General features: G+C 42.3%; 105 protein-coding genes and 1 tRNA gene (1 of these 106 running past the window's edge). 66 read left to right on the forward strand and 40 right to left on the reverse strand.

Annotated elements, in window-relative coordinates; genetic code table 11:
* The first annotated feature begins 520 nt into the window (after positions 1-520).
* Positions 521-1,366, forward strand: coding sequence for a formylglycine-generating enzyme family protein (locus tag AC59IL_RS08775; protein ID WP_496551737.1), 846 nt, complete (start codon positions 521-523; stop codon positions 1,364-1,366).
* Between the two features lie 218 nt (positions 1,367-1,584).
* On the opposite strand, the gene AC59IL_RS08780 is transcribed toward AC59IL_RS08775, so the two are convergent.
* Positions 1,585-2,373 carry a DUF3050 domain-containing protein gene (locus AC59IL_RS08780; RefSeq protein ID WP_496551738.1) on the reverse strand — a complete coding sequence of 263 codons (789 nt, stop codon included), beginning with the start codon at positions 2,371-2,373 and terminating at the stop codon, positions 1,585-1,587.
* Between the two features lie 88 nt (positions 2,374-2,461).
* A complete protein-coding gene (locus AC59IL_RS08785) occupies positions 2,462-3,328 on the reverse strand; it encodes an ester cyclase (RefSeq protein ID WP_496551739.1) in 867 nt (288 codons plus the stop codon).
* A gap of 142 nt (positions 3,329-3,470) precedes the next feature.
* On the opposite strand from AC59IL_RS08785, the gene AC59IL_RS08790 reads away from it, so the two are divergent.
* The gene (locus AC59IL_RS08790; protein ID WP_496552501.1) at positions 3,471-3,908 is read left to right on the forward strand and encodes a TlpA family protein disulfide reductase; all 438 of its coding nucleotides are present in this window, start codon (positions 3,471-3,473) and stop codon (positions 3,906-3,908) included.
* Positions 3,909-4,050: 142 nt separating this feature from the next.
* Here AC59IL_RS08790 and AC59IL_RS08795 read toward each other — a convergent pair whose 3' ends face one another.
* The 4 genes from AC59IL_RS08795 to AC59IL_RS08810 form a co-directional block, all read right to left on the reverse strand.
* Entirely contained in the window at positions 4,051-4,392 is a 342-nt protein-coding gene (locus AC59IL_RS08795; RefSeq protein WP_496551740.1) for a hypothetical protein, read from the reverse strand.
* Positions 4,389-5,312 carry a hypothetical protein gene (locus tag AC59IL_RS08800; protein ID WP_496551741.1) on the reverse strand — a complete coding sequence of 308 codons (924 nt, stop codon included), beginning with the start codon at positions 5,310-5,312 and terminating at the stop codon, positions 4,389-4,391. The genes AC59IL_RS08795 and AC59IL_RS08800 overlap by 4 nt, the downstream gene beginning before the upstream one ends.
* A 144-nt stretch (positions 5,313-5,456) precedes the next feature.
* Positions 5,457-5,750: an NIPSNAP family protein gene (locus AC59IL_RS08805; protein WP_496551742.1), complete on the reverse strand. Its 294-nt coding sequence runs from the start codon at positions 5,748-5,750 to the stop codon at positions 5,457-5,459.
* A 289-nt stretch (positions 5,751-6,039) separates the two neighbouring features.
* Entirely contained in the window at positions 6,040-8,475 is a 2,436-nt protein-coding gene (locus tag AC59IL_RS08810; protein WP_496551743.1) for a BamA/TamA family outer membrane protein, read from the reverse strand.
* 385 nt (positions 8,476-8,860) lie between these two features.
* Here AC59IL_RS08810 and AC59IL_RS08815 point away from each other — a divergent pair, with 385 nt between their 5' ends.
* Both AC59IL_RS08815 and AC59IL_RS08820 read left to right on the forward strand, forming a co-directional pair.
* The gene (locus AC59IL_RS08815) at positions 8,861-10,564 is read left to right on the forward strand and encodes a S41 family peptidase (protein ID WP_496551744.1); all 1,704 of its coding nucleotides are present in this window, start codon (positions 8,861-8,863) and stop codon (positions 10,562-10,564) included.
* A 42-nt stretch (positions 10,565-10,606) separates the two neighbouring features.
* Positions 10,607-11,422 carry a DUF6597 domain-containing transcriptional factor gene (locus AC59IL_RS08820; protein WP_496551745.1) on the forward strand — a complete coding sequence of 272 codons (816 nt, stop codon included), beginning with the start codon at positions 10,607-10,609 and terminating at the stop codon, positions 11,420-11,422.
* Between the two features lie 65 nt (positions 11,423-11,487).
* Here AC59IL_RS08820 and AC59IL_RS08825 read toward each other — a convergent pair whose 3' ends face one another.
* Complete coding sequence (locus AC59IL_RS08825; RefSeq protein WP_496551746.1) at positions 11,488-11,871, reverse strand: YybH family protein; 384 nt, start codon at positions 11,869-11,871, stop codon at positions 11,488-11,490.
* A gap of 345 nt (positions 11,872-12,216) precedes the next feature.
* On the opposite strand from AC59IL_RS08825, the gene AC59IL_RS08830 reads away from it, so the two are divergent.
* On the forward strand, positions 12,217-12,891 hold the full coding sequence (locus tag AC59IL_RS08830) for a TIGR02117 family protein (protein WP_496551747.1): 675 nt from the start codon (positions 12,217-12,219) through the stop codon (positions 12,889-12,891).
* A 335-nt stretch (positions 12,892-13,226) separates the two neighbouring features.
* Complete coding sequence (locus AC59IL_RS08835) at positions 13,227-13,367, forward strand: hypothetical protein (protein WP_496551748.1); 141 nt, start codon at positions 13,227-13,229, stop codon at positions 13,365-13,367.
* A 93-nt stretch (positions 13,368-13,460) separates the two neighbouring features.
* Here the strand turns inward: AC59IL_RS08835 and AC59IL_RS08840 are convergent, their stop codons facing one another.
* Together AC59IL_RS08840 and AC59IL_RS08845 are read right to left on the reverse strand one after the other, a co-directional pair.
* Positions 13,461-13,961 (reverse strand): CAP domain-containing protein, encoded by a 501-nt coding sequence (locus AC59IL_RS08840; protein ID WP_496551749.1) that lies wholly within the window; start codon positions 13,959-13,961, stop codon positions 13,461-13,463.
* 79 nt (positions 13,962-14,040) lie between these two features.
* Positions 14,041-14,502, reverse strand: coding sequence for an Lrp/AsnC family transcriptional regulator (locus AC59IL_RS08845; protein WP_496551750.1), 462 nt, complete (start codon positions 14,500-14,502; stop codon positions 14,041-14,043).
* 151 nt (positions 14,503-14,653) lie between these two features.
* On the opposite strand from AC59IL_RS08845, the gene AC59IL_RS08850 reads away from it, so the two are divergent.
* Positions 14,654-15,871 (forward strand): aminotransferase class V-fold PLP-dependent enzyme, encoded by a 1,218-nt coding sequence (locus AC59IL_RS08850; RefSeq protein WP_496551751.1) that lies wholly within the window; start codon positions 14,654-14,656, stop codon positions 15,869-15,871.
* A gap of 30 nt (positions 15,872-15,901) precedes the next feature.
* On the opposite strand, the gene AC59IL_RS08855 is transcribed toward AC59IL_RS08850, so the two are convergent.
* The 4 genes from AC59IL_RS08855 to AC59IL_RS08870 form a co-directional block, all read right to left on the reverse strand.
* Positions 15,902-16,243: a hypothetical protein gene (locus AC59IL_RS08855; RefSeq protein WP_496551752.1), complete on the reverse strand. Its 342-nt coding sequence runs from the start codon at positions 16,241-16,243 to the stop codon at positions 15,902-15,904.
* A 287-nt stretch (positions 16,244-16,530) separates the two neighbouring features.
* Positions 16,531-17,283, reverse strand: a complete 753-nt coding sequence (locus tag AC59IL_RS08860; protein WP_496551753.1) for a hypothetical protein — start codon at positions 17,281-17,283, stop codon at positions 16,531-16,533.
* 416 nt (positions 17,284-17,699) lie between these two features.
* Complete coding sequence (locus AC59IL_RS08865) at positions 17,700-19,112, reverse strand: hypothetical protein (RefSeq protein ID WP_496551754.1); 1,413 nt, start codon at positions 19,110-19,112, stop codon at positions 17,700-17,702.
* Positions 19,113-19,337: 225 nt separating this feature from the next.
* Positions 19,338-20,711, reverse strand: coding sequence for a UDP-N-acetylmuramate--L-alanine ligase (locus AC59IL_RS08870; protein WP_496551755.1), 1,374 nt, complete (start codon positions 20,709-20,711; stop codon positions 19,338-19,340).
* Positions 20,712-20,973: 262 nt separating this feature from the next.
* Between AC59IL_RS08870 and AC59IL_RS08875 the strand changes: the two genes are divergently transcribed.
* Positions 20,974-23,691, forward strand: a complete 2,718-nt coding sequence (locus tag AC59IL_RS08875; RefSeq protein ID WP_496551756.1) for a family 78 glycoside hydrolase catalytic domain — start codon at positions 20,974-20,976, stop codon at positions 23,689-23,691.
* Between the two features lie 154 nt (positions 23,692-23,845).
* On the opposite strand, the gene AC59IL_RS08880 is transcribed toward AC59IL_RS08875, so the two are convergent.
* The 6 genes from AC59IL_RS08880 to AC59IL_RS08905 form a co-directional block, all read right to left on the reverse strand.
* A complete protein-coding gene (locus tag AC59IL_RS08880) occupies positions 23,846-24,640 on the reverse strand; it encodes a nuclear transport factor 2 family protein (protein ID WP_496551757.1) in 795 nt (264 codons plus the stop codon).
* 166 nt (positions 24,641-24,806) lie between these two features.
* Complete coding sequence (locus AC59IL_RS08885; RefSeq protein WP_496551758.1) at positions 24,807-26,423, reverse strand: serine hydrolase; 1,617 nt, start codon at positions 26,421-26,423, stop codon at positions 24,807-24,809.
* Between the two features lie 486 nt (positions 26,424-26,909).
* Positions 26,910-28,244 (reverse strand): M56 family metallopeptidase, encoded by a 1,335-nt coding sequence (locus AC59IL_RS08890; RefSeq protein ID WP_496551759.1) that lies wholly within the window; start codon positions 28,242-28,244, stop codon positions 26,910-26,912.
* Positions 28,237-28,605, reverse strand: a complete 369-nt coding sequence (locus tag AC59IL_RS08895) for a BlaI/MecI/CopY family transcriptional regulator (RefSeq protein WP_496551760.1) — start codon at positions 28,603-28,605, stop codon at positions 28,237-28,239. The genes AC59IL_RS08890 and AC59IL_RS08895 overlap by 8 nt, the downstream gene beginning before the upstream one ends.
* A 208-nt stretch (positions 28,606-28,813) precedes the next feature.
* Positions 28,814-29,290 carry an LEA/WHy family protein gene (locus tag AC59IL_RS08900; protein WP_496551761.1) on the reverse strand — a complete coding sequence of 159 codons (477 nt, stop codon included), beginning with the start codon at positions 29,288-29,290 and terminating at the stop codon, positions 28,814-28,816.
* Positions 29,291-29,563: 273 nt separating this feature from the next.
* Complete coding sequence (locus AC59IL_RS08905) at positions 29,564-30,787, reverse strand: DUF6600 domain-containing protein (protein WP_496551762.1); 1,224 nt, start codon at positions 30,785-30,787, stop codon at positions 29,564-29,566.
* Between the two features lie 268 nt (positions 30,788-31,055).
* Here AC59IL_RS08905 and AC59IL_RS08910 point away from each other — a divergent pair, with 268 nt between their 5' ends.
* The 4 genes from AC59IL_RS08910 (at position 31,056) to AC59IL_RS08925 (ending at position 35,066) form a co-directional block, all read left to right on the forward strand.
* A complete protein-coding gene (locus AC59IL_RS08910; RefSeq protein WP_496551763.1) occupies positions 31,056-31,925 on the forward strand; it encodes an OmpA/MotB family protein in 870 nt (289 codons plus the stop codon).
* A gap of 268 nt (positions 31,926-32,193) precedes the next feature.
* On the forward strand, positions 32,194-33,360 hold the full coding sequence (locus AC59IL_RS08915) for an MFS transporter (protein ID WP_496551764.1): 1,167 nt from the start codon (positions 32,194-32,196) through the stop codon (positions 33,358-33,360).
* 65 nt (positions 33,361-33,425) lie between these two features.
* On the forward strand, positions 33,426-33,995 hold the full coding sequence (locus AC59IL_RS08920; protein WP_496551765.1) for a Crp/Fnr family transcriptional regulator: 570 nt from the start codon (positions 33,426-33,428) through the stop codon (positions 33,993-33,995).
* A 483-nt stretch (positions 33,996-34,478) separates the two neighbouring features.
* Positions 34,479-35,066 carry a hypothetical protein gene (locus tag AC59IL_RS08925; RefSeq protein WP_496551766.1) on the forward strand — a complete coding sequence of 196 codons (588 nt, stop codon included), beginning with the start codon at positions 34,479-34,481 and terminating at the stop codon, positions 35,064-35,066.
* Positions 35,067-35,125: 59 nt separating this feature from the next.
* Here AC59IL_RS08925 and AC59IL_RS08930 read toward each other — a convergent pair.
* A tRNA-Arg gene (locus tag AC59IL_RS08930) sits at positions 35,126-35,200 on the reverse strand.
* 317 nt (positions 35,201-35,517) lie between these two features.
* On the opposite strand from AC59IL_RS08930, the gene AC59IL_RS08935 reads away from it, so the two are divergent.
* From AC59IL_RS08935 to AC59IL_RS08945, 3 genes are all read left to right on the forward strand, one after another.
* Positions 35,518-36,015: a DinB family protein gene (locus tag AC59IL_RS08935; protein WP_496551767.1), complete on the forward strand. Its 498-nt coding sequence runs from the start codon at positions 35,518-35,520 to the stop codon at positions 36,013-36,015.
* 169 nt (positions 36,016-36,184) lie between these two features.
* Positions 36,185-36,640: a VOC family protein gene (locus tag AC59IL_RS08940; RefSeq protein WP_496551768.1), complete on the forward strand. Its 456-nt coding sequence runs from the start codon at positions 36,185-36,187 to the stop codon at positions 36,638-36,640.
* A gap of 1,155 nt (positions 36,641-37,795) precedes the next feature.
* Positions 37,796-38,446: a tetratricopeptide repeat protein gene (locus AC59IL_RS08945; protein ID WP_496551769.1), complete on the forward strand. Its 651-nt coding sequence runs from the start codon at positions 37,796-37,798 to the stop codon at positions 38,444-38,446.
* A gap of 107 nt (positions 38,447-38,553) precedes the next feature.
* Here the strand turns inward: AC59IL_RS08945 and AC59IL_RS08950 are convergent, their stop codons facing one another.
* Both AC59IL_RS08950 and AC59IL_RS08955 read right to left on the reverse strand, forming a co-directional pair.
* Positions 38,554-40,959: an ATP-binding protein gene (locus AC59IL_RS08950; RefSeq protein WP_496551770.1), complete on the reverse strand. Its 2,406-nt coding sequence runs from the start codon at positions 40,957-40,959 to the stop codon at positions 38,554-38,556.
* A gap of 26 nt (positions 40,960-40,985) precedes the next feature.
* On the reverse strand, positions 40,986-42,347 hold the full coding sequence (locus AC59IL_RS08955) for a sigma-54-dependent transcriptional regulator (protein ID WP_496551771.1): 1,362 nt from the start codon (positions 42,345-42,347) through the stop codon (positions 40,986-40,988).
* A gap of 457 nt (positions 42,348-42,804) precedes the next feature.
* Between AC59IL_RS08955 and AC59IL_RS08960 the strand changes: the two genes are divergently transcribed.
* Together AC59IL_RS08960 and AC59IL_RS08965 are read left to right on the forward strand one after the other, a co-directional pair.
* Positions 42,805-46,041 (forward strand): ATP-dependent helicase, encoded by a 3,237-nt coding sequence (locus tag AC59IL_RS08960; protein WP_496551772.1) that lies wholly within the window; start codon positions 42,805-42,807, stop codon positions 46,039-46,041.
* 230 nt (positions 46,042-46,271) lie between these two features.
* Positions 46,272-47,726, forward strand: a complete 1,455-nt coding sequence (locus AC59IL_RS08965) for an Ig-like domain-containing domain (protein WP_496551773.1) — start codon at positions 46,272-46,274, stop codon at positions 47,724-47,726.
* A gap of 131 nt (positions 47,727-47,857) precedes the next feature.
* Here AC59IL_RS08965 and AC59IL_RS08970 read toward each other — a convergent pair whose 3' ends face one another.
* Complete coding sequence (locus tag AC59IL_RS08970; RefSeq protein ID WP_496551774.1) at positions 47,858-49,108, reverse strand: hypothetical protein; 1,251 nt, start codon at positions 49,106-49,108, stop codon at positions 47,858-47,860.
* 213 nt (positions 49,109-49,321) lie between these two features.
* Between AC59IL_RS08970 and recR the strand changes: the two genes are divergently transcribed.
* The 4 genes from recR (at position 49,322) to AC59IL_RS08990 (ending at position 55,125) form a co-directional block, all read left to right on the forward strand.
* On the forward strand, positions 49,322-49,939 hold the full coding sequence (gene recR, locus AC59IL_RS08975) for a recombination mediator RecR (protein WP_496551775.1): 618 nt from the start codon (positions 49,322-49,324) through the stop codon (positions 49,937-49,939).
* A 376-nt stretch (positions 49,940-50,315) separates the two neighbouring features.
* On the forward strand, positions 50,316-51,338 hold the full coding sequence (locus AC59IL_RS08980; RefSeq protein WP_496551776.1) for a homocysteine S-methyltransferase family protein: 1,023 nt from the start codon (positions 50,316-50,318) through the stop codon (positions 51,336-51,338).
* 117 nt (positions 51,339-51,455) lie between these two features.
* Positions 51,456-54,206, forward strand: coding sequence for a methionine synthase (metH, locus tag AC59IL_RS08985; protein ID WP_496551777.1), 2,751 nt, complete (start codon positions 51,456-51,458; stop codon positions 54,204-54,206).
* Between the two features lie 94 nt (positions 54,207-54,300).
* Entirely contained in the window at positions 54,301-55,125 is an 825-nt protein-coding gene (locus AC59IL_RS08990) for a hypothetical protein (RefSeq protein WP_496551778.1), read from the forward strand.
* Between the two features lie 134 nt (positions 55,126-55,259).
* On the opposite strand, the gene AC59IL_RS08995 is transcribed toward AC59IL_RS08990, so the two are convergent.
* Complete coding sequence (locus AC59IL_RS08995) at positions 55,260-56,009, reverse strand: LOG family protein (protein ID WP_496551779.1); 750 nt, start codon at positions 56,007-56,009, stop codon at positions 55,260-55,262.
* Between the two features lie 38 nt (positions 56,010-56,047).
* Here AC59IL_RS08995 and AC59IL_RS09000 point away from each other — a divergent pair, with 38 nt between their 5' ends.
* The 4 genes from AC59IL_RS09000 to AC59IL_RS09015 all read left to right on the forward strand — a co-directional run bounded on the left by AC59IL_RS09000 (position 56,048) and on the right by AC59IL_RS09015 (position 57,921).
* On the forward strand, positions 56,048-56,812 hold the full coding sequence (locus AC59IL_RS09000; RefSeq protein WP_496551780.1) for an exodeoxyribonuclease III: 765 nt from the start codon (positions 56,048-56,050) through the stop codon (positions 56,810-56,812).
* A gap of 20 nt (positions 56,813-56,832) precedes the next feature.
* Positions 56,833-57,138, forward strand: coding sequence for a DUF4286 family protein (locus AC59IL_RS09005; protein ID WP_496551781.1), 306 nt, complete (start codon positions 56,833-56,835; stop codon positions 57,136-57,138).
* Between the two features lie 272 nt (positions 57,139-57,410).
* Positions 57,411-57,710: an HU family DNA-binding protein gene (locus AC59IL_RS09010; RefSeq protein WP_496552502.1), complete on the forward strand. Its 300-nt coding sequence runs from the start codon at positions 57,411-57,413 to the stop codon at positions 57,708-57,710.
* Positions 57,711-57,810: 100 nt separating this feature from the next.
* The gene (locus AC59IL_RS09015; protein WP_496551782.1) at positions 57,811-57,921 is read left to right on the forward strand and encodes a 30S ribosomal protein THX; all 111 of its coding nucleotides are present in this window, start codon (positions 57,811-57,813) and stop codon (positions 57,919-57,921) included.
* A 90-nt stretch (positions 57,922-58,011) separates the two neighbouring features.
* Here AC59IL_RS09015 and pdxH read toward each other — a convergent pair whose 3' ends face one another.
* Positions 58,012-58,656, reverse strand: coding sequence for a pyridoxamine 5'-phosphate oxidase (gene pdxH / locus AC59IL_RS09020; RefSeq protein ID WP_496551783.1), 645 nt, complete (start codon positions 58,654-58,656; stop codon positions 58,012-58,014).
* A 125-nt stretch (positions 58,657-58,781) separates the two neighbouring features.
* Here pdxH and AC59IL_RS09025 point away from each other — a divergent pair, with 125 nt between their 5' ends.
* The gene (locus AC59IL_RS09025) at positions 58,782-59,849 is read left to right on the forward strand and encodes an RsiV family protein (protein WP_496551784.1); all 1,068 of its coding nucleotides are present in this window, start codon (positions 58,782-58,784) and stop codon (positions 59,847-59,849) included.
* An 87-nt stretch (positions 59,850-59,936) separates the two neighbouring features.
* Here AC59IL_RS09025 and AC59IL_RS09030 read toward each other — a convergent pair whose 3' ends face one another.
* The 6 genes from AC59IL_RS09030 to rplM form a co-directional block, all read right to left on the reverse strand.
* A complete protein-coding gene (locus AC59IL_RS09030; protein WP_496551785.1) occupies positions 59,937-60,992 on the reverse strand; it encodes a hypothetical protein in 1,056 nt (351 codons plus the stop codon).
* 193 nt (positions 60,993-61,185) lie between these two features.
* Entirely contained in the window at positions 61,186-61,899 is a 714-nt protein-coding gene (gene pyrH, locus AC59IL_RS09035) for a UMP kinase (protein ID WP_496551786.1), read from the reverse strand.
* 335 nt (positions 61,900-62,234) lie between these two features.
* Positions 62,235-63,074 (reverse strand): translation elongation factor Ts, encoded by an 840-nt coding sequence (gene tsf / locus AC59IL_RS09040; protein WP_496551787.1) that lies wholly within the window; start codon positions 63,072-63,074, stop codon positions 62,235-62,237.
* Positions 63,075-63,390: 316 nt separating this feature from the next.
* Positions 63,391-64,338: a 30S ribosomal protein S2 gene (rpsB, locus tag AC59IL_RS09045; RefSeq protein ID WP_496551788.1), complete on the reverse strand. Its 948-nt coding sequence runs from the start codon at positions 64,336-64,338 to the stop codon at positions 63,391-63,393.
* A gap of 105 nt (positions 64,339-64,443) precedes the next feature.
* The gene (rpsI, locus tag AC59IL_RS09050; protein WP_496551789.1) at positions 64,444-64,833 is read right to left on the reverse strand and encodes a 30S ribosomal protein S9; all 390 of its coding nucleotides are present in this window, start codon (positions 64,831-64,833) and stop codon (positions 64,444-64,446) included.
* Between the two features lie 14 nt (positions 64,834-64,847).
* Positions 64,848-65,291 (reverse strand): 50S ribosomal protein L13, encoded by a 444-nt coding sequence (gene rplM / locus AC59IL_RS09055; RefSeq protein WP_496551790.1) that lies wholly within the window; start codon positions 65,289-65,291, stop codon positions 64,848-64,850.
* A 542-nt stretch (positions 65,292-65,833) separates the two neighbouring features.
* On the opposite strand from rplM, the gene AC59IL_RS09060 reads away from it, so the two are divergent.
* From AC59IL_RS09060 to AC59IL_RS09075, 4 genes are all read left to right on the forward strand, one after another.
* Entirely contained in the window at positions 65,834-66,049 is a 216-nt protein-coding gene (locus AC59IL_RS09060; RefSeq protein ID WP_496551791.1) for a helix-turn-helix domain-containing protein, read from the forward strand.
* Between the two features lie 5 nt (positions 66,050-66,054).
* Positions 66,055-66,510, forward strand: coding sequence for a helix-turn-helix domain-containing protein (locus AC59IL_RS09065; RefSeq protein WP_496551792.1), 456 nt, complete (start codon positions 66,055-66,057; stop codon positions 66,508-66,510).
* Between the two features lie 164 nt (positions 66,511-66,674).
* Entirely contained in the window at positions 66,675-67,019 is a 345-nt protein-coding gene (locus tag AC59IL_RS09070) for a nuclear transport factor 2 family protein (protein ID WP_496551793.1), read from the forward strand.
* 55 nt (positions 67,020-67,074) lie between these two features.
* Positions 67,075-67,677 (forward strand): HD domain-containing protein, encoded by a 603-nt coding sequence (locus AC59IL_RS09075; RefSeq protein WP_496551794.1) that lies wholly within the window; start codon positions 67,075-67,077, stop codon positions 67,675-67,677.
* 68 nt (positions 67,678-67,745) lie between these two features.
* Here AC59IL_RS09075 and AC59IL_RS09080 read toward each other — a convergent pair whose 3' ends face one another.
* Positions 67,746-71,093, reverse strand: coding sequence for a VCBS repeat-containing protein (locus AC59IL_RS09080; RefSeq protein WP_496551795.1), 3,348 nt, complete (start codon positions 71,091-71,093; stop codon positions 67,746-67,748).
* Between the two features lie 111 nt (positions 71,094-71,204).
* On the opposite strand from AC59IL_RS09080, the gene AC59IL_RS09085 reads away from it, so the two are divergent.
* Positions 71,205-72,131, forward strand: a complete 927-nt coding sequence (locus AC59IL_RS09085; protein WP_496551796.1) for a GyrI-like domain-containing protein — start codon at positions 71,205-71,207, stop codon at positions 72,129-72,131.
* Positions 72,132-72,208: 77 nt separating this feature from the next.
* Here AC59IL_RS09085 and AC59IL_RS09090 read toward each other — a convergent pair whose 3' ends face one another.
* The 5 genes from AC59IL_RS09090 to AC59IL_RS09110 all read right to left on the reverse strand — a co-directional run bounded on the left by AC59IL_RS09090 (position 72,209) and on the right by AC59IL_RS09110 (position 84,970).
* Positions 72,209-75,592: a VCBS repeat-containing protein gene (locus tag AC59IL_RS09090; protein ID WP_496551797.1), complete on the reverse strand. Its 3,384-nt coding sequence runs from the start codon at positions 75,590-75,592 to the stop codon at positions 72,209-72,211.
* 19 nt (positions 75,593-75,611) lie between these two features.
* Positions 75,612-78,959 (reverse strand): VCBS repeat-containing protein, encoded by a 3,348-nt coding sequence (locus AC59IL_RS09095; protein WP_496551798.1) that lies wholly within the window; start codon positions 78,957-78,959, stop codon positions 75,612-75,614.
* Positions 78,960-79,033: 74 nt separating this feature from the next.
* Positions 79,034-80,635, reverse strand: a complete 1,602-nt coding sequence (locus AC59IL_RS09100) for a RagB/SusD family nutrient uptake outer membrane protein (RefSeq protein WP_496551799.1) — start codon at positions 80,633-80,635, stop codon at positions 79,034-79,036.
* 21 nt (positions 80,636-80,656) lie between these two features.
* Positions 80,657-83,644 carry a SusC/RagA family TonB-linked outer membrane protein gene (locus AC59IL_RS09105; RefSeq protein WP_496551800.1) on the reverse strand — a complete coding sequence of 996 codons (2,988 nt, stop codon included), beginning with the start codon at positions 83,642-83,644 and terminating at the stop codon, positions 80,657-80,659.
* A 603-nt stretch (positions 83,645-84,247) separates the two neighbouring features.
* A complete protein-coding gene (locus AC59IL_RS09110; RefSeq protein WP_496551801.1) occupies positions 84,248-84,970 on the reverse strand; it encodes an NUDIX hydrolase in 723 nt (240 codons plus the stop codon).
* 528 nt (positions 84,971-85,498) lie between these two features.
* Between AC59IL_RS09110 and ligA the strand changes: the two genes are divergently transcribed.
* The 3 genes from ligA to AC59IL_RS09125 all read left to right on the forward strand — a co-directional run bounded on the left by ligA (position 85,499) and on the right by AC59IL_RS09125 (position 89,227).
* On the forward strand, positions 85,499-87,598 hold the full coding sequence (gene ligA / locus AC59IL_RS09115) for an NAD-dependent DNA ligase LigA (RefSeq protein WP_496551802.1): 2,100 nt from the start codon (positions 85,499-85,501) through the stop codon (positions 87,596-87,598).
* Positions 87,599-87,666: 68 nt separating this feature from the next.
* Entirely contained in the window at positions 87,667-88,230 is a 564-nt protein-coding gene (locus AC59IL_RS09120; RefSeq protein ID WP_496551803.1) for an NUMOD4 domain-containing protein, read from the forward strand.
* Positions 88,231-88,552: 322 nt separating this feature from the next.
* Positions 88,553-89,227 (forward strand): DUF2461 domain-containing protein, encoded by a 675-nt coding sequence (locus tag AC59IL_RS09125; protein WP_496551804.1) that lies wholly within the window; start codon positions 88,553-88,555, stop codon positions 89,225-89,227.
* 70 nt (positions 89,228-89,297) lie between these two features.
* Here AC59IL_RS09125 and AC59IL_RS09130 read toward each other — a convergent pair whose 3' ends face one another.
* Complete coding sequence (locus tag AC59IL_RS09130) at positions 89,298-90,305, reverse strand: aspartate-semialdehyde dehydrogenase (protein WP_496551805.1); 1,008 nt, start codon at positions 90,303-90,305, stop codon at positions 89,298-89,300.
* 412 nt (positions 90,306-90,717) lie between these two features.
* Here AC59IL_RS09130 and AC59IL_RS09135 point away from each other — a divergent pair, with 412 nt between their 5' ends.
* Both AC59IL_RS09135 and AC59IL_RS09140 read left to right on the forward strand, forming a co-directional pair.
* Positions 90,718-91,095, forward strand: coding sequence for a hypothetical protein (locus AC59IL_RS09135; protein WP_496551806.1), 378 nt, complete (start codon positions 90,718-90,720; stop codon positions 91,093-91,095).
* Between the two features lie 39 nt (positions 91,096-91,134).
* Positions 91,135-92,865, forward strand: a complete 1,731-nt coding sequence (locus AC59IL_RS09140) for a lamin tail domain-containing protein (protein ID WP_496551807.1) — start codon at positions 91,135-91,137, stop codon at positions 92,863-92,865.
* Between the two features lie 151 nt (positions 92,866-93,016).
* Here the strand turns inward: AC59IL_RS09140 and AC59IL_RS09145 are convergent, their stop codons facing one another.
* Entirely contained in the window at positions 93,017-93,925 is a 909-nt protein-coding gene (locus AC59IL_RS09145) for an XRE family transcriptional regulator (RefSeq protein WP_496551808.1), read from the reverse strand.
* A gap of 97 nt (positions 93,926-94,022) precedes the next feature.
* On the opposite strand from AC59IL_RS09145, the gene AC59IL_RS09150 reads away from it, so the two are divergent.
* The 7 genes from AC59IL_RS09150 to AC59IL_RS09180 all read left to right on the forward strand — a co-directional run bounded on the left by AC59IL_RS09150 (position 94,023) and on the right by AC59IL_RS09180 (position 100,023).
* Positions 94,023-94,280, forward strand: a complete 258-nt coding sequence (locus AC59IL_RS09150) for a hypothetical protein (protein ID WP_496551809.1) — start codon at positions 94,023-94,025, stop codon at positions 94,278-94,280.
* Between the two features lie 73 nt (positions 94,281-94,353).
* A complete protein-coding gene (locus AC59IL_RS09155; RefSeq protein ID WP_496551810.1) occupies positions 94,354-96,408 on the forward strand; it encodes a hypothetical protein in 2,055 nt (684 codons plus the stop codon).
* A gap of 38 nt (positions 96,409-96,446) precedes the next feature.
* The gene (locus AC59IL_RS09160; RefSeq protein ID WP_496551811.1) at positions 96,447-97,298 is read left to right on the forward strand and encodes an AAA family ATPase; all 852 of its coding nucleotides are present in this window, start codon (positions 96,447-96,449) and stop codon (positions 97,296-97,298) included.
* 45 nt (positions 97,299-97,343) lie between these two features.
* Positions 97,344-97,787 carry a hypothetical protein gene (locus tag AC59IL_RS09165; protein ID WP_496551812.1) on the forward strand — a complete coding sequence of 148 codons (444 nt, stop codon included), beginning with the start codon at positions 97,344-97,346 and terminating at the stop codon, positions 97,785-97,787.
* A 25-nt stretch (positions 97,788-97,812) separates the two neighbouring features.
* Positions 97,813-98,331 carry a host-nuclease inhibitor Gam family protein gene (locus AC59IL_RS09170; RefSeq protein WP_496551813.1) on the forward strand — a complete coding sequence of 173 codons (519 nt, stop codon included), beginning with the start codon at positions 97,813-97,815 and terminating at the stop codon, positions 98,329-98,331.
* A 517-nt stretch (positions 98,332-98,848) separates the two neighbouring features.
* The gene (locus AC59IL_RS09175) at positions 98,849-99,568 is read left to right on the forward strand and encodes a hypothetical protein (RefSeq protein ID WP_496551814.1); all 720 of its coding nucleotides are present in this window, start codon (positions 98,849-98,851) and stop codon (positions 99,566-99,568) included.
* Positions 99,569-99,687: 119 nt separating this feature from the next.
* Positions 99,688-100,023: a hypothetical protein gene (locus AC59IL_RS09180; protein ID WP_496551815.1), complete on the forward strand. Its 336-nt coding sequence runs from the start codon at positions 99,688-99,690 to the stop codon at positions 100,021-100,023.
* Between the two features lies 1 nt (position 100,024).
* Here the strand turns inward: AC59IL_RS09180 and AC59IL_RS09185 are convergent, their stop codons facing one another.
* Positions 100,025-100,537: a hypothetical protein gene (locus tag AC59IL_RS09185; protein WP_496551816.1), complete on the reverse strand. Its 513-nt coding sequence runs from the start codon at positions 100,535-100,537 to the stop codon at positions 100,025-100,027.
* 298 nt (positions 100,538-100,835) lie between these two features.
* Here AC59IL_RS09185 and AC59IL_RS09190 point away from each other — a divergent pair, with 298 nt between their 5' ends.
* The 23 genes from AC59IL_RS09190 to AC59IL_RS09300 form a co-directional block, all read left to right on the forward strand.
* Positions 100,836-101,141, forward strand: a complete 306-nt coding sequence (locus AC59IL_RS09190) for a hypothetical protein (protein WP_496551817.1) — start codon at positions 100,836-100,838, stop codon at positions 101,139-101,141.
* Positions 101,128-101,640, forward strand: a complete 513-nt coding sequence (locus tag AC59IL_RS09195) for a hypothetical protein (RefSeq protein WP_496551818.1) — start codon at positions 101,128-101,130, stop codon at positions 101,638-101,640. The genes AC59IL_RS09190 and AC59IL_RS09195 overlap by 14 nt, the downstream gene beginning before the upstream one ends.
* The gene (locus AC59IL_RS09200; protein ID WP_496551819.1) at positions 101,637-102,113 is read left to right on the forward strand and encodes a CHAP domain-containing protein; all 477 of its coding nucleotides are present in this window, start codon (positions 101,637-101,639) and stop codon (positions 102,111-102,113) included. Before AC59IL_RS09195 ends, AC59IL_RS09200 begins: the two co-directional genes overlap by 4 nt.
* A 9-nt stretch (positions 102,114-102,122) precedes the next feature.
* Positions 102,123-102,455 (forward strand): hypothetical protein, encoded by a 333-nt coding sequence (locus AC59IL_RS09205; protein WP_496551820.1) that lies wholly within the window; start codon positions 102,123-102,125, stop codon positions 102,453-102,455.
* Between the two features lie 50 nt (positions 102,456-102,505).
* Positions 102,506-103,651, forward strand: a complete 1,146-nt coding sequence (locus tag AC59IL_RS09210) for a DUF2586 family protein (RefSeq protein ID WP_496551821.1) — start codon at positions 102,506-102,508, stop codon at positions 103,649-103,651.
* Between the two features lie 10 nt (positions 103,652-103,661).
* Positions 103,662-104,093 carry a hypothetical protein gene (locus tag AC59IL_RS09215; protein WP_496551822.1) on the forward strand — a complete coding sequence of 144 codons (432 nt, stop codon included), beginning with the start codon at positions 103,662-103,664 and terminating at the stop codon, positions 104,091-104,093.
* Between the two features lie 17 nt (positions 104,094-104,110).
* Complete coding sequence (locus AC59IL_RS09220) at positions 104,111-104,533, forward strand: hypothetical protein (protein WP_496551823.1); 423 nt, start codon at positions 104,111-104,113, stop codon at positions 104,531-104,533.
* 53 nt (positions 104,534-104,586) lie between these two features.
* Positions 104,587-104,718 carry a hypothetical protein gene (locus AC59IL_RS09225; RefSeq protein ID WP_496551824.1) on the forward strand — a complete coding sequence of 44 codons (132 nt, stop codon included), beginning with the start codon at positions 104,587-104,589 and terminating at the stop codon, positions 104,716-104,718.
* Between the two features lies 1 nt (position 104,719).
* The gene (locus AC59IL_RS09230) at positions 104,720-106,582 is read left to right on the forward strand and encodes a tape measure protein (protein ID WP_496551825.1); all 1,863 of its coding nucleotides are present in this window, start codon (positions 104,720-104,722) and stop codon (positions 106,580-106,582) included.
* The gene (locus AC59IL_RS09235; protein WP_496551826.1) at positions 106,579-107,247 is read left to right on the forward strand and encodes a DUF6046 domain-containing protein; all 669 of its coding nucleotides are present in this window, start codon (positions 106,579-106,581) and stop codon (positions 107,245-107,247) included. The genes AC59IL_RS09230 and AC59IL_RS09235 overlap by 4 nt, the downstream gene beginning before the upstream one ends.
* Positions 107,248-107,255: 8 nt before the next feature.
* Positions 107,256-108,230 (forward strand): hypothetical protein, encoded by a 975-nt coding sequence (locus AC59IL_RS09240; RefSeq protein WP_496551827.1) that lies wholly within the window; start codon positions 107,256-107,258, stop codon positions 108,228-108,230.
* A 1-nt stretch (position 108,231) separates the two neighbouring features.
* Positions 108,232-108,714 carry a hypothetical protein gene (locus tag AC59IL_RS09245; protein ID WP_496551828.1) on the forward strand — a complete coding sequence of 161 codons (483 nt, stop codon included), beginning with the start codon at positions 108,232-108,234 and terminating at the stop codon, positions 108,712-108,714.
* A complete protein-coding gene (locus tag AC59IL_RS09250) occupies positions 108,714-108,950 on the forward strand; it encodes a hypothetical protein (protein ID WP_496551829.1) in 237 nt (78 codons plus the stop codon). Before AC59IL_RS09245 ends, AC59IL_RS09250 begins: the two co-directional genes overlap by 1 nt.
* Positions 108,947-109,240, forward strand: coding sequence for a hypothetical protein (locus tag AC59IL_RS09255; protein ID WP_496551830.1), 294 nt, complete (start codon positions 108,947-108,949; stop codon positions 109,238-109,240). Before AC59IL_RS09250 ends, AC59IL_RS09255 begins: the two co-directional genes overlap by 4 nt.
* Positions 109,233-109,535: a hypothetical protein gene (locus tag AC59IL_RS09260; RefSeq protein WP_496551831.1), complete on the forward strand. Its 303-nt coding sequence runs from the start codon at positions 109,233-109,235 to the stop codon at positions 109,533-109,535. Before AC59IL_RS09255 ends, AC59IL_RS09260 begins: the two co-directional genes overlap by 8 nt.
* Positions 109,536-109,545: 10 nt before the next feature.
* Positions 109,546-109,746: a hypothetical protein gene (locus AC59IL_RS09265; protein ID WP_496551832.1), complete on the forward strand. Its 201-nt coding sequence runs from the start codon at positions 109,546-109,548 to the stop codon at positions 109,744-109,746.
* Between the two features lie 119 nt (positions 109,747-109,865).
* Positions 109,866-110,729, forward strand: coding sequence for a hypothetical protein (locus tag AC59IL_RS09270; RefSeq protein ID WP_496551833.1), 864 nt, complete (start codon positions 109,866-109,868; stop codon positions 110,727-110,729).
* A gap of 26 nt (positions 110,730-110,755) precedes the next feature.
* Complete coding sequence (locus tag AC59IL_RS09275) at positions 110,756-111,250, forward strand: hypothetical protein (RefSeq protein ID WP_496551834.1); 495 nt, start codon at positions 110,756-110,758, stop codon at positions 111,248-111,250.
* Positions 111,251-111,253: 3 nt separating this feature from the next.
* Positions 111,254-112,042 (forward strand): hypothetical protein, encoded by a 789-nt coding sequence (locus AC59IL_RS09280; RefSeq protein WP_496551835.1) that lies wholly within the window; start codon positions 111,254-111,256, stop codon positions 112,040-112,042.
* A gap of 3 nt (positions 112,043-112,045) precedes the next feature.
* On the forward strand, positions 112,046-112,507 hold the full coding sequence (locus tag AC59IL_RS09285) for a hypothetical protein (RefSeq protein ID WP_496551836.1): 462 nt from the start codon (positions 112,046-112,048) through the stop codon (positions 112,505-112,507).
* A gap of 98 nt (positions 112,508-112,605) precedes the next feature.
* Entirely contained in the window at positions 112,606-113,787 is a 1,182-nt protein-coding gene (locus AC59IL_RS09290) for a hypothetical protein (protein ID WP_496551837.1), read from the forward strand.
* 30 nt (positions 113,788-113,817) lie between these two features.
* Positions 113,818-114,975 carry a hypothetical protein gene (locus tag AC59IL_RS09295; RefSeq protein ID WP_496551838.1) on the forward strand — a complete coding sequence of 386 codons (1,158 nt, stop codon included), beginning with the start codon at positions 113,818-113,820 and terminating at the stop codon, positions 114,973-114,975.
* 27 nt (positions 114,976-115,002) lie between these two features.
* Positions 115,003-115,343: the 5' end (the start) of a hypothetical protein gene (locus AC59IL_RS09300; RefSeq protein WP_496551839.1), read on the forward strand. The gene runs 787 nt beyond the window's last position; the window shows 341 of its 1,128 coding nt (coding positions 1-341); the start codon lies at positions 115,003-115,005; its stop codon lies off the right edge, out of view.

The raw sequence follows: 115,343 nt of genomic DNA on the forward strand, positions 1-115,343 counted from the left end.
ACCAAATACTTAGAAGGTGTAAAGAAGGTGGTAAAGAAAGGTAAACAAAGTATGTCTTAAGATTGAAAAAACTTTACAGATGATACTACGGGCCTTGACGCAATACCACCTGGCAAAGCATTACTCATTCATTTTTTCGAACCGCGCCATCTCTTTTCATAAAATTTTTACTATTTTCATAACCCATTTTGCCTGATTTGACCTGCGTAACCACGTTAGTACCCTGGTGTAGCCGGGAAGCCAGGGCGTAAAGCAGTTTATAGTTTGAGGTTTGTAGTTTGTGGTTCTTTCGGTGAATCATACTATGCAATTTTGATCCTGTTTCAGCTTTAAGGTGCGGAAAGATTATAATGAATTTTCAAAGCGCGGCAGCAACAATAAACTTCAAACCAAAAACCAGAAACACAATTTATCGCGGTAGCAACCATAAACCCCGTCCGACCGGGTCATCCGGGCGGGCACAAACCAGAAACAAAAACCCCGGCACTCGTTTTTTATCATTATTCAAAACCTGCTTGTAATGAATCTTACTTTAACCGAATACCAACTGGCAAACGAGAAACAAAAACAGGACCTGATCCGCTATATCGAAAAATTTCGGCCCGACCTTCGCTTCGAGTCGTTTCTTGCCGACTGCTATTACAATTTACCCCGCTTCAGCTTTGCGCCGATTGAAATGAATTTTATTTACATCCCCGGAGGCAGGTTTACTATGGGCCTCAGTAAAAGTGAAGAACAGGCTGCCAGAAAAATTTGTGATCCCCTGCCCGTGCCGCTCTCCGAATTGCGACCGGTACGCGAAGTGCAGGTTGAAAGTTTTCTCGTTTCTGAAACGCCTTTTTTGCACCGGCATGCGCTGACTATGCTGGTACATCATAATGATTATATCCTCACAGATTATCCGGATGACCATTTTGCATGTGAATTTGAAACTGCCCAAACACTGGCCACTACATTGCAAACCGAACTGCCCCGTGAATACCAGTGGGAATACTTTTGTCGCGGTAATACCAATACGCTGTTTTGTTTTGGCAATTCCCTGCCCAATCAGGAGGAACTTTCGAAGTGGTTTCAAACTTATGATAAAGATCTGTCTGCAGTAAAAAGGAACAACTTCGGTTTGAGCTGTTTATTTTGGTCAGAATGGTGCAATGATTTTTTTCGATCTCATCCTTTACGAAATGCAAAAGGCAACTCCCGCATCCGTTTGATCAGGGGAGGCGCCGCCGATTGCTGGCCATGGGAAAGTAATGAGTGGATAGGTTGTGTATCGGCCAAGCGTACTCCCGCTACCTGGCTCATAGAAGATGAAGCATCTTTTCGGTTAATCATTAACCTGAATACAGAAAATAAAGTTTTCCGATGACAGATATACATTTTAACGGAATAACATATAAATGAATTAATGGGATTGTGGAATAATACCGGCTTGTACAAATTTAATATAAGCACGCAGGCCAATTCGGTAGTAACGCTTACTTCGCAACAGAATATCAATTACAGTGAGATAATATTTAATTAGTGACCTGATTCTTTTCTACACTTAATTTAAAGCCTCCCGATGAACCAGGAGGCTTTAAATTTTTAATGCGGCACACCCGTTTTTGCCTGAATCGCCTTATACACCCCATCCCACAACTCAATCCGTTTTTGTAATGATTCAATAATCGCAGTCTCCGCCTCGTGCCAGTATTGCTCATTCGTTCCGCAAAGTTCACTGGTCATTTGCAGTGCGAGGTGCGAATGATGATCGCCATCTACTTCAATATGCCGTTCGAGGTAATATTTGAAAACCGAAATGCTATCGGGGAATTTTTTATTCAGATCATTGATGATAGATAAAAACATGTTAGGGATCAGATCTTCCCGGCCAAAGGTGAAAATAGCCGATTGCAGATAAGCTTTGTTGCTGCCAATGACATCGAAGGTGAAGTTTACAAACTCCCTGGCTTCTTTAGGCGTGCCGGCTGCAACAAACGCTCTGTTCAGGTCGTTGGTTTGCCGTAATACCGATATAAAAGTATCTGTTTTCGCGGTATCCGCACCGCATTGGTGCATGGCATCGAGGTACAATTCAAAATGGCTTTTGCGGTTGCCAAAAGCATCAACATCACTTTCTTCACCAATTACTATTTCGTTTATAAGGTATCGGGTATCGGCCGATCCTTTGGGAAACCAGGGAACCGTTGTACAGGTGAGGTTGTTTTGTAGTGCTTTTAACAAGCTCATAAAATCCCACACTGCAAACACATGATACTGCATGAAAATTTTCAGATCATCGATATCATTAATAACGGAATATACAGGATGGTTGATAATTTGTTGCCGCAGAGGCTCTGTTGTCGCTTGTAATTGTTGTAGTTGTTTGTTCATGTTTTGCCTAATAAAGGGGGCAAAAGTAGGGGATTATGAGTAAAATAGTGAGCCATCCACCACCCGGCCGATGGCCCACTTTATTATATTAATCCTGCACCTGCGCATACACGCCTCTGTCTACAGTAATATGTAACCGCTGTATAAACCCCGGCATATCAAAACCCTGCTTTTTATACTCGGCCTGCACTGTTTCTTTTGCTTTGGCCAGGGCTTCTTTGCTTTGCCATAATGCTACGGTTACACAAACCAAATTTCCGTTTTCGTCGGTGTATTCATATGCTGCATCTTCAATAAAACCGGGTAAGGTTTTAATCATGGTTCTGTTTACGTGCACTCTTTCTTTGAACTCCTGTATGGCCGCAGCAGGCACTACAAATTTGTCGATAAAATTTACGGCATCTTTGGGCGCCTTTTTGTTCCTGAGCTGCGATGCATCAGCAGGTAACACATCGATCGATTGTAAAAAACCCAGCCGATCAGTTAGTGCATAGGTGCTGATAACCTTTCCATCTTTTAATTCATACACCGCCATTCCTTCATTGGTAATGGTTTTACCCGTTGCAGGAAAATTGGTGAATTGTGCAATATGCGTTCCCTGCCATTTCCACCGTACGGCTACTTTGTTGCCATCGCTTACCATGTCTTCAATATGCCACTGAATATCAGGGAAGGCTTTGATCAGGGGTAGCAACGGTTCTTCAAAAGCGGCAGCGCCTTTTTTGCCCTGTCCGCGGGTGTAGTCGTCTGATATAAACTGATTCAGCAATGACAGGTTCTTCTTATTTAAACATTGTTCGTACAGGTTTTGTACAACTTCTTTGTTGGTTTCAATAGCTATCATATTCATCTCCTTGTTTTTATTGTTTTTGTAATTCGTTTGTGTTGTTTGAGCGCCGGTCATACCGGGAATGAGCAGGGTCATTGCCAGTATTTTTGAGAAGGATGGTTTCATGTGTTTCTGATTTACCACAAAACTATACCGGCCGCCGGGGGTGGAATTGTAAAAATTCATTGATTTTGGGGTAGGAGCGTATAAAGAAATTCTTTGGCTATGAATAGGAGAAAACAGATACTTCACGAACCGGCCAATATCAATAAAACCGGGCGGCCCTGCTCCGGCTTTTACGTTGAAAGATACAGCCGGTAAAAATGTGTCCCTCAGCAATCTTAAAGGGAAGGTGGTGTATATCGATTTCTGGGGCACAACCTGCGGCCCCTGCTTATATGAAATTAAAAATTTCGCATCCCAAATACACGAAAAATATAAAAACAAAGAGGTGGTTTTTGTGAATATATGCGTTGACGCAAAAGAAAAAGAATGGAAAGAAAGTATTACAAAACTGAAATTAGATGGTATTAATCTGCGTGCAGAAGGCTTTTCGGCCAATCCTGTTTGTAAAGCGTATAATGTAAATGCGGTTCCTCATTATATATTAATCGATCAAAAAGGAAATATTGTAAACAATAACGCCGGAAGAATGGAAGAGTTATCAACCGTGATTGAAAATCAAATAGATAAACTACTAAAATAGAAAACCGCGCCACGGCCCTTTACCGTCTTGAAAGAAGGGCCCTGGCACGGTTAATTTTCCTGGAATTTTATAAAGCTAAAAACTTCAAAACCTGTTAAAATTTAAAGAACCACAAACTACAAACCTCAAACTACAAACTGCTTTAAATCAACCCCACCTCTGCAGCAATACCCATAATCTTTATCAGCGCTTCAACTTTATCTGCGGCATCCTGAACAATACCGGCCACCCGTTGCAGTTTTACTACAGATGCTTTTATTTCTGCGGTCAGTTGTTTTAATGGCAATGCATCGTTGTTTAATGCATCGATCATGGCATCGCGGGTTTCATTGATCAATGCCCTTTCGATATTATTAAGATGTATGATCAGCGGGTCGAGCTTGCGACGTTCGGCATCGGTAAGATCGGGATTGCTTTTTTCATCAATCACTTTTTCTTTGGCATTTTGTATAAACTTCAGCGTGGTTAATATTTCTGTGTTCATGAGCGGTTGGTTTTTGAATTATCAATTTCACGAATGGTTTGTTTGATGTCTTTTACCTGTTCAACAAGCGCTTTCACTTCGGCCTTCATTTCCTTCAGCGTTTTCTTTGTTTGTATCTCAGTTAAAAGTGCCGCATGCGCTTGTCGTAATTGCTGCGTGGCCACAACGGTTTCATCGCGCAGCTCTTTTACTTCGTCGATCTGTTTCTTTAAACCCAGGTAATGGTTATAGCTGTTCTCGGCAAATGGCTTATTGGCTGTATTACCATAATAGTTTTTAAAATCGGCCCTTATTTTGGTTTCCATGGCCACGATCAATGCATTTAAATGGGTTGTTTGTAAAAACTCCAAAAGGTTTTTTGTCATTTCATTGATCAGGGCATCTGCCTGTGGAACAAACTTTTTAATTTCTTTTGCCTGTTTGATCTTTATGTATTGGGTGCCTGCTAAAACAATAAGTTTTTTAACGGCCCCGCCTATGCCCGTAGGTAGCGGCGCAGTGCCACTGATTCCATTGTAGATGGTAATAAGCGAATCGATATCGGTGCCAAATGTTTTTGCCTGCTGCTCCAGGTCGGCAGCATGTTTGTCGGATGATAACAGCATAAGCGACTGGGCATACTTGTCGATAATTTCAAACGTAATATCTACTTTTTGCGTAGCGTTGAAATCGCCAACAAGGTCGCTGTATACACTATCTAATTCGGGTACTATATTGCGGGGGTCACTTAAGCCGGCTGCAAAATACACACCGCTTTGACGGCGTATATCGCACAACTCGCTTAATATTTTACTGGGATAGGCCGAGAAGTTCTTACTCGTTTCGGCAAACTGATTTACACTTTTAATTTGTGTGGTGGTTAGCGTAGCGCATGCCGTTAACAGCAAACATAAGGCTACATAAACAATCGATTTTCGCATACACTGATTTTTGACAAAAATCGATTGTTAATGATAGCAGAACAACCGTGTTATCACGGTATTTCCCCTGAGTTTATACGCAATATATTATATAGCAGGGTGTGTGTGCTCCTCTCCCCTTCAGGGGAGAGGCTGGGTAAGGGGCTACCATACCTGGTATACTTCACGCGAACCCGTTAAATACATGTCGGTATAACCGGCCATTTTCTCTTTCATTTTTTTTACGGCCTCCGCATCCTTACTATACTTCTCCCAGCTTTGCTCGTACGCAGATAAATTTTCATACTGGCTTACCATCACCACCCGGTTATACTGGCCTGTCATATCGGTCATAATGTTAACCAGCTCAACGTTATCGGCCATGGCTTCTTTAAACAACTTTGCCAGCTTTGAGGCGTTGCCGGGCTTGCATACAAAAATGTCGTGAACAATGATCATAACTGTAGTTTTACCATAAGTTACTACAGTTACATAATAACATCCAAAAGCAATAAGCAAATAACAGCTCGTAAACATGAGAAAGCACAGAAGCAGGTAATAAATTGACAATAATCAATTTTAAAAAGGCAGATGTAACTTTTGCCAGGTGGTTATTTAAGCAGCGGTATGTTCAAACCCTGCCGCAGGGTTTTATAAATTTCTGTAGCTGTACAAACTGCCGGCATTACTTCAGCGAAGGCATTTCATGCACTATTTTAACCATTGAATGGTAAAAATCAGCACACACTCACAACAACGTATCGAACCGTATTTGAAACAGCCGTATCTCTTCCGAAATACCATAAGTGCAGGTGAGCGAAAATTTATTAAAAGGCGAGATGATGAAACCCGGTCCGTAGGATATATGCATTTTGTTCGACTCTTCGCCGGGCATCCAAACACGGCCCTGATCAAAAAAACCAACAAGGCCTATTCGGCCATTCACCAGGTGCGTATGAAATGGGGTAATAAATCGCAGTTCATTATTATTGTAAAAAGATGTTTGTCCCCAGAACCTTTCTCTGCGGTAGGCCCGTAAGGTTTTTGGTCCGCCGATGATGGCATGCTGGTAATACCGGCCGTTGGTCAGCACATCATCGTTCACAATGGTTGCGCCTCCGGCGCGTATGGCAAGCGAAAGGCGTTTGGTAAACGGAAAATATGCCTGCAGCCTGGCATCATATCTTTGAAACAATTTCTTCTCGGTGAAATTGTTGCTCAGCGCACCGTTCACGATAAAGCTAAACCCCTTCATGGGCACTATGGAGTCATCAACAGATACATAAGAGTAAGTTAACTGTAAGGTTCCATATTGAACCGGCATAAATACAGCAGGGGTGGTCGAAAACACTTTCGACACATATCGATCGGTGTCGTTTCTGCTTCTTACCCTTTGATAATACGCATACACGCCCACTGTGTTTTTACCAAACGTGCGATACAGGTTAGCACCTGCAAACCATTCTTCGGCACGCAATCTGTTATAGTTGAGACTGCGGGTTACAAACTTTGTTTCGTTGCCAGTGCCAAAATAGTTCGTCCACCGTATAGCATCATACTCTGCCTTTAATCCCAGATTCCATTGACCAATTATATTCGGGTATAAGGCCCCTACCGATGCACTAAACGCATTTTGTGAAATGGAGTAATGCAGGGCGGCAGTATACTGGCTGGCAAATGGGTCTCTGCGCCATTTATAGGTTCTGTACCGGTAGTGAATACCTGCATAAATGCGATCTTCACGACTATAATAAATTATGGGGAAAAAACCCTTTTTGTTATAATTGAACCATTCATAATTCCATTGGTGGATGGAGGTATCTGAAGATATATGCATTTTGGCAGATGCAGTTTGAAATGTATTATCTGCATCATCATACACGTGTACGGCATGCCCTTTCTGCAGCACCGAATCTTTACCAGGGCCTCCAATAATGCGAATGGTTATTCCCGGCGTATGATCGATTACATTATAAACATCATTACCACCAATGCCAAACAACCGTATCTCATTTGTTTCGCGGGCATTGAATGTTCTTTGATACCAGGGGGTATTTTCTTTATGACCTTCCTTGTTTATGCGGTAAACGGTAACAACTGTTTCACTGTTGCCTGCAGTGTGAACGTCGAAATATTCCTGCTTTTTGCTTCCAACCACTTCTACTTCGCGGGCAATAAACATATAATACTCTGTAGCAAAACGCACCAGTTGATCACGGCGCGATTTTAATTTTTCAATCAGTACTTTACCAGCCGCCGCAAACACTTCGGGCGGCAATTGCTGAACAGATTGTGATATCACTGTATCGGTCAGTGCATCCTGTAAGTATTTTGCAGCATTTATCCAATCGGTAAGCGTAAGCGCATTGGTAAAAAGCCGGTCCATATCCTTTGTTTCTGTACTCAACACCTGAATGTCTTTAACACGGCAGTTGAAGTTTTGCATAAAGGGCACTTTTGCTGCGTGTATTACGATATCGATCAGCAATCCGTTGTGAACAAAAAATGCCTGGTCACGGTCGCGGGGTACCGGCACATACCATATTATGTTGGAAGAATCTTTTACACCCCAGCTCCAGTTACCTTCGTGCCGGTCCCAGTCGCCGATGAGCATATCGAACAAGCGCGATTTTAAATATTGTTGCTGGTCTGTTTTAGAGCCATGATCTTCTTTCAGTTTTTCTATTACTTCTTTGGTGCTGAGAAAGCTGGTGAAATTGCCAAGGTTATCTGCTTCGCGCCAGTCGCCATCGGGTTTTTGTTCAAACAGGTAAAGTTTATCGCCATACACAGCATTGAAAGTATCTAACGCAGCCTGTTTAGGCACATATACCAGCTTTGGCAGGGTATGGTAAATACCGGCATTTTGCGACATAACAGCAACAGCAAATGCACCGTAGGGGTGGCTCATAGAAATGCCATCATCTACAATATCTTCCAAAAAAGTGCCTTTAGCAGTCGCAGGCACTACATCTTCTCTTGATTTATTAATGGAACGAAGTGCGTATTCTTTGCCGGCGGCAGATCGCAACCGCAGCGATTTTGTTTCGTTACCCCCTCCGGCTTTATAAGGTGTTATTCCTCCTTCGACCCTGTTGAGCCATAATACAGGCACGCGAACAGGGGTGGCCCATTCAATTCGATGATTACGCCCCCATAACCGTTGAAAAAATGCTGATCGCATAAAGGAACCGTTCGCAACTACGGTTCTATATGTAGAAGTATCAGTTACAACCTGTTGAGCAGTGTTGTTGATTGAAATTAACAGAAGGGTTAAGCATATACAAAACCTGACATGGCAAAGCATAAAAAAAGATAATATAAAATTGTGCCAGGGGGTAAGAAAATAGGCAATGGGCAATCAATGTCGTTTAGTTAAGGATTTTTGTTTCTCGCAAAAACGCTCCCGCCATGGCAGGACAAAGTTGATCGCTTCGCGATCTTTAAGAATGCTAAGAAAAAGTTTTGTCCCGCCATGGCGGGACCCCTTTGCGCGTGGCATTCTTTCCTGCGGCACCCCGCCGTTTTCAGAATTGTTCATCGTATATTAGTAACCGAATTTTATCCTGATGAACAATATCAAAATGCGCATTGTACTGATACCTGTCTTTTTAATGTTATTTATACATGCATCCAAAGGCAATCAGTTACCCAAACCTGCAATTAAATCACTTTCTTCTTTTCAAATTACCTCGTTAAGCACTTTATGCAAAGTTTGGGGCCTTTTAAAATACTATCATCCCAATGTTGCCAAAGGCCAGTATGACTGGGACAGTGTACTTATAGCTAAAATGCCTGCTTTTATAACTGCCATTAATTCAAAAACTGTAGATAATATTGTTTCGGCCTGGTTGAATGAATTAGCACCGGTGAACAATTGCCCAACCTGCGACAGCGATACAGCCAAAAAATTCTTTGGCAACCTCGACACATCGTGGATGGAAACCAGCGGCTTTTCGCCGGATGTTATCACTCAATTAAAATACATTCAACACAACCGCCATCAGGGCAACAATTTTTATTTTGCCAATGCGCCGGGGCAGGGAATTAAAATAACCAACGAAAAGTCATATACCAGGGCGGAATATCAATATCCTTCGGCGCCATACCGGTTGCTTACGTTATTCAGGTACTGGAATATTGTAAACTACTTTTCGCCCTATAAATATATTACTACCCAAAAATGGCCGGCCGTATTAAATGAATTTATTCCTTTGTTCTATAATGCCGCCGATACGTTGCAATACCAGGTTTGTATGATAAAAATGATCGGCGCACTCAACGACGGACATTCGGCTCTTACCTGGTCGCCCACTCTTTCAAATTTTTTCGGAAAATATAGCATCACCGCATTTCACTGCAGCATTGTTGAAGACAAGGCAGTGGTAACATCAATTTTCAATGAGGCTTTATGTAAAGAACAGGGAATTGCGCTGAACGATGTAATAATTTCAGTTGACGGCGAAACCATTGCAGCGCGCATCAAAAAATATTTACCTTTTATTAATAATGCTTCCAATGAAGCGGCTGCCGGTGAATGCCTTTCGTCACAATACCTGTTTACCGGGAACGACAGCCTTTGCCATGTTGTTAAACTAACAGCAACACAAACGCAGCAACTTATCATAAAAAGATATGAAAAATATCAGCCGTTAATCGAACCTGAAACAAAAGCATGGAAAATAATTGACGGCAACATCGGCTATGTGAATATGGGTGTGTTGTTGCCAAAAGATGTGCAAATGATGATGGATTCGCTGACCAACACCAAAGGAATCATTTTCGATGTACGCAATTATCCGCACGATTCATGGATGAATGTAACGGCACGGTTATCGTGCAATAAATTTCAAATGTGCAGAATGAGTTATCCTGATAATAATTATCCTGGTGTGTTTAAATATCTGCCCGACCGTTCTTTTGGAAGTGATAATACCAACTGCTACAAAGGGAAAGTGGTAATACTGGTAAATGCGCTTAGTAAAAGTCATGCTGAATTCACCGTTATGGGTTTGCAGGCTGCCGCCAAAACCACTACCATAGGAAGCACCTCAGCAGGCGCCGACGGCAATTTTACAGAGTGGATTGCATTGCCGGGAGGTTTTCGTACAAGATTCTCAGGCCTTGGTATTTATTACCCCGATGGCACCGTGGCGCAACGCAAAGGTGTTAAAATTGATATTGAATGCAAACCTACTATCAAAGGAATATTATTGGGCAAAGATGAGTTGATAGAAACTGCGGTGAAAACAATTAACAATAGCAATAAGTAAAATGAATGGATGAAAAAAATACTGTAATTTGTATATCCTATTATGAAGTACCAGGAAATTACGCCCGGCGAACGTTTAAAGCCTTACATCAGGTGCTATTATTTTTTCGAGTCTGATAATTGCACAGCACTTGAAGATATTGTATTTCCCAGTGGACACATGGAAGTTATATTCAATCTGGGCCAGGGTATTTGGGAGTCGGCGGTGAATGATGTATTTCATAAAACGCCGCCTGTTGAATTATGGGGGCAAATTACGCGGCCATTGCCTGTTCGTTCACATGGCAAACTTCAAATGCTTGGAATAAAATTCTATGCACATTCAGCAGCCTGCTTTTTCAGGGAACAAATATGGGAATTTAACGATCAGGTTGCTGATGCCCGTGATCTGCTGGGCAATACACTAAACACTTTGCATGCACAGCTGATAGAAATGAAACCATTGAATAAAAGAATTGAGCTGATTGAAAATTACCTGTTGAACAGGTTGATGGCAGCAGAAAAAAATATCAACAGAATTGCAATGGTTGGTCAAATAGTGCAGGAGTTGCAACAGGATACAACGGGCGAAAATATTAAGTCCATTGCCTCAAAATATGAAATAACACCCCGCTATTTGCAAAAACTGTTTTTACAATACACCGGTGTTACGCCAAAATTCTATCATAAAATAAACCGGTTTCAGCTGAGCCTGAAACTGATAACCAAAAAGCAGGATTCTTTAACCTCCATTGCCTACGATTGCGGATATTTTGATCAGTCGCATTTCATACGTGACTTCAAATCATTTACAGGCGTTACCCCATCTGATTACACGGCTGCTTCTTTTCCGGTGTCTGTTGCGCTTACCAATAGCTGAGCTTTTTTTATCAACAAAAAAAGCCTGCATTTTTGTTGCAGGACTTTTACTTTTTTGAATGCCACTTAATTAGCAAACAGGTTGTTTTCGGCGCCAAATGCATGATCAATTATGATCTTCCATGAGCCATCGGGTTGCTGTTTCATTACTTCAATACCTTTTGCACTGATCTTCACTTCATTGTTATCTGTTATGTTCCATTCCGATCTTCCCACCGCAATGTTTCCTGTTTGCAGGCAATACACGGTTTTGATTTCCATTTTGCCGGGAATAGCAAGAATGGCTTTTATTGCCTGCCCAAATTTTTCTTTACCCGAAACAGGTTTGCCGGGCTCGGGAACTATTATGCCCGCCACATCATACATACTCATCACAATGTTTGCATCTCCCGTATTAAAGGCATTGGCCAGTGTGGCATGAACATCTTCTGCTTTTGTTGGTAAATTCATGGTGTTTATTTTTTTGGTTTCTACAATTAATCACCACAAAACTATTTCAACACCAGGGCCGCAAATTGTACAAAACGGAACAGCAATGATCAATTGATCGGGCTTGCAGGTGTGCTCACCTGTTTTAATGAGCCCCGCATGTGCGACTTATAGGGTAATACATTTATCCACAATAGCAACAAGTATGTATAGTTGAAATATATTAGCATTATTTTTCATGACTGATATTTGAAAAAGTAATATACTTATACTGGCAACTCTGTTAACGACTTTATAAAAGCCGGTTGCCGCAGGTTACTTTTTCACCTTTCAGGGAATAAAGAAAAACCATTGACCCATAACCTGATGAAGAAAGTATTAAAATATACGGGTTTTACTTTATTAACCTTTATCCTGCTGATACTCCTGTATATCGGCTGTGCGTGGATCCTATCACGATTAACCGTTCAGGCCGAGCCCAATACACAACCACAAATTAGCATATACTTAAAAACAAACGGCGTACATACCGACCTGGTATTGCCGGTAAAAACCGAGCATAAAGACTGGAGCCGCACCATTCCATATTCAAATACACTGAGCCCCGATAGCACCTTTGATTATATCTCTTTTGGCTGGGGCGACAAAGGCTTTTATCTCGAAACACCCACCTGGGCCGACCTCAAAGCAAGCACCGCCTTTAAAGCAGCATTCGGGTTAAGCCAATCGGCTATGCATGCCACTTACTACAGTAAACTGAAAGAAGGGAAGCGCTGCGTAAAGCTTGTTATTGCAAAGGAACAATACGAACGATTGATTACCTACATTGAAAAAAGTTTGCAAACTGATACTGCCGGAACGGCTATTGCCATTGCTACCAGCGTTCGCTATAACAATCACGATGCTTTTTATGAAGCCAAAGGCAACTACAATCTTTTTCATACCTGTAATACCTGGGCCAACGATGGCTTAAAAGCCTGTGGGCAAAAAGCCTGCTGGTGGACGCCCTTTGATACGGGTATATTTCATCAGTACCAATAACTATTGTTCGGTTAAGTATGCCCAAACGTGTTCAAATACGCTTTGGCCGTCATATATTTTAGCCATGAAACTCAGTGACAACCAACGTTTCATGAAAAACTCTCTTTTTTTTGGCATAATAGAATATGCCTTAAGTTGATTAAAACCTATAAAAAAGCCGTAATATCTTTGTACTGTTAAATAGATATCCCGCTTAACGGCACACGCATTAACTGCCGGTTGTTAGCCTTCAACGATTTCACTGCTACTTTGATTAATGTAATTCATCAACGATCTTCTGCCCGGTTGTTCAACGCCATTATTACAACAGTTTAATAACATAAAAACATACAACTATGATAACTATTATTAAATCATTGTTTTTCGACAAAGAACTGGTTGCTCAGATTAAAAAATCGAACACCGACAAAAACTTCTTATATACACAGGTAATAAGCGGTAAAATTACCCTGCAGGAGTATATCGCAGCCAGCTAATATACACTTGTATATGCTACCGGTCATCAACATCCTTTTTTTCCTCCCTTAAACAAGGAGGTTTTTGTATTTATGCGTGCGTAGTGCACTGCTTTATTTGCCCGCAAATATTTGAGTGAAATACAAATTGCCCCTGCTGTCGGCGGTAATGCCAATGCCCGTGAGATTATAGGGGCCTTCGATATTCTGGCGGTGACCGGGGCTTTGCAACCAGTTTTCTACCACTTCTTTTGCAGTAAGGCTGCCAAACGCCACATTTTCTGCAGTAGTAGTAATGCCTCCGATCTGTGATGATATGTTGTTCATTCGTTTTTGAAAACCATTATGTCCAAATGAGGTGCGATGCGCTGCCATGTTATCACTATGCTTTTGGGCCTGGGCACTTATAATACTATTCATTACTAATGCAGGCAGCCTTTTTTTCCGGCGATAATCATTTACATACCCCAGTACATCACTCGCCATTTTTCCACTTACATCAGAAGTTGCGTAGCTGATATCAGGTGTATGACCGGGCGCTGCAGCGGGTTCGGGCCTGGCTTCTCTAAAACTCAAAGACAATAATACAAGGGCGAGGGGAAAAATATGCTTCATACAATAGGATTACGTTGTGATTAACGCCAAATCTATACCATAATGAGATAAAGAATATTTAATATTTGTTAAAACCGGATTATATCGATACGCCATAGCCCACTTTCACTCTGTCCATTACCACATGGGTGTAAAAATGTTTTACATTTTCATTGTCCATTAACCATTCTTTTGAAAATTCTTCATAGTGCTTCATGTCTTTTGTATTAACAATAAGTACAAAGTCGTAGGTACCTGTAACGTAATAGCATTGCATTACCTCGGTACATTTATGCATGGTTGCTTTGAATTTATCTATTGACTTTGAATTTCCTTCGGCTAATATTACATCAACTACACAAGTAATACCAATGCCGGCTGCCAATGGCGAAATAACAGATACGTCTGCTTCAATAATTTTCTCATCCCTTAATCTTTTTAATCTTCGCTGTACTGCGCTTGAACTCAGATTCACCAATTCGCCCAACTCGTCGGCCGTGATTTTATTGTTTTGTTGTAAATGCCTTAGCAGCATTTTATCGTGCTCATCCAGCTCCTGCATTTTTTCGTCGTTTTGGGTTAGAAAATCGCTTAAAAAAATACCTTATCAAATTTATTTGCAAAAATCCTGCGTGCAGCCTTTGGTAGTTTTGCATTCAGGGTTTAAAAATAAAGCATCCGGAGCTTTACCTGAATAAATAATTATATCAATCATGAATAGAATTTTTTCAAATACAGAAATTGCTGCATTCAGAAATGATACAGATGGTTGCAAAAATGTAATTCATCTTAACAATGCCGGTGCAGCACTAATGCCCAATGTAGTAACGCAAAGTATTTTAGAACATATAAAATTAGAATCTCAAATAGGGGGTTATGAGGCTGCTGCCCTGCAGGCAAATGCCATTCAGCAATTTTACGAAATGGCAGCCCGGCTGATAAACTGCAAAGCCCCGAATATTGCTTTTACTTCCAGCGCTACCGATTCCTATACGCGTGCATTATCGTCGATCCCATTTCAACATGGCGATATCATTCTTACAGATAACGACGATTTTATTTCCAATCAGATCCAATTCCTTTCATGCGGCAAAAGATTTGAAACTGAAATCGTAAGAATAAAAAATGCACCGGAAGGAGGCGTTGACCTCAACGACCTGGAACAAAAGCTCACACAACTGCAGCCACGCTTACTGGCCATCACGCATATTCCAACCAACTCGGGTCTGGTACAACCGGTTAAAAGCATCGGAGAAATTTATGGCCGCTATATAAAAAATCATGCAGATAAAACCTGGTATATTTTAGATGCCTGCCAATCTATTGGGCAAATGAAACTGGATGTGCAGGAATTACAGTGCGATTTTTTAAGCGTCACCGTCAGAAAATTCTTAAGAGGCCCAAGAGGCACCGGATTTTTATACATTTCCGATAAAGCACTTGCGTATGGCCTGGAGCCTTTGTTTATTGATATGCGCGGGGCAGAATGGATTGAAAAAGACAAATACCAACCACGGGCCGATGCCATGCGGTACGAAGATTGGGAGTTTGCCTATGCGCTTGTATTGGGTACAAAACAGGCCATTGAATATTGTTTGCAAATTGGAGAAGAAAAGATCTGGCAGGAAATAAAATTACTATCCGGCTATATGCGCCGGGAGTTATCTGCGATAAATAAAGTAAGAGTTTTAGACCACGGACCTGAAGTTGGCGGATTGGTTACTTTCACTGTTAAAGGTTCGGAACCTAAATTCCTTTGCAACGAATTATTAAAGCGAAAAATTAATGTAGTGCCCAGCTACCGGAATTTTGCAGTGATTGATTTTGATGAAAAACAGGTGGAGTGGGCCATTCGCGCCTCGCCACATTATTATAATACCACAGAGGAAATTGACGTGTTTATTAACGCAGTAATGGAAATTGTGCAATAACAAATGTAATCCAGGCACTAAGCAAATAGCTCAAAATTTAGAGTTACCAAAAGAAAGGATGTGGTCGCGGTTCCACCATGATAAAACAACATGTTTAAATTCGCTTCCATAACTATTGCGCAATTCATTGGCCAGGGCAATAGGACAGGGGTAGTTCGTGCTCACTTCGCCGTTAACGGTGGTTTGCTGCATCACTGCGGCTATACGGTCGTAGTTCTTATTGTATTTATCGTATGAAAGTTCGTCCCATATCCATAAACCGATGATCATGGCAAGGGTCATGCCGGCCGCCAGCCAGGTAATATTTATAAAAGAGTACAGTCTGCTTTTGAGCAAATTTCTCAGGGCGATTTTGAGATAGTTGGTAAACATAGAATTTAATGTGCTTATGCGCCTTCTGCAATGAATATCAGCATTCTATGTTAAAAAATATGCCAGTAATTAAAATTAAGATTTACAGATAATTACAATATAAAAATCAACAGCGGCTGTTCGTTTTTGATACAATCAATGAACTAATATGGTACATAATTCAACTGTCAGTAAATCGCCCCCTCCACTCGCACCATATGGGTAAAATACATAAAGATTGAATAGGTAGTTAGTTAAAAAAACCGCCAGGCTTTCAGCCTGGCGGGCGGTATGGTCGCTGCAAAAATTTATTCCTCTATAGCAACCAGCTCCGAGGTAATTCCTTTACCTTGCTCTTTAACAATACCAACATCCGGCGCATAAAATTTATACCCAATATCTCCTTTTTCAAGATTGCTCCATTCTTTTGTTTTTAAACAATTCTCATAAGTATTTAATGGAACCCGTACAGTGAGTCCAATAGCTTCAACTTTCGCATTATCCTCGGCTACTCCTGCCGAAAACTCCTGTTGATATGAAATCCCCTGCCGTGGATTGGCAAGCATAATAATTCCGGCCATCGCTCCATTTATGCCAGCTTCCCATGAACCTTCATGATCGCGAATGGTACCATCGGGATTATAATTGTCCGTTTCTTCCCCCATGTACCAAACATTACCCATATTATCCTGGGCATACCAATCGAGGGTGCTTTCTAACAGTACATCATTTAGCCAAACCTTATCGCTAATTACTGCCACATTTATGCTCTGGATTACTTTGCCGGCGTCAATGCGCTGGAGTACATCCCGTTCAAAACCATCCCGGGTTTCGCTTTCAAAAACGTACATCCTTCCTGGTGTTTGATATGGGAAATACCTGTTGGTCAATACGGTGCTATTGGTAAAGTTCTCCGGATTGAAATTTATATCTCCTGTTTTCTTTTCAGATGAGAATTGCATTGACTGGAAAGCACTCTCATTATCACTTACTCCTTTTTTACAGGAAACCATAACGACGAAACATGCCGCCATTATGGGGCAAACCAGTTTTGTTTTCATGATTAGTTGTTTTAATAGTTGCAGCCAAAAATGTACCACCGGGGGAAAGATGCCATATGGCTGAATACAATGTAGTGGAACAGGATTTGTAAATGGGTTATTTCACCGGCCGCAACTTTTCGACCTTTCATCGTGTTTTCAAAAAAATATTCCATGCTCCGCCACAAAAATGACTTACACAAAAAAGGTTGCAATCGCGCATTAACCTTTTTTTTAAACTCGGTCTTACTTTAAGCTTCATCTATGAAAAAAGGCATATTTATCAGTGGCTGCAACGGTTACGTATCAGCTATTCTTGCCGCCAATGGCGAAGAACTGTGGCGCACTAAATTAAGAGAAGGTGTTTTGGGCGGTTCCCGTGGCAACGATCAAACCAATAACCAAACATTAGAATGTAATGGAGATACTATCATGTGCTATGTTTTTTTACCTGAAATCGGATTGATTGGCAGTCCGATGCGTATTCCTATGCTATTTCGCCTAAAACCGGTCTTATCCGAATTAAGATGATTTCCTAAATCGAGCCACTGTATATAAGGTTCAGCATTAATGATTGTTTTATCGTCTTTTCGTGACTTGAATGAAAGAACATATCCTAAACCAACATTGGTAACTGTGGGACCATTCTCCCAAAAGCGGGCATCTCCAAATGCATGTAATGCTGATTTGTTATCTTTTGTAAAGAAATATAAATTTATGTATGCCTTCCAGGATTTTGTCTCTCTATAATTTCCCGTATAGGCATTGTATTTATTTGTAAATTTTCGACTATTGCCATCGTTTTTATCTTCCCGTGTATCCACTAATTCGTATGAATCTAAAGAATCAAGATTATTATCATGCTGATACCCAAAACCAAGATTACCATAGAACGAGAAACGTTTATTCCAATAATAATAATTACCCTCAACCCCGAAGTATGCTGATGCAAAAGAAGTATCAGTTACTTGTTTGTCAAATGTCTTCAAACTATCGTACAGGTAGAATTTTTGTCTGAAAGGATTAATGCGAAAAGTAAACCATGCGAGATGCATGGATTGCCAGGGTGCAGCGAGCTCTAACTCTTTAATTTCGTTTTCAAGCTCCTCTTCATTCTTTTTTCGAAGTCTTTCATATCTTTTTTTATCCTTAACCAAGTAGTTTGCAGAATCAATTTTTCGCTTTAATTCTGCAGAATCGAGTATCAATTTATAAAAAAGGGGTGTTAAAACACGACGCCTTTCATCAGATACCAGGTGATTATTAATTGAATCACGGATGCCTCGCAGCTGAGTTTTAATAGGGTTAATCTCCGCACTTCTCGCATTAATATATGCAGTTGTATAATTTGAATCAAACTGAATTGTACTATTATTAAAGTCGTGTTTGATTTTTGCCTGTGTAATAGCTTCCTGTAAATCAGCAGCATCTTTTTCACTATAATAAAACATGCTGTAACACCTGACATGTATTTTTAAATCAATACTGGTGTTATTATTCAATTTAAAGCCATTAAAAATTTCAGAAACAGAATTATTGACTTTAGCATTCGCATTTAATGATAAAAAGGCACGATTGCCGAGAGACATAGCACCGTTAAAGCCGAGCTTCCCATTTAAAATATCTGCATCAGCATAATTTGATAAAACAGAAGAGTTGGATTGACCAGTGGAAAGCTGTCCAAACGCTTGCCTGATCTTCTTATTTAATGAAGATTTGCTGATATAAACTGTATCATCTTTAATTGAATCAATTTCCAATTCCTTTTTGAACGAAGAAGACAATGGAACCTGAGCTAATGCCTTAAAAAAAATGAATGACATTAATAATGTAGAAATTACTCCCTTCATAGATGTATTTTTTAACTACAAAATCAAATTTAGGAGCGTTTTCTTAACAGAATAACCGTGTTTTAACGGTAAATGAAGAGTATTTACCTTCAATTTTGAGGGAAATTGTTTTGATGGAGCGATGGGGATGTATAAATGACCATCTCAAACAAATGCTTTTTCAGAAACACTTGCACATGAAATGGACAAAACAGTGAGAAGGAAATAAGCGCGAAATGTAACATTTTATAGTTTATCCCACATATCTTTTGCAAACTGCTCTAACGACGGATCTCTTGCTCCCATTAACAGCAATACGCAGTTGTTGGTTAAATGTGGTTTGACAGCGGCCAGAAAATCTTCTCTATTCTCAATAAAGAAAGCCGGTTTATTTAATGCTTTCAGATCGTTGATAAGATCATTGGCAGAAATATCTTTTACAGCCGTTCCTCCTGCATAAAAAATTTCACTCATCCATATTTCATCTTCGGGGCGAAGAACATTGGCAATTTCATGTACGAAATCATTACGCAGAAATTTTGTTGGCCCATATCCATGCGGTTGAAACCAGGCAATAACCTTCGATGCAATAGGCTGACAGGCCTGAATGGCAGCTGCGCATTTTACCGGGTTGTGTGCAAAATCATCTATTACCCATACTCCGTTCTTATTTCCCATTACCTGATGGCGGCGGTAAATACCTTCATATTTGCTTAGTGATTCTGAGGATGTCGTCAACTTCACGCCAGCCTGTGCAGCAAGAGCAGCAGCAGCCAGCGCATTCTCCATATTATGTTTGCCAACAACATTTAATTTAAACGGTACCCCATTTATTTTAAAAGAAATAGCCAGTCCCTGTTGTGAAAAATCAGTGGCTTTATACCCGGCATCGCTATCATTCCATGAAAAATCCTGCTCAATAGATTGCGAAAATTTTTTCGCAAGCGGGTGCGACTGGTTTACCACAAACTTTTTCGAGTTCTCCTTAAAGGTTTGAAAAATATCGAGCAGTATTTCAATCTCTTTATGATCCTTATCGATATTCAATAACAATCCAACCTCGGGCTTATATTGAACAATGGAGCCATCGCTTTCATCGGCTTCTATTACCAGCCACTCGCCTGCACCAACTTTGGCATTACCAATTTTTCCCTGTTTGATAATGCTCACCAATCCTGCCCCGCTGATAATGCTCGGCTGCAGGCCTGCATATTCAAGAATATCAAACAACATAGCAGTGGTAGTACTTTTGCCGCTTGTACCCCCGATAGCAATTGTTTTTTTACTGGCTGCGATCATTGCCAGCAGTTCAGAACGCTTAATAATAGGTATATTCAGTTGCTTTGCTTTCTGCACTTCTACTACCGTATCTTCTACTGCTGTAGAAACTACCACCAGGTCGGTTGCGGCAGTGATACCCTCCCCATCCTGGAGAAAACAGGCAATACCTTCTGCCTCCAGTTTAGCTTTTGATTCGTTGTATTCATCTGGTTTGAAAAAGCGGTCACTTCCGGCAACATTTTTACCAATTCCCTTGAGGTACTGGGCAATTGCGCTCATACCACTACCGGCTATTCCTATAAAGAACGGAGTCTTAAAATCATGGATAGAAGATATCATAGTGCAAATAAAAATATTTAATGCAACATTTTGCGTTTTTTATCCGGGTTCCAAAAACAAAAACATTGCCGGACTTATATCAACCGCCGGTTTTGCATTAGAATTTCAAAAGAAATACCTGCTCAAAAAATCAGACGATATGCCTGTTACAAATGTGTCGTGCGTTCAGATAAAACAATATTATAATTGAAGCAGGATAATACAGGATGAACAGTTGCCGGTTTTTCTTACATTGACCCTCCAAAATTTAAAATGCGGGCCAATGAAAAAAGAACTGCTTGTAGCAGGTTTGTGCACTTTATTAAGCACTTTGAGCGCAGTGGGTCAGATAACTCTGCAACATCTGCTCACCGAAAATTTGGTGAATCCCATCGGAATCGACGTTGCCACTCCTCGTTTTAGCTGGCAACTCGTAAGCAACCAGCGTAACACATCGCAATCAGCCTGGGAAATCAAAGTAATTTCAGGTAAAAACATAGTATGGAACAGCGGAAAAGTAGCCTCATCACAATCGGTGCAGGTACCTTATGCGGGCAATGCATTGCAGCCTGCCACCAGGTATCAATGGCAGGTACGCGTTTGGGACAACAGCGGAGGCACAACAGCCTGGAGTACTCCGGCATCTTTTGAAACGGCCCTGATAGCAACCGGTAACTGGAAAGCACAGTGGATTTCGCCCGGTTTTACCGAAGATGCCATCAATCGACCGGCTATTCTTTTTCGAAAAGCATTTGCTGTAAATAAAAAAATACAATCTGCCAGAGCATACATTTCTTCACACGGTATGTACGAGGCACAGATCAATGGCCAACGTGTGGGCGATGCATATCTGACACCCGGCTGGACAAGCTACAACAAACGCCTGCAATACCAGGTATACGATGTTACCACGCTGCTGGCAGGCGGACAAAACGCAGTGGGCGTATCGGTAGGCAGTGGCTGGTACCGCAGCCATCTTGCCTGGGAGAATAACAAAGACGTGTTTGGCACCGATGTATCCCTGCTTTTTCAACTGGCAATTACCTATACCGACGGCACAACAGACCTGGTTTTATCTGATGGAAGCTGGAAGTCTTCGACCGGTTCTATCCGCTATGCTGAAATTTATAATGGCGAAACGATCGACCTGCGTGAGGAAAAAACAGGCTGGACAAAAGCAGCTTATAACGATGCCGCCTGGAGTCCGGTACAGATCGCAGGGCATTCAAAAGACGTGCTGATTGCTACGTATAATGAACCGGTGAAAAAGCACGAAACATTCAAACCAGTAAAAGTGCTTACCACGCCCAATGGCAAAACAGTGCTCGACTTTGGACAGAACCTCGTAGGATGGGTAATGGTAAAAGCCAAAGGAAACAGCGGCAATTCCATCGTGATAAAGCATGCTGAAGTACTGGATAAATATGGCAATTTTTACACCGATAACCTGCGTGCCGCCAAAGCAACGGCCACGTATATACTCGATGGGGAAGAAGAACGGATATTAGAACCACACTTTACATTCTTCGGTTTCAGGTATATATTGGTAGAAGGTTACCCCGGCGAAATAAAACCTGAAAATTTTACGGCCGTAGCGCTGTATTCAGATATGCAGCCCACCGGTAGTTTTGTTTGTTCCAACGCATTGCTCAATCAATTACAACATAATATTCAATGGGGACAACGCGGCAATTTCCTTGATGTACCTACCGATTGCCCGCAACGCGATGAACGCCTTGGCTGGACGGGTGATGCACAGGCATTTTCACGAACCGCAGCCTTTAACTTCGGTGTAAATAATTTCTTTACCAAATGGATGCACGATGTAGCGGCCGACCAGCGTGCCGACGGCCTGGTGCCTCACGTAATACCCAATGTATTGGGCCCAAATTCGGGAGCCTCTACAGGCTGGGCCGATGTAAGCACCATTGTTCCCTGGAACATGTACCTGGCCTATGGCGATAAAAGAATCGTGGAAAACCAGTATAACAGCATGAAGGCCTGGGTAAACTATATGCAAAATCAAAGTAAGAACGATCTGTGGCAAACAGGTTTTCACTTTGGCGACTGGCTTTTTTACCGGCCTTTTGATGATAACGATGGCATGGCCGCTGTTACCGACAAATATCTCATTGCCCAATGCTTCTATGCACACTCCACTGAATTACTGATTAAAGCAGCTACTTTGCTGGGAAAAACCGAAGATGCGGCTACCTATCAGGCATTGCTGCAAAAAATAAGAGCGGCCTTTGTTCGGGAATATCTTACGCCCAATGGCCGGCTGGTTTCGGGCACCCAAACAGCGTATGTGCTGGCCCTTCAGTTCGATATGCTACCCGATTCGTTACGTAGCCAGGCCGCAGAGCGGCTGGTACAAAACATCAAAACTTATAACTACCATCTCACCACCGGCTTTTTAGGCACGCCATACCTTTGTCATGTATTAAGCCGCTTTGGCCATACCGATATCGCATATAAATTACTGTTACAGGAAACGTATCCGTCGTGGTTGTATCCTGTTAAAATGGGGGCTACCACCATCTGGGAACGTTGGGATGGTCAAAAGCCCGACAGCACTTTTCAAACCCCTAATATGAACTCGTTCAACCACTATGCCTATGGCGCCATTGGCGACTGGATGTACCGGGTAATTGCCGGCATCGATACATACGAAGACGGTGCAGGTTATAAGCATATAAAAATACAACCGCATCCCGGAGGAAATTTAACCAGCGCTGCTGCCACGCTGCAAACCAACTATGGTACTGCGGGCATCAGTTGGTCGATGAAAGGAAGTGAGTTAACGCTGGATGTTGAGATACCGGCCAATACCCAGGCCGACATATTCATACCTGCAGCTACAGCCGAGGCTATAATCGAAGGCGGCAAACCGATATCGCAGCTAAAAGAAATACAGGTAACAGGAAAAGATGATCAGTATGTAGTGGTTAAAACAGGATCGGGGAAATATCATTTTGTGACGGGGGCAGTGCAGCAGTGAGGTTATTATAAAATTGCTATACACACGAAGGCCTTCAGGATCCGCTCCTGCAGGCCTTTTTTAGATGCCGGTTTAATATAATTGATTAAGTGCGTTGTCAAATATCCAGATATTCCCTGACCCGGGACGATAGCACAAGAGGTTCGGCAGATTGTTATATGTTGTCTGCTTTACCCGTCGTTAAATCAACCGGCACTGAGATATGTTCAAGCACTATCAGCCAGTTGCCTCCGACCTTAGAATAGCCGTCGGTAACGCGTACCGTGCGATCAATTGAATGGCCCCCGGTGTCGGTACCTACCACGTGCTGGATGCTGTGACTGAACCCGACATTGCCATCGACAGTGATGCCGAGATCTGTAATGTCGATTTTCGGCGTGTCCCTGAAGTGTGCGAAAAAGTCGACCCAATTCCTGCGATAGGCGTCAGCGCCGAGATATTCTTTTCGCGGCACAACGTCGAAAACAACGAGACTTTTATCAGGTATGTAGTTCTTCATGATCGCGTCAATATCTCCGGCGTTGAAAGCCGCTGCAAACTTGTCTTCAAGCGCCCGGATCGCTGCTTCATCGTTCAATGCATCAGATGCGCCACCTTCAGCGGGCTGAAAGAGTTCGATTGGATTTCCCGACGGATCATCTAATAAAATTTGTGAGCCACCCGGTCCTGTTGCGATTTCATTTCGAAAATGCACATGAGCCTCACGAAGCCGGCCGATTTCTGCCTCGAGATCGCGCACAGTAATTATGAGCCGGTTCCATCCGCCGGGCCCGGCCTTACTTCCATCCGGCATAGGTTTCGCGGCGCCTCCTGGTCCGAACGGAGTGCTCAGCACAAATTGCAGGTTGTCTTTCGAAAGCAGGGCAAAATTGGGGCTAACCTGATGCCTTACCTGAAACCTGAGGTATTTAGTGTAAAACGATACTGCCTCATCGAGGTCATTGACCATATATCGCACCATTATAGTTGCCATATCATAAACTTATTAAGGTTGTATCCTACATAGAACTTACTGCAAATAACATTCCCTCATTTTTCATTGTTTTTCAAAGCTATGCGCCGACGCCATACGCCGTAATAAATAGGGACGGCGGCAACCTGCCCTATTCCGGATATTAATTTTTTTTCGAAATGGTATATGTAGGTTCTATTTCATCCCTAAGATCAAGTATTATATCATAAGTGCCGGCTTCTACTTCAATATCCTTACCATACATATCCAATATTTTATCGTTCTCATTATCTCCATAATGATAGCCCCAATCGTTATTTAACCGAAACACCATAAGCCCTTTTTTTAAAGCAATATTTTTTAATACCCACAGGCCCCTTTTTAGGGAATCTTCGGTAAGTTGAATATCAGGAATGCTTTCTTCCCATCCTTTTGATGTAGCTGTTCCTGTTAGTCCCCATGTTGGATAGATCCTTTTAGCCTTCATTTGTTTTTCGCCCTGATGTATAACCAGTTCATTATAATTTCCATTCTCATCCTTTGTAAACTCCAGGAAGCCATTTGCTTCTTCTGCAAAAAAATAATTTTCCTTTTCTGCCAATAACACTGTTTTTTGCTGCTTCGAAGCCTGGGCCACGAGCCTGCCATCTTCTTTAGTGATGTACATGGTAAACGATGACTTAACCAAAAAAGCCCCTGTAAATTGCGCCAATACAGAAGTGGCCAATTTAATTTCAGCAGGTAATTTATAGGGTTTGTCAAAGAGAATAAGAAGAAGATTTTTTGTGATCAGATCCACAAATGCATTTTCATGATTGTTCAGCAGTATGATACAAATATCATCTTCGGGAATCCTTAAAAAATTACTTCTGTAACCTGCCGCTCCACCACTATGCGAAACCACCTGCTTCCCTTCAAAAGAACCAATCATCCAACCATATCCATAATTATTCCTGAATGGTGTGTACGCCTTTTTTAAAGATGCTTCTTTAATGATTGAAAAGTTTTGCAAGCCTTTATGAAATTTATACAGATCACCTACGGTAGAATAAATAGCGCCGGCCGCAAATGGCCCCGGTGATTCATACACAACAGCTTCTTTTTTCCTATTATCAGAAAAGATTGCATAACCGGTTGTTTTATTTTTATCGGATAAGTTCTTAAAATCAAAACCACTCGCGTTCATGTGTAAAGGGCTAAAAATATATTTCCTTACAGCCTCTTCATAAGTTATCCCTGTTATTTTTTTAATAATAAACCCGAGCAGCCAATAGCCGGAGTTACTGTAATTCCAGCCGGTACCGGGTGAAAAATCAAGAGGTTTGGTTTCTATAAATTTTATAAAAGATTTTTCAGTTTGGTCAGGCATATTGTTACCACGTGTATAGTCATATATGCCAGAAGTATGTGTAAGCAAATGTTCAATGGTTATACTATCGCCTTTTGGAAATTCAGGATAAAATTTGCTCAGTTTATCTGACAATGATAGTTTTTTCTGTTCTACCAGTTTTAATATTACTGTTGATGTAAATGCTTTTGTTACAGAATAGATTTGAAAAATGCTATGAGGGTCATTTATTGTATTGGCCTGAACATTTCTTATTCCATAACCTTTTTCAAGCAGGATCTTACCTTTTTGTGAAACCAATACCGAACCATTAAATTTATTGACCTTACAATAAGCATTCATTAATTCGTTCAGTTTTTGAGAGATTGTTTTTTGGCAAAACAGGGCCTGTGTTAACCCGAAGGTTAACAGTAACATGATTGTTTTTTTCATTATTAAATTTTTACCTGGTTATTTTTTCCACGTTAAAATGGTAACAAATATCATTTCATGTTCCCGCCATCTTATTTTCATCTTTCTTACTTTTCAGCAACATTAAAACATCGCCAAAACACTTTTTGAGAAATGTGATGGAATGTGATGAAAATGGGATGGAAGTTTATTTACTCCTTTATATAGCAAATTGGCTCAGGAGACGAGATTTTTGAGCCCTATAGACAAAGAAACATTCAGATTCTTTAGATGCTTTTGCCAAAAATATTGATGATAAAATCGAACTTGGTGGCCTGGCTGAATCACCTCTTGAAATTGATGAGTTTAGTTTGTGCGTTACCAAAGAATTGGTATAGATTTCAGATAATAACGTGATGCAAATAATATTCCATCATTTTTCATTGTATTTCAAAGCTATGCACTAACGTGCATACGCCAAAAAAAAGGGCCGGCGGCAACCGGCCCTTAAATATTAATTTTCTCCTATTACAAATTCAGTTTGGTGAAAATTTCAATTGCACCGTTGATGCCGGCATTGACATATTTTTTTATCGCGGCCTCTCCTTTTAATACATTAATTAATTTTATCTTGTCGGGACCAAGTTTGCTAACATCATCCGAAGTGGCTGGTTGATCATTGATGTAATACAAAACATTTGGAAGTGCTTTTTGGGTGCTATCCCTGTTTGCTGTTGATTGAATTATTATTTTATCAGCCGTTAACGTGATGACCTCTCCGCTCCGGGAAACAGAATCCTGTTTATTTTTTAATGCATATCCTATTACTTTAATGGGCGCAGGCGTTGTATCGTTCTTTAATACAGTTTTTTTCGCTTGCCTGGCAAAGGAATGGGTTGAAATGTTCGGCTGTTGTGCTGGAGAAGGGATGTCTTGCTGTTGCGGGTCGATAATAGGGGTAACAATTGGCGTAACAATCGCATTGGCTTTGCTTTCAATGGTTGAAACAGATAGGGTTGCAACCACTATTAAAGTAACCGGTAGTACCAATAGCTTGCGCACCGGGCCCCATGTTGTTTTGTTTGATGATGTTAACATAAATAATCGGCGTTTAATAGATGAATAATAGAATGCGTGTGTAGGGTTCAGAAAATGTTTTCCGTAATGCACCTGTAAAAGCATTTTCACGAAATCTTCCACGTTGTTGTTGCCAACCGCTTCTTTGTCTGCAATAAATTCGTGAATGGCTTTAAGTTCTTTTTGAATAAGCCAGTTAAATGGGTTCATCCAGAAAATGGCATTAATGATCTGGCAAAAAATGATATCTAACGTATGCTTCTGATGTATATGAGTAAGCTCGTGTTTGAATATCTTCTTTCCATGTGCTGTATCCAGCGAAATGGACTCCTTCCAGAAAAGATTATTTAAAAAAGAAAAAGGAGCGTGGTCAACATTGGTATAAATGAAATCAATGCCATTCATTTTCATAACAGCCGATTTCTTTTTTAGTCGATAAACTTTAAAAATGTTAAAGGCAAATAAGGCAATCAGCAAAAGGCTGATACTGATCGCCAGGTAAAAGATAATATCCACCAAGGTAAAAGCCGGTGAAGTATGATCGGTGATCTGCGTTGAAATAAAGCTCAGATTTGCAGAAGAAACCGGTATTTGCTGTTTTTCGATGATGAACCAGTTGAAATTAAAAAGCGGAATGATAAGGCTGCAGGCCATGCTGAGCAGCAGGTAAAATCTATTGTAGGAATTAAAACTTTTATTGCGTAAGGCTATCTGGTAATAGCCCGTAAAAACGCCTGAAATGAAAATTGATTTCAGTACATAGAGCAGTAAAGTATGGCTATTCATTTCCTTTCTTTTTAAGTTGGTTCAACAAAAATTCCAGGTCTTCGATCGACATTTCTTTTTTATCTACCAGAAAAGAAACCACTTTTGTGTACGACCCCTGGAAATAATTTTCGGTGATGGATTTTATACCACTGGCAGAATACTCTTCTTTTGTTACTAACGGATAATAGAAGTTGTTGCGGTTAGGATTTTTTACACCTACAAATTTCTTTTCTACTAAAATCTTCAACAAGGTGCCAACGGTATTATAATGAGGTTTGGTAGCCGACAGGTGTTCCAGAATATCTTTCATAAAACCACCTTCGCCCAAACTCCATAGTGTTTGCATGATCTGCTCTTCGGCAGCAGTAAGTTTTTTCATGATTTTTGTTTTGCCTAATTTCTTAGGCAATATTATGCCTAAATATTTAGGCAGAAAAATATTTTTGAATAAATTTTTCAGTCAATTGAAAATCAATCTGCTGTGTGGCTATAAAAAACCCGCATAAAATCATGATTTTATACGGGTTGCTGAATTTCGTTTCCTGAAGGCATACCGGAATGACATTGAGCCCTATAGCGATTATCAACTATTTGGTAACGATAGCCCTTAACCGATCCATATCCTGTTTCTGCTCGTACCTGATGGGAATTTCTTTTGAGAATCCCGATTTCTTTACAAATGCACGGCCTTCGATACGAACCAATGCTTCTTTCTTTTTGTAAATATCGCTCTGGTTCTTAATGGCACTGATATTGTCGATTTTAAGCGTAACAGGCAGTACAAATTCGGATCTTTTCTTTACCTGAACTTCCTCATTCAGTTCAAAGCTTCCGAAATATGCATTGTCGATGTACACATCACCTCTTGCAGCAGAAAGTTGAATTCCGAAATTGTTTGGATTATAATAGATCATGTTAGCGCCGGCAGTTGTTTTTAACAAGCCGGTTTCAATGAGCCGTACATCACCCACATCGCGAAACTCAGGTTCGCTTACATTTCGTGCACTTCGACATGCAGAAAAGATTAAAACAAATGCTAAAAGTAGTGTTGAAAATATTTTCATAATTACTGGTTTTGATATCAGAACTAAAACGATTACCCCTTTGAAGGGAAACTATCAGGCCAGTTTACGTTAAGAGTTTATGAAAATACTCTTTTAACAAGTTGTTGATAAGCCCGGGGTTGGGGGCAAACGGCGAATTATTTCACAAGATCCATACGCATGTGCGCGAACACCTGCAGGTAATAAATTCTATATGACATTGTACATGTAGGCTAGTGATGTTGATTGTGAAATAGCCGGATTGGGTTAGCTTGTATTAAGAACTATCCTCGTTTAATCATCCTTCCTGGTTGGTTTTTTGGAAGGAGCAACAGGTGAAGGGGCCGGTTGTTTGGCAGGCGGCGAAACCCGTTCTGGCCTGGCTGATCTTTGCATAAAGGGCTTTGGCTTTTCGGGTGAGGGAATAGAACGTTTTTGAACCGGTTTCATTTCGGGTACTGGTTTCAGTTGTTTGGCCGGCGGCGAAACCTGTACTGGTTTTCCGGCTGGTTTTTCAAAAACAGGTTTTTGTTTTTCTGCCTGTGCAGGAAAGGGTACAGCACGTTTTTCAATCGGCTTATTTTCAGGTATTGGTTTTTGTTGCTTCACCGGTGGAACTACGGGTGGTTGTACAGGAGGTTGCGACGGGGTTGGCCTGTTGTCTGGAATAACTGCCGGCCTTTCTTCTTTTTTTGCATCAACCTGCGGCTTTTTAATAAGTGGATGATCATTGTTTTTTACACCCGGAGGTACCGATTGCAGATTTTTGTCTTCAGCACCCCGGAATTCAGGCCGGTATATATCTACGATCCTTTCTTCAACTTTCGTTTTTTCGGGACGGTCATTATTATGAATCCGGTAAACAGGCACCTTTTCATGGGTGGCTCTGCTAATATCATCTGCCTTCGGACCGGCAACATAGGTTACCTGATTATATACGTATGTATTTTGTACAAATTTTGTGTCTTTGATAATATGATCATTGTTTCCGTGCCCTTCATGATACCGGTGAAAAGATCGTGAATGGATATATCTTTCAGGTATAAATATCCACCAGTTTAGCGGGCAGTTGTAATTACTGAACGATATACTGACATTGATGCCCGGCATAAGGGGAGCCCATCCATAGTAACCGCCGCCACTTCGCCAGCAAACCCAGGCAGGTCCCCAAATAGTATCGGGTATCCACATCCAGCCATAGAAGTCAGACCAGGTCCATCGCCCGTAATGGAACGGCGCCCATCCCCAGGGATAATCAGATACCCACATCTGTCCATATTCTGTCATGATCCAATACCCGTTTGTGTAATAAGGTTGAAATCCCGCATCTGCCGCCGGCACCCATACATAGCCATAATCAGGATCATTAAGCCATTGACCATAAGGAGCCAACTCGTTATAAAAAACCTGTAACGACACTGCCGATCGTTGTTGAGGGATTGTTTTGCATGCAGGCATAAACAGTACCAGTAATTGCAGCATGCCCCACATAACGCTATATTTGATAATTGACTTCATCGATAAATGCTTTAACTCAATGAACCAGGGAAACAACATTTTTTCACTGCATAAAAGTTTGTAAAAGTTAATGCAGGGAAAGTATATTTTCGGGAACGGCGGTCAATGATGAATATGAGAGTCGTCATAAATAATGTGCCATTGGCTTTTAACCAGCCCGGTGATTGATTATTTCCATCTCCTGCATTGACTATGGTCATTCTTATTCTACTTCTGTTGCGATAGCTTTGCATAAGCAAATAATATCCTTTCACATAAATGCCAGGGTATGAAACCGAGTTCTTTTATCATTATACTAACTTCTGCGTTTTTACTTTTTTCCTGCGTTAGTAACAAAAAATTCACAGGTCTGCAAACAAAGTACACGCAACTGCAGGGTGACCTCAGCAGTTGCAATGATGCCAAAGCCGAATTGACGCGGCAAAAAGCTTTGGTGGAAAGTGATAAAGCCAGCCTTGAAACCCGCATCAGCGACCTTAACAAACAGATAGAATTCCTGAAAGAGAACAATACCACCGTGCTGAAACAACTCCAGGATATTTCTGTGCTTTCATCTTCGCAGGCGGAGAGTATAAAAAAATCTTTGGAGAATATCGGCGCCAAAGACATTTATATTCAGAACCTGCAGGCAGCTATGTCACGCAAAGATTCGCTGAATCTTGTGCTTGTGATGAACCTGAAAGGCGCCATCGGCAATCTGAAAGATGAGGATATCAATATAAAAATTGACAAAGGAGTAGTATACATTGATATTTCAGACAAACTGCTTTTTAAAACCGGCAGGTATGAAGTAACGACTAGGGCACAGGAAGTACTGGGAAAGGTAGCGACGGTGCTCAAGGGGCACCCCGAAATTGAGTTCATGGTGGAAGGACATACGGATACAGTTCCTTACCATAGCGGAGTTTTACTCGATAACTGGGACCTGAGTGTAAAAAGAGCTACATCGGTTGTACGCATTTTACAAAACCAGTATGGCATGGATCCGGCAAAGATGGCTGCGGCAGGCCGTGGTGAATACAACCCTCTTTTAGATAACAGTACAGCGGAGAACCGGGCAGTGAATCGAAGAACAAGGATTATCATTCTTCCGCAACTCGATCAGTTTTTTAAACTACTTGAACCCAAACAACAATGATGGTGATAAAATACTGGTTATTTACATTTTAACCTAAAGGCTTTTAAGCAGTAGCTGCAATGGTATGTTCGTCCCCGATCCTGGTCGGGGCGTCAGGCTCTACTGTTGCTCACCCCGGCACCGCCACGAAAACCGGCTGCGTTCAAAAAGAAATTTCGCATACTCCCCGAAACATTAGGGAATTAATTTCCCTCCTTCATTTATTGACTTACATCAAGCCTTTTACTTTCAGTCGAATCTAGCTTTGCCGTTATAAAAACGCTACACAATGAAAACAAAAGAAATTTCTTTTGCCCGGCTATTCCCTCTTTGCACCTTCGTGTTCCTCAGCTGTCTTACTGTTGGCATCTCACTGGGAACCCTGCCTGCTTTTGTACACCAGACACTTCATTTTAATAACCTCATAGTTGGCCTTGTCATCGGTATTCAATCTGCCGCTACCCTCGCCTGCCGGCATTATTCCGGCACTTTATGCGATACCAGGGGCAGCCGGCTGGCGGTAAATTACGGCGCGATTCTTTCTGCCACAGCAGGACTTACCTATATTTTAGCAAATGCTTTTTCTGCTCAACCACTTATTAGCCTCGGTATTTTACTATTCGGGCGGTTATTGCTTGGGGTTGGCGAAAGTTTCATAATAACCGGGGCCTTATCCTGGGGCATAGGCCTGCTTGGGCATCAGAAATCCGGCAAGGTAATGGCCTGGGTAGGCATTGCCATATATGGAGCCGTAGCCTGCGGCGCCCCTTTAAGCACCTTTTTATATGAACATGCAGGACAATGGGCGCCATTTACATCGGTGGCCGTTTTCCCGCTGCTTGGCTGGCTCGCCATCGTATCCCTGGAACCCGTTCCCGCCGGCGGCAACAAACGCATCCCTTTTTACCACGTTATGTGGCAGGTAGGCAGGTCTGGCGCAGGGTTAGCTTTTGCAACCGTTGCGTTCGGAGGCCTCGCCTCTTTTATCTCGCTTTACTTTGCGCAAAAAGGCTGGACCGGCGCGCCGCTGGCCCTGACTTTATTTGGAGCAGCCTATATTCTTGTGCGCTTATTCCTGGCCCATTTACCCGACCGGTTCGGAGGTGCGCGGGTAGCGCTGGTTTCTTTATTGGTGCAAACAGCAGGACAGGTCTTATTATGGTTTGCCTCTTCGTCTGAACAGGCCCTTGCAGGGGCCACATTGACCGGGTTTGGCTTCTCGCTCGTTTTTCCTTCCTTTGGCGTGGAGGCCATCAGGCGTTTATCACCCGAAAACAGGGGAGTGGCCCTCGGAGGGTATGTGGCTTTTTTTGATTTGGCTCTCGGGTTAACAGCCCCAATGGCCGGATGGATCGCAACACAATGGGGCTATGACGCTGTTTATTGTTTTGGCGCCCTTGCTGCCGCCATCGCAGTCATAATAGCATTATCGCTGCGTAAAATCAGTACAAAGTAATTTGGTAAACCCAAAGTCAAAAGACCAATACTTTATAGCGTTAATTTCAGCAATTTTGAAACTATATGCACGAACAGCTCAGCACCTTTATCCGCGACTGGATTTCAGTTACAGAACAGGAGTTATCCCATATCCTGTCATTCTACAAACCCTTATCCCTTAAAAAATACGAAATACTCATGAGCGAAGGAGATCTGTCGCGGAGAATGTTCTTTGTAGTGAAAGGCTGCCTGCGGGTATTCTTTATTAAAGAAGACGGTTCAGAAGTAACACGTCGTATTATCTTTGAAAATGCGTTTTCTACCACCCTTGTCAGTTTCATCACCTGCCAGCCTTCGATGGAATATACTCAGGCCCTTGAACCTACTTCATTGCTCTATATCACACGCGACGACTTTTATGCGTTGCTGAAAACCATTCCTGAATGGGAAAAATTCTACCGGCAATACCTGGAATCCGCATACGTAATTAATACCAACAGGCTCATGAGTTTTATTACACAGGATGCCTCGGAACGATACCGGCAATTGCTTGAAGAAAATCCTGAAATAGTTCTGCGCCTGCCCAATCGCATCGTAGCGTCTTATTTAAATATATCTCCCGAAACCCTTAGCCGGCTGAAATCGAAAGGGTGATATTGCCGAGTGATGCGACTCAGCAGTATGCAAAACAGGAAGGTGTAGGGTGCAATTCAATCTACGGCATGACTTTGAGTCTTCGGGATTCTTTTTCCGGATGCAACGTGTTCCTGTATCATGGTGAAAATCTATCTACTTATCGCAATATTGGAGGTAATTATGTTGAAGATTCCGGAAGGCCGTTCTGCATTCATCTATCAGCCAGCTACTCTTAATATCTGTGGCATATTCCGCCAGGTGACAGGTATGACTTATGGCGGCTAAAGTGCCTAATCAAATTGAAAGGCCTTAAGTTAACGACTTAAAGCTTTTTTTATTCAGTGTTACTCAATATCTGCAACGACAGCTAACCGGAACTTCCATTTTATCGACATAAGACATGCATGCAGGAAGATCATCTCACACTTTTTTGTGATTGATTCCTTCCGGCGGGTAACATAGTTTTATCACCATCTTTATTCACAAACCCAAATAAAAATAATGAAAAAGCAATGGTACAAAAATGGCATTGTTTTATTTGCCATTATGTTGATAGCTGCGACCAGCAGCTTTGCCCAAAACCCAAACTTTTTGCCTTCAGGAAAATATTTGCTCAAAATAAAAGCAACAAAGGTGCACCTACTGGCATCCGATCAACCCGAACACAGCATATTAGTGACAGTCGTTCATAATGGAGATGATATTTTCATCAGTACCGAAGGCAGCAAAACAAATATTAGCGGGCATTTGACAAACCAACAGGACAGATCAAATACAGTAGGCCTTATTTGTTCTATCAATGGTACAGACAACTGGCTTTTATTTAAGGGAACTATGTATCATCCAAATACGAATGAAGTAGACCTCGGGATGTTTATATTTATACCAGGCACAGGCGGAGCTGCGCCCACCAGTAGTATGCCCGAAAATTTTCGAACCGGTACTGTTGGCAGCTTTACGCTTATTCCTTATTCGGGAAATGAAAAAATACAGCCTGTATCTGATGCAACGAAGACAAAAGAAGTATACAATTCAACAGAAGAGTGGTGGGCCGCTTTTAAGAAATGGATGGCTGGTGAAGGTTTTTAGCACAGCATCCAGATAGGCAAGTAACCTGTTTGAATAATAATTTGGTGAAATCAAATGAATGGTAGTCCCGACAGGAATCGAACCTGTATCAAAAGTTTAGGAAACTTCTATTCTATCCATTGAACTACGGGACCAGTTTAAAAAATATTCTGCAAAAATTCTATCCCCGCCCGAACGACGTTCAGTCGGGCGGGCATTGAACTACGGGACCAAACCAGCGGCAACGGGCTTGCCCTATGCCTGGCGGATGGCAAAAATAAGAAGAAAACCATAATCAGGCGGCTTAGCTTTCCAAAATCCCCTGAAAATCCTGCTATTAGAATATCAAACCGCTCCTTTTGATGACCACGCAAAAAAAATTTCATTTTTTTGAATCCTGCTGACATACTGTTGTCACTACCCCCTGGTAGGTTTGTGTTGTACTAATTACAATACTTAAAAAATAATAATTATGTCAACGCAAGAAGTAACCCAAAATGTTGCCGCCTCTATTTTAACGCCTCAGGCTTTGCTTAAACACTGGCAGGGTCATCGCGGCCTCACCCGTAGAATGATCGAAGCGTTTCCCGACGACAAACTTTTTACCTATTCCATCGGCGGCATGCGCCCGTTCTCTGATTTGGTTTATGAATTTCTCGGCATGGCCGTACCCGGCCTGCAAGGTATTGCCACCGGAAAATGGCAAAAATGGGCCGACGCTGAAAAAGTGACTACCAAACAGGAACTGCTGGCGCTTTGGGACGATGCAACCATCAGCATCAATAACATTTTGCCCACCATTTCACCCGAGCGTTTTCAGGAACAGGACGTGGCTTTTGGTCAATGGCCCGGCACCTGCATATCTTTTATTTTCTATTTTATCGATAACGAAATTCATCACCGCGGACAAGCCTACGTTTATTTAAGAAGCCTTGGTATTGAGCCGCCCGCTTTCTGGGATCGTCCCTAAAGTTTTTTACTGAAAAGAATGTAATTACACGGCCCATCCCGGGCCGTGTAATTTTGCTTTGCTGCTATTTAAACTGTTTTACTAACTTCCATAAGAAAATTTTCACCGGGTAACCTGCCTGACCATCCCGATCATGCGCGACCGCCGGCCAACATTTAAATAGTTCCAAATGAAAAAAGCATTCTGTTTATTATCTCTAAGTATAACGCTGTTCTCTGTTTCATTCACAGCCATGGCTCAAAATAAACCCCGGCTAAACCACATCGCCCTGTACGTAACCGACCTTAAAATCAGCACCCGCTTTTACCAGCAGATTGTTGGCCTCGATACCATTCCCGAACCCTTCCACGACGGCCGCCATACCTGGTTCAGCATCGGCACCCACGGAACCCTTCACATTATCTCGGGCGCCGCCGCTAAAACACCCCACGACAAAAATGCGCACCTTTGCTTCAGCGTTACCTCCACCACCGATTTCGCTTCAACCCTTAAACAAAACGGAGTTGAGTTCGAAAACTGGGCAGGCGAAAAAAATGCCATTACCACCCGTGTAGATGGAGTAAAACAACTCTACTTCCGCGACCCAGATGGATATTGGATCGAAATCAATGATGATAAGAATTAAGGGTAGCATGTAGCTCAGGTCGCTCATTGCTTTTTATAAAACACGGCCATTGTTCCTGCAGTTTGGGATAATTTATCTCATTCATAAAATCTTTGATTATCTACTTCTGCAAAAGCTAAGAGTCATGAATATTGCTGATTTAGGATCAGGTCAAAATACTGTGGTGGGCTTGTTGAGGCATAAAAATTTTCCGGGAGACAATGTATTTAGAGAATAATTATACGCGGTTAGCTTTTTTTCGCAGGTAATAACTACTTTTTCCCCTGTTATAGCTTTGTTTTCCGGTTTTAGTAACTTTTTTGTATCTATAGTTTGTTTTTCCCATCTATCGCTTTAAGCTCCTGAACGATAAGTACTTTTCCTTCATCGATAGCTATATTATCTTCAGCGTTAGTTACTTTTTTTGCCGTTTTTGGTTTCATGTTCCGGCTTTATAACTACTTTTCTTCGGGTGATAGTTACTTTTTCAGCGACCATAAATTTTTTTTAGTGAGAATTAACTTAAAATGCTCAAAAATTTTCAAATCACAGGAAAAAAAACCTACAATTCATCATATTTAATCTAACTCTTGATAAAAAGTAGTAAATGATCACAGTTCTAAACTTAATCACCACGGGAAAAAGTCTAAGATTAACTGTTCTTAATCTATAACCAGGGAAAAGTATCTACAAAGCTCCCTTTTTAATTTATAACCCGGAAAAAGGTAACTATCGTTCACCGCTTTTAACCTAACGCACCGAAAAAAATCTATAATGAATCCTTTTTCCCATATAACCACCAAAAATGCAACTATCGTTCACCATTTTCCACCTAACGCGCTAAAAAAAAATCTATACCGAATCCTTTTCACATATAACCACCAAAAAAACAACTATCGTTCACCATTTTCCACCCTATCTCCACAAAAAAATATCTATAACGAATTGTTTTTAACTTATCGTCCGGCAAAATGTACTTATGGGCGGGTGAAAAGTGATTAGGAAGGGAAATTGAATTCATAATACCTGAATATGAACTTATAAAGCCGGCCAACCTGAAGTGCGACCCGGTAACCAGATTAATCAAGGCACGCGCGCCTCGAACCACCCCTACCACAAACTATAAACCACAAACCGATTTAACCTATCTTTGCAATCCTTAAAAATTGCAGGATTATGAAGTTTTATACGTGGCTTATACGTTACCGCCTCTATCTGGGACTGGCGTTGATAGCTGTGGGCGTACTGGCCAATGTCTACAGTGGTTTCTGGCCGGCCTTCCCGGCTTACCTTATAGGTCTTATTCTTATCGCCGGTCACTTTTTTATCGGCCCCTTGCGTCTTATTCAGGAACACATGGAAAACGGTGATGTGGAAGGCGCCAAAAAAGTGCTCAATGCCGTTAAATATCCCAATCTGCTTTATAAACCCATCCGGTCGGCCTATTTTACCTTCAAAGGTCAACTGGCTATGATGGAACAGGATTTCGATTCAGCCGAGAAGAACATGAAAAAAGGGCTCGACCTGGGTACCCCCATGAAAGAAGTAAAAGGGGCCAGCCTGCTGCAAATGGGTATGATTTCGTTACAAAAGAACGATTTTAAACAGGCCGAAAAATACATCCGCCAGGCCATTCGCGAAGGCTTGCCCGATAAAGAAAATGAAGCGGCCGCCTACCTGCAGATGTGTAATATTATGATGAATAAAAGAGAGTTCAGGGCTGCCAAAGAATTCTTCCGCAAAGCCAAAGCGCTGAAGCCGACGACAAAGGAAATTGTAGGGCAGATTAAAGAAATAGAGAAGTATATTTCCCGTATCCCGGGTTAATGAATTGATAAGTTAAAAAGTTGAAAGGTTGATAGGGAACTGTCAACCTTTTTTAATGCAATACAGCTCCGTTAACTTTTCAACTTGTAAACCTGCTAACTGATAAACTATTCATACGCCTGCTTCAACTGATCAACACACACCTGCACCACAGCTACTATCTGTTCAACCAAAGCAGGAATTTTATCTAATTCTTCGCCTTTTTTACCATTTGCTTCAATCGTTCGTATCACTTCTTTCAAACTGGTAATACCCATCGAGTCAATGGTAGCTTTCATTTTATGCGCCAGTTTGCTCACGCTTTGCCAGTTCTGCTGCTTTGTTTCCTGTTGCAACTCCTGCAGCGATGGCGGCATGGTTTCAATAAATAAAGTCACCATTCGCTTAACGAAGCTCACATCTCCGCCCGAAATAGTTTGTACCATGGAAAGATCATATAACTTCTCCTGGTTTTGTGTTACCTGGGTGTTTTGTTCATTCATAGCTATAGCTGCCGGCTGAATTGCGCCGGCTTTTAAATTGTCGGATATAATTAAAAAAAGTTTTTGCTCGTTAAATGGCTTGGGAAGAAAATCATTCATACCGGCAGCAATATATTTTTCACTATCTCCCTTCAGCGCATTTGCGGTAAGCGCAATTACCGGAACAGATGCTTTAATAGCATCTTTCAACTGCCTTATAGTACGGGTAGCCTCCATGCCATCCATTTCAGGCATCTGAATATCCATCAATACCAGGTCATAACTGTTCTTTTGTACCATTTCAACTGCTTCGCGACCATTGTTAACCACATCTACCGTAAATCCCCAGCTTTCCATAATGTGTTTAACAAGATATTGATTCAACTCTACGTCCTCGGCCACCAAAACGTACCTGCTTCCGAGGCTTTGATAATTTAAATCATGTGCCACCACTGATTGATTGAGTTTAGATGAACTAATAGCAAAGGGTAATTCAAAACTGAAAGACGATCCTTTTCCCGCTTCACTTTGAACTTTTAATTCTCCGCCCATCATGTATATTAGTTCCCTGCAAATACTTAATCCCAAACCTGTTCCACCATGTGTTCGGCTAATTGCAACATGCGCCTGCATAAAAGGCTCAAATATTAATTCAAGCTGGCTTTCAGATATGCCAATGCCTGTATCTTTTATAACAAAGGCAATACGTGCCTCGGTATCATTTTTTTCCAATAACCGGGTTTCAACAGTTACAGCACCTTCTTCGGTAAACTTTATAGCATTACTGATCAAATTGTTCATTACCTGGCTTAACCGGTACGGATCGCCCAAAACAACAATATCACTTCCCAGCTGATTGTCGTGCACCAGCCCGATCCCCTGTTCTTCGGCCTTGTACAAAAACGATTGCAAACACAGGTCAATGCGATCGGTAAGCGAAAATACCACGTGCTCAAACTGCAGTTTACCCAAAACAATTTTTTCCAGATCAAGTACATCGTTAACCAGCAGCAATAAATTGTTGGCCGATTCCTGTATCAGGCGCAGGTAGTTCCGTTGCTGCTCATCGAGATTGGTTTTCGCCAGCAAACCGGCAATGCCCAATACCCCGTTCATGGGTGTTCGAATTTCGTGGCTCATATTGGCCAGAAAAACTTCTTTGGCCCGCGCCGCCTCTTCGGTAATTTTCTTTGCCTGCTTCAGTTCTCTTTCGGCCTGTATACGTGCCGATATATCCTGTGCAAAACCAATTACATAAGGATCTATCCCCGGCACATCCATTTTATAATTCTGGTACAACAGATAAATTACCTGGCCCGATTTGCTTAATATTCTGAATACGCCCTCTGATTTTCCGGTTTGTAAAAAAAGTTGCAGATAGTTGACGTCGAACAGGGGCTTGTCTTCCTGGGGTAAAAATTCTGATAGCTTTTTACCAACCATTTCGCCGGCTGTATAATCCAATGCCAAACAGGCAGCAGGATTTACAGAAAGCAATTTGCCGGTAAGGTCATGCGTACAGATCCATGCCTGACTATAATTAAACAGATCGCGGTACTTCTTTTCACTTAAATGAATATTTTCTTCGGCCCGCTTCTGTTCACTGATTTCAATACTGTAAGCGATGCAAAATTTTACGTTGCCTTCTTCATCCTGTACCGGATAAATATGGTGCAGATGATATTTAACCTGACCGCCGGGAAATTCAAACCGCTCTTCCCACTTTTGCAGTTGCTTTGTTTCAACGGCTTCATTGATCATCAACTGCCGGCGTGCTGCCATTTCAGGGGGCTTCTGTTGCAGGCGGCAATAATCTTCAACGGTTTTTCCAATAAGCCATTCTCTTGTTGCCGCATCCTTAATAATACCGGAATTTATAAACAGATATTCGCCTTTTGTATTGAACACGGCAATATCTGCAGGAATATTCATCAGTACATCCTCATAAAATGATGTTTGCCTCCCGCCATGGCGGGACAGACTGTTCATTTGCGTGCCGGCCGCTTCGCCACCATCACTTCCTTCTTCCTGTATTTTCTTCGACGGTTTCATTATAACGCTACTTCATTTTCGCCGGGTCATCTGGCATTTAATTCGCCAGCCTGTATCATACGGTAAATGGTCGACTTACCAATATCGAGCTTTTTAGCCACCAGCAACACATCTTTATCATATTTGTCGAGATAGTGCTGAATGATCTGCAGCTCATATTCTTTCAGCGATCTTTCTTTATTCATCAGATCGTTTACCGAGGTATTGGCATTTACGGTAATGTGCTCGGGCAATATGGTATCGCCATCGGCCATTACTACACTCAGTTCAATTACCGACCGCAACTCACGAACATTACCGGGAAAAGAATGATGCATCAACTTTTGCTGGGCTTCGGGCGACAGCAATTTCTTTTCGGTATTGTTTTCACGGCAGAACTGATCCATAAAATGTTTGGCAAGAATAACAATATCGTTGCCTCGCTCTCTTAACGGCGGTATTTGTATGGGCAATCCTATAAGACGGTAATACAGGTCTTCCCTGAAACGGCGGGCCTGTACTTCTTCGAGTAAATTTTTATGGGTGGCAACTATAATGCGCACATTCACCGGCACCACTTCATTGCCGCCTACACGCGTTATTTCTCTTTCCTGCAACACCCGCAACAACTTAGCCTGCAGGTTAATATCAAGTTCACCAATTTCATCGAGGAACAGCGTGCCGTTATGTGCTTCTTCAAATTTTCCTATGCGTCGCGTAATGGCCCCGGTAAATGCGCCTTTTTCATGCCCGAACAACTCGCTTTCGATCAGTTCGCGCGGAATAGCAGCAACGTTTACCGCCACAAAAGGCTTTTTGCTTTTTTCAGAATTATAATGAATGGCTTTGGCTACCATTTCTTTACCGGTACCGGTTTCGCCTGTTATTGAAACTGTAATATTGGTTTTGCAGGATTTTTCAATAAGGCTGAACACCTTTTCGAACGTAGCACTTTTGCCAATCAGGTACTTTGAATAGTCGTACTTTTTACCCACCTGTTCTTTCAATTGTTCTACTTCTTTGCGCAGGCCATCTATTTCTTTCAGGTGCAGCAAACTGTTCCACAGGCGGTCTTTGGCGTCTTCGTCTTTTACAATGTAATCGAAAGCGCCATTCTTTAATAAGTTGATAGCCGTTTTTATGTCTTCCTGGCCCGATATAACAATAACCTGAATGCCCGGGTCGGTTTCCCTGATCTTTTTCAATACCTCACTGCCATCCATATCGGGCATTGAGTAATCAAGGGTAACTACTTCAGGCCTTTCGTGAAGCTGGTTGAAAAAGTCTTTACAATTGTGAAACCGCTTCACTTCGTAATCAGGGTTCAGAGCCAGATAATGTTGCAGCATGGAGCCATACCACACATCATCCTCAAGAATAAATATTTTTAATGGGTGCTGGTTTTTCATTATGATAAAAATCTGTAATGTTAAAACGAAAGAAAAATAATTTTATTCCCAAAAAAAGAACGTTTCCATCTTAGAAACGGCACTTTCTTTTGAACGCATAAGCTACTTATTATCAATCGCTAATAGTTTCTCCTTAGTGGAATGAGTGTATCATACACACGAAAACGAAACAGCAATTAACTTAAAAAATGTGGGTTTTCCATAAAAGAAGTCGGAGGTCTGAAATCAGAAGTCGGAGGTCAGAAGTCAGAATAACCCGAATTTTATAAATACCTTCTTTCTTTATAACGCTTGCTTCGGACATCTGACTTCAGACTTCTGGTTTCATCTTCTTACTTAATACAAACGTGCTGCATGCAACATCCTGCTTCAATAGAACTTTCTGCTTCAACAGTAAGATACGCACACGATATGCACGTACTTTAACGAATAGCATGCTGTTTGTTATCTTTGAAATATGAGCGTGAACAGGGAAAGGCTGAACCAAAAATTCATGGAAGAGTACCATAAGCTGAATGATCAACAAAAGCTTGCGGTAGATACCATTGAAGGCCCCGTAATGGTAATAGCCGGACCCGGCACCGGTAAAACCCAGATACTCGCCAGTCGCATAGGAAAGATCTTACTCGAAACAGATTCACAACCCCGCAACATACTTTGCTTAACCTATACCGATGCCGGTGTAGTGGCCATGCGCAAGCGCCTGTTGTCATTCATAGGTCCCGATGCTTACCGGGTAAACATTTATACCTTTCACGCTTTTTGTAACGATATCATTCAGGAGAACCTTTCGTTGTTCGAAAAAACAGCGCTCGACCCTATATCAGACCTCGAAAAAATTGAACTGTTCAAACACCTCATCGATACCTTTCCCAAAAATCATCCGCTGAAACGCTACCGCGGCGATGTATACTTTGAAATACATAACCTGCAGTCGCTGTTCAGCACTATGAAACGCGAGGGATGGACGCCGGCCTTTATCAACGAGCGCATCGATGCCTGGCTGGCTGATTTACCCACTCGCGATGAGTTTGTTTATAAAAGAGCTTACAAACAACATAAAGCCGGCGATCTTAAAAAAGATAAGGTAGAAGAAGAGAAAGAAAAGATGGAGAAGCTGCGCGCTGCAGTAAATGAGTTCGACCGTTTTCAGCAACTCATGCGCACCCGCAATCGCTACGACTTCGATGATATGATCAATTGGGTAATCAGGGCTTTTGAAGAAAACCCCACCCTGTTAAGCCGTTACCAGGAGCAGTTCTTATACATTCTGGTAGATGAATATCAGGATACCAGCGGTACCCAGAACAAACTGGTTAAGCTGCTGATCAGCTATTGGGATTCGCCCAACGTATTTGTGGTTGGCGACGACGATCAGAGTATTTACCGCTTTCAGGGCGCCAACGTTGAAAACATGTTGCAGTTTGCAGGCTCGTACCGGCACGACTTGTTAACTGTTGTTTTGACCAATAATTACCGGTCGGCCCAACCCATTCTTGATGTTTCCATCACGCTCATCAATAACAATGAAGAAAGGCTGGTTAAACAAATTCAGGGGCTTAGTAAAAATCTGAAGTCGGCCAATCCACGGTTCATGTCGCTGGCCCGTTTAGAGGCATTGCCTTTAATAAAAGAATACGAAACGCAGCGGCACGAAATGATCGATATCACCCTGCAGGTACAGCGGCTGCTGGCGCAGGGAGTAATGCCCGGCCGCATAGGCATCATTTACCGCGAAAACAAATACGGTGAAGAATTAACCCAGTATTTTAAAGTTCGTGGTATACCTGTTTACACCAAACGGCATTTGAATTTGCTCGAAGAAACGCTTGCCAAAAAACTTATTCTCATAATTAAATATATAGTTGCCGAGTTGGATGTGCCTTATGGCGGTGATGAAATGCTGTTTGAAATTTTACACTTCGACTGGTTCAATATTCCACCCGTTGAAATTGCCAAACTAAGCATTGAAGTGGCCGACCGGCAATTTGGCAATAACAGAACCTCGTTGCGCAGACTGTTATACGATAAGGCCAATACTCCGCCTGCCGATTTGTTCAGCAAAGGATTGCACACCGGTTTGCAAAACGCAATAAAAGCCCTCGAAAAACTGATTGCGCTTGAACCCAATGTTACATTGCTGGTTTTAATTGAAAATATCATACGACTTACAGGCATCCTGAACAACATCATGCAAAGTGCCGAAAAGCCGTGGATGATGCATGTGCTAACAGCATTCTTCGATTTTGTAAAAGAAGAAACACATCGCAATCCGTTGTTAAGGGCCGAGGGGCTTATAGGCATTTTTGACCTGATGGAAAAAGAAGGATTGCCATTGCCCCTGGTGCAGGTAAGCGGAAGCGATAAAGGCGTAAACCTGCTTACGGCACACGGTTCAAAAGGCCTGGAGTTTGAATATGTTTTTATAGCAGGAAGCAATGCTTCTTTCTGGGAAAAGAAACGTAAGCCCGGCGGCGGATACAAGATCCCCGAAAATGTGTTTACACATGCAAATGGTTTAGTTTCCCTCCCCACGAGTCGGGAAGGTCAGGGGGAAGCCATCTCTTTCGATGGAGGCCGGAAAGAAGCCAGAGATGCTTCCGAATCCGAAGAACTTCGCCGGCTTTTTTATGTAGCCATTACCCGGGCCGAACAACATCTGCTCATTTCATACAGCCGGTTCAAAAACGATGGCAAAGAACTGGAACCTTCGATGTTTATTGCCGAAATACAGGAACAGCATCATTTGCCGGTAGAAAAAATTTTTATTAGCGAAGAGGTGCTTACCGAATTTCAGGCATTGCAGTTTTCGATCTCAGAGGCCCCTGAAATTGGCCGCATAGAAGAGGATTTTATATCGGCCCTGCTCGACCGGTTTGTGATGAACGTAACCGCGTTGAACAATTATTTAAAATGCCCGCTTGAGTTTTACTTTAAGAACCTGCTGCGCATACCATCGCCCAAGAACGAGGCCACTGAGTTTGGCTCGGCCATACACCATGCTTTGCAACGGCTGTTTGAAAAAATGCAAAAGAACAGCAATGTTTTTCCGGGCAAGGAGGAGTTTATCGACGACTTTAACTGGTATATGCACCGCCACCGCGAAAATTTTACGCGCGAACAGTTTAACCGCCGGCTCGAATATGGTACCGAAGTGCTCACGAATTATTTCAACAAATACATTCACAGCTGGAACAGGATCGTTGCCGTTGAAAGAAATATCCGAAACGTAGTTGTGAACGGCGTACCCCTCAAGGGTAAGCTCGATAAACTTGAGTTTGATAACAAGCTGGTGAATATAGTGGATTATAAAACCGGCGATCCCGATAAAGCAAAACCCAAGCTGCAACAACCCAATGAAAAAGAGCCCAACGGAGGTGATTACTGGCGGCAGGCTGTGTTTTATAAAATTCTGGTTGATAATTACGAAAGCCGCGACTGGCAGGTGATCAGTACCGAATTTGATTTTATTGAACCCGATAAAAAGAAAGCATACCGTAAGGAAAAAGTTATTATAACGCCCCCCGATATAACAACCGTTACGCAGCAGATTGTTACGGTTTGGCAAAAGATCCAGAACCGCGAGTTTTATATAGGCTGCGGAAAAGAAGATTGCCACTGGTGCAATTTTGTAAAAACCAACAAGCTGGCCATCGCCTTACACGAGCTTTCAGAAGAACCCGAAGAGGGGTAACCCATGTTGCAGGTTCCAGGTTCCAGGGCCATGAAACCTGAAACCTGTAACTTGTAACCAGTTACCAGTTACCGGGTACCAGGAAACCGGTAACCGGCAACTGGCAACTGGCAACTTGCTTATTTGACTCCTGCGATCCATTTAACGGTAATGACTTACCCGGCGAATTGCACCGATTTAACGCTTTTTGAAGCAACAATTGCCAATAAACAACTTAAGTTTGCGGCCTTATGAGGTATGCTTCTTTAATAAAAATAGTTTCTCCGTTTATCTTAATCCTTGCATTCCTTCCGCCTACCCTGGTGCAAATGGGTTGTGCCAATATCATTCCACCAACCGGCGGCCCCCGCGATTCATTACCACCGAAAGTGGCAGGCATACGCCCCCCCGATTCGGCAAAAAACTTTACGGGAAAGCGTATTGTAATTGAATTTGACGAATACGTACAACTGGAGAATATTCAGGAAAACCTGTTGGTATCCCCCGTTCCAAAGATCAATCCAACGGTAGATTCAAAACTGCGCACCGTTACGGTTAATATAAAAGATACACTTCAGCCTAATACCACTTATAGCATCAACTTTGGCAATGCCATTAAAGACATTAACGAAGGAAATATATTAAAGAATTTTACCTATCTGTTCACTACGGGCGATCACCTCGACTCGCTGCAATTAAAAGGTAAAGTGATCATAGCCGAAACCGGCAAAACCGACTCTACGCTGATTGTTATGTTGCATACCAGTGAAGACGATTCGGCCGTAATAAAAGAAAAGCCCCGTTATATGGCCCGGGTTGACCACGACGGACTATTTAACTTTCGCAATTTACCCGCAGGCTCATTTGCTTTATACGCCCTGAAAGATGAAGGCGGTCAGCACAAATACATGAGTAAAAGTCAGCTGTTCGCCTTTTCAGATAAACGGGTTTCACCTGCCGCATCACCCGAACCGGTTACTTTATATGCCTACGAAGAAAAAGAAGAAGAAAAGGATAATAAGCCCAAAACAAATGCACCTGCCCCAACAGGAGGCGGTCGCAATAACGGCGCAAAAAAGAATGAACAGCAGGATAAACGCATGCGCTTCGAAACCAACCTTAGCAATAATGAATTAGACCTGTTAGGTCAGCTTGAATTACGCTTTAGTACACCGCTCAAATCTTTCGATAGTAGCAAAGTTCAGTTTTCAACCGGCGAAAAATTTGAGCCGGTCACCGGTTATCATTTTTCAGTAGATACCAGCAACAAAAAAGTAACCCTTTCCTATAACTGGGTCGAAAACACGGCCTATAACCTGATATTTGACAAAGATTTTGCCGAGGATACGCTTGGCCGCAAAATAGCAAGAATCGATACGCTTTCTTTTCGCAGTAAAAAACAAAGTGAATACGGCCTGGTTCGTTTGCGTTTATTAAACCTCGACCTTAGCAAAAATCCGGTGTTACAGTTTGTACAAAGCGATCAGGTTAAATTTTCGCACCCCATGACCAGTCGTGAGTTCAATGCCAAATTATTTTTACCTGGCGAATACGACCTGCGCATATTATACGATGAAAATAAAAACGGAGTATGGGATGCGGGCGAGTTCTTTGGTAAACACCGGCAACCCGAAAAAGTAACCCCCATAAGCCGTAAATTGAATGTAAAAGCCAACTGGGACAATATCGTTGATATTAATTTGTAAAAAGGCGAAGTCAGAAGTCTGAGGTCAGAAGCTCCCCTGTACCCCTGTATTCAATCACTTCTTACTTTTGAAATCAGTGATCGGACTTCCGACCTCCGACTTCTGACTTCAGATTTCCGACTTCAGAATTGCTATTTCTTAAAATGGTAGCCAACCCATAGCGTATAAAAAGTTGGCCGGCAGCTAAGACTGCTATAGTTTACAAATCCACCACCGATTAAACCGGTTAAACCAACTTCCCACCTGCGATTGATCACTGCACCGGTTTTAACGTGTATACTGATCCAGCCTTTTTCAAAATCGAGATAATCATCTTTTACTGAGTTTCCGGTATACCTGTAAACGGTCATACGATTGGTAGGGTACGACGAAATGTTATATCCCACCTGAGCTCCTATATAATACCTGAACCTTTCTTTTCTGATCAGGTTGTACAGCACAGAAACAGATGGAGTAATATTATTTTGCTTAATAACATAACCCACGGTGTCGGGCCACACCATAACGCCGGGTTGTAATTTATGTCCCGAGAATTTAACGGAGCTGTACGACAATTCAATACGCAATACCAGGTCTTTTAAGTTTCTTATCGAAAAAACATCCAAACCTGCCGTGATCGTTGGAACCACTGTGCTGTTGAAATTCATACCGCCCAAAGCCGTTTCTCCCGAAAATTTAACATCGGCGTACGAGGCTCCTGCTCCTGCAAAAAAGCTTGCATCGTTTTTTTTGTTATAATCAGAAACGTACGAAACATCGCCAGCCAGTTTGTTCAATGCCGAAACTAACGGTCCTAAACTATGTTCAGTGTAGTCGGCATGTGCAATTTTGCGCATCAGTTTATCGTCGGCATGGTGATCAAGAGCGTATTTTGTTAACTGATTGCGATATATGGTACTTGTTATAATATCTATAGAATTTTCGACCAGGTAGCGCTTATACACCAGCTCCTTATATTCCGCACCATCATCCTGAATAAAGTAATGTGGTTTAAAGTCGTACAGTTCATATAAGCTTAATACCTTGCCCTGTACGATGGTTCTTAAAAAAACGGTATCTGTTATGCTGCTGTCTCTAAGCGCACCTAAAGAAGCTACTTCAACCGGTAACACATCTTTTATAACAACAGCCCTATGGTAAATATCAAGGCCGGTTATTTGAAATGCAAGCAGGTCGTCGGTAGTATACTTTTTTTGATCATCCGATAAAGAATCTTTTTTAAAACTAATTACATCGGGGTTTATTTTCCAGTTGCGGTAATCGATCCAGCCACGAAGCGTATCGCCATTCGACAATACAACCAGGCCCTGTTGGTAATTCTTTTGAGCGTTTACCGTATAAAACAGTAATAGCAAACCGAAAATACATTGCAATTTTTTCACGATAAAGGTGTTTTTGGTGCGCAAAAATTGCAAAATTTAACTGCATTTACAAATCGCTGCTACGCATTAACAACCGTTTGGTGATAAGTTTCAATGTGGCACATATTATTCATGAATTGCCGCCTGAAATTGCAGTTGTTCCCGAAAAACAATCCGGTTTGCCCACAGCTTAACAACCACAAACTTTAAACAGCAATCAGGTATCTTTGCACTATGGAATTTTCTTCTTCCTTATTAGAAAATGCGGTGAATGAATTTGCCAAATTACCGGGTATTGGCAAAAAAACAGCTTTGCGCCTGGTGCTTCATTTAATCAAACAGGACCCTTCCGCGGTGGAAGGGTTTGGCGAGGCCATTCTTAAAATGCGCAGTCAGATTAAGTTTTGCCAGCGTTGTTTCAATGTAGCCGATGCCGACATATGCTCAATTTGCGCCAATAATATGCGCAAACAGGAGCTTATTTGTGTTGTTGAAAACATCCGCGATGTAATAGCCATTGAAAGCACCCAGCAATTTAACGGCGTATACCATGTACTGGGCGGCATCATTTCGCCCCTCGATGGCATTGGACCCGACCAACTTACCATAGAACCTCTTATACAACGCATTCAAAAAGAAAAAACCGAAGAGATCATCTTTGCGCTGAACCCTACTATACAGGGCGATACCACCATTTATTACATTCAGAAAAAGCTGCAGGCCCAACCCATTAAAATTACCACCATAGCCCGCGGAATTGCATTCGGCGGTGAACTGGAATATGCCGATGAAATGACCCTGGCAAGAAGCATCACCAACCGGCTACCGGTTGAAAAATACGTGCAGCACTGATATAGCCTCAATTCAGGAGCTAAAGTCACATTAAGGTAAGTTTGCTATTAACCTCAACATGCCGTAAATTTGCAGCCGCACAGGCGGATTTGTTTATTGTTCAACCTGTGCGTTTAACGGGTCCAGAGTCCCATGTGCGGGAAAGGACCTGTTAACAGCATCGGGCGTAGTCGGGATGCAATAACAACTGAACTAATAAACGACAAGAAACTCCCTCGCACCGGTTTCCCAACGTTTATAAGTTCGGCTCATTATATAATCACAGCATTTCGGGGCTGTTTACAGGGTTGTACAATTCACTTTCCATGAAAGGAATTGCACACCTGAATTACCAATTGGCCTATATAGTTATAGTGCATAAAACAAAGGAGGTAGCATGAAAACAATTCAGCAACTTTTACAGGAGCGTATCCTTATCATAGATGGCGCTATGGGCACCATGATACAGCGGCACAAATTAACCGAAGCCGATTATCGTGGCGACCGTTTTAAAGACTGGGCAAGTGATTTGAAAGGCAACAACGACCTGCTTTGCCTTACACAACCACAAATAATCAAAGGCATTCACAAGCTATACCTCGAAGCAGGTGCCGATATTATTGAAACCAATACCTTCAATTCACAACGCATATCGCTGGCAGATTATCATATGGAAGAGCTGGCTTACGAACTGAATTTTGCAGCCGCTAAACTGGCCAAAGAAGCAGTTCAGGAATTTTTCGCCTCTTCTGATGGATCAGGCCGGGAAGGGGCCTTTGTTGCCGGCGCTATTGGCCCGCTTAACAAAACCCTGTCGCTTTCACCCGATGTAAATAATCCCGGTTTCAGGGCGCTTACATTCGACGAGGCTATGAGTGCCTATTACGAGCAGGTAAAGGGTTTGGTAGAAGGCGGTGTTGATCTGTTGCTGATAGAAACCATTTTCGATACGCTGAATGCGAAAGCAGCCATATATGCCATAAAGAAGTATTTCAAAGATATTTCGAAAGAGCCCGTGCCCATAATGATCAGCGGAACTATTACCGATGCATCGGGTCGCACGCTGAGCGGACAAACACTGGAAGCATTCTATACATCTGTTATGCATGCCAAACCGCTGTCAATTGGTTTAAACTGCGCACTGGGTGCAGCAGAAATGCGTCCGCACATTGAAGAGTTAAGCCAGATAGCATCCTGCTATACCTCGGCTTATCCCAATGCCGGTTTACCCAATGCTATGGGTGAATATGATGAGCAACCCGAACAAACAGCTCACTTTCTCGAAGACTGGGCGCGCGAAGGGTTTGTGAATATTGTAGGTGGCTGTTGCGGTACCACGCCCGATCATATTAAACATATTGCCGACCATGTTCGGCAGTTTACACCAAGAACCTTACCGGTATTGGAAACGGCACTGTAGAAATAAAGATGAAGAAGACAAATCATCTTTAAAAATCTTAAAGGAATTAGAGTGAAAGAAGCAAAACCAAAGGCCAGAGAACCGGTTGGTTTTGTTCTTCCAAAAAAGAAATAAAGTATGCCAGCAACTACAACAATAAAACCATACTTGCGGCTTTCGGGTTTGGAACCCCTGGTTATTCGCCCCGAAACGAATTTTGTTAACGTGGGTGAAAGGACCAACGTAACCGGTTCTAAAAAATTTGCCCGGTTAATTAAAGAAAACAAGTATGAAGAAGCATTAAGTGTAGCGCGTCAGCAGGTTGAAAGCGGCGCACAGGTTATTGACGTAAACATGGACGATGCTTTGCTGGATGGCATAAAAGCCATGACCACCTTTTTAAACCTGGTGCAAAGCGAACCCGATATCGCCAGGATCCCCATCATGATCGACAGCTCAAAATTCGAGATCATTGAAGCGGGTTTAAAGTGCGTTCAGGGCAAATGTATTGTGAACTCCATCTCCATGAAAGAGGGAGAAGAAAAGTTTATTCGCGAAGCCAATATTTGTAAACTCTTCGGCGCCTCGGTGGTGGTAATGGCATTCGACGAAAAAGGCCAGGCCGATACGTTTCAACGCAGGATAGATATTTGCGAACGCGCCTATAAAATATTAACCGAACAGGTTGGCTACGATCCGCAGGATATTATTTTCGACCCCAACATTTTTGCAGTAGCTACCGGTATAGAAGAACACAACAATTACGCGGTTGATTTTATCGAGGCTACCCGCATCATCAAACAAAAAATGCCGCTGGCCAAAATAAGCGGTGGTGTAAGTAATATTTCTTTCTCGTTCCGTGGCAATGAAACAGTGCGCGAAGCCATGCACTCGGTTTTCCTGTACCATGCCATTAAAGCGGGTATGGATATGGGTATTGTAAATGCCGGTCAGTTGGTTGTATACGATGAAATAGAACCCGGGTTACGGGAACTTTGCGAAGATGTGATCCAAAACCGCCGTGCCGATGCCACCGACCGTTTGATACAGTTTGCCGAAACGGTAAAAGCGAAAGATAAAACCGAAGTTAAAAATGAAGCCTGGCGCAGCGGACTGGTTGAAGAGCGGTTAAAACATGCGTTGATAAATGGTATAACAGATTATATAGATCAGGATACCGAAGAAGCAAGGGTAAAATATCCCAAACCATTAGATGTAATTGAAGGGCCGTTAATGGATGGTATGAACGTAGTAGGCGACCTGTTTGGCAGTGGTAAAATGTTTCTGCCGCAGGTAGTGAAAAGCGCTCGTGTAATGAAAAAGTCTGTAGCCATCCTCACCCCGTATATTGAAGCAGAAAAAGAAGAACGGCGCCTGGCGCATCTGGCAGCCGGCACCCAAAACGACGAAGGAGCCGGAGCAGCAAGGATCTTACTGGCCACCGTAAAGGGCGATGTGCATGATATTGGTAAAAACATTGTAGGCGTAGTATTAGGATGTAACGGGTACGACATTATCGACCTCGGTGTAATGGTTCCGGCCGATAAAATACTTGAAACAGCGCAAAAAGAAAAAGTAGATATAATCGGGTTAAGCGGTTTGATTACGCCATCGCTCGATGAAATGGTGCACGTGGCGCATGAAATGAAACGGCGCAACATGAAGCAGCCCTTGCTGATAGGCGGCGCCACAACTTCGCGCATGCACACGGCAGTTAAAATTGCTCCTCAGTACGATAACGGTGTGGTGCATGTACTCGATGCTTCGCGCAGTGTAACTGTAGCAGGATCGTTATTAAGCAAAGAGCAGAAAAAAGATTACCTCGAAGGCGTTGGCAAAGAATATCAAAAGCTGCGCGACGATTTCGGCAGTAAAAAATCGGCCAAGCAATTCATTTCCTTTGAACAGGCGCAAAAAAACAAAGTAGCTATTAACTGGGATAATTTCACACCGGTTACCCCACAGTTCACCGGTACCAGAATTTTTGATAACTACGATCTGAATGAGATCAGTAAATACATCGACTGGGGCCCCTTCTTTATAGCCTGGGAATTACATGGTCGTTTCCCCGCTATATTGCAGGATGAAAAAGTAGGAAAAGAAGCCACCAAACTGTTTAACGACGCCAACGAATTATTAAAAAAGATAATTGATGAAAAATGGTTAACGGCGCGGGGTGTTATAGGCTTTTGGCCTGCTTTGGGTAATGGAAAAGATTCCCTGTACCTGTACGATGAAAGCGGAAAAGAAAAAACAACCCTTGAGTGTTTGCGTCAGCAATCTAAAAAGGCCGAAGGACAACCTAATTTTTCATTAGCCGATTTTATTAAACCTGTTGGGGGTGGCCCGTTAACAAAAGAAAACCCCGCACAAACAGATTACATAGGCGCCTTCAGCGTAACTATACAAGGAATAGAACCACACCTGAAAAAATTTGTAGAAAACCACGACGATTACAACAAAATCACATTACAGGTGTTAGCAGACAGGCTGGCTGAAGCATTTGCCGAATTACTACATGAACGGGTGCGCAAAGAGTTTTGGGGTTATGTAAAAGACGAGCACCTGAGCAATGAAGAGTTAATAAAAGAAGCATACAGCGGTATCAGACCGGCTCCCGGTTATCCGGCCTGCCCTGATCATACCGAAAAATATAAGTTATTTAATTTATTGGGAGGCGAGCAGGCAACCGGTATTACACTAACCGAATCATTGGCCATGTACCCCGCATCGAGTATTTGCGGCTGGTATTTTGCCAATCCGCAAAGCCAGTATTTTGGTTTAGGTAAAATTCAAAAAGATCAGGTAACTGATTATGCTGAGCGCAAAAAGATGCCGATAGAAGATGTTGAAAGATGGTTGCGCCCGGTGCTTGACTATGATGCCTGATAAATATTTAATTGTTAATTTCACAATATAAAATCAAGCGAAACGTTTGTGCAGCGTTCCTGTGAAAAAAAACGCCTGATCAACCCGTAGCAACATGAGTAATTCCCGTAGGAATGCTATTATGGCAATAGCATTTTTGGTTAATCTTGTGCCTTATTTTGTAGCAGCTCAATCAAAACATCCCAAACGCAAAGGGGAATTTTATTTCTCCTGGGGGTATAATACAGAATGGTATACGCATAGTAACATTCGTATAAATCAACCTGAGCTGGGCAATTACTACCTTTTTAATCACGTGCGTGCACATGATCACGAAGGGTGGAATGAAGGCTTATTAGGCAAGGCCCTTACAATACCACAATACAACTACCGCCTCGGCTACTTCTTTAACGAAGAAAAAGGCCTGGCCTTTGAAATCAACTTCGACCATACCAAGTATATTTTTGCCGATCAAAACGTTCGTATTACCGGTACACTTGGTGGCAATGGTAAACCGGTTGATTCCACTATTGCTTTTAATGCAGCCAACGGATATTATTACTACCTGAATAACGGCGCCAACTTTTTACTGTTCAACATTGTAAAACGCTGGAAATGGTACCATTTGCCCAATGAAAAGATCAAGATCGACATCCTGGGCAAGGCTGGTATTGGTCCGGTGATCCCACACGTTGAAAACAGCTTAAACTTTCAAAAGAATAAACCTGATTTTCAATTCGGGGGCTGGAACACAGGGATCGAAGGAGCTATAAAAGCCACCTTCTTCAATACGGTATATCTTGAATTTTCTAATAAAATAGACTATGCCAGGTATGACCACCTGCATATATGGAAAGGAAGAGCCCGTCAGGCATTTGGTACTTATGAACTTATTTTGAACCTTGGTATCACTATACCGGCTGGTAAAAAAATAAAATAGCAAGCCACATACGTTAAATAGCCAAAAGGGTCAAATTGAATAATACTTTCAATTTGACCCTTTTAATTTCATACTAATCTAACTGACGTAATTGTCGCTTTTGACTTGTACTTTATGCCTTGCGTCTTGCGCCTTCATCTTTTTTCAAATAACCACCACAACCTTTTTCGCGGCCTCACCTGGAAATTCTGGCTGATGTAGGTTTGAATATGTTGCATGGCTTCGTCAATATCATCGGTAAGCAATACCAGTTTCATATCCTCGCGGCTGATGGTGCCCTGCTGCGCCATAAATTCGGCATAGTTCCATAAGCTGCTGTAATAATCTTTTCCAAATAATACAATAGGAAACTGGGTAATAGATTTTGTTTGAACCAGCGTAAGGGTTTCAAAAAATTCGTCCATGGTTCCAAAGCCGCCGGGCATAATAATAAAAGCGTAGGAATATTTTACCAGCAGCACTTTTCGAACGAAAAAATGCTCGAACGTAATGCTTTTATTCAGGAATTTGTTGGGTTTTTGTTCAAAGGGCAGCCGTATGTTAAGGCCAACCGATTTACCGCCGTTTTCAAAAGCCCCCCGGTTGGCGGCTTCCATAACACCGGGTCCGCCGCCTGTCATGGTAGTAAAACCCAGGGCGGCAATGCGTTTTCCAAACTCGCGCGCTTTTTCATAGTAAGGATGATCTTCGTTAAACCTTGCCGATCCGAACACGGTTATACATGGACCAACAAAATGCAGGGTACGAAATCCTTTTATGAATTGCCTGAATACCCGCCAGGCAAACGACAGTTCATAACTACGGCTTTTAGGGCCTTCGAGGTAAACATGTTCTTTGGGAGGAATGATGGGTTCGATCTTTTTCTTTGCTGATGCTGCTTCCATACCAATAATGTAAATTGCCGACCAAATTAAAGAATATCATGCGCATTATAAGCTATAATGTGAATGGCATACGTGCCGCGATGAACAAAGGTTTTTGCGATTGGTTAAAAACCGATCCGGCCGATATTATTTGCCTGCAGGAAACAAAAGCAACAAAAGATAATGTGAATCGCCAGCTGTTTGCCGAATGCGGCTTTGCCGACTACTGGTTCAGTGCACAAAAAAAAGGGTACAGCGGTGTTGCTGTTTTTACCAAAATAAAACCCGATAACGTTGAATATGGCAACAAGGATGCAGTAAGCGACGACGAAGGAAGAGTTATTCAGCTCGATTTTGGTGATATACGTCTTATTAACGCGTATTTTCCCTCGGGTACATCGGGCGATGTGCGACAGGATTACAAATACGGTTGGCTCAATAATTTTTATACTTATCTGGAAGATTTAAAAAAGAAATATCCCAAACTGATATTATGCGGCGATTACAATATTGCCCATAGTGAAATGGATATTCACGATCCGAAAGGCAATAAAAACTCTTCGGGATTTTTACCTGAAGAAAGAGCGTGGATGGATAAATTTTATAACAGCGGGTGGGTCGATACATTTCGTGTTTTTCACCCCGAACCACACCGTTATAGCTGGTGGAGCCAGCGTTTTCCCAGTGTACGGTTGCAAAATAAAGGCTGGCGCATCGATTACATCAATGCTACAGAGCCGCTGCGCAGCAATTTAAAAAACGCCGATATTTTTCCCGATATAAAACACAGCGATCACTGTCCTGTATATCTCGAATTACATTAACAAGCAGCTACCCATTCCCCATGATAGTATATAACATAACCATAAAAATCGATCCTGCTATTGAAACGCCGTGGATACAATGGCAGCAGCAGGAACATATACCCGATATTATGGCTTCGGGGCAGTTTTCGCATTATAAAATGTTCAGATTACTGGAGCAGGACGACTCAGAAGGCATGACGTTTGTAGTACAATATTTTGCTCCCACTCTCGATAACTACTATCGTTATCTCGAAGAGTATGCGCCTGTATTAAGGCAAAAAGCTTTTGATAAATGGGGCGACCGTTTTATTGCATTCCGCACGGTAATGCAGGTTGTGGACTGAGTGTGGATAATATTATTTTAATTTCACCGCTCGTGCGGCGGTGCTAAATTTATTGTATATTTCCCCGAAACCCTTTACAGGCCAGCATTTCAGCCTGCGTTGCATGAAACATAGATCAGTACTGCATTTCAGCGTGTAACAATAATTCACATAACGTATTATAAAATTGTAAAATTTGCTAAAAACCTTGTCCCGAGCGGATTACAGCACTTTATCAAATGTTAATTTTTCAGCAGAAAAATTTTGTTTGATGCAAAAACCGTCTAAATTTGTTGCTGCATAAATTCTTAAAAAATCACACTATGAACAAAGCTGAATTAATTGCAAAAATTGCCGATGATTCAGGCATCACTAAGACACAGGCTAATACTGCTCTTGATTCTTTTATTGAAGCAGTAACCAAAACATTAAAAGGTGGTGGTAAAGTTACCCTGGTAGGTTTTGGAACTTTTTCTGTATCTAAAAGAGCAGCACGTAACGGCCGTAATCCTCAAACCGGTGCTGTGATAAAGATTAAAGCAAAAAAAGTTGCCCGTTTCAAAGCTGGTAAAGAATTGCAGGCTAAATTATAATTACTGCATTACTACAAATGAAAGCTCCGCTACTGCGTACGAAGTATCGGAGCTTTTTTTATTTTTGTACCTTTACAATTCACATTAATAAACAAATAACATGGGCAGAGGAGATAAAAAAACAAAAAAAGGCAAAACCTTTAAAGGATCTTTCGGAAAAAGCCGCCCTGCAAGGGTAAAGAAGGCTGCAGCAGCTAAAAAAAGCAAATAGTTAATTAGGTTATAGGTTAACAAGTTGACAGGTTGATAAGTTAGAAGCATTACCTGTTAACATGTTAACCTATTAACTTTTCAACTACCCTCAGGGCGCCAGCCGCTCAATCAGCCACGTAGCATCTTCCTTCAACGTATACTGCATCCGGTCGTGCAAGCGGTTCGAACGGCCCTGCCAGAATTCAACACAAATAGGATTTATACGATATCCGCCCCAGTGAGAAGGCCGGGTAATCTGCTTTTGGGAAAACTCTTTTACCAATCCCTTTTCTCTTTCTTCGAGCCATTGCCTGTTGGCAATTACCTGGCTTTGCGGCGAAACCCAGGCGCCGATACGGCTGCCTTCGGGCCTGCTGTTAAAATAAGCATCACTTTCGGCATCGCTTACCTTTTCAACAAGTCCGGTAATACGCACCTGCCGTTCCAGCTCTTTCCAGAAAAACAGTAAGCAGGCGCGGGGATTTTCGGCCAACTCTTTTCCTTTAAAGCTTTCGTAGTTGGTATAAAAAACAAAACCCCGTTTGTCGTACCCTTTCAGTAATACAATGCGGGCCGAAGGCACGCCATCTGCCGATGCGGTGGCAAGCGTCATGGCATTTACCTCGGTTATTTCGCTGCGAACCGCTTCTTCCCACCACTTATCAAACTGACTGATGGCATCGGCTTCCACATCCTTTTCGAGCAGCGATTGCAACATATAATCTTTACGTATATCGGCAATAGTAGATGGCATACCTGGTTAATTTTTCAATACAAAGTTAATGGGAGCACTAATTACCCTGCACTGATTTTGGTCATACGTATTTACAGTATTATTTTTAACCGCCTTTTATCCATTCAAGTGAACCTTTAAAACGTATGAAAAAGACCTTTGTTCAATTAATGCTGCTTTTTTGCTTTTATACTACCTATGCACAAAAAAGTAGCCCTGCCCCTGTTATTACACGATATATGCAGTTTACCGGCACTATTGATAAATATCCGGTTATTTTTCACCTTTTCCGCATCAAAGACAACTTCACCGGTTGCTATTACTACAACAGCACCGAACAGGCCATTGAAATATCAGGTTCCATCGATAATAAACGCTTCCTCAAACTAACACATAGCACTGAGAATGGGAAAGAAGTACTCGAAGGTGTGTTTAAAGATTCTTCCTTCTCGGGCACCTGGTCGTTCAAAGGTAAAATGCTGCCATTCAGAATAACACAAAAAAAAGATGATAACGGGTTAGCCTTTGATTATATATGGACATCCGGTTCTAAAAAATTATCCGATAAAGAGAATTTTCGTAACGAATTGTCTTATGAGGCGCAGGCTGTTTGGCCTTCAGCTACATCTACTCATCCTGCCACGGGCCTTATTAAGCAAACGATACGCGAAGCATTTGACGAAAAGAATAGTCAGGAAGAAATTGGTAAAATATTCATCAAACAAAAAAACGAACTGCTGAATAGCGATAAAAGTAAGGACGGCATTGAAACCTATGACCTGGAAACCACCGTGCAAATTGATTACCGCAATGCACAACTGCTTACGCTTGCCAGCCTTACTTATGTTGATGGCGGCGGGGCTCACCCAAATCATTTTACTAATTATACCTGCATTGACCTGGTACACAACCGCAAACTTGATATAACCGATGTGTTAGATACGCTGGCAGGCCGCGAAACCTTACATACTTTGCTGGAGAAAAAATTTCGTTCAGCCTTCAATGTAAAAAAAGAGGAAAAATTATCAGAATACCTTTTCGAAGACACCATTTCACCCTGTAATAACTTTTTACTCACCACCAGGGGGATCGGCTTTCATTATAATCCTTATGCCATCGGCGCTTATGCTTTGGGAGATGTGTATCTGTACATACCGTTTAAGGAAATAGAAGCTTATTTGAAACCGGAATTTAAGCAACTTTTAGCCCAATAGGCAATTGGCAATATGCAATTGGCAATGTTACATTCTTTTATAAATGTCCGTAGGAACGTTTGCTTATTGCCTGTTGCCAATTGCCAATTACTCGGGTGGTTCATTTTCGCTTTTATCGGGCAATTTATTCTGTACGCGCGCCAGCAGCACTTCTATTTCGCTCATGCGCTTTAACTGATTTTCGAGCTTTTTATTATGTTCTGTAATCTGTTGCAGATCGTGGTTCAGCTCTTCGAGGAAAGTAATTTTTTTCAATAACTGCTGCCGCTGGAAATTCGATTCGCGCAGTTTGTCTTCGGTATCGGCCAGCAGGCGCGACAGGCGCTGGTTTTCTTCGAGCAGCGACTGATGTTTTTGCCTGCCCTCATCGTGCTCCCTGATCAGTTTAAAATGGTTTTGCTGCAATTCGTCGTACTCAAACTGCCGGTTTTGCGGCTGGGTAAGGTTTTCGACCTTCGACAATTTTTCGCGCAGCACAGTGAACTCTTCATATGCTTTTTGCAGGCGTTGTTCAAGCTCACCAGCCAGCAATTGCTGTTGCTGCAGTTCGTGTATACGACTGTCTTTTTCGACCAGTAAAGAGTGGGTTTTATTAAGCTGCGCCATCAGCTCTTCATTGGCCTTGAGGGTATCGATGTGTTTAAATTCAGTTTGTTTCAGCAGTTCAATCTGATCGAGCAGCAGGGCGATATTCTGGTTTTGTTCGGTTAGGTTTTCCTGTGCTTTTTGCAGGCGGGCAAGATATTCTTCAGACTGTTCTTCCTGCGAACTGGCAGGTTTTACAGGCGCCGGTTGTTCGGCATACAGGCGTTTTATTTCTTTTTGTAATTCTTCAACTTCAATAGTCAATAGTTCTTCGTTTTCGCGCACTTCGTCGAGCTCGCGGCGCAACTGCATCTGCACTTTTTCCTGCAGCTCCATTTCTTCATAATATTTCAGGCGCCACTCGTCGGTATGCTGAAAAGCTTTATCAGATAAAACAGGCGGTTCGGGTTGCGGTAATCTGAGCGGAATTGTTTTACGGCTTACAAAAAAGAAGTGAATAAAGAACCCCAGGACAATACCGCCCAGCAGAAAGACTATTATTTCAGTAACGCCTACATATATCTGGTAACCCAGTATGATCGGCAACAAATGATTCATAACGGCTTCGGAATTAGTATAAACACCGCATCACTACATAGTAATATAGAATTCCTGCACTATTTTTTCATGGGATTGTTGAAAAGGTAGTAATGAAAAAACCACCCTGGCTGGTGGTTTTTCGCATAGGAAATTTAATGCGTTAATTCCACAAATACAAAAAGTGGTTACAATAAATTTTACCGGTTGGTTATCAAGCCTTTACCAATGTTCCCACCCTTTCACCACAAGCCACTCTGCGCAAATTGCCGGGCTTGTTCATATCAAATACGATGATCGGTAATTTATTCTCCATGCAAAGTGTAAATGCGGTCATGTCCATTACACGCAGGTTTTTTGAAATGCATTCCTGGAAAGTAATGGTATCATATTTTTTGGCAGTAGGATCTTTTTCGGGATCGGCTGTGTAAATGCCATCTACCCTGGTGCCTTTTAAAATTACATCGGCCTGTATTTCGATGGCTCTTAGCGAGCCGGCTGTATCGGTAGTAAAATACGGGTTACCGGTGCCTGCTCCGAAAATCACCACCCTTCCTTTTTCAACGTGGCGAATGGCGCGGCGGCGAATGTACGGCTCGGCTATCTGCTCCATTTTGATGGCGCTTTGCAAGCGCGTAAAAACCCCTATTTTCTCCAACATGGCCTGCATGGCCATTCCATTGATCACAGTGGCCAGCATGCCCATATAATCGCCGTGAGCGCGTTCTATGCCGGTTTCGGCTTCGTTCATACCCCGGTAAATATTGCCACCGCCAATTACAATGGCCACCTGTACGCCCAGATCGGCTACTTCTTTGATGTCGTGAGCATATTGCGCCAGGATCGACGGATCCATTCCAAAACTTTTATCGCCCATCAATGATTCGCCGGAGAGTTTTACCAAAATACGCTTATACTTAGGTAGCATGTATACAATCTTTTTCGTGAATGGTGACTTGTCACCCGAAACCTTTTTTTACGCTGTGCAAAGAAAGGATTTTTTATTAAAACAAAAAGAGAAACCGAAAACCGGCTTCCCTTTATAAAATTGAAAGCAAATCACAACCTGATGTGCGCAACACATTTCAACAATAAATTCGATAACTCGTGTAGATAATTTATTACATAGTTCGAAATGCCGAATGTGAATAACTTCTCAAACTGCTAACTACCAACCGCTAATTAAAAAAGTATGCCAAACAAAAAAGGGGAAAACTGCCTAAACAGCTTTCCCCTGATATTTATGTAAGTTCGATTATTGACTTATCCTAAAGCTACGCGCTTAAATTCGGTAACTTTTAAACCGCCATCAACACTTTTCAGATATTCAGCCACAGTTTTTGAATTGTCTTTTACGAAAGCCTGGTTTATCAGGGTGCTTTCTTTGAAGAACGCATTCAGCTTACCATCGGCAATTTTAGCGATCATTTCGTCGGGTTTGCCCGCCATTTTAGGATCGGTTTTAATTTGCTCGGTAACGATAGCGCGCTCGCGCTCGATAGTTGAAGCAGGAACTGAATCAGAATCAACTGCAACGGGGTTCATAGCGGCGATTTGCATAGCCACATCTTTACCGGCATCGGCAGCGGGTTTATTTAAACCTACCAGCACACCGATACGGTTAGCTCCGTGAATATACGATGCTACGAAATCGGCATCAACGCGCTCAAATTTGGTAATACCAATTTTTTCGCCAATGCTGGCCAGTTTATCGTTCACCAGGTCGGCTACTTTTACGCCGTTAATGGCAACAGCATTCAACTCGTCAAGACTTTTTACATTGTTTGCAACCGCAGCATCAACAATGCTTTGGGCGAAAGCAACAAAGTCGGCGTTTTTACCTACAAAGTCGGTTTCGCAGCTAAGACAAACTGCAATACCGGTTTTATTATCGGCGGTAGTTTTAGCCAATACCACACCTTCTTTTGCTTCACGATCGCCACGCAGGGCAGCTACCTTGGCGCCTTTTTTACGAAGCCAGTCAATAGCGGCTTCAAAATCGCCATTGGTTTCTGTCAACGCTTTGCGGCAATCCATCATGCCGGCGCCTGTCATCTGGCGCAGCTTATTAATATCAGCGGCAGTAATTGCAACACTCGACATAATAATTTGAAAATTTAAATATTTGAAAATTTGAAAATGGCTGCGCAAAGAACCTGAATATAATCACCCAAATGATTTGCGAAACATTTTCATTTTATTAATTCTGTTCAAAGACCTACACACTGTTTATACCTTGCTGCCCGGGGCGCTACAGTACAAGAGTGCGACGCAACGGCAGATCAATAGTTATTCCTGAGCCGGGTTCATATATTAACACTTTCACTTCGACTACGCTTCACACTTCGACTACGCTCAGTGTAAAACCATGATCCTTCGATCCTTCGACTACGCTCAGGACGCTCAGGATACTCAGGACCTATCTTCCGCCAGGTCTTCTGTTTCCACCGCCACCGCCAGGTCCGCGGCCGCCGCCACCACCAGGTCCACGACCACCGCCGCCACGGTGTCCGCCACCGCCGCCATGACCATGTCCGCCACCACCGTGACCACGTCCACCACCTTTACCACCACGACCGCGGGCTGCTTCAGCTTCTGCTTCGGCAAGCATTCGTGCTGCTTTCTTTTCTTTTTCATCATCTGCCGTATCTTCTGTTTCCTCGTCTTTTGCAGCTTGTCTTTCGGCTAAGCCTTCGGCAATTGCAGCAGTGATGTATTGGGTAATAATGGCGATCGATTTTGTAGCATCGTCATTAGCAGGGATAGCAAAATCAACTTTATTGGGATCGCAGTTGGTATCAACCATACCAAAAGTAGTGATGCCCAGTCTTTTTGCTTCGGCCAGGGCAATGTGCTCATGACCAATGTCGATGATGAACAAAGCGGCAGGAACACGGCCCAGCTGGCTGATACCGCCTAATACTTTATCCATTTTATCGCGGTCGCGACCGAGGGTTAATTTTTCTTTTTTGGTCAGTGACTCGGCACTGCCGTCAACCAGTAATTTGTCGATGCTTTGCATCTTCTTAACGCTCTTACGAACGGTGTTGAAGTTGGTAAGCATACCACCCAGCCAACGCTCGGTAACAAAAGGCATGTTCACTTTGCGGGCGCACTCGGTAACAATTTCTTTAGCTTGTTTTTTAGTACCAACAAACATGATCTTTTTACCGCTGCGTGCAATCTGCTTCAGGGCAGCTGCAGCTTCCGTCAGGTGTTCAGTTGTTTTATTGAGATCTATGATGTGAATGCCTTTCTTTTCAGCAAAAATGTAAGGCAACATTTTTGGGTTCCACTTCTTACGCAGGTGACCAAAGTGTACACCGGCGTCCAGTAACTGCTGTTGCAATGAAGTGTTATTTTCCATTTTACTAATTTGAAAATTTGAGAATTTGAAAATTTGATAATGCTCACCAACGAAATCTTTTCCCAACCCTCTCCGCCAGCCGGCGGAGGAGGAGTCGGAGATGGATTAACGTTTGCTGAACTGGTAGCTGCGACGAGCTTTTTTGTGACCGAATTTCTTACGCTCAACAGATCTCGGATCGCGTTTCAGCACACCGGCCGCTTTTAATGAAGGACGGTATTCGGCATTTAGTTCAAGCAGTGCGCGGGCAATACCCAGTTTCGCAGCTTCGGCCTGACCTTTCATTCCACCACCGGCAGCATTGATCTTAACATCAAATTTATCAAGCGACTGAATGCTTTTTAAGGGCAATTCAACCTGATTCTGAAGATATACGAGAGGAAAATATTCTTTGTAGTCTTTGTCGTTAACGGTGATCTTACCGGTTCCGCGTGACAACCAGATTCTTGTCACAGCTTCTTTACGACGACCTACGGCATTTTTTTGCTTTTCCATGTATGATTAATCAATTAGAAAGTTAAAGATTGAGGTTTTTGTGCAACATGCTCGTGTTTGTCGCCGGCATACACAAATAATTTCTTGAACATTTTGCGGCCGAGGCGATTTTTAGGCAACATACCTTTTACGGCTCTTTCAACCACCTGCTCAGGACGGCGACGCAATAATTCGCGTGCAGTTTCTGATTTCTGGCCACCAGGATAGCCAGAGAAAGTCAGGTATTCTTTTTCATCAGTTTTGTTACCGGTGAATTTTACCTTGTCGGCATTAATTACAATAATGTAGTCTCCGCAATCAACATGTGGCGTATAATAGGCTTTGTTCTTACCACGAAGAACAGCTGCTATTTTAGCACACATGCGACCAACGGTTTGATTGGTACCGTCTACAACATACCAGTTGCGTTTTACGGTAGCCGCATTTGCATGTTTGGTAGTGAAATGAAGTTTGCTCATTGAAAAAAAGCTTTTAAGCTGATTAATAATAAAACAGCTGCGCCATCCCGCTTGCTGTTTCCGGCTTTGCTTACAACGAAACACGTGTAAACCAAAAACGGGCGGCAAAGATAAACCGTTACTTTGGGCACAACAAACATTTGAGCAACTTATTTTTTATCGCATCTTCACAATCAATTGATTTTCAATAAATATTTTGACATTAATTTTTCATTGCTGCGTAAAAAGCAGGCAGTACGGGCATTTTTTAAGAATTATTTTCATGGAACCGGCCGCAGAAAGGCTATTGAACGCCTGTTGTGTCACTCACTTCAGGGTTCGAAACGCTGACCCGGCATTGTGTGCCGCCAGGGTTGGTTTTGAACTGCGTCGTTTATTCATCGTTATTTTATGGATCAGGCTGTTGATAAAGTGAAAAGGAATACAAAGAGGCAACCAACCGTTATGAAGAAATCCATAATGCCCAAAAAGGTTCGAAGGAACACAGGGAAAAATTATTATTAGCTTTTCTTATCAACCAGTACGAACAAAAGCAATGGCCCTTGCCTGATGTTGACCCCATTGAACTGATCAAAATCCGCATGGAAGATTTTGGCTATAAACTTACCGACCTTGCCAAAGTATACGGCGACAAAGGCACAATAAGCAAAGTTTTGAACTACAAGCAGCATCTTTCTTTAACCATGATCCGAAAATTCAGTGAAATGCTTCGCATTCCGGTTGAGGCATTGACAACAGAGTATGAACTTAAAGAGTGATTACAATGATTGAAAATGAACGTCAATATACCATTTCTAAAAAGAAGGTTGCAGAATTGAAAAAGGGAATAGATCGTCTTACCAATGATTCTGCTAAAAATCCTTTAAGAAAAAAATTTCTGCTTGCCTCTTTGTGCATGACAAAGAAGGAAATAGAACAGGAAATTTTATTTTATGAATCTTTTAAAAAAGGTACTTCAAACGAGAGACCCCTTTCTGAACTACCCACATTACTTACTGAGTATAAAATCAAATCCGGCTTAACCCAAAAAGAATTTGCCGAACAACTGGGAATAAAAGAACAACAGCTTCAACGCTACGAAGCTGACAACTTCAAAAGCGTAACCTTTAAAAACTTGCTAAGGTTCCTTGATGCCATCGGATTAGAAATAATGATTAAAGAAACCCGAATGACAAGAACCAATAAAAACAGGTCCGAAAAGAAACAATCCTCCCGTTAATTTATAATACTATTTTAATAACGGCTTCAAAGTATATTGCCGTTAGCATAGCGAAAGCGCCACTAAGCTGTTTGCTACCCCTTGTTGCCTTTCTTTTACACACAATGCAGTTTTTTAATAAATTGCCATATCAACAGTACGGTATTAATTTAAATCTTTATTCTATGTCTTCTGAAAAAAACAAAGCTATCGTTAAAGCATATTTCAATATGTGGAATTCGGGAAATATTGAAGTGGCTGATGACATTCTGGCTATCGGCTATGTGGATTGTGCCCATCCGGAAATTAAAAGCATAGAAGCCCTTAAGCAATCAATTATTACTATCCGCAATCGATTCCCTGATTTTCATATCTCTATTGATACACTAATCGGCGAAGATGATATGGTAGCCTTATCAGGAACTGTAACCCGTACGGTAGATGGAACCAAAACAAATTCCCCGGTAATGTGGCTTGCCCGTGTATTGAATGAAAAAATGGTTGAATTACGCACCGGCACCGTATTATAAGAATGACCCGAATACCGCCGCAAATAAATCTTTTTAATAAAAACTCATCCCAATCATGCCTGTTCACAACCTCGGCCGCAATACATTCGGTGATCCTGCAAATACCGGTAATTTAATGCCTATTGAAGAAGCCCATCAACTGCTGAACGAATGGGTACCCAACGACCGACTGCGCCTGCATATGAAGCAGGTGGGCGCTGTAATGAAAGCCTGGGCCATTGAAAAAGAAGGGGCCGATGAACTCACCGCCCGTAAATGGGAACTGGCCGGCCTGCTGCACGATGCCGACTGGGAAAAACATCCCGATGACCATTGTCGCATCATCATTGAAGAACTGGAACGCCGTAATATTGATCCCGAGGTAATTCATTGCATTGCCTCGCACGGACCAAAATACTTTGGGGTAGAACCGCAGAATACCATGGATAAAATGATTTATGCGTTCGACGAACTATCGGGCTTTATACATGCTTCGGCATTGATTCGCCCGGCGCGGTACGACGGAATGGATGTAAAAAGCGTAATGAAGAAGCTAAAAACCCCTTCGTTTGCTGCCCAGGTTAGCCGCGATGATATTAATGATGCGATTGCACGAATAAATATTCCTTTTGAAGATATAATTCAGTTTATTATTGATCATCAAAAGGAGGTATCCTAATTCGCATCCCGACTACGCCCGATGCATTAATCGATCCTACGATCCACCAATAGTCGGGCAGGCTTCGCTCAGTATTTTTTCTTTCTGAAAATATACAGCGGGGCATTGTTCATTGCTACAATTATATAGTCATTTCCTTTTGCATGAATATCAACAATGTCTCTCGCTTCGCCATTGATAAATAATCCGCTTTTGGCGGGCTCCATGTAGCTGAACTGGTGTTGTTTGTTTGCCAGTAGCGTTGTTCCATAACTTGCGTCGAAGCGTCCGCTTTGCGGTTTAAGGCTATAAAAATTTCCGGCCATAAACAGGTCTTTTATACCATCTCCGTTTAAATCGGTGACCAGTATGCCAAACACGGGCGACAATTGCGCCATTACCGGCAATGGCTGAATGGTAAATTGTCCTTTTCCATTGTTAATAAAAACACAGGATTCAGTGTTGTTCACAGTTAACACCGAAGCATGTTGCAACTGATTGCCCGGAAATATCTGTTCTATACTTTTACCGGCATATTCTGAAAATCGCAGGAAGTTCTTTTTGAGCATGGGCAACTGCATATCTATTTCACCCTTTAAAAAATAGGGATATGCCTTGCCATCCGTTTTAAAATATACGGGTATGCATTCTGTTTGCCCGTTTTTATCAAAATCTTCCACATACATTTTGGCAGGATGCTGCACATCGGCTTTAATTCTTGAATTTAATCCATTATTGCCGGCAATAATATCTATATCACCATCATCATCTATATCAACGGCCTGTACACAATTCCACCAACCCGAACTATTGGGTATGGCCTGCACTTTCTTCAATTGACCATTTACGGGCTTCATAACAGTCACCGGCATCCAATCGCCCACAATAATCAGTTCGCTTGTTCCGTCTTTATCAATATCTGCCCATTGCGCATCGGTTACCATACCCAGGTGCAGTAACTCAGGCGCTGCGGTATTGGTAACATCTGTAAAATGTGCACCGCCGTTGTTTTCAAATAACAGGCTGTTGGGCAACACGCCATAGCTGCCGGGTATACTTCGTGCACCAATAAAAATATCTTTACGGCCATCGCCATTAAAATCGCCGACCCTGATGCAGGAAGCATTTATACCAACAGCAGGCCAGCCTGTGGTGCTACGGGTAAAATTTCCCTTACCATCGTTCAGGTATAACCGGGGATACAGGTAAGGCGAACTGGACGCTGCCTGGTTACCGCCCGATGCCGTTACAAGATCCTGGTCGCCATCATCATCGGCATCAAAAAATGTAGCGCCTATCGTTTCAAAATATTTATCGGCTATAAAAGCGGGTTGAACTTTCTGTATAAAATGTCCGTTCGCCTGCTGAATAAATATCTTTGCGGTATCGCCCATCGCACCGCCCACATAAAAATCTTCGAGCCCGTCGCCATTTACATCTGCTGTGGCCAGCTTTGGACCTTCGGTCGAAAGCATTTTGGGTATCAGTCTTTCTTTATCAAAATCTACAAAGTCGTTTTCATGGTGCTGAATGGAGCCGCTGATTACGGTACTTGTTACATTCTCATACAGGGAAGTTGTTTTTGGAGCAACCGGCCGAATATCGGTTACAGCCTGGGCCTGATCACAAACAAGCATTGTATCGGCCGGAACATTTTTTATTACCTGCTTTTTTAAACCGGGCCATTGTATAATAATACTGTCTGCAACGGTATTATTACCCATTCCAAACAGCAAAACCGGCTCTACCGCACTTTCAAAACCTCTGCAGGGCATTTGTTCCAGCACCTGTTTATTGCCGTTAACAAATGCGGTTACGCGCGCACCTATTCCAAAAGTATTTAATGCACTGCCCTTTAATTTTATTTTCAGATAATGACGGTGCAGTTTTTCCTCTGTGTTGTTTCTATATACAAATGCTTCGCTGTTTTCGTTGTTGATAACAAGATCAAGATCGCCATCGTTATCCAGGTCGGCATAGGAAGCGCCATGACTAAAGCTGGGTATCGTAAAGCCCAGTTGCCGGGTTTGATTCTTAAACAATAAATTCTTTTGATTTACAAATGCGTAATTCAACAATGGAACTGAAGGCATTTTTTCAATCAGGTCAAGGTAATTGAGCGTACCCTGACTTACCTGCGTAAGCACTTCTTCGCTGCCAAAAAAAGCCAAAAAATCCTGATCGGTTAAATCGCGGTTAATGCCGTTGCATACGTAAATATCTTTCCAGCCATCATTATCAAAATCAAAACAAAGAGCGCCCCAGCTCCAGCCGGTGGCATCAACGCCTGATAGTTGCGCTATTTCGCTAAAAGTGCCGTCATGGTTATTTAATTGCAGACAATTGGTGGTAAACTGGTGATGGTAATCGTTTTGCAGCCTGGCATTCAGTACATCATAGTCATCAAACTTAATAATGGTCTTTAACCGGTAATCGTCCTCGGGAAGCATTTCGGTGGTAAACACATCGAGGTATCCATCGTTGTTGATATCGGCAACATCCGAACCCATGGAACCCTGGCTTAAATGCCCCATGGCTTCATTTATAACTTCTTTAAAGGTGCCATTCTGCTGATTGATATACAGGTAATCTTTTTCAAAAAAATCATTCGATATGTATATGTCCTGCCAGCCGTCGTTATTCAAATCGCCTACAGTAATGCCCAGTCCAAAGCCAATTTCGCTGCCATATATGCCGGCCTGTTCACTCACATCAGTAAATTTGGCGGCCCCCTGTGCGCTATCAGCAGCAGATGAGATGAGATTGTTGCGATACAACCGGTCACCATTTTTCGGGTCGCGCTGATTTCTGAAACTTCGTCCATAACCAAAACTTTCGGTTGACCGGGTACTATTGTTTAAAACAAAACAATCGAGGTCGCCATCGTTGTCGTAATCAAAAAACGTAGCCTGTGTTGAAAGTCCTTTATCATCCAAGCCGTATTCATGGGCCTGTTCTTTAAACGTTCCGTTCTTTTGGTTTATATACAGTTCATTGGCTTTGTCGTCGCCCTGCACATCGCCGCTGTTGCAAACATAAATATCGAGCCAGTGATCGCCGTTCACATCGGCCATCGTTACACCGGTATGCCAGTGATGACTACTTTGCAAACCCGCCTTTTCCGTTACATCCTCAAACTGCCAGTTGCCTTTGTTGATGTACAGTTTATTCTGCTGCTGGTTAGATGTAAAAAAAATATCAGGCTTACCGTCGTTGTTTACATCACCGATAGCCACACCGGCCCCATTGTAAAAATTGCGGTATCTGAAAATGTTGAAATCTTTGGTATCTGTAACGCGGTTGTTAAAATCAATACCGGTTTGGGCTGAAGGCATTAACTGAAATAAAGCATCTCCCGGCGGCTTATCGCCGGCTGAACGGCATGAAAATAAAACAATGCTACAACCAGCAACAAAAGCTGCAAATTTTTGAATCATACCAATGGGATTAAAAAAAGCTATCTTCAATTTACTATTTCCTTAAAGATTCAAAAAAATATTAACCGGTTTCTTTATTTTGCAATACACATTGTTCGATTGATTTGTACTATGAGAAAATGGCTATCTGTAACGGCTTTCATTGTTATTGCGGCAACCGTAAGCATCTATTTTTTTATTCCTTCTACACTCAGCATCACCCAAATTACCCCCATCGATTGCACTATTTACGGCGCCTACAGAAATATGGCCACTACCGATACCTGGAAGCAGTGGTGGCCAAACACCACAACGGCGCATACCAGCCTGCGTTACCAGGGCAGCGATTATCAGTTAACAAAAACATTGTTAAATACCGTTGAGGTACGTATTCAACACGAGGATGTAGTTGTTAACAGCACCATTCAATTATTTCCTTTGCCCGGCGATTCGGTAAGGGTACAATGGCAATGTTCATTTGATTCGGATATGAACCCATTTAAAAGAATTCAACGATACCGGCAGGCTGTTGCCATTAAAAAAAATATGGCCGCCATATGTTCGCGTTTTAAGGCGTTTGCCGAAAAAACCGAGCATATTTACGGTATACCTATAACCGAATCCTCCACTATCGACACGCTGGTCATAGCCACCAGTTCAAATTTTAGAACGTATCCCACAGTTACTGAAATTTATAAATTAGTGGCTGCCTTAAAAAATTATAGTTCATCACAAGGCGCCGGGCAAACAGGGTCGCCGATTTTAAATATCACTCCGCTTCCATCGGGATACCATGTAATGGCTGCTTTGCCGGTTGATAAACCCATACAGGACAGCGGTGCATTTTTTAAACGGCAAATCCCCCCTGGTAAATTTTTAGTAACACAAATACAGGGGGGCGACAGTACCATAAAACAGGCTTTTAACCAATTGCAATTGTATGTTCAGGACTATCGCCGGGTTTCAATGGCCATACCCTTTCAACAACTAATTACCGACCGTATTGCCGAACCAGATACCGCCAAATGGATCACCAGAATTTATGTACCGGTGTTTTAACGGCAAACGGCAAACGTGAAATATTAACCCCGGAATCTGTAATTTGTCTGTACTTTCTCTATCGTTTAATCACTTTTTCACCTTTTAAGCCGTATCACCATCGTACTGTCGTTATTTCGAACCAGTATAAATGCTTCCTTTTTCGAAATGGTAATTTTTTGAATATGCCGAACCTGTCCTTTTATTACAACGCTGTTACTATTTTCACATTCAAACCTGTTATGGCCTTTGTTTAATAAAATGGTGCCGCAATCGGCATCGTACCGGCCCATTTCAATATTATTTTCATAAAAGTTGCCGGCCAGCAAAAGATCGGGCAAACTATCATTGTTGGCATTTACCACTGCAGCATCGCGGTACGATGTCAGCTGCGCTTTCCAGGGCAACGGCTGAACAGTAAATTGCAGCTTGCCATCATTAACAAGTATTGCGTTTGAAAAATAATCAGCCGTTAATACTTCGGCCTTTTTGAGCTTTTCTTCAGGAAACAGATCATCGAGGCGGGCTTTTGCAAAGTCTTCGGCATACAAAAAATTTTTCTTTAATACCGGCATTTGTTTTTCAAGCTCTGATTTATTGGCAAAGGGAACTTCTTTGCCTTTTACATAATAAGTTACCACCTGTTCTTTTTTGCCGTTATCATCAAAATCGTTGTAATACATTTTTACCGGTTGTTCAGGCGAAGCTTTCAACCGGCTGTTGAGGCCCAGGTTACCGGCCAACAGATCGATATCGCCATCGTTATCAAAATCGTAAGGCAAAATAAAATTCCACCAACCTTTTTTATCGGTGAGTGTTTTGCGGGTAAACTGTCCATTGTTATTGATCCATGCGTCTATTCCGCCCCATTCAAAGGAGCAGATCAAATCTTTATCGCCGTCTTTATCCAGGTCGAACCACACAGCCCGGGTAACAAATCCTGCATTCATCAAATCTTTTGCATGTGCTGCAGTAACATCTTTAAACTTTCCGGTACCATCATTTTGCAACAGGTACGAGCGGGGAATTTGTCCGTATTCCCAGGGCACTGCTCTTCCGCCTACAAACAAATCAACAAAACCATCTTTATTAAAATCATATGGCACTACACATGAAAAGGTTTCATACATATCGGCAAACGCATCGGGCAATTTTGTAAAATGTGCTTTGCCATCGTTGAGGTAAACTCGTGGAAGCAAATGCTGATCGCGCCCGTAAAATTCATTCCCGCCGCTGGCAACTACCAGATCAATGGCGCCATCATTATTTACATCGGTAAAACAGGCATCCACATCTTCAAACGTGCTGTCGTTTTCCAAATCAAGCTGACTTGTTTTGTAAAATACGCCGGAGGGTTGTTGTAAATAAACAACGCTTTTTTGCCATTTTGATGAACCGATAAATACATCATCAAGTCCATCGTTGTTTATATCTGCCACCGCAAGCGCCGGTCCTTCGGTCGACAGCATATGAGGCATGAGCGGTTCGCGGTCAAATTCGGGAAAATAATCTTCTATATGCCGGTGCAACAGGCGAACACTATCTGTAATGTTATTAATAGCGAAAGAAGCATTCTTTTTAAATGATGTTATTTTACTGTAATCGAACAAAGCGCCGCCTTTTTGCCATATGGCCGATACACCTGTATTTTTTGTTGCGAGGTTCAGTGTCTGGTATGTGTTATCGGGCCAAACAACAAAAGCGGAGTCTGCTTTTATTTTATCGAGCCCTATGTGCATGGCGCCTTCCATCGACGACATAAAACCATGCACGGGTTGTTTTTCATACAGGTATATTTGTCCGTTTGCAAACAACACTATTTTAGCGCCAATGGCATTGATATTACCTGCGGGGCCTTTCAGATGAATATCGACAAAGCTTTTATCGTGTTTGTCGTTGCTTTTGTTGTCGTACACCAGGGCATCGTCGTTAATGTTATTTACAACAACATCAAGGTCGCCGTCGTTATCAAAATCAGCATAAACAGCTCCGTTCGAAAAGGTTGATTTATTATTTCCTATCTCGCTTTGCATATCGGCAAAAGCAACATTGCCGGTATTTTTAAAAAACTTATTAGGGATTTTTATCTGTGGAAATTTATCAATAAGCGCCAGGTCTTTTTCATTGATCTTATCGGCCTTTAACTTTTTTTGAATTTCCTGGTTCGAAACATAGTTGATGTAATCTATGTCGTTCATCCGTTTGGGAATTCCGTTCGATATAAAAAGGTCTTTTAATCCGTCATTATCAAAATCCATCCATAAAGCAGCCCATGACCAGTCGGTGGCAGCCACGCCGCTGTATAAACCTACTTCGCTGAAGGTGCCGTTACGGTCGTTCAACTGCAAATTGTTACGGGTGTACTGGTAATTGTACCCATTCTTTATTTTAAGATTAAAAATATCATAGGCATCTTCGCCAAGCGATCTTTTCAAAATATAGGGATCATCGGGCAGCATATCCATCGATATTATTTCTGGATACCCGTCGTTGTTTATGTCGCCAATATCAACTCCCATGGTATATTGGCTGGTATGCATGATGCACGAACCGATATCTTCTTTAAAAGTGCCGTTGTGCTGATTGATGTACAGGTAATCGTTTTCATGAAAATCATTGCCTACATATATATCGGGATAGCCATCGAGATTTATATCGGCTACTGCAACACCCAGCCCATAACCGATTGCCGAACTGTTAATGCCGCATTGTTTAGTTACATCGGTAAAAACAACCTGCCCCTGGCCCCCCCGACCTGACGGAATCGAAGGCGAAGCACCGTCGTTGCGGTATAATCTGTCGCCCGACAGTGGATGATAAGTTCCCAAAAATTCGCTGCGCGGATGAAAGGTGCCGTTTTCATGAACGGAATGGTTTAATAAGAACATGTCAAGATCTCCATCCATATCATAATCCAGAAAAGCTGCCTGTGTGCTGAAGCCCGAAAAATCAAGTCCCATTTCCCTGGCTTCATCTTTATAAGTGGGTACTCCGTTTTTATCTATTCCGGTGCAAATCAAAAACTGGTTATGACTTTTTAACGGACCATAATTGCCCACCCGGCATACATAAATATCGAGCAGGCCATCATTGTTTATATCAACTACTGAAACACCGGTGCTCCAGCCTCCATCCTGTGGAATTTGGGCAGCAGCGGTTACATCTTTAAAATGCAGGTGCCCGGTATTTAGAAATAATTTGTTTTGTGACTGGTTCGATGCAAAAAAAAGATCGGTCAATCCGTCGTTATTAAAATCACCGGCGCCAACACCGGCGCCATTGTAGAAATACATATAATGAAATACGTTGAACGAATCGGAAGGTGTTAATGTATTGGTGAATTTTAATCCGGTTTCAGCACTTTCCAGTACATCAAATAAGGCAGCCTTTTTAGGTTTTGCGCATGTTGAAAATAAAATAACGCCAAGCCCCAACCAAAAGCCTGTACAATGTTTGAAAAAGATGCCAACTGCTTTTTTCACTTCTTCAATATATAATTGGTTAATGTTTTATGCTGTACAAAACGGGATAATCATCATTCCTGAGAAATATAAGGTAATTCTGCGTAGTTCCCCTGATTAAAGTTATATCTCTTACTTCTCCATCTACAACAATTCCTGTTTGCTGCGGCCGCAGCCAGGTAAATTTGCCTTTGCCATTATTCAGCAGCACATCGCCATAGCTTGCATCGAGCTTACCGAACTGGGGCGGAAAGCCCGATTTATTACCACCTAACACCAGGTCGATATAACCATCATTATTAATATCAGTACACAAAATGGCGTTCACCATAGATAGTTGCGCCTGGTATGGCAAGGGCTCGATGGTAAAGTTGCCGTTGCCGTTATTTATAGCCACACAGGAACCGGGATAATTAAACTGTTTAATACTGCTTTTTGCAATCAATTCAGGTGAAAACAATTCCTGTATCGATTTGCGGGCATAGTCTTTATGCTGCAGGTTCTCTTTTTTTATCGAAGGAATTTCTTCCTGCATTTCGTGTTTCAAAAATACCGGCATATCGCGTTTATCAACCGTTCGGGTTAAAATTTTATCTTCTGAATTATTGTTGTTAAAATCGTTGATCCACAATTTAACCGGGTTTTCTTTATCGGGATGCAGGTAAAAATTATTGCCAACATTGCCTAATATAAGATCGGTTTTGCCATCGTTATTTACATCGGCAGCGGCAACGCATTGCCACCATCCCAACATGTCGTTTAGGTTGCTTTTCACTTCGGTAAAATGATCGCCCTTGTATGAAAATATCCTTGGCGCCATCCATTCACCAATAATTATTAATTCCTTAGTTGTGTCGCCGGCAACATTGGCCCATACAGCCCCGGTTACCATGCCGATATTGGCAATATCGGCATTCTTCGTTTTGGCTATATCGGTAAAATGGCCATTGCCATCGTTGATATACAAATAGCTGTTAGGTGTTACTCCATAATTGCGTGGCGAACTTCTGCCTCCTACAAACAGATCGAGGTCGCCATCGCCATCAAAATCATAAGCAACCGCAACACCGGTATTCATACCATTATTTTTAAACGCCGCCGCATCGAGGGTAAAATTTCCTTTGCCATCATTTTTGAGCAACCGGTTTTGCATTTCGCGGCTATAAGGTGGATTCGTATTGCCACCGGGGCCCACAAAAAGATCGGCATCGCCATCGTTGTCACAATCAAAAAACAGTACAGCTTCATCCTCAAAATCTTTGAACTGCTGAAAAACAGGTTCTTCTTTTTTCACAAAGCCACCGTTTTTTTGTTGCACATATATTTGACCCGGATGGTCTTTGGTGCCACCGATATACATATCCTGCAATCCATCGCCATTTACATCGGCACAGGTAACTTTAGGGCCTTCGCGCGAAACTATTTCGGGAATATTTCTTTCATAATAAAAATCTATATAATCATCTTCAACATGCTTTTCGAATATATTGGGCAGTAAGGTAAACAGGGTAACGCTGTTTTGTATAGGGCCAGAAATAGTATTTTTCGAAGACCCTGTCTGCGAAACAACAAGCGTTGTATCAATTGCCGGATGCATTAATCTGGTTACAGCACGATTTGGCCAGATAATGATCATTGAATCAACAGTAGTTAATTTACCCAAACCAATTACCTGTTTGTAATCGACCGACGACTGAAATCCGCGACTGGGAATCACTTCCCGGGTAATTAGCTGATTGCCGGCATGTACAGTTATTTTACTGCCAATAGCAAATGTATTTTCGGCGCTGCCTTTTAATAGTACACTGATATAATTGTTGGCATTCAGTTCGCGGGCTTTGTTTTTATAAATGAAAGCCGGCTGATTAATATTATTGATCACCAGGTCAAGGTCGCCATCATTATCAAGATCGCCATATGCCGCCCCATTTGAAAACGAAGGTTGTGTAAATCCCCATGCACTGCCTGCATCGGTAAAACGCAGGTTACCCATATTTTTAAATGCCTTATTAATTACAGGCGTTTTGGGAATATGCTCCAGCACCTCATTTAATTTTTCTTTTTTACCCGTCAGTACCATCTGGTGTATTACATCATTGGCAAAAAAATCCATAAAATCCAAATCCGTTACATCACGGTTCACGCCGTTACAAACATAAATATCATTCAGTCCGTCGTTATCGGCATCGAACAATAAAGCGCCCCAGCTCCAGTCGCTGGCGCATACGCCGCTATAATTCGCTACATCTGAAAAAGTGCCGTTGCCATTGTTAACCTGCAGGCAGTTTTTCATGAACTGATGATAAAAACCTATTTGCAGTTTGTTGCGGTATTGATCAATGTTATCAAATGCACCGAGTGTTTTTAACCGGTAATCATCCTGGGGCAGCATGTCGGTAGTAAATATATCGGCGAACCCGTCGTTATTAATGTCGGCCATATCAGCTCCCATCGACGAAAAGCTGTTTTGCTTCATGCATTTTTCCATTTCGTCTTTAAAGGTGCCGTCTTTTTGATTGATGTATAAATAATCGCGTTCGTACGAGTCATTGGCAACATATATATCGGGATAGCCATCGTTATTAACATCACCAACTGAAACACCCAATCCAAAACTCATTAGGGTGCCATGAATGCCGGCCTGTTTGCTTACTTCGGTAAAATGGCCATTATCGTTACGATATAAATGATCGCCGCCGTCTTTTACAAAATCGGCAACGGGCCATGCTGCGGCAGGTAAATCGCGCCGGTTGGTGTAACCGAGTGTATTGATGGGCATGGGGCTGTTATCGATCATAAAACAATCCAGGTCGCCATCGAGGTCATAATCAAAAAAAGACACTTGGGTAGTGTAAGCCGAAATATCAAGTCCGTAGCGGGCAGCCGATTCGGTAAAAGTGAGATTATGATTATTAATGTACAGCTTATTGCGGCGGTTGCCGTTTTTCATGTGGCCCGAGTTGCAAATGTATATATCAAGCCATCCGTCGTTATTAACATCTGCCATTACCACGCCGGTACTCCACATACTATCCTGCTTCATTCCTGATCGGGCGGTTATATCTTCAAATTTAAAATTGCCTTTATTCAGGTATAATTTATTTTCTTCCATATTCGAGGTGAGCAGCACATCGGCGAGCCCATCATTATTAATATCGCCAATGGCTACTCCGCCGCCATTATAAAAATTGCGAAACAAAAAGCTGTTATCGTATTCCTGGTCAACTACCTTGTTATTGAAATCAATGCCTGAATTTTCAACCAGTTCAAACAAAGCCGGCTGAACGTCTTTTTTACTTTTGCAGGAGAAACAAAATGCCATCGCTACAATACAATAGCAGAGCCATTTTATAACCATCCCAATCGGTTGAATGAATTTAATACGCACTTGTAAATGTTAAAAAAACCAAAGGTCATTATTCGATAATGACCTTTGTGTATTACATTAAATTTATGCAATTATTATTGTTCGCTGTAACCGGGATTTTGTTGCAGGTTCGGGTTAGCCAGCAACTCATCGGGCGCAATGGGAAATAACAGGTTCCTTTGCGGATCGGAATCAGCATCCTTTAACGCCCATTGTTTCAGGTAAACACCAAACCGTATAAGGTCCTGCCGTCTCCAGCTTTCCCAATACAATTCGCGGCCTCTTTCGGCCAGCATTGTACCAGGATCGTATGTGTTGGCCGGGTTTACCAGCGTAATAGTCGTTAACGGAGTTGCTCCGCGTGCTGTTCGCAGCTGGTTTATCAGTAACAACGCGCCTGCCACATCAGGGGCCGATTGCCTTAATTTGGCTTCGGCCACCATCAATAATACATCGGCATAACGAAATATCTGCAACTGGTTTTTCTGGTTACCGTCTGAGTAAGCCGAATAATCGGGTGGATATTTAATAACACGGATACCTGCCACTTCCAACCTTTTTTTATCAATTTCAATAAGTTTAACGTCGGTGGTAAACGACAAAGGATTACCCTGGCGGTCTTTAATATTCTCCCCGGTTTCATTCACCTGCTGGCCGACCACAAATCCCGGTTTTAAGCCCGATTCACTGGTTACACCAGGATATGAAGTACCACCTAACCGGGTATCGTTTGAACCAAACGTATTATAAAATTCGGCTACTGTTGTAAAACCATTCCATCCGGCGCTGCCAAACTTATTGTTCTTATCCCACGAATTGTAATGCAGTGTCATCATCCAGCGGGCATTGATGCCTCCGCTGTTGATACCGTTCGAGGAAGAAGCTCCGGTATTGGGCCATGCAAGTATTCTTTCTTTCGACAATGTGGCGTTTGAAGGACCGAAATTATCGAAGTAGCTGGTTGTTAAACTATATCTGCCGCTGTTAATAATGGCATTTCCCAGGGTAATTACCTGTTGCATATCGGCATCGGCAAACGTAGGTGTTTGTCTGTTCAAAAAAGCGCCTTTGTTCAGCAATACCTTCATCAATAAAAAGCGGGCGGCATCGGGGCTGGCCTTGTATGGCACATTAGCATCGGGCAGCTGTGAAATAATGCTGTTTAATATTGTGGTTAATGTGTCTATAGCTGCAGCAGGCTGCATTACCGGAGCAGGGCCTATTGCATTGTATTCAGCCACTTGCCTGTAGGGAACCTGACCGAACAAATCGAGAAAATAAAACTGGGCCAGCGAGCGAAGGAATAATGCTTCGGCCCGTTGGGTTGCATTGGGGTTAAATGCCAGAGTGGTTATAGCGCCACTTTCAACCTGTCCCAGGCCATTGAATACCGTTTTCATCTGTGTGTGAATGGTAGTCCAGGTGTGCGCGTGTAACACCCTCCAAACACCGTTATCGTCCCAGTCGCCGCCACGTACGGGTATTAAAGCTTCGTCGGTTGTAGTTTCCTGTAATGAAAACATCCTGTCCTGGTTGTGCATTAAGGGACCCATGCTATTATAAGTACCGATTAATAAAGCACTAACATCAGAAGTGCTGCCGCCTGGTGTTGTGAAGCTATCGTTTAATTTTTGATCCAGCTTGGTACAACCCATCGATAAAACCAAACCAGTTATTAAAATATATTTGAGTGTCATAGAAATTTTTTTTGAAGTCTGTTATAAAGTGAAATTAAGCCCTCCTAAAAATGTTCTCTGTGTTGGATATCCAATATAGTCTACGCCTAACGAAGGAATACCGTTCAGTGCTTTATCAACATTCACTTCGGGATCGAACCCTTTATACTTTGAAATCACAAATACATTGTTTGCCGAAATAAATACCCCCAGGTTTTTTAAATACTTACCTACATTACCAAACGTATAGCGTATGGTAGCGCTGTGTAATTTGAAATAACTGCCTTTTTCCAAAAAGCGGGTAGAGGTAGTGATGGGGTTAGCCGGGCTTTCGGATGTTGATACCAACCCGGATGCTATGTTTCTTCCGCCGATAATGTTTGATATGTTCAGTACGCTCATAGCCGTATTATTGTACAGTTTGTTTCCGAACGAACCATGCGTACCTATGTTCAGGCTCCACTTCTTGTACGATATATCTGTACTGAATCCAACAAAAGCCGTTGGGTTAGGATCGCCCGAATATTGTGGAGTCTTTGAATAAATCCCAATTCCATCTTTATCATATCCCTGGAACTGGGGAAGATAATAAACGTCTACCGGCTGGTTGTTGGCAATCGCTTCGGAAAAAGCGCCGCTGGTACCCTGACCATGTAACGCACCTGTTAATGCCAGTGGTGGTGAGCCGGCAGCAGGAAATACAAACTTGTTCTTTACAAAAGTAACGTTGGCATTGGCGCTCCAGTTAAAGTCGCGGCCGGTGATAATATCTCCCCACAAACCAATTTCAACCCCGCTGTTTTTTACATAGGCGCCATTGAGGTTTTTGTACTGCGATCCACCCGCACCTGTTGGTTGCGGCACAACAGCGAGGAAGATGGGATCTTTTGTTTTTTTATAGAAATAATCTACCACCCCGTTGAGCCTGTTATGCAGTATTGAAAAATCGAGCCCTACGTTGTACGATTCCTGTGTTTCCCATTTCAGGTCTTTGTTACCAAAGTGGTTCGTAGTTATAGAAGCGGAGCTGTTATACCGGTATACATCAAGGGCAGCATCGGCAGCAAACTCCTGGTTGCCGGTTTGCCCATAACCTGCTCTTAGTTTTAGTGTATTAATTATCGAAATTCCTTTCATGAAATCTTCGCTCGATATAACCCATGAAGCAGCTACCGAAGGGAAGTATGCATATCTGTTCGATGAACCGAATTTGCTTGAACCATCGGCCCTGAACGTTCCGGTAAGAATATATTTATCAAGGTAGTTTACAATGGCCCTGGCAAAATAACTTTGAATTTCAACCTTAGGTTCCCTGAACGAACCGGTACTTAAATTAGCCCGTTTTCCATCGTCCATATTATCATAATAATGAACATCGGTTCGGTTAAGCTGATTCAGGTTGTAATCGAAGCCATATACATAGGCATTATTTCCCCAATATTCGGTTTTCCAGTATTCATACCCGGCCACTGCATTCAAATTAAAACTTTGTGTGAGCTGTTTATTGAAATTGAGTGTATGGGTAAGCGTTTGTGAAAACAGGTAGTTATTTAATACAGCTGCGGCTCCAGCATTATCGGCATTGCCACCGGTACCTTTGATCCAGCCCTGTATTTCGCCTTTACGACTACCTGTTCCGTAATTGAGCCCGTATATAAAGCGGTATTCGAGCCAGTCGGTAAACTTGTAAGCAGCATTCACATTACCTAATACGGTGGTAATATTGGTTACGTCGTTATAGGCATCTGATAGGGCAAGGGGGTTTACCTGACCGCTTGGGTTTTGCTGGTTATACGTTCCATCGCTGCGTTTTAATGCCAATGTGGGGTTCCATATTAAAGCCAGTGAAATAAGGTTACCGTTACTTCCGGCGTCCTGCGAAATGGGTGCAATATGTTCGCCCACGTTGGCAGCCGTGACATTAAAATCAAGGCTTAATTTCTTATCCAGGAATTTATATTGACCATTAAAGTTGCCCACATATTTTTTGAGATTGGTCTTTAAAATAATACCATCCTGGTCGCCTGCAAAAAACGAAGCCCTGTATTTACCATTATCATTGCCACCGCTCAGGGCTATTGAATAGTTTTGAGTGAAAGATTTGCGAAGAATCTGATTGAACACATTTATGCTGGCGCCCGAATCGGAATTGGGAGCGCCATATTTTGCAATGGCAGCCCTGTAACCGCCGGCACTCAACACATCAATTTTTCGCATTTCATCGCTAAAACCGGCAGAGGCGTTTACATCAACGCGGCCAGGGCCTAATGCACCTTTTTTGGTCGTGATCAATATAACGCCATTGGCGCCACGCGATCCGTAAATAGCCGATGCCGAAGCGTCTTTTAAAACCTGTACTTCCTGAATTTCGTTGGGATTAATAAATGTAAGCGGGTCGCTGGCTGGTGTTGTACCTACGCCCGAAGGAGCAAAGCTGGGCCGGGGCGAGCGGCCGTCGAGTATTACGCCATCTACCACATACAAGGGGGTATTACCGGTTCTGATCGAGTTGTTACCTCTGATCTTTACAACGGTAAGCCCGCCTGGCTGACCGCTACTGTTGGTGATCTGCAACCCGGGTACCTTACCCTGTAACAATTGTTCGGGCGAGTTAATCTGGCCCTTGTTGAAGTCCTTCGTGGTTACAGAGGCTACCGAACCCGTTAGATCTTTTTTACGGGCAGTGCCATATCCCACAACCACTACTTCATTAAGGCTGCCGGTGCTTTCGACAAGCGAAACTGCTACAACATTGCTTACAGAAATATCAGCATCCTGTGGTGTATATCCTATCGCACTTACCGTTAATGTTTTAGCCGATTCGGGCACCGTTAGTTTGAATCCTCCTTCGGCATTGGTAGTGGTACCACCTTTGGAACCTTTAACGACAACAGAGGCGCCGACAACGCCGACACCTTTGCTATCTTTTACGTTCCCGATAATTTGTTTTGTTTGAGAGTAGACGTTCAGTGAATAGATGACAGTCAATAAAGGCAATAATATTGCCTTTAGCAATCGTTTTGAGGGCATAATGAAGTGAGTTATTGGTTAAAAATCTGTTCTGTTCGATCAAATGTGTAACCTGTACACAATTATATGCATTTTATTAGACTTTATAAAAAATTTAACTCGATTTAGCCATTGTTTTCCAAAAACTTAGTTGCTACAAAATAGGGGCCTTTTGAAGGGGTATTAGCCGGATTAATCGGTACAGAAGTGTTATACCATTATCCTAACTGTCGATTTGATTAGTGAGCAGAGTGCCCTGCGTATTATAATTAAGACAGCCGATGTTATAAAATGCTGCTTTTTGTTACAGACTAATTTACAACCTTTTACTGGAAATTGTTCAAACCGTTTATTTTGGGGCCATGTGTACCCCATATTTTATTGTGACCCGATTGGAGCTATGTTATAACGGTGGCATGCGTAACCACTCTTCGGTAACCTGGTGGTATAGTTGGGGTAATACGATGGTTCCCCTAAAAGCGCACATCTTTACCTATCTGTGCTTTAAGGGGGGAACGCTAATACGACCGCAAATACGATCAAAGGGTTACCGCCATATGGCAGATAACCCTTTGACTTATATAACTCGTTTAAATTATTTGCTAATTGGCCCTCTCAACTTCTTTATTCAACAGGCACGGGCTCTTTAGATACCTTACCGTTAGAAAACCGGGCAGAGTTAAATCGGTACAGCTTACCCGGCCGGTGCGGCACATCCTGCTCCAGCTCGTTCATATCTTCGAGCCAGTCCATAAGGAAAAACTTCTTTCTGAAATTTCTTCTATCCATTTTTACGCCCAGGATGGCTTCATACAGGTTCTGCAGTTCGCGCAAAGAAAACTTCTCAGGCAACAAATTAAACACAATAGGGTGTTCTTCAACTTTCGACTGCAGACGTTCGAGGCAGGTATCCAAAATGGTTTTATGATCAAATGCCAGGGTTGATATTTCATTTACCGGATGCCAATGCAATTCATTATCCGATAACTTAGGCTGATGATCTTTGATATTTATCAACGAATAATAAGCGGTTGAAATTACCCTGCCGGCGGGGTGCCTGTTTACTTCGCCAAATGTATATACCTGTTCAAGGTATACGTCATCTAATCCGGTACGATCTTTTAATACCCGGTACGAGGCGCTGTCGAGGTTTTCGTCGGGCTTTACCAGGTCGCCGAGTAACGACCACTGGTCTTTAAACTCTTCGAGGTCAGATTTGATCAGAAGTACTTTCAGTTCGTTTTTATCGAACCCAAAAATTACACAGTCAACCGAAATGGCGATCTGAAAAAATTCGCGGTCTTCAGAACGCAATTGATGAATGGTTCTTTGCAATGCTGTTCCCATGGCTATTGATCAGATTATCAGGGTTAAAAAATACTTGATTTATGCTAAGGCCCATCATATAAAATTTAACATGACAGCGCCGTTAATGTGATCTGATCACCGGCAGGCAATATGCAAACCGGCTTACATACATATTATGAGTAAAGATATATTGATTGTTTCACACGTAGCACACCCGTAGCACAGTTGATGCGTATTCAGGCAGTATACGGGTGATCCTTTCAACAGAAACGGCCATTACATAAATTTAATAAAACCCGGTAACCAATTGCTTTTTAAGCCTTTTGAAAGGGTAGCCATTCTTTGGAAAACTGATTTTTGATCTTAATCATTTTATTAAAACAGTATGTATTGTATGCACCTAACCCTGCCAAAACAGCCCGCGGCCGGGCTGTTTGAAGGTGTATCCAACGCCCCTTGCCCATAACGTTTATGAGCCACGAACAATTTGTTCAACGGTTGTTAAGTACTGCAAATAAAACATGGCATTGAGTTAACTTCGCTAAAAACCAGCATAATATATAATATATGTATTCTCCCGACCAAACAAAATCCCTGCAAAAGGCAACTACCGGTTTGTTCGAAAAGAGGTCTCATGGTCACCTAACCGATAAGGATATTGAAGTTTTGCGCGATGTGCTTCGTTTTCATGAACACCGGTATTATATCCTGAATGATCCGTTGATTGCCGATGTTGAATATGACCAGCTGTTTAAAGAACTTGAAAGAATCGAAAAAGAGCATCCGGCTCTGATAACGCCCAACTCGCCCACCCAGCGAGTAGCCAAAGAATTAACAAAAGAGTTTCCTACGGTATCGCACCTGGTACCTATGCTTTCGCTCGATAACTCGTATAACGATGAAGACCTTATCGACTTCGATCGAAGGGCCCGTGAGCTGGCAAAGGTAGATGTACTGGAATACTGCGTTGAGCCAAAGTTCGATGGGGCCAGCATTTCATTGATTTATGAAAACGACCTGCTGGTACGCGGCGCTACCCGCGGCAATGGGGTACAGGGCGACGATATAACGATCAATATTAAACAGATCAGGTCGATCCCTTTATCGGCAACCTTTTCGAAGTATGGTTTAGAGCAGATCGAAATCAGAGGAGAAGTGTTATTGAGTAAGAAAAACTTCAAACAATATAACGATCAGCTGGCCGAGCAAAACCTGCCTCCGTTAGCCAACCCGCGCAATGCGGCTGCAGGCTCCCTGCGTATTAAAGACCCAAAAGAGGTGAGTAAACGAAACCTCGAAGCCTTCCTTTACCAGATAAGTCATTATACCCATTCACCGCAACAAGTAGTACATAATGAATTACACAGCCATAGCGGTTGTTTGACCATGTTATGGGACCTTGGCTTTCGCAGTCCTGTTAAAGAAAAAAAGGTAGTAAAAGGTATCGATGCAGTGATAGCATACTGCCATGAATTTGAAAAGCAACGCGACGACCTGCCTTATGAAATTGATGGTATGGTTATTAAAGTTAACAGTATTGATCAGCAGGATCAGCTGGGCATGACCTCGCATCACCCGCGCTGGGCCATAGCCCGCAAGTTCAAAGCAAGGCAGGCTACCAGTAAGTTAAAAGCTGTGGAGTTTCAGGTAGGACGCACCGGCTCTGTTACCCCTGTAGCCAAGATAGATCCGGTACATATAGGTGGTGTTACTGTTGGTTCCATTTCATTATTCAACGAAGAAGTGATCAAAGAAAAAGACCTTAAGATCGGCGATACAGTACTGGTTGAACGGGCCGGCGATGTTATACCATACATTGTTAAATCATTGCCCGAAGTACGTACCGGCCACGAAAAGCCTATTGTTTTTCCAACCCATTGCCCGGTATGTGGTGCTCAGTTAGAAAAGCCGGCCGAAGAGGCCGTATGGCGTTGCAGTAATATTAACTGTGAAGCCCAGGTAGTACAACGTCTTTTTCATTACACCAGCAAAGATGCAATGGACATACGGGGTTTGGGCGAGGCCAATGTGCTTAAGTTTTATAACCTCGGCTTTTTGAAAGATATACCAGGTATATACCGGCTGCCCTTTGATAAGATAAAGGAACTGGAAGGGTTCGGTCAAAAAAGTATAACCAACCTGCAAACAGCCATCGAAACATCCAGGGCACAACCTATACACCGGCTTATATATGCCCTGGGCATCAGGTATGTTGGCGAAACAACTGCAAAAACGCTTGCACATGCAGTTAAGCATGTACTTGACCTTAAGGATTATTCGGTTGAAGACCTTCAAAACCTCGAAGATATAGGCCCTAAAGTAGCCAATAGCGTTCATCAATTTTTCCACAATTGGGACAACATACAAACGCTACAACAGTTAGAGGAACTGGGTTTGAAGCTGAAAAACGATAAGAAAGACTATGTAACGGGAGGCAACCTGAGTGGTCAAACGTTTTTATTTACAGGAACGTTGCCTACGCTCAAGCGCAGTGAGGCCGAGGCTTTGGTTGAATCTAACGGGGGTAAGATATTAGGCAGTGTAAGCGCCAATCTTAACTATCTGGTGGCTGGAGAAGAGGCTGGAAGCAAGCTTGAAAAGGCCAAAAAAATCACCTCAATCAAGATCATAACCGAAGCTGAATTCCTGTCCCTTATACATCATTGATATGATTCTTATCAATTGTTTGAATTTCACATTTGTTTTTTTGTAACTTTAGCCAAAAGGAAAAGGCGATGATAAAAAAACTCCCCGGAGAGGTGTGGAAACCACTGCAGTTTCCAGGCTGGAAACACCTCCGTAAAAAGTATGCGTTGTCTTCAATGGGACGCATAGCCAGCTACACAAACGACGTTGTTGAAGACGGTAAGTTACTTCAGGGTTCTTTAACTACCGGTTACAGAACACTGAATCTCCATCGTCCAGGCAACAACGGTACTTTGTACATTCACCGTGAGATTGCCCGTTTATTTTTGAAGAAACCCTCACCCAAAAACAAGTACGTGATTCACATTAATCACAATAAACTTGACAATGCGGTGAAGAACCTGAAATGGGCAACCCTCGAAGAAATGATCGAGCATCAGCAACACAGCCCGGCTAAGATTGCCTACAAAAAAGTGCAGGCAAACAGAACCGAAGGTCTGAAGCTGAACGCCAATCAGGTCAAAGGCATTAAGAAAATCCTGAACGACAAAAACCGGAAGATCACCATCAAAAAGTTAGCGGAGAAATTTGGTGTGTCAGAAATGACCATGTACCGCATCAAAAGTGGTGAAAACTGGGGTAGGATTAAATAGTGCCCGGTAATTGATGCAGACAATAAGTGGTGTGATCGTTTAAGGCTATACTTTCGCACCACTTATTTTTTTGTACAGCTACATAGTGTAATGAAAAGTTTACCCCCCTCTGTATACAACGCTACACGATTTCGGTATTTTGTTTTCCATTCACAGTCACCCTCACCTAACTTAGTACACCGGCCTGTCATCCTTTTGTCCCCGGTATTATATATCCCTTCACTAACCCGGCGCCTGCAGTCACCACTTTTTTGATTTACCAGTTTTTGTTAATTCATATCCCAAACGCCGTTAACTTAGCTTTTTCTATAAAATACCGGATATGTTACAACCTTCTACCTTAAAGTTTTTAAAAGACCTTTCAAAAAACAATAATAAGCCCTGGTTTGATGCACACCGGAAACAATATGAAGAAGCGAAGAAAGATTTCGAGGGCTTTATAAAGACTGTAATAGAACGACACAGCCAAAAAGACGAAACCATCCGTGAGCAGGAAGCAAAGAAATGTATGTTCCGCATTAACCGCGATATTCGTTTTTCAAAAGATAAAACACCCTATAAAACCAATTTAGGCGCCAGCATCAATCGCGGTGGCCGGAAATCGATTTTCGCAGGCTATTATTTTCATTGCGAACCGGGACAAAGCTTTGTAGGCGGCGGCATATGGATGCCGATGCCTCCTGAAATGAAAAAGGTGCGGCAGGAAATTGATTATTGTTTCGATGAATTTAAGAAGATCATTTCCTCAAAGAAATTTCAAACAGTTTATGCCGATCTGTATAAAGAAGAAGATGTTAGTTTAAGCCGGGTACCACAGGGTTTTGAAAAGGACCATCCGGCTGCGGATTATTTAAAGCTGAAAAGCTGGATCGCCATGCAGTCGCTGAAAGATGCCGACCTCACCTCGAAGGAACTGATCAAAAAAACATTAACCGCTTTTGAAACGCTTCAGCCAATGGTGCAGTTTATAAACCGGGCACTTGAAAATACTGAATAATAAATGTTGAATGATGAATGTCGAAGTAAAAGCACTTCGACATTCATCATTTATAATTCAATATTCGATATTATAACAGTCCTTTCGCCATCAGATACTCCGCAATTTGAACCGCATTGGTTGCGGCGCCTTTGCGCAGGTTATCGCTTACGATCCACATGTTAAGTGTGTTGGGCTGTGTTTCGTCGCGACGCAATCTTCCTACAAACACTTCGTCTTTTTCATGCGCATCCATGGGCATGGGATATTGCTGGTTTGCAGGATCATCTACTACAACCACGCCGGGGGCGGTTTGTAACAGTTGTTTTACTTCGCCCAGCTCATAATCTTTGGAAAATTCAACATTCACGCTTTCGCTATGACCGCCCATAACCGGAATACGAACGGTGGTAGCCGTAACGCGTATTGAATCATCGCCCATGATCTTTTTGGTTTCATTAACCATTTTCATCTCTTCTTTCGTATACCCGTTATCGAGGAACACATCAATTTGCGGAATAACATTCAGATCGATGGGGTATTTGTATGCCATGGGATATTCGCCGTTTGCATTTTTTACGGCTTTCTGACGTTCGCCCATCAGCTGGTCAACCGCTTTTTTGCCGGTACCGGTAACACTTTGATAAGTAGATACCACAATACGGTTGATCTTGTATTTATTATGTAACGGTTGTAAAGCCACTACCATTTGAATGGTGGAACAGTTGGGATTGGCAATGATTTTATCGTCTTTGCCTAATACATGGGCATTCACTTCGGGTACCACCAGCTTTTTCGAGGGGTCCATACGCCAGGCCGATGAGTTATCAATTACAGTAATGCCTGCCTCGGCAAATTTGGGGGCCCATTCAAGCGATGTGCTGCCACCTGCTGAAAATATAGCCACTGCCGGCTTTGCGGCAATAGCATCTGTCATGCTAACCACTTTGTAGTTCTTTCCTTTAAAGGATACTTCTTTTCCTACTGATTTTTCAGAGGCAACGGGAAGTAATTCTGTAACCGGGAAATTTCGTTCGGCTAATACCTGTAACATTTTGGTACCTACTAATCCGGTGGCACCTACAACCGCAACTTTCATTGTTTTCTCCTTTTTGTTTTTTGTTTTTTTGGTTGAATACACCCTTCTTTCAGGAAGAGCGTACAATAAAAAAGCCTTCCCGTTTGTGGGAAGGCTCCTGATTATATTGATACACAAATAGTCCTCAACCTTCCCCCTGTATGGAGCTTGTCTTGGTAACCTTTGTATACTTCTTTATGTTTTGCATTTCGGAGCCAAAATTAGTCTGCAAATGTGGTATCCCCAAATTTTATTTTATTGTGCCAAAGGTTTAAGTAACCTGGAATTTTGAGCCCCACTCTTAACATTAATCAATAAAGCAATGAATTAAACTTGCGAAACTCTACCAATTTAGTGATAGTTAATATATTTGCACCGGCTTATTCACAGGCTCTGTTTCGGTAGTAATTTACTCATCCTTAAAAAAATTTACATGACCGAACAAAAATTAGACATCATTCTTCACGAGCTTACGGAAATCAAAACCGATTTAAATGCATTCAAGGTAGAAGTAAGATCCAGGTTCGACAAACTTGAATCGGATGTGGCTGGACTTAAATCTGACATGGTTCAGGTTAAAGCTGATATAGCCGTACTAAAAGCTGATGTAGCTGAATTAAAAGTTGATGTAGCAGAGCTAAAATCTGATATGATCCAGGTTAAATCAGACATTGCCAGAATAGATAACCGCCTCAAAATAATGGACCTGCGGTTGTCGTTAATTGAACAAAGACTGTGCAATATCGAACCATGGATTTCAGTTAACAACAAACACCTGCATTTCGACACAGCCAAACACACTGCTGCCTGATCCTTCTCCCGTACACACACAACAACATACTACTACACGGTGCTATTCTTTTTTCGTTCGCTTACACTGGCATGCTGCCTGTTATTTATTGTCACAGGCTTATCCGCGCAAACAATCAACCGCTTCGATGTGGTGATAGATGAATTATTGCCCGATCCTTCGCCACCCGTACAACTACCTAATACCGAATTTATTGAACTGAAAAATGTTTCACAAACCGACATCAATATACGCAACTGGAAGCTGAGCGACGGCAGCAGTACTGCCACCATTACTACCAACTTTACCTTAAAGCCCGACAGCTTTGTTATTATTTGTCCTAACAGCGCAGTAACATTATATACGATTTATGGAAGCACCATAGGCGTAAGCAATTTCCCCTCACTGAACAATGATGCCGATGTAATTTCACTGTATGCGCCAGATGGCAAACTGATACATGCAGTTGGATACAATTCCAGCTGGTATCAAAACGCTGTTAAAAGCGATGGCGGATGGACGCTTGAAATGATCGACACCCATAACCCTTGTTCGGGTATGAGCAACTGGAAAGCCAGCACAGACAATAGCGGCGGAACACCCGGCAAAAAAAATGCAACTGATGCCATAAATAAAGACGATCTGTCACCGGTGCTTTTAAGAACTTACACAACAGACAGCATTACCATCACCGCCTTATTTGATGAACCGCTCGACAGCAATTCAGCTGCAACCACATCAAACTATATAATCAGTAATATTGAAGGGCATCCGGCTTCGGCAACGCCCCAATTGCCATTATACACCGAAGTTGTTTTGAAACTGGCAACACCCCTCTTTAACAAAACCGTGCATGAATTAAAGGTCAATAACGTACAGGATTGTGCCGGTAATGCCATCGGCGCATTCAACACAACTAAAACCGGCATTCCCATCATGGCCGATAGCACGGGCATTGTTATCAATGAAATATTATTCAATCCGAAACCCGATGGGTACGATTACATTGAACTATACAACCGAAGCAATACAATTATCGACCTTAAACAATTATATATAGCAACCCGTAATGCAACCGGTGAACTCACTGCGGTAACACCACTCAGTCAGGTCCCGTATTTATTTTTTCCGGGCGAATACAGGGCGCTTACCGAAAACAGCCAGTGGTTAAAACAGCAATACCTGGTAAAAGATCCTTCGCTGATCATTCAACTATCATCGTTACCTTCTATGCCCGATGATAAAGGGACAATTGTTGTATTAAACCAGCAGTGGACTATCATCGATGAACTACATTACGATCATAACTGGCATTTTGCACTGATTGATGATGAAGAAGGCATTGCGCTTGAAAGGATCAACTATAATTTTCCTACGCAGAACAAAAGCAACTGGACTTCGGCCGCGTCAACTGCGGGCTTCGGTACACCGGGCTATCAAAACTCACAGTTGATGAACGATGCACAGTTACAGGCACAGGTAACGGTAATGCCCACCGTTTTTTCGCCCGATAACGATGGGTTTAATGATTTTGCTACTATCGAATACCAGGTTTCCGAACCAGGATATGTAGCCAACATCCGAATCTTCGATGCCAATGGCCGCAGGGTAAGATACCTGGCTCAAAATGCAACTCTCTCTGCAGCCGGCCGGTTTACCTGGGATGGCCTCGACGAAAACCGCCATAAATTACCGGTTGGTATTTATATTGTTCTAACAGAGATATTTAACCTGCAGGGAAAAATTAAAAAGTTTAAACAGGCTATAACCCTTGCCCGAAAACTGAATTGAATAACATACCTGTTAAGAAGGGAAAAACCACATGAATAAATCTTCTTTCTAACAAAAAGTGCGGGAAACCTACATCCCTTACATACTTTTCAGGTTTTTAAAAAATCAGACCCGAAAAACGAAATGTTTTCAGAGCCGCTTTTTATACATTTCAATGCTCCTGGTCCATTTTCTGTTTTAGCATCGCTACTTCTGCTTCAATATTCACCAGGCGTTTATATATTTCTCCGGGTCCCGGAAGTTGCCTCGTCCATCTTTCTGCCACATACCATATTTCGGTAATTTCATCAACATCCAGCACCAGCGTAGGAAACTCGCCGCCATGATTGTTATCGCTTTTTACAATTATTTTTCCTTCCTGATACCGGTTTATCAAACGCTTAATTAATATACCTTCTGTACGGGTTACCATCACATACACGCGGTCGTCGCGAACGTCTGAAATATCGGCCCAGCGTGCAATAACACGGTCGCTATCCTGCAAAGTGGGGAACATTGAATGACCTTCTACTTCAAATATTCTGTAGGTGCCATTGCTGTAACCCGGCAAGCGGTAAGCGGGTAGCGATTGAATGAACTGCTCATCGCCATACCCCTGTAAATAACCTGCCCTTGCCCTCACAGGTACATATATAATATTCTCTTCGCCACGGCTATCTATGGTTATTATTTTAGGCGCCTGAAAACGGCCATATGGAATTACTTTTTCGGCCACCATCGAAGGCGGAATATCTTCATCTGCCGGTGGTAAAAACTGCCGGTTTATTGAGGTTAGGTTACCCGATACGTTACCTTTTTGGTTACTTTTTTCCTTTATTTCATCTTCTTCACGGTATTCAATTAGGTTACCTTTTGATAAGTCAACGCTGATCAGCTCATCGATCGAAATGTCGAAAAATGAAGCAATTTTCTCCAAAGTCTGCAAATCGGGCTCCGAATGGGTAGTTTCATAGTTTGAAAAGGTATTTCTCTTCAAACCCAATGCAGTAGCCACATCCGTTTGAGTTACCCCCTTTTTTTTCCTCAAAAAGGCAACATTACTTGCAAAAAAAGTTGACATGTTGATTAATTTTTTGCCTCAAAAGTTGGAATTGTCCAAATTTGAGGCATATATTTGCTGTATCGAAAAGCGATACAAAATGCATAGTGCTAAAAGTATGCAAAAAAACAAAGATTTAGTGAAACGCAGGCGCGATGTAGCCACGCTGGTGGCTGAAATACATGGGGTAACAGCAGATCATGTAAGAAAGGTAATCCGTGGCGACCGGGAAAACGAGGAGATCCTTTTAACCTATATGGAAATTCTTGAACGCGACAGCCAGTTGCTGATCGCCGTAAAAAAAGCAGTGCCTTTTGACAATAGTCCCAAAAACCTTGCTGATAATTTTTTTAAAGCATCCGGCCGTAAAGCCTGAGGGTTGCAACTGTTCACTAACCCATCAGTGCGCTGATAACTATAACAATAAGTACCTGAAAAACTGTTGAACCTTGAAACTGATCAACAACACCCTGTACCTGGAGTTTGGGGAAATGGTAACGGCTATAGTGGCTGCTACCCAAAAAGAAAAAGAAAAGGTTGAAATATACCTGCGGAAAGCCAAAAGCACAGGAACGAAATGCTGGGAGTTTGCCGAAGATCCCAATGATCGCCGCAGGGTATTGGTTAAATACGATATGCTGAAGAACGAGTATAAACAAATGGTGAATATGCAGTTTGGTAATCCATACGAGTACATCGCCAAAGAGCCTATACGGCTAATGGTTAAACCCGATCATAAAGCAGAAGATTATTTTCTTTCATACACTTATAGTGATGATAAATTTTTACCGGCAACGCATGTAAATAAATATGTAACGGCCGCCAGCTGGTTAAATATGTTGCTTGAAATAAATAACAACAAAAAGATCATTAAAAAGCAGCTGAACTTAAAGCTCGACCAGTTCTGGAGCCATGTGTGCAGCATTATAAAAACCGACTACATTGATTTGCCGTCCAGTTACCAGCGGCTGCGGAACAAAATGACCGACTACCAGCAAAAAGGATATGTATGCCTGATCGACTGGCGCTTTGGCAATGCGCTGGCGAAAAAAATTGAAGATGATATTTTAAAAAAACTGCTTGAGCATCCGAACCAGTACGACGATGTAATGATCTGTTACATGTATAACAGCTGGGCCAAACAAAATAGTAAAGATAAAATAGGAGCACGCATTGTAGGCATGCGCCGCAAAGAATGGGAGCATGAAATAATTGCCTCCCGTGAAGGGTGGAATGCCTTTAACGAAAAATATGTTCGCCAGGTAAAAGGGTTACCGGCAGGCACTATGCATCCGCTGGCTTTGGTTGAAAGCGACGATTATAATTTCAATTACTATTATACCAACCCCGATATACAAGGCAGTGGTAAAGATATGCAACGCTATGTGGGATACATTGTAGCCGACAGCAGTACAGGCCTTGTATTAGGCGCCAGCTACAGGCAGGCAAAAGCGCCGGTGTTTGATATGGTGCGCATAGCCTGGATCGATGCCATGTATTATATACGAAGCCTTGCAGGCGATGGCAACTGGTATCTGCCGTTTGAAGTAAAAGCCGATCACTGGAACCGCAGCAATGCCTTCCCTTTTTTTAACAGCATTGCAAAGTTTGTAAAACCGGCTGTAGGCAACAAACACAGGGGATATATTGAACAGTTATTTGGAAGCGATCACGCCAAAAGGGCCGAAAAACTGGCAGCACACGAACTGCTTAATTATAATGGAAACAACCTTACTGCAAAGCATAAAGGTGTTAATGCCGAAGCATTAAAAGCAAACGCAAAAAATCGTCCGCTGGTAGGTGAGCAGGCATGTGAACAGATCGACAGGTTTTTGTATTACATGCGCAACATACCATCTGTTACCAAAAATAATTTGGAAGCGCCCGGCCGCGAAGCACAATGGCAGCAACGCTGGAAGTCGTTAAGCGATGAACAGAAACGGCCTGTTACAGATTTGCAGTTTCTGCACCTGTTTGGTATCACACATCAGCCGCAGGGAAGATCCATATCTGTTACCAATCGCGGTATTGAACCGGTTATAAACGGAATAAAATACAGTTATGATCTGCCCGATTACACTGGCATGCAGCACCTTATTGGCAGCAAAGTGTGGGTAGTATATGATCCTTTCGATATGAGCCGTGTATTGATCACCGATTACAACAACATTCGTTTCGTAGCCAAAGAAGCCGCATTGCAGCCACGGGCGCTGGTATATCATTACGATGGCAGCCGGCAGGCCCTGAATATGATACTGAACGAAAAGAAGGCCCAGGTTGAAAAAGTAGCAGGCCTTTCGGCCACACGTACCATTGAAATAGATCCCAAAGCTGTTTTGCTGAGTGGATTATTACCAAAAGAATTACTCGCCGAATCGGAACAGGCTTATCGGGAAGAAACAGTACACAGCATAGCAAGCAAAATAGCATTGCCTGAAACGAACCACATACCTGAAACAGAAGAAGAAGATTTCAATGTGTACAAAAACATATTTAAACGCTGATTTACCATTAGCGAATAAATAATCAAAACCGAACCATTATGAACGAGCAAACAAAGAAAAGAATTACCGATAACCTGGCCGCCTTTGTAAAAAGATACGACAGTCAGCATGCTGCTGCCAATAACCTCAAAAGTGTAAGCAGTGACATTATTGGCCAGATACTTAATGGCAATACAGGAAATATAAACGAAGCCATGTGGCGCAAAATAGCCAAACAAACAGGTTTTATTTTAACGCCCTGGCACATTGCACCAACAAGTGTTTACAACAAGCTAACCGCCTACTTTGGCGATGCCCAACGAAATCCGGCCGGCATTCATGCACTGATTATAAATGCAAGCCTCGGTAAAAGCATAACCGTAAAAGCATTCGCCCGGCAAAACCCTTCGGCTTATTACATCTGCTGCCACCGCCATATGCCTATACGCATACTGTTGCGTGATATGCTTAAAAGCATGGGAAAAGACAGCAGCGGCACCATTGCCGAAATGCTCGACAACCTGGTAAGCTATCTTGAAAAAGACAACGATCCGCTTTTTATTATTGATGAAGTTGATAAACTGAAAGATGAAGTGCTTGAAATGTTTATTGATCTTGAAAATAAACTGCACGGCAAATGCGGACTTGTATTCATAGCTACCCCTTATTTAAAAAAGCGTATTGAAACCGGTGTAAGTCGAAACAAAAGAGGTTTTGCCGAACTGTACAGCCGAATGAAAAAAATATTCTGGGACTTAACGCCAGCCAAAACCGAGTTTAAAAAAGATGTAACACTCATTTGCAAAGCCAATGGCATAACCAATGAGCAGGCGATTATCGAAATGTTTAATAAATGTGAGTTCGATTTACGTGTGTTAACCGATTTAATTAATGCATACAAAGCCGCCTGATTGTAACCAATAAAATGATCTGTTAAAATATAAAAGAGGAATAACATGAGTGTATTCAGCAAAAAAGAAATGTCGATTGTTAATTACGTAATAGCACAGGCACAAAGCGAAATACATAAAAAAGCAGGCATTGAGGTAGTGCTTATGCCACGCTTTTCGAACAAGCTGGTTGAAGAAGATATTAAACAAACCTTCGAAGCCATGTGCAGATGCTGGGGCGTAAGCCTGGTATGGTTAAGCCATAAAAGCAGGGCCAACGACCGGCCTATTATGCGCAAACTTTTATGGATGGCCGGTAAAAGAAAACATCCCAATGCTCCTTATTGCTTTTTAGGAACTCTTACAGGCACCAACGACCATGCCGGTGTAATAAAAGGCATTCGCAGCGGATACAACTGGCTCGAAGTGCAGGATGAAAAATTCCTGAAATACTTCGAACCTGTAAAAGAATATTTCACTGAACAACTGCAGGAACAAATAATCAATTAAATAACGCTATAAAATTCTAAACACCATGACACGCGAAAAAAAGAGAATACTCAACAATGTAAGCCTCGAAGAGGCTCAGGAAGCATCTGCCCGGTTCGCACAGGTACAATCCCGACTTGCCGTAATAGAAGCTCAGATGAATGAGCGCATCAACAAAATCAGGGATGAATATTACGAAGAGATCGTTCAGCTGAATGAAGAAAAAGAAGAGGAGTTTGAAGTGTTACAGGTATTTGGACAAGAACAAAAAGACAACTGGGGCAAACGTAAAAGCCTTGACCTGTTTCACAGCATCATCGGTTTTCGTACCGGCACTCCTAAAGTAACCAAAGACAAAAAATTTACCTGGGAAGGAATAACCGAGCTGGTAAAAGAGAAGTTCCCTTCGTTTGTTCGCACTAAAACCGAGCTCGATAAAGAAGCCATTATTGCCCTGCGTGATGATGATGTATTTCTGAAACTGAGAAAGGCCTGTTATGTAGATGTTGTGCAGGATGAAACTTTTTATGTAGAAGCAAAACACGAAGAACTGCAACGTGCATAATACAACCAAAATGTTTACAACCTTATTCATCATAATCTATTTCGTTGGCATATTTACCGGTTTGTTCATAGACTGGTTAATAGAAAAATATATACACCGGATGTTTGGCCGGTAATAAGTTCTTGTTTCATAGCTATAGTAAGTTTTGCCGTCCTGTTTCTACAGGATGGTTTATAACCGGGTTTGGAATGGCTGTTTAACGGGTGCCTTATCCTACGTACGCAACCTTATCCTATATACTTATCCTAATCATAAACCTTATCATGCGTACACGCCTTTTCCTTTTTAAACCTTGTCCTAAATCTGTCAGGCAGCCAGCGGGTTCGAGTCCTGCCCCGGTTACTCATTCACAACACTGCTCAATACCTCACACCATGTAGTCCTTATAACGCCGAAATAAGCTGATTTATCCCTGTTTTAATCAGCAAAGAACGTACAACTAATTGTATGTAAAGTGGTTATGTAAAAACAGGCATTGCAATTCAGTACCTCAAAAACGACAAAAACGATACTAACTATGGAACAGTTCGCAAATGCAGAAAAGCTGTCTAAAAAGAAGAAAATCAAAGTATTACGCCCATCTCAGATCATTTCAAAAGAACGAAGCATTTACCCGTTCGAAAGCATCTACCAGGATTCTTTTGGCAAACCCGAGCGGCATGCAAAATGGTTCATTACAGGTCCTTCTTTCGCAGGTAAAAGTTCTTTGATTTTTAACCTATGCAATTACCTTACGCAGTTTGGTATTGTTGATTACAATAATCACGAAGAAGCCGGTGGCGACAGCGAAACGGTTGCCAATAAAATCATTCAATCGGGCATGCAGGATAAAGACGGTAAAGTGCGGTTGTATAAAGCGCCTATTGAAAGCGATGTTTATGAATCGTTTGGCGAAAGATTGATGAAAAAGAAAAGTGCCGACTTTGCTGTGCTCGACAGTATACAACATGCTGAACTATCGAAAAAGCAATACCTGCAACTTACCGATGCATTGTGCCATCCCAAAAAAGGAAAATCGTTGCTGTTCATCAGTCATTGGGTAAAGAATGATTTTACCAAATTCGTAAAACACGATTGCGATATTAAGATTGAAGTTATGGGCTTTGTTGCCTATGTTGAAAGCCGTTATGGTGGCAGTAAACCCTTTTTAATATGGGAAGATGGCGCCAGAAAATACTGGCGCAAAAAGTATAAAGATGTGCTGGAAGGAAAATACTGGCCGGGAAAGAAAAAATAATTTCAGATTAATTCACAGGGTCATAGCCTCGCAATGTCAAAACCCCGCAAGCCTTTACAGGTGCGGGGTTTATTTTTGTGACAAAGTTTGCTTGTATAGTTCAAAAGCAAATACGATTATTGTATAGCGATATTATGCGGGGCAGCAACACACTTTTTACTGATATTTTTGAACAACCCTCAGCGCCTTCTCAAAAAACCAGCAAAGGCCGCAGCAGCCTTTTACATACAGCCCGCAACGAAGCCCTGGTAAGCCGCTATTTTTATTACGGAAACTTCTTCGACCGCAAATACAGCTACGAATACATCATTAAAAAAGTAGCCACTGAGTTTTACCTTAGCCCCGTTACTGTACCCGAAATCATAGAAGCCAATTATACCCTGCTCGTTCAGCTTAAAAAAGATCAACCCTCCTTAAAGTACTTCAGAGAAAAATGGCCACACCTTGTTTGGTAGTTTATATATTGGTTAAATAGCCCAGGTCCAGATCGGCGGCTACATCATTGCTTACAGGCATTGCACTATCGTCTTCGAATGCGGTTGTAAATAAAATGCGCCTCACCCTTATGTGATCTTCACGTACCTCAGTCGTTGCCTGCAAACGAATCAACGGTTCTCCTATTGAATTTCCACCTTCATCAGTCGGCTGCCAGCCCTGTAATGCTTTAAACAGTTTACCTTCCAGTTCATAAAATGCAAGCGACTGACCGCTTATGGTGTCGGGCGACGTTACCGGCGGATAAGCCAGGCGCAGCTGAACAGTTACATCTCCCCACTGCACCAGTTGGTTTTCATTGGTAAAATCTGATGGCGTAAAATCTATCAGCACACATGGCCACGAAATAGAAGGCGTTGTATCATAATTATCTATCTGGCCCCATTCAGGATCAACCAGTAAAATTTCAGGAACTGATCCCTGTATACGTGCTTTAAGCGAAACAAAAAGCAAAGAGTAATACGATTGAAACATAGTTTGTATGTTGATTATTCAATACCTCAAAATTCGCCTATTTAGCCTGCAGTTTTAAAATGCAAAAAGTATGATACCACAATTACTGTGGTATGTAACCGCAATTTATGTTGTACGCTAAAACCCTCATTTTGAAAGGCTTTTTAATCGTTGCAGTTTTGTGGTGTCAAAGGCACTGAACCGGTTGATGATAAGGTTCAAAAGGTGATAGCAACAGTACCCTAAAATTCAGCAACAGTGAACAGGCAATAACCGGTCAGCCCCGTAAGGCTGCACCCGGTTATTCTGAAAACCAATTATGTACAGCAACGAAATGGTCATCAATGCGCTTACAGGTATTATAACAGCATGCATAACATGGTATGCCGCCCGAAGAAAGAACAAAGCAGAAACATATATAAGTGAGCTCGACGCAGTGGAAAGAGCCGTAAAGGTTTGGAGAGAACTGGGCGAGGGCATGCAAAAAAAGTATGAATCCCTGCACGATGAAGTTGAAATACTTCGTAATGAAGTAAAAGCCCTGAGCGAAGAAAACAAACAGTTGAAAAAAGAAAACCAGCGTTTGCTGCAACAAATAAAAACACTTTCCGGTGAAAAAAGCTAATGCAATTGTTTTAACCATGCTCGCTATGTATGCTATAGCTATGACAGTATTACTGTTTGGCTGTAAAAGCTATAAGCCGGTGGTGGATTCGGTAAAGGATAGCACCGTATTAAAATATTTCTACCATGATTCAATTATTACGTTGCCGGGCGACACGGTTCATATTAAAACTACTGTACCCTGTCCCGAAGCAAAATGGAACGCGCAGGCCAAAAGCGGAAGATCGTCGCTGGTTGCCAGCCTCAATAACGGCGAGTTAAGCATCGACTGCAAGCAGGACAGTTTATTATTACGCATATCATTACTTGAAAAAGAGCTTGAACGAAAAACCAACACCATTGTGCATGTGCCGGTACCGCGCGAAGTGATCCGGTACCGGGCACCCTGGTGGGCAAAAATAACGCTGTGGCTCAGCATCATTTTAATAACCGGCTTTTGCATTAAGCATTGGAAGCTATTGATAGCAAACGCCAAAGCAATTGTACAATTCTTTATATGACCATTTCTGAAAAGGCACTTGAAATTGCAATCACTCAGTTAGGCATACGCGAAAACGGAAGTAGCAATTCGGGTAAAGAAGTAGATCAATACTTAAAGAGTGTAGGTCTTAACCCCGGCAATCCCTGGTGCATGGCTTTTGTGTATTGGTGTTACAATCAGGCTTCCACCATGCTGAATGTTCCCAACTTTCTTATACGAACCGGTGGTGTATTGCACCAATGGAATGAGCAACAGGCCAATAGAAAAATTGTGCTTGACAAGGTGTTGAAAAACCCAGGCATTATTCAACCCGGCGCCGTGTTTATAATGGATCATGGCAAAGGAACAGGGCATACCGGTTTGGTAGAGCGCATTCATAACGAACTGATCGAAACGGTAGAAGGCAATACCAACGATGAAGGAAGCAGAGAAGGTTATGAGGTTTGCCGCCGAACCAGGAAGCTGACATCTGTAAAAGGGTTCATTCAATAAATCACCATCATGGATCACGTAAAAGAATATTTTAAAGCATACCCTGCCAACACAGCATGTTACGAAACAAGCAACAAATTATTGTTTCATAACAAACAGGATGCAACAGCCCATGCCGCAACACTCGATGATAAGCTGGTAATTCCCTGGCAGCGCACACCGAATGCAGAAGAGGCTATTAAACAAAAAACAGTACAGGTAAAAGCCGAAGTGCTGATCAAAAAAATTGAAGCAGCCGAAACTGCCGATATATTAAAAAAACTGCTGCCCGAAGGCGAAGGCCGGAAATCGGTTCTGGCAGCTTATAATAAAAAATTGCAGTTGTTCACAGCAGTTAAATAACCGGTTGATATTCTCAAATTTTCAAATTAAAAAATTCTCAAATTATCATTATGTCATTACCCAAAGTAAGTATTCTCTACAGCAATGGCAACCTGTTACAGGATGTAGATGCTGTGGATGGGATAGCAGCACTCTGCGGCACCGGCTCTACAGCCGGTCTGCTGGGAGTGCCCCAAACGGTGTACAGCCTTGATGACGCCGAAAGCAAAGGCTTTACCGAAGCTGCAGAACCAGCCATGTTTCGCCACCTGAAAGAGTTTTACAGCGAGTTAGGCGGCAACCAGGAATTACACATCATGATCGTTCCTGATACCATGACCATGGCGCAGATGCTCGACAACACCAATACAGGTGGCGCCAAAAAACTGATCACCGATGCACAGGGCAAAGTAAGATTGCTGGGTGTTTTTCACAAACCGGCCGCAGGTTACAATGGCGGAGCCGATTTTATCGACAGTCAGGTAGCCACTGCTATTACCAATGCAAAGGTTTTTGCCGAAGCAAGATTGGCTGAACTCGTACCACTTCGCATATTGATCGAAGGCCGTGTTCAAAATGCTGCTGCCAACAATACACTTGAACCCAAAAACAGCAGCAACGGTTATGCCGGTGTTGTATTAGGTGGTTCTCTCAACGATGGATCAGCCTCCGTTGGTTTGGCATTGGGCCGTGCTGTGAAATACGGTGCGCAAATTAAACTGGGTAAGGTAGCCAATGGTCCGCTCAGCATCAGCACAGCCTACATTGGCACTAAAGAAATAAAAGACGTTGTTAACCTTGCAACCCTGCACGACGCTGGTTTCATCAGCTTCATGCAGCATCCGCAAAAAGCCGGTTTTTATTTCGGTATCGATCGCATGAGCAGCACCGATGATTATCGTTTACTGGCTTATGGCCGTGTAGTTGATAAAGCCGCAGTAATTGCAGCAGCTGTTTATGTCGAAGACCTTGAAGGTGAAGTAACTGTTGATGCAGACGGAAACATCAATCACAGTTACCTGTCGCACCTCGAAGCAAAAATAACTCAACAGATCAATGTAGCCATGTCTGACCAGATCAGCGGCTTACAGGTTTACATTAATCCTTCACAGGATGTTATCAATACAGGCAAATTAACCATCAAATTACGTGTACGTCCGTTCGGATATACTTCATTCATTGACATTGACCTGGGCCTTGTTGCCCCGGCTGTTTAAAAAATAAAATATGCCAGCATTTAGCACAAAAGAATGCGCCTGGGCGCATGTAGCCGTAACCGTATTAAGTCGCACTGTAGTAGGCTTACGCGGTTTCGAATTCAAAAAAACTATTGAAAAGGAGCACCTGTATGCCGCCGGTGATGCACCCATTGATATTCAATCAGGCAATAAAAAATATGAAGGCAACCTGAAGCTGTTAAAGTTTGAGGTCGACATGTTGAACGATGCAGCACTGGCTGCGGGATACGACGACATTTTGGAAGTACCTCATCACCTTGTTACCATCACCTGCGATTATAAAAAACAAAGAAACGATCCTAAACGCACCATTACAGTTACCGGTGTAGCATTCACCGAATTAACCAGGGCAATGGAACAAAATGCAAAAATGACTGAAGTTACCCTTCCGTTAATTGCGATGAATATATCAGAAAAATAAAAAAAGCATCCCACCACATGATACAAACAGATAACAACAAAGGATCGAGCATTAAAGAGATCCGGGAACGCGAGCGCAAAGAGCAGGAAACGCAGTTGCGCGAAAAATGCGAGGCCCTGGCTTATGAACGATATGGCGAAGACCAGGTAATAAAATGGAGCAATCAAAACAAAGGGCTTTGGTACCTGCCTGTACTGGATGAAAGCGGCGAAAACATCGAAGCATTCGCTTTGATGAAGCCCATCAACAGGCATATCCTTTCCTATGCTTCTACTAAAATTACCGACGAAGGCTTGTATGCTTTTCTGGAACAATGTATGCGCGAATGTTTTATTGCCGGTGATCAGTTTATTATTGACGACGACGAATTTTTCATTCCTGCAGCCATGAAATTCAATGCAATCCTCGAAGGCAAAAAAGCCGCTCTTTTAAAAAGATAAGCGATGCATCGGAGAAAGCCGAACACGACGTATTCGGCTTTCTTGAAACAATAGTGGAATACTATACAGGGCGGGATGCATCGCAGCTTACAGACGACGCCCTGGTTATGAAACTGGCACACATTAACCGCATTCGCAAAATGGAAGCGGAAAATGGATATGGTAAATTTTTAAACGGAATGTAGGGTGGCAAACAATACAGCTCAATTTATTGCGGAGTTCAATCAACTGATGAACAGTTCACTGGTAAAAATGTGGAAGGACATAAATTCCTTCCTGGATAAAGTGTATCAAACCACCAGGCGAACCTTTAATAAAATTGAAACCCGTATTGACCAGTTAGTTGCTAAGATCGACAAGTTTTCAACCAGTTTTCAGGGCCTCAAAGACGACTTCGGCAACACACAAAAGGTTGTTCAGCAAAGTTCGCAACATCTTAATGACTGGAGTCAAAAGCTGAATACCCTGAGTAAAATTCAACCACCGAAGGCTGCTGCACCAGCTGCGGCAAATGCAGCGAACAAAGCAAGCGCTGATAGTGGCGGCAGTGGCGGAGGTTTTCTGAAATCAATTGCAGGTTCGGTTACCGGCTTATTTAGCAAAGGTAATCTTGCCTCACTGGGAACCCAAATCATTACCGGTGGCATGAAGCAGGAAACGGATATAACATCCCTGCAGTCGAAGCTTAGTAAACCGGCAGCCACAGAAGCATACGCCAATATTAAAAAGGATGCCGCTGCAACTCCATTCGACGTTACCAGCCTTTTAGCTGTAAACAGGTCGCTGATAGAAGCCGGCGCCAATGCAAATGATGCCCGTGCAGATGCACTGGCCCTTGCCAATGCTTTTTCCGGTGCAAATAAAGGCAACGAAGAGCTCACTAAAATGGCCGACAAAATGGGTGAGTTAAAAAAAGCAGGTGTGGCTACCAGTGCGGATCTTAAAGAGTTTAGTGATGCAGGAATAGATATATACAAAGTACTTGCAGACGCTTCGGGCCAAAGCATTGACAAGGTAAAAACCATGAACGTGAGTTATGACCAACTCAGTTCTGCCCTGAAAAAATCCGGAGAAGCAGGAGGCGCTTATGCCGGCGCTATGGAAAGACAAAATCAAACAGTAGAAGGCAAATGGGGCAATTTTACTGAATCGTTGCAAACCGGACTGGGTGATGTAGGCGTTGCTTTTCTGCCTATACTGAACAGGCTGCTCGACTTCGGCCTTAAGCTTACCGACACCCTGTTACCGCAGATCATGCAATTCATTCAGCCGGTAATGGATATGCTCAATTCGCTGCCTATCGAAAGTATTTTAAATAGTGTATTGACCGTTGTTTCTGCCATCATGACTGCAATAGGCCCCATACTTCAACAACTGCAACCTCTATTCGATGCGCTGTTTGCAACTATAGCACCCCTGATTCAACAGGTAAGTGAATTTATAGTTGCGCTGATTGAAGGCCTTGCTCCCATACTTACACTCATTGCTCAGGTTGTATCGGCTGTACTGGGCCCGGCGCTGAGAATTGTAGGAGCGATATTAGGATGGATTATTAAAGTTATAACCGAGGTAATAAAGTTTATCACTCCGGTAATAAAAGGCATTGTGGATTTTATAAGCTGGATAATTGATGGTATCAGCTGGGTAGTTAACGGTGTAATGGGCTTGCTTGGGCTTGGCGATGAAAAAGACAAGAAAAAACCGGCACCACCTCCCGACCCACAAAAGAGCGCCGGTATTACTCCATCACAAGGGGGTGCATCGGGTAATTGGGGACTTGCAGGTGCAGGTGCATCAGGAAATTGGGGGCTTGCAAAAACGGCCACCGATGCTAATGGGAATACAGCTCCCGCAGCACAGAACCAGGCCAACAAAACGGCCGGTGATATTGCAAGCGGTGGTCCCCGTGTTATCAACATCAATGGCATAAAGTTTACCGACAAAATCGAGTTGCACTTAATGAATGCCAAAGAGAGCATTGATGACCTCGAAGCAAGACTACAGGAAATGTTTTTAAGAATCTTAAACAGCGGGGCAGCTTTACAATGAGTACCATAACCTACGATCTTGAACAATTATACCTGCGAACATTCGGAAGCAAACCCTACAAAATACAAAGGGCGAGTGAGCAGATTAAAAACACCGATCCTCTGGGAATACCATATGAGTTACCCGACGAATTTGATCCGTATGGTTACACAGGCCGTTTCATAATCGAGCGTGGCAACGAAGTAGTTTCACAAATTTCAGGCACTACTTTGAATGAAAAGTATAAAGACAGGGAAATATGGCTGCCTACCCGCTTTATGGAATTAAATGTGAAGGATTTCACGAGGAGCGAATTCTTTCTGCCGTTCTCAGTAATAAAAATTTCCGGCAAAAAAACCATTGTCAAAACGCCCATGGCCGAACGACAGGGAACGGTAAAAGAATTATACAGCACCGATGATTACTCAATTAGTTTAAAAGGGTTCTTTATCGATCTCGATGGAAGGGTTTGGCCCGAAGAAGATCTGAAAGTATTTAAAGAAGTATTCGAACTGCAAACCGCCATAGTACTTCAGAACCCCTTAACCGATATTTTTTTGGGAAAAGATCAGAAAGTGGTAATCGAAAGCTTTGATCTTCCCGAAGTAGAAGGCGGTCGCAAACATGTTCGCCCTTTTAACATTCAATTAGAAAGTGACAGCATATTCACATTGGAGGTAAGCTAATGTTTCAAATGACATCCGACATAAAAGTTGAGGGCATCAATAATACAATAAAGCCCAATGCTGTAAAGTGGAAAAGGAGTATTACTGAATACAGCGATACGGCAACCATTAAACTGCCTGCTGTTGCCATGTTGAAGAAAAAAGGCGATGTATACGAACGCATCGAAACAGGTCTGAAGTTCAAAGAAGGTTTACAAATAAGCATCGCCTGTGGTTACGATGGCAAAAACACAATGCGGTTTAAAGGCTTTATCAGGCAAATCAAACCTAACGTACCATTGGAAATTGAATGCGAAGGATATAGTTACCTGATTCGAAAAATACAAAAGTTCAATAAAAGCTATAAGTCGGGCACTAAATTAAAAACAATACTGAATGACCTGGTGCGCGGCACGGCCATAAAATTAAGTAAGCGAATACCCGATATAACGATCGAAAGCCCGGTTAATTTTTCAGGTAAAACAGGAATACAGGTGCTTGACTGGATCAAAGAACAATTGCTGATGACCGTATACTTCAATTTCGATGAACTGTATGTAGGCCTGAAGTATACCGATATAAAGGATACAATCAAGCTAAAATTGGGCTGGAATGTGGTTGATGATAATGAACTGAAGTTTAATCCGAAAAAACAATTGACCGAAGTAAACCTTTCATTGAGCAGTAAACAAAAAGACGGAACAACACAATACGCCGACTCAAAAAGCAAAACCGATCAGGTAAAGCAGGTGAAGATGAATGTAAGGCTCGACAAGGCCACTTTGAAAAAAATACAGGATGATCAAAAACGTAAACTGATCAATCGCGGGTATGAAGGATCGCTTACTGCATTTCTTATTCCTTTTGCCGATCCGGCCATGGCCGTTGAAATTGAAGACCCCAAATACCCGGCCCGTTCAGGTAAATATTTTATCGAAGCAGTAGAAGGCGATTATAGCTCGGGTGGCGGAAGACAAAAAATTAAAATAGAGGCAAGCTTGTAACATGGCACGAGAAGAACAAATACGACAATTGCTCGACGAACGCTCATCGAGATTCGGCCCGGCGCCTACCATGCTGGCCACCGTGCAAAGCGTGGATACTGCAGAAGCAACCTGTGTATTATACGACGAAGAAACCGAGCTCGAGTATTATGATGTTCGCCTGCGCCCGGTAATAGATGGCAAAGAAAGCATCACCATTTTTCCAAAAACCGGCAGCTGGTGTTTGGCCGCCCGTATCGAAAATACCGACGAATGGATGATAGTAGGCTGTGGCGAAGCAGATAAATGGCGACTGAAAATTGGCGACGCAATTATAGAACAGGACGCAACCGGTTTGCAGATCAAAAAACAAAACGATACCCTTCGCCAGGCGCTTGAACTGATTGTGCAGGCAGTGATGAAAGTAGTAGTTGTGCAGGGGCAAAACCCTGATTATGTAAAGCTGCAACAGGCATTAACAAAAATTCAAAACATACTCCGGTAATGGCTTTAAATAAAGATGTATTGGGAACGGCGCTTTATAACAGAGCGCAAAGTTTCAACGACCAGGATATTGAAAACATTGATCAGGCCCGGCGCGATTTCTGGAAAGCGGTTGCAGAAGAAATCATTAATCACATAAAAAGCACCGCCACCCTCAACGTTCCGGGAACCGGCCTCATTGCCCCTTCCGGCGGTGGTCCCGTATCAGGAATAAGCATAACAGGAACCATATTATGATAGACATTCTTTTAGATAATACCAGTAATGATCTGCTGATTGATGCATCGGGCAATTTAAAAATTGGCAAAAGCGATCAACAGCACCAGGCATTGTTACTGCTTTTTGATAAAGGCAGTTTAAAAGAAAATCCCGATACAGGTGTAGGAACATTTAAACACCTCGAAGCAGAACAGGCTTCTGTTTTTTTACGGGAAGTACGCCTGCAATTCATCAGTGATGGCATGCAGATAAATAAAATTGTATTCGATAACAATCAATTGCTAATAGACGCACCATACAATGGCTAAAGTAACTGTATCATATGGTCAAACCTGGCTCGACATTGCCATGCAGGAATTGGGCGATGTGGAAAGGGCAATGGAACTGGCCCTCTTCAACGGACGTTCGCTTACCGATAATCTGCAGGCAGGCGAAGTGCTGAATGTGCCTGAATTCGATGTAGAAAAAAGAAGACTGGTGCAATTGTTTGCTGTAGGCGCCAATAAACCGGCCAGTGGAGAAAGTTTTATTGCAGACGATCCTGTTGCCATTGGCGAAGGCATTGAATTCTGGGCTATCGAAAACGACTTTGTAGTTTCTTAATTAAATCCCTATGCTCAAAAATTATTTTAAACCAACACCCAAGAAATTATTGAAGATATCACTGGCATTGAGAGGCATGGTAGCCACCATCAGCGGCGCTGCCTATTTTCAAAACGACCTGAAAGTTGCTTTCTGGTTTTTAGTTGCCGGTGCAACGGTTGATTTTTTCATTCAGTGTATCGACCCTAATGCAGGCAAACAACCTAAGTAAAATATAAACTATGGAGAACATTTCATTTGCCACAGCCTGGGCATAGTGTTTTGGTACCACTTTGGTATTGCCTGGAGTTTACCATTCAATCTTTTGTACAATAAAATATTACGCAAATAATGGCACGCACCATAACCGAAATACATACCGATATTACCAACACGCTGGTTACTGAACTGGCCACGCATGAAATTATCATTAACCCTTCGACCTGGAGTAAAACCAACCTGCTACGGCTCATTACTTACATTGTAGCAGTTTGTCAATGGACGGTTGAACAATTGCAGGATACGCACAAAGCAGAAGTAAACGAATTAATTGCGCAAAAGAAACCGCACTCGCTACGCTGGTATGCCGAAAAAGCAAAGGCATTTCAATTTGGATACAATCTCGTTGCAGAGCAGGATTATTATGATAATACCGGTTTATCCGACGATGTTGTTGATGCTTCAAAAATTGTAAAATATGCCGCAGTAGTACGCCAGCGCCGCGCCAACCAGCGGATTTTCCTGCGCATTAAAGTAGCAACTGCCAGTGGCACCGACCTTGCCCCTTTAACAACAGAGCAGTTAAATGCTTTGCGTGAATATTTTAACAGAATAGCCGATGCAGGTGTTGACCTTCAAATTGATAGTCTGGTGGCAGACCGCCTTAAACTTAAGTTAAGGATCTATTATAATCCGCTCATACTGGGTGTCAATGGCAGCCGGCTCGATGGAACCGACAGCGCCCCCGTGCCGAATGCGATACGAACCTATTTACAAAATCTTCCATTTAATGGATTGTTTGTACTGGCTCACCTTGTAGATGCGCTGCAGGCAGTTGAGGGTGTTGAAATTCCTCACCTGCAGGAATGTTACACAAGCTATGGCAATCTTCAGCTTACAACGGTAGATGTTGAATATGTGCCCGACAGCGGTTATCTGCGTATCGATGATGCTGACTTAAGCATTGAATATATACCACATAGCCAGATTAAGTAAGCAACAACTAAATCAAACATACTTACATGAACGAACGGATATATGATATTGGTTATAAAAGGCTCGTTACTCAACTGGTTCCCCAGGTGTTGCGCAAACCGAAATTCATTTCATTGTTGTATGCACTGGTAAATCCTGTTGTGTATGTATATAACCTGTTTTTGATTAACAGACGAAACAATCTGTACAAGCTCATGATCACGCCACAGGTTTGTTATGTTGAAATGGCGTTGAACGATAAATATGACGGCAGCAGCCGGCGAATAACCATAATAAGGCCTAAAAGCTATGATCCGTTGTTCCTGTATCGAAAAATAGAAAACAAACCACTTTACCTGTACGGCAAAGGTGAAACAACAAAACCCAAAAACTGGCTTATTCTTAAAGGAGAAGCCAGTGCGTTTCAATATGATTTTATAGTACAGGTTCCGGCTGCAGTGGCTTTTGATATAAATGAAATGACGGCGGTTATCGACAGCTATATACTGCCTGATAAAGTGTATAAAATTTCAATTGTATAACCAATGTATAAAAGAATTGACTTTACCAAACTCGAAGGTCTTGCTACTTATCAGGACACGCTCGATTTTTTGCAAACATCTTATCGCGAAGCAATAAGCACCATAGCCAAAGCTTTTGGAAGCAGAGTAATTGTTACCGGAGTAATTGACCAGGGCGCCACTTACAGCGACGGATGGGTAGTTATTGATGGAGAGCTGATGCCATTTGCCGGCGGATTAAAAACCGACCGGATAATTACAGAAGAAATAACCGATACTGAAATTTTTGCCAATGGAACCACGCAAACAGTTTATTACACTAAAAGAGCAAAACTGGGAGTAACCGGCGGCTATACCTTTAGCGATTTTATTCGCGTTGATACCATGTCGGCCATCAGCCAGGGATTGAAAAGCCTTATAACGGCACATAATAATCTTCAGGCTGCATTTAATGCATACACGCCCTCGTGGAATCAGATTACCGGTATACCAGGTACATTTCCACCATCGGGCCATCGCCACAACTGGACTGACATTGATGGCAGGCCGGCTTTCAATATTCTTTATGCAGGTGTATTATACTTTGGTGACATTGGAAACGGTCGCGATGACTCCACCATAGTAACGTTCCCATGGGTTAACTCCAGGTATATTGTAGCGGGTAGTTTGCTAAGTCTTGGAAACTGGAAAATAGATAACGATGGTTCCTGGATGGTGAAAGATAAAAGCAATGACCATTTCACGCTGATATTACAAGATCTTGGAGACAATGTACAAAATCTTCAATTCGAATACGCTTTAATTTCTTATTAACACATGGCCGTACAAAATATAAATACACTAAAAAACTGGTTTAAGCGTGGCTTTAAACCATTACAACAACAGTTTTACGACTGGATGGATAGTTATTGGCATAAAGAAGAACAAATACCTATTACATCGGTAAACGGACTTGAAAGCATTTTAAATACGCTTCCGTCAACAGATTCCATTAATACGTTAGTGGCATTATTTGTTCCGGAAACATATAATACAACAACTGATTTCACTTATACATTGAAAGCAGGCCGGCGATTACAATCCGTTATCATAATTCCGTCCGTTGAATCAGCCATAAGCATTGGAACTTTCCAGGGAGGTAATGATGTTATGATCGAAGCAATTATTCCGGCGAATGAAGCCTTTATTCTCGATTGTGCCCTATACGCTGTAGCCGATATGCCGGTTTACATAACCGGAATTACAGATGCCACACAGCTTTTAATATATAAACGATAATCAGAATTTTTCTGCAAAAATAGCTTTTACATGCAGGTAGTACCGGCCTATAGCCGGTTATGCCCTCATGCAGACTTTTATTTTTCAAACTTCAGAACATGAAACGATATTATTTTTTGATTCTTGCTATACTTACAGGCATGGCAGTTTCTGCACAACAGCTGTCCGGCCAGATACAGTCGAAAAGAGGCGTTTTTACCGAACGGCTTTATTTGAACGGCAAATGGATCAATCGCATTTCAACAAACTTAAACAGTGCCGACAGCGCCAGTGATGATGTACTGGCAACCGGTAAGGCAATAACGGATTTTATAGGGTTTAAGACCATCAATTCTATAAAAAACCAATTTTCAGTTGCCCAACAAGGCAACTTATGGATCCAGGGCTCTGCAGCATTTGGATTTAACAACAAATTTGTAAATACCCTGGCAGGAGGTTATCCGGCCATGGTATATATAACACACCTTTCATCGCAACACGGACTTAGTATTCAACGGGCATCTTACGACCTTGGCGCTGCCGACATTGTATTGTTTAAAAATAATTCGTCTGATTTCAACACATTGAATGCCTTACAGGTTGGCGATTCTATTGGAACTATAATTTTTTCGGGTGTTGCCGGTAATAACAGTACTATAGCCAATGTAATGAGTATACACGGATCGGTAGAAAAAGTAGCCCCTTCTTATTTAAGCAGCGGATTTGTTTTTAATACCACCGATTCAAATGGCGTTTATGCCCGGAGGCTTACGTTAGACGCTCAGGGTAATCTGATGATCGGTTCAGGAACATCCAATCCTTATAAATTAAACGTAACCAGTGGCGATGTAAGATTCAATAGTCTTGCAGGATCTGGCAATATACTTGTTGCCAGCGATAACAATGGCGTGTTGAAGAAAATTACGCTGGGCGAAAACCTATACTTTAACAATGGTACGCTGAATGCCATTACTCAGCCCGGAGGCTATGGTAAATACGTAGCCAAATTAAGCCAATCGGGTCAAAGCAATCCTTCTGCATGGGTCTGGGAAAACACATTAGGGGTAGAAATTACCTGGATGCGTGATTCAACCGGCAATTATACGGCAACAGTTCCTGATGGAATTACTTTATGGCTCAATACCAACGCTTCGGATGAAACGGGCCGGGCAGTTATGACCCGTATGTTTAAGAGTGCCGCAAACAAAGTAACATTAGTAGTAAAAAATGGAACACTTGCCAGCATAGATGACTGGTCGGGCATTTCAGTTGAAATTCGGGCATATACCACCACCCCCTGATTAAAATAAACATCCCGCAAAGTTTTATATATGAAACTATTATTTTTTGTTTTGTTTGTTTTTATATCAATAACCGTTTCGGCACAACAAGTGTCGAGCCAGGTACAGGCCCAAAAAGGTGTATTTACCGAACAGCTTTATTTGAACGAAACCTGGATCGATCACATTATAAGCAACCTCTCTACTACAGAAAGTTTGTATAGTGTGCTGCCAACCGGAAAGGCGATAGCCGATTCTGTCAAAAACAGTTATATATATAATCAATTTTCGTTTGCCCAACCTGCTAATATATGGTTGCAGGGCCATGCAATATTTGGTTCTCACAACTCTTACCAAAACCTTTTATCACCCAGTTTCCCGGCGCCGGTTTTTATAACACAACGGTCCGGACAATATGGTCTTTCTGTTCAACGATCATCCTTTGATATCGGCGGATCAAATATCGTATTGTTTAAAAACAGATGGCCCAGTTTCAGCCCTTTAAACAGTTTAGTATTTAGCGACGCCATCGGAAGCATCCTTTTTTCCGGCATTCCGGGTAATAACAGCACAGTAACCAATACAATGAACATATATGGGTTTGTTGAAAGAGCAGCGCCCACTTATTTAAGCAGTGGGTTCATTTTTAATACCACCGACACCAGTGGCGCATATGCGCGGCGTATGGGAATAAACGCTAAAGGTAATTTAATGATCGGCAATGCAACCATTAACCCATATCAGTTAAATGTTGTAAACGGAGATGTAAGATTCAATAGTCTTTCAGGCGCTGATGATATATTAGCAGGCAGCGACAACAATGGAGTGGTGAAGCAAATTACGTTAGGCGATAATCTTTATATTGAAGATGACACTTTGGGGGTTGCCTCATACTCTGAGCTTCCCAAATATGTTGCATTATTATCGCAAACAGGTACAAACAATCCAACGGCCGTTGTACTGGAAAATACAATGGGAAATGTTACCTGGACCCGTAACGCAGCCGGTAATTATTCTTTCAATACCACTGCCTTTGGGTATTTCTGGATCACTATATCGGCTTCTGATGAAAATGGAAATGTTGTTTCAACCCACATGTACCCAACTGGCTATGATCATGGTACTTTAATAGTAAAAGATGGTACGCTATCTAATATTGATGGATGGAAAAACATCTCAGTTGAAATTCGGTATATGCTGATGAATTAAAATAAATAACAAGAATATTTTTAAAAAATGAAAATATTATTTCTAACCTTATTCTTTCTTACATCAATAGCCGTATCTGGCCAGCAACTACCCAGTCAGGTGCAGGCAAAAAGAGGTGTGTTTACCGAGCGGCTGTATTTAACAGACAGGTGGATAGACAGAATTTCGACCAATATTAATTCAACCGACAGCATTAATGATAATGTACTGGTCACTGCAAAAGCCATTGCCGATTTCAATCGCCTGCATAGTATTCAGTCAGCTTCGGTAAAAGCCGATGGGGATTATGTACACAACTGGAACCATAAACAATTGTACATCGACAGCATTTACCAGATGAGGTTCGATGCATTGGAATCTTATTCAAT

Source organism: Niastella sp. sgz303648, from assembly GCF_059587045.1.

Bases quoted from the DNA above. Each gene is read 5' to 3' on its own strand.
- AC59IL_RS08775 (WP_496551737.1), top strand. From the start codon at position 521: ATGAATCTTACTTTAACCGAATACCAACTGGCAAACGAGAAACAAAAA.
- AC59IL_RS08780 (WP_496551738.1), bottom strand. From the start codon at position 2,373: ATGAACAAACAACTACAACAATTACAAGCGACAACAGAGCCTCTGCGG.
- AC59IL_RS08785 (WP_496551739.1), bottom strand. From the start codon at position 3,328: ATGAAACCATCCTTCTCAAAAATACTGGCAATGACCCTGCTCATTCCC.
- AC59IL_RS08795 (WP_496551740.1), bottom strand. From the start codon at position 4,392: ATGAACACAGAAATATTAACCACGCTGAAGTTTATACAAAATGCCAAA.
- AC59IL_RS08800 (WP_496551741.1), bottom strand. From the start codon at position 5,312: ATGCGAAAATCGATTGTTTATGTAGCCTTATGTTTGCTGTTAACGGCA.
- AC59IL_RS08805 (WP_496551742.1), bottom strand. From the start codon at position 5,750: ATGATCATTGTTCACGACATTTTTGTATGCAAGCCCGGCAACGCCTCA.
- AC59IL_RS08810 (WP_496551743.1), bottom strand. From the start codon at position 8,475: ATGCGATCAGCATTTTTTCAACGGTTATGGGGGCGTAATCATCGAATT.
- AC59IL_RS08815 (WP_496551744.1), top strand. From the start codon at position 8,861: ATGAACAATATCAAAATGCGCATTGTACTGATACCTGTCTTTTTAATG.
- AC59IL_RS08820 (WP_496551745.1), top strand. From the start codon at position 10,607: ATGAAGTACCAGGAAATTACGCCCGGCGAACGTTTAAAGCCTTACATC.
- AC59IL_RS08825 (WP_496551746.1), bottom strand. From the start codon at position 11,871: ATGAATTTACCAACAAAAGCAGAAGATGTTCATGCCACACTGGCCAAT.
- AC59IL_RS08830 (WP_496551747.1), top strand. From the start codon at position 12,217: ATGAAGAAAGTATTAAAATATACGGGTTTTACTTTATTAACCTTTATC.
- AC59IL_RS08835 (WP_496551748.1), top strand. From the start codon at position 13,227: ATGATAACTATTATTAAATCATTGTTTTTCGACAAAGAACTGGTTGCT.
- AC59IL_RS08840 (WP_496551749.1), bottom strand. From the start codon at position 13,961: ATGAAGCATATTTTTCCCCTCGCCCTTGTATTATTGTCTTTGAGTTTT.
- AC59IL_RS08845 (WP_496551750.1), bottom strand. From the start codon at position 14,502: ATGCAGGAGCTGGATGAGCACGATAAAATGCTGCTAAGGCATTTACAA.
- AC59IL_RS08850 (WP_496551751.1), top strand. From the start codon at position 14,654: ATGAATAGAATTTTTTCAAATACAGAAATTGCTGCATTCAGAAATGAT.
- AC59IL_RS08855 (WP_496551752.1), bottom strand. From the start codon at position 16,243: ATGTTTACCAACTATCTCAAAATCGCCCTGAGAAATTTGCTCAAAAGC.
- AC59IL_RS08860 (WP_496551753.1), bottom strand. From the start codon at position 17,283: ATGAAAACAAAACTGGTTTGCCCCATAATGGCGGCATGTTTCGTCGTT.
- AC59IL_RS08865 (WP_496551754.1), bottom strand. From the start codon at position 19,112: ATGAAGGGAGTAATTTCTACATTATTAATGTCATTCATTTTTTTTAAG.
- AC59IL_RS08870 (WP_496551755.1), bottom strand. From the start codon at position 20,711: ATGATATCTTCTATCCATGATTTTAAGACTCCGTTCTTTATAGGAATA.
- AC59IL_RS08875 (WP_496551756.1), top strand. From the start codon at position 20,974: ATGAAAAAAGAACTGCTTGTAGCAGGTTTGTGCACTTTATTAAGCACT.
- AC59IL_RS08880 (WP_496551757.1), bottom strand. From the start codon at position 24,640: ATGGTCAATGACCTCGATGAGGCAGTATCGTTTTACACTAAATACCTC.
- AC59IL_RS08885 (WP_496551758.1), bottom strand. From the start codon at position 26,423: ATGAAAAAAACAATCATGTTACTGTTAACCTTCGGGTTAACACAGGCC.
- AC59IL_RS08890 (WP_496551759.1), bottom strand. From the start codon at position 28,244: ATGAATAGCCATACTTTACTGCTCTATGTACTGAAATCAATTTTCATT.
- AC59IL_RS08895 (WP_496551760.1), bottom strand. From the start codon at position 28,605: ATGAAAAAACTTACTGCTGCCGAAGAGCAGATCATGCAAACACTATGG.
- AC59IL_RS08900 (WP_496551761.1), bottom strand. From the start codon at position 29,290: ATGAAAATATTTTCAACACTACTTTTAGCATTTGTTTTAATCTTTTCT.
- AC59IL_RS08905 (WP_496551762.1), bottom strand. From the start codon at position 30,787: ATGAAGTCAATTATCAAATATAGCGTTATGTGGGGCATGCTGCAATTA.
- AC59IL_RS08910 (WP_496551763.1), top strand. From the start codon at position 31,056: ATGAAACCGAGTTCTTTTATCATTATACTAACTTCTGCGTTTTTACTT.
- AC59IL_RS08915 (WP_496551764.1), top strand. From the start codon at position 32,194: ATGAAAACAAAAGAAATTTCTTTTGCCCGGCTATTCCCTCTTTGCACC.
- AC59IL_RS08920 (WP_496551765.1), top strand. From the start codon at position 33,426: ATGCACGAACAGCTCAGCACCTTTATCCGCGACTGGATTTCAGTTACA.
- AC59IL_RS08925 (WP_496551766.1), top strand. From the start codon at position 34,479: ATGAAAAAGCAATGGTACAAAAATGGCATTGTTTTATTTGCCATTATG.
- AC59IL_RS08935 (WP_496551767.1), top strand. From the start codon at position 35,518: ATGTCAACGCAAGAAGTAACCCAAAATGTTGCCGCCTCTATTTTAACG.
- AC59IL_RS08940 (WP_496551768.1), top strand. From the start codon at position 36,185: ATGAAAAAAGCATTCTGTTTATTATCTCTAAGTATAACGCTGTTCTCT.
- AC59IL_RS08945 (WP_496551769.1), top strand. From the start codon at position 37,796: ATGAAGTTTTATACGTGGCTTATACGTTACCGCCTCTATCTGGGACTG.
- AC59IL_RS08950 (WP_496551770.1), bottom strand. From the start codon at position 40,959: ATGAAACCGTCGAAGAAAATACAGGAAGAAGGAAGTGATGGTGGCGAA.
- AC59IL_RS08955 (WP_496551771.1), bottom strand. From the start codon at position 42,347: ATGAAAAACCAGCACCCATTAAAAATATTTATTCTTGAGGATGATGTG.
- AC59IL_RS08960 (WP_496551772.1), top strand. From the start codon at position 42,805: ATGAGCGTGAACAGGGAAAGGCTGAACCAAAAATTCATGGAAGAGTAC.
- AC59IL_RS08965 (WP_496551773.1), top strand. From the start codon at position 46,272: ATGAGGTATGCTTCTTTAATAAAAATAGTTTCTCCGTTTATCTTAATC.
- recR (WP_496551775.1), top strand. From the start codon at position 49,322: ATGGAATTTTCTTCTTCCTTATTAGAAAATGCGGTGAATGAATTTGCC.
- AC59IL_RS08980 (WP_496551776.1), top strand. From the start codon at position 50,316: ATGAAAACAATTCAGCAACTTTTACAGGAGCGTATCCTTATCATAGAT.
- metH (WP_496551777.1), top strand. From the start codon at position 51,456: ATGCCAGCAACTACAACAATAAAACCATACTTGCGGCTTTCGGGTTTG.
- AC59IL_RS08990 (WP_496551778.1), top strand. From the start codon at position 54,301: ATGAGTAATTCCCGTAGGAATGCTATTATGGCAATAGCATTTTTGGTT.
- AC59IL_RS08995 (WP_496551779.1), bottom strand. From the start codon at position 56,009: ATGGAAGCAGCATCAGCAAAGAAAAAGATCGAACCCATCATTCCTCCC.
- AC59IL_RS09000 (WP_496551780.1), top strand. From the start codon at position 56,048: ATGCGCATTATAAGCTATAATGTGAATGGCATACGTGCCGCGATGAAC.
- AC59IL_RS09005 (WP_496551781.1), top strand. From the start codon at position 56,833: ATGATAGTATATAACATAACCATAAAAATCGATCCTGCTATTGAAACG.
- AC59IL_RS09015 (WP_496551782.1), top strand. From the start codon at position 57,811: ATGGGCAGAGGAGATAAAAAAACAAAAAAAGGCAAAACCTTTAAAGGA.
- pdxH (WP_496551783.1), bottom strand. From the start codon at position 58,656: ATGCCATCTACTATTGCCGATATACGTAAAGATTATATGTTGCAATCG.
- AC59IL_RS09025 (WP_496551784.1), top strand. From the start codon at position 58,782: ATGAAAAAGACCTTTGTTCAATTAATGCTGCTTTTTTGCTTTTATACT.
- AC59IL_RS09030 (WP_496551785.1), bottom strand. From the start codon at position 60,992: ATGAATCATTTGTTGCCGATCATACTGGGTTACCAGATATATGTAGGC.
- pyrH (WP_496551786.1), bottom strand. From the start codon at position 61,899: ATGCTACCTAAGTATAAGCGTATTTTGGTAAAACTCTCCGGCGAATCA.
- tsf (WP_496551787.1), bottom strand. From the start codon at position 63,074: ATGTCGAGTGTTGCAATTACTGCCGCTGATATTAATAAGCTGCGCCAG.
- rpsB (WP_496551788.1), bottom strand. From the start codon at position 64,338: ATGGAAAATAACACTTCATTGCAACAGCAGTTACTGGACGCCGGTGTA.
- rpsI (WP_496551789.1), bottom strand. From the start codon at position 64,833: ATGGAAAAGCAAAAAAATGCCGTAGGTCGTCGTAAAGAAGCTGTGACA.
- rplM (WP_496551790.1), bottom strand. From the start codon at position 65,291: ATGAGCAAACTTCATTTCACTACCAAACATGCAAATGCGGCTACCGTA.
- AC59IL_RS09065 (WP_496551792.1), top strand. From the start codon at position 66,055: ATGATTGAAAATGAACGTCAATATACCATTTCTAAAAAGAAGGTTGCA.
- AC59IL_RS09070 (WP_496551793.1), top strand. From the start codon at position 66,675: ATGTCTTCTGAAAAAAACAAAGCTATCGTTAAAGCATATTTCAATATG.
- AC59IL_RS09075 (WP_496551794.1), top strand. From the start codon at position 67,075: ATGCCTGTTCACAACCTCGGCCGCAATACATTCGGTGATCCTGCAAAT.
- AC59IL_RS09080 (WP_496551795.1), bottom strand. From the start codon at position 71,093: ATGATTCAAAAATTTGCAGCTTTTGTTGCTGGTTGTAGCATTGTTTTA.
- AC59IL_RS09085 (WP_496551796.1), top strand. From the start codon at position 71,205: ATGAGAAAATGGCTATCTGTAACGGCTTTCATTGTTATTGCGGCAACC.
- AC59IL_RS09100 (WP_496551799.1), bottom strand. From the start codon at position 80,635: ATGACACTCAAATATATTTTAATAACTGGTTTGGTTTTATCGATGGGT.
- AC59IL_RS09105 (WP_496551800.1), bottom strand. From the start codon at position 83,644: ATGCCCTCAAAACGATTGCTAAAGGCAATATTATTGCCTTTATTGACT.
- AC59IL_RS09110 (WP_496551801.1), bottom strand. From the start codon at position 84,970: ATGGGAACAGCATTGCAAAGAACCATTCATCAATTGCGTTCTGAAGAC.
- ligA (WP_496551802.1), top strand. From the start codon at position 85,499: ATGTATTCTCCCGACCAAACAAAATCCCTGCAAAAGGCAACTACCGGT.
- AC59IL_RS09120 (WP_496551803.1), top strand. From the start codon at position 87,667: ATGATAAAAAAACTCCCCGGAGAGGTGTGGAAACCACTGCAGTTTCCA.
- AC59IL_RS09125 (WP_496551804.1), top strand. From the start codon at position 88,553: ATGTTACAACCTTCTACCTTAAAGTTTTTAAAAGACCTTTCAAAAAAC.
- AC59IL_RS09130 (WP_496551805.1), bottom strand. From the start codon at position 90,305: ATGAAAGTTGCGGTTGTAGGTGCCACCGGATTAGTAGGTACCAAAATG.
- AC59IL_RS09135 (WP_496551806.1), top strand. From the start codon at position 90,718: ATGACCGAACAAAAATTAGACATCATTCTTCACGAGCTTACGGAAATC.
- AC59IL_RS09145 (WP_496551808.1), bottom strand. From the start codon at position 93,925: ATGTCAACTTTTTTTGCAAGTAATGTTGCCTTTTTGAGGAAAAAAAAG.
- AC59IL_RS09150 (WP_496551809.1), top strand. From the start codon at position 94,023: ATGCAAAAAAACAAAGATTTAGTGAAACGCAGGCGCGATGTAGCCACG.
- AC59IL_RS09160 (WP_496551811.1), top strand. From the start codon at position 96,447: ATGAACGAGCAAACAAAGAAAAGAATTACCGATAACCTGGCCGCCTTT.
- AC59IL_RS09165 (WP_496551812.1), top strand. From the start codon at position 97,344: ATGAGTGTATTCAGCAAAAAAGAAATGTCGATTGTTAATTACGTAATA.
- AC59IL_RS09170 (WP_496551813.1), top strand. From the start codon at position 97,813: ATGACACGCGAAAAAAAGAGAATACTCAACAATGTAAGCCTCGAAGAG.
- AC59IL_RS09175 (WP_496551814.1), top strand. From the start codon at position 98,849: ATGGAACAGTTCGCAAATGCAGAAAAGCTGTCTAAAAAGAAGAAAATC.
- AC59IL_RS09185 (WP_496551816.1), bottom strand. From the start codon at position 100,537: ATGTTTCAATCGTATTACTCTTTGCTTTTTGTTTCGCTTAAAGCACGT.
- AC59IL_RS09190 (WP_496551817.1), top strand. From the start codon at position 100,836: ATGTACAGCAACGAAATGGTCATCAATGCGCTTACAGGTATTATAACA.
- AC59IL_RS09200 (WP_496551819.1), top strand. From the start codon at position 101,637: ATGACCATTTCTGAAAAGGCACTTGAAATTGCAATCACTCAGTTAGGC.
- AC59IL_RS09205 (WP_496551820.1), top strand. From the start codon at position 102,123: ATGGATCACGTAAAAGAATATTTTAAAGCATACCCTGCCAACACAGCA.
- AC59IL_RS09210 (WP_496551821.1), top strand. From the start codon at position 102,506: ATGTCATTACCCAAAGTAAGTATTCTCTACAGCAATGGCAACCTGTTA.
- AC59IL_RS09215 (WP_496551822.1), top strand. From the start codon at position 103,662: ATGCCAGCATTTAGCACAAAAGAATGCGCCTGGGCGCATGTAGCCGTA.
- AC59IL_RS09220 (WP_496551823.1), top strand. From the start codon at position 104,111: ATGATACAAACAGATAACAACAAAGGATCGAGCATTAAAGAGATCCGG.
- AC59IL_RS09235 (WP_496551826.1), top strand. From the start codon at position 106,579: ATGAGTACCATAACCTACGATCTTGAACAATTATACCTGCGAACATTC.
- AC59IL_RS09240 (WP_496551827.1), top strand. From the start codon at position 107,256: ATGACATCCGACATAAAAGTTGAGGGCATCAATAATACAATAAAGCCC.
- AC59IL_RS09245 (WP_496551828.1), top strand. From the start codon at position 108,232: ATGGCACGAGAAGAACAAATACGACAATTGCTCGACGAACGCTCATCG.
- AC59IL_RS09250 (WP_496551829.1), top strand. From the start codon at position 108,714: ATGGCTTTAAATAAAGATGTATTGGGAACGGCGCTTTATAACAGAGCG.
- AC59IL_RS09255 (WP_496551830.1), top strand. From the start codon at position 108,947: ATGATAGACATTCTTTTAGATAATACCAGTAATGATCTGCTGATTGAT.
- AC59IL_RS09260 (WP_496551831.1), top strand. From the start codon at position 109,233: ATGGCTAAAGTAACTGTATCATATGGTCAAACCTGGCTCGACATTGCC.
- AC59IL_RS09265 (WP_496551832.1), top strand. From the start codon at position 109,546: ATGCTCAAAAATTATTTTAAACCAACACCCAAGAAATTATTGAAGATA.
- AC59IL_RS09270 (WP_496551833.1), top strand. From the start codon at position 109,866: ATGGCACGCACCATAACCGAAATACATACCGATATTACCAACACGCTG.
- AC59IL_RS09275 (WP_496551834.1), top strand. From the start codon at position 110,756: ATGAACGAACGGATATATGATATTGGTTATAAAAGGCTCGTTACTCAA.
- AC59IL_RS09280 (WP_496551835.1), top strand. From the start codon at position 111,254: ATGTATAAAAGAATTGACTTTACCAAACTCGAAGGTCTTGCTACTTAT.
- AC59IL_RS09285 (WP_496551836.1), top strand. From the start codon at position 112,046: ATGGCCGTACAAAATATAAATACACTAAAAAACTGGTTTAAGCGTGGC.
- AC59IL_RS09290 (WP_496551837.1), top strand. From the start codon at position 112,606: ATGAAACGATATTATTTTTTGATTCTTGCTATACTTACAGGCATGGCA.
- AC59IL_RS09295 (WP_496551838.1), top strand. From the start codon at position 113,818: ATGAAACTATTATTTTTTGTTTTGTTTGTTTTTATATCAATAACCGTT.